General features: G+C 67.8%; 79 protein-coding genes and 1 rRNA gene. 17 read left to right on the top strand and 63 right to left on the bottom strand.

The annotated features are described in order from the left end of the window. From AC1DIP_RS20955 to AC1DIP_RS20940, 4 genes are all read right to left on the bottom strand, one after another. Positions 1–148 (bottom strand): 16S ribosomal RNA (locus tag AC1DIP_RS20955); the annotation flags it as partial. Positions 149–651: 503 nt separating this feature from the next. Beyond that, positions 652–1,965, bottom strand: a complete 1,314-nt coding sequence (tyrS, locus tag AC1DIP_RS20950) for a tyrosine--tRNA ligase (protein ID WP_477734970.1) — start codon at positions 1,963–1,965, stop codon at positions 652–654. Between the two features lie 34 nt (positions 1,966–1,999). Further along, positions 2,000–4,228: a HelD family protein gene (locus tag AC1DIP_RS20945; RefSeq protein ID WP_477734969.1), complete on the bottom strand. Its 2,229-nt coding sequence runs from the start codon at positions 4,226–4,228 to the stop codon at positions 2,000–2,002. Between the two features lie 63 nt (positions 4,229–4,291). Next, positions 4,292–4,960, bottom strand: coding sequence for a DNA-3-methyladenine glycosylase (locus tag AC1DIP_RS20940; RefSeq protein ID WP_477734968.1), 669 nt, complete (start codon positions 4,958–4,960; stop codon positions 4,292–4,294). A 128-nt stretch (positions 4,961–5,088) separates the two neighbouring features. On the opposite strand from AC1DIP_RS20940, the gene AC1DIP_RS20935 reads away from it, so the two are divergent. Then, positions 5,089–6,567: an AlkA N-terminal domain-containing protein gene (locus tag AC1DIP_RS20935; RefSeq protein ID WP_477734967.1), complete on the top strand. Its 1,479-nt coding sequence runs from the start codon at positions 5,089–5,091 to the stop codon at positions 6,565–6,567. After that, positions 6,564–7,058: a methylated-DNA--[protein]-cysteine S-methyltransferase gene (locus AC1DIP_RS20930; RefSeq protein ID WP_477734966.1), complete on the top strand. Its 495-nt coding sequence runs from the start codon at positions 6,564–6,566 to the stop codon at positions 7,056–7,058. Before AC1DIP_RS20935 ends, AC1DIP_RS20930 begins: the two co-directional genes overlap by 4 nt. Before the next feature lie 22 nt (positions 7,059–7,080). Here AC1DIP_RS20930 and AC1DIP_RS20925 read toward each other — a convergent pair whose 3' ends face one another. The 10 genes from AC1DIP_RS20925 to argC all read right to left on the bottom strand — a co-directional run bounded on the left by AC1DIP_RS20925 (position 7,081) and on the right by argC (position 17,264). After that, the gene (locus AC1DIP_RS20925; protein ID WP_477734965.1) at positions 7,081–7,818 is read right to left on the bottom strand and encodes a maleylpyruvate isomerase family mycothiol-dependent enzyme; all 738 of its coding nucleotides are present in this window, start codon (positions 7,816–7,818) and stop codon (positions 7,081–7,083) included. Between the two features lie 21 nt (positions 7,819–7,839). Continuing rightward, entirely contained in the window at positions 7,840–8,388 is a 549-nt protein-coding gene (locus tag AC1DIP_RS20920; RefSeq protein ID WP_477734964.1) for a pyridoxine/pyridoxamine 5'-phosphate oxidase, read from the bottom strand. Between the two features lie 76 nt (positions 8,389–8,464). Continuing rightward, complete coding sequence (argH, locus tag AC1DIP_RS20915; protein WP_477734963.1) at positions 8,465–9,898, bottom strand: argininosuccinate lyase; 1,434 nt, start codon at positions 9,896–9,898, stop codon at positions 8,465–8,467. Between the two features lie 86 nt (positions 9,899–9,984). Further along, positions 9,985–11,190, bottom strand: a complete 1,206-nt coding sequence (locus AC1DIP_RS20910) for an argininosuccinate synthase (RefSeq protein ID WP_175319496.1) — start codon at positions 11,188–11,190, stop codon at positions 9,985–9,987. Between the two features lie 45 nt (positions 11,191–11,235). Further along, the gene (locus AC1DIP_RS20905) at positions 11,236–11,766 is read right to left on the bottom strand and encodes an arginine repressor (RefSeq protein ID WP_476210427.1); all 531 of its coding nucleotides are present in this window, start codon (positions 11,764–11,766) and stop codon (positions 11,236–11,238) included. After that, the gene (argF, locus tag AC1DIP_RS20900) at positions 11,766–12,767 is read right to left on the bottom strand and encodes an ornithine carbamoyltransferase (protein WP_477734962.1); all 1,002 of its coding nucleotides are present in this window, start codon (positions 12,765–12,767) and stop codon (positions 11,766–11,768) included. The genes AC1DIP_RS20905 and argF overlap by 1 nt, the downstream gene beginning before the upstream one ends. Continuing rightward, on the bottom strand, positions 12,764–14,014 hold the full coding sequence (locus tag AC1DIP_RS20895; protein ID WP_477734972.1) for an acetylornithine transaminase: 1,251 nt from the start codon (positions 14,012–14,014) through the stop codon (positions 12,764–12,766). Before AC1DIP_RS20895 ends, argF begins: the two co-directional genes overlap by 4 nt. A 41-nt stretch (positions 14,015–14,055) precedes the next feature. Beyond that, positions 14,056–15,015, bottom strand: a complete 960-nt coding sequence (gene argB / locus AC1DIP_RS20890; protein ID WP_476210422.1) for an acetylglutamate kinase — start codon at positions 15,013–15,015, stop codon at positions 14,056–14,058. A 54-nt stretch (positions 15,016–15,069) separates the two neighbouring features. Further along, positions 15,070–16,236, bottom strand: coding sequence for a bifunctional glutamate N-acetyltransferase/amino-acid acetyltransferase ArgJ (gene argJ / locus AC1DIP_RS20885; protein ID WP_477734961.1), 1,167 nt, complete (start codon positions 16,234–16,236; stop codon positions 15,070–15,072). Beyond that, entirely contained in the window at positions 16,233–17,264 is a 1,032-nt protein-coding gene (gene argC / locus AC1DIP_RS20880) for an N-acetyl-gamma-glutamyl-phosphate reductase (protein WP_476210418.1), read from the bottom strand. The genes argJ and argC overlap by 4 nt, the downstream gene beginning before the upstream one ends. A gap of 160 nt (positions 17,265–17,424) precedes the next feature. Between argC and AC1DIP_RS20875 the strand changes: the two genes are divergently transcribed. The 3 genes from AC1DIP_RS20875 (at position 17,425) to AC1DIP_RS20865 (ending at position 23,901) form a co-directional block, all read left to right on the top strand. Continuing rightward, positions 17,425–18,390, top strand: coding sequence for a zinc-binding dehydrogenase (locus AC1DIP_RS20875; RefSeq protein WP_476210416.1), 966 nt, complete (start codon positions 17,425–17,427; stop codon positions 18,388–18,390). A 163-nt stretch (positions 18,391–18,553) separates the two neighbouring features. Further along, on the top strand, positions 18,554–22,528 hold the full coding sequence (locus tag AC1DIP_RS20870; protein ID WP_477734971.1) for a Pls/PosA family non-ribosomal peptide synthetase: 3,975 nt from the start codon (positions 18,554–18,556) through the stop codon (positions 22,526–22,528). A gap of 11 nt (positions 22,529–22,539) precedes the next feature. Then, a complete protein-coding gene (locus tag AC1DIP_RS20865; protein ID WP_477734960.1) occupies positions 22,540–23,901 on the top strand; it encodes a M1 family metallopeptidase in 1,362 nt (453 codons plus the stop codon). Here AC1DIP_RS20865 and AC1DIP_RS20860 read toward each other — a convergent pair. The 3 genes from AC1DIP_RS20860 to pheS are packed head-to-tail and all read right to left on the bottom strand — an operon-like array spanning position 23,865 to position 28,209. Beyond that, complete coding sequence (locus AC1DIP_RS20860; RefSeq protein ID WP_477734959.1) at positions 23,865–24,569, bottom strand: 4'-phosphopantetheinyl transferase family protein; 705 nt, start codon at positions 24,567–24,569, stop codon at positions 23,865–23,867. The two genes, AC1DIP_RS20865 and AC1DIP_RS20860, sit on opposite strands and share 37 nt — an antisense overlap. A 32-nt stretch (positions 24,570–24,601) precedes the next feature. Beyond that, positions 24,602–27,145, bottom strand: a complete 2,544-nt coding sequence (gene pheT, locus AC1DIP_RS20855) for a phenylalanine--tRNA ligase subunit beta (RefSeq protein ID WP_476210410.1) — start codon at positions 27,143–27,145, stop codon at positions 24,602–24,604. A 2-nt stretch (positions 27,146–27,147) separates the two neighbouring features. Further along, complete coding sequence (gene pheS / locus AC1DIP_RS20850; RefSeq protein ID WP_141160940.1) at positions 27,148–28,209, bottom strand: phenylalanine--tRNA ligase subunit alpha; 1,062 nt, start codon at positions 28,207–28,209, stop codon at positions 27,148–27,150. 200 nt (positions 28,210–28,409) lie between these two features. On the opposite strand from pheS, the gene AC1DIP_RS20845 reads away from it, so the two are divergent. From AC1DIP_RS20845 to AC1DIP_RS20835, 3 genes are all read left to right on the top strand, one after another. Beyond that, positions 28,410–28,862 (top strand): hypothetical protein, encoded by a 453-nt coding sequence (locus AC1DIP_RS20845; protein WP_477734958.1) that lies wholly within the window; start codon positions 28,410–28,412, stop codon positions 28,860–28,862. Then, the gene (locus AC1DIP_RS20840; RefSeq protein WP_477734957.1) at positions 28,859–29,533 is read left to right on the top strand and encodes an SIMPL domain-containing protein; all 675 of its coding nucleotides are present in this window, start codon (positions 28,859–28,861) and stop codon (positions 29,531–29,533) included. Before AC1DIP_RS20845 ends, AC1DIP_RS20840 begins: the two co-directional genes overlap by 4 nt. Before the next feature lie 83 nt (positions 29,534–29,616). Beyond that, a complete protein-coding gene (locus AC1DIP_RS20835) occupies positions 29,617–30,717 on the top strand; it encodes an Rv2578c family radical SAM protein (RefSeq protein ID WP_477734956.1) in 1,101 nt (366 codons plus the stop codon). Positions 30,718–30,730: 13 nt separating this feature from the next. On the opposite strand, the gene AC1DIP_RS20830 is transcribed toward AC1DIP_RS20835, so the two are convergent. Beyond that, a complete protein-coding gene (locus AC1DIP_RS20830; RefSeq protein ID WP_476210404.1) occupies positions 30,731–31,189 on the bottom strand; it encodes an NUDIX domain-containing protein in 459 nt (152 codons plus the stop codon). Between the two features lie 158 nt (positions 31,190–31,347). Between AC1DIP_RS20830 and AC1DIP_RS20825 the strand changes: the two genes are divergently transcribed. Both AC1DIP_RS20825 and AC1DIP_RS20820 read left to right on the top strand, forming a co-directional pair. Next, on the top strand, positions 31,348–32,556 hold the full coding sequence (locus AC1DIP_RS20825) for an MFS transporter (RefSeq protein WP_476210402.1): 1,209 nt from the start codon (positions 31,348–31,350) through the stop codon (positions 32,554–32,556). Between the two features lie 179 nt (positions 32,557–32,735). Next, positions 32,736–33,011 carry a GlsB/YeaQ/YmgE family stress response membrane protein gene (locus tag AC1DIP_RS20820; RefSeq protein WP_141160945.1) on the top strand — a complete coding sequence of 92 codons (276 nt, stop codon included), beginning with the start codon at positions 32,736–32,738 and terminating at the stop codon, positions 33,009–33,011. A 65-nt stretch (positions 33,012–33,076) separates the two neighbouring features. On the opposite strand, the gene AC1DIP_RS20815 is transcribed toward AC1DIP_RS20820, so the two are convergent. The 4 genes from AC1DIP_RS20815 to infC all read right to left on the bottom strand — a co-directional run bounded on the left by AC1DIP_RS20815 (position 33,077) and on the right by infC (position 35,860). After that, a complete protein-coding gene (locus AC1DIP_RS20815) occupies positions 33,077–34,000 on the bottom strand; it encodes a TrmH family RNA methyltransferase (RefSeq protein ID WP_476210400.1) in 924 nt (307 codons plus the stop codon). 69 nt (positions 34,001–34,069) lie between these two features. Next, the gene (gene rplT / locus AC1DIP_RS20810; protein ID WP_018763610.1) at positions 34,070–34,459 is read right to left on the bottom strand and encodes a 50S ribosomal protein L20; all 390 of its coding nucleotides are present in this window, start codon (positions 34,457–34,459) and stop codon (positions 34,070–34,072) included. A 118-nt stretch (positions 34,460–34,577) separates the two neighbouring features. Beyond that, positions 34,578–34,772: a 50S ribosomal protein L35 gene (rpmI, locus tag AC1DIP_RS20805; protein WP_009358635.1), complete on the bottom strand. Its 195-nt coding sequence runs from the start codon at positions 34,770–34,772 to the stop codon at positions 34,578–34,580. A gap of 116 nt (positions 34,773–34,888) precedes the next feature. Beyond that, the gene (infC, locus tag AC1DIP_RS20800) at positions 34,889–35,860 is read right to left on the bottom strand and encodes a translation initiation factor IF-3 (protein WP_477734955.1); all 972 of its coding nucleotides are present in this window, start codon (positions 35,858–35,860) and stop codon (positions 34,889–34,891) included. Positions 35,861–36,259: 399 nt separating this feature from the next. On the opposite strand from infC, the gene AC1DIP_RS20795 reads away from it, so the two are divergent. Continuing rightward, complete coding sequence (locus AC1DIP_RS20795) at positions 36,260–36,646, top strand: DUF1844 domain-containing protein (RefSeq protein ID WP_476210380.1); 387 nt, start codon at positions 36,260–36,262, stop codon at positions 36,644–36,646. Positions 36,647–36,739: 93 nt separating this feature from the next. Here the strand turns inward: AC1DIP_RS20795 and AC1DIP_RS20790 are convergent, their stop codons facing one another. The 8 genes from AC1DIP_RS20790 to AC1DIP_RS20755 all read right to left on the bottom strand — a co-directional run bounded on the left by AC1DIP_RS20790 (position 36,740) and on the right by AC1DIP_RS20755 (position 43,024). Next, positions 36,740–38,035 (bottom strand): MFS transporter, encoded by a 1,296-nt coding sequence (locus AC1DIP_RS20790; protein ID WP_476210379.1) that lies wholly within the window; start codon positions 38,033–38,035, stop codon positions 36,740–36,742. Between the two features lie 58 nt (positions 38,036–38,093). Next, a complete protein-coding gene (locus AC1DIP_RS20785) occupies positions 38,094–38,978 on the bottom strand; it encodes an SseB family protein (RefSeq protein WP_477734954.1) in 885 nt (294 codons plus the stop codon). A gap of 21 nt (positions 38,979–38,999) precedes the next feature. After that, positions 39,000–39,746: a bifunctional 1-(5-phosphoribosyl)-5-((5-phosphoribosylamino)methylideneamino)imidazole-4-carboxamide isomerase/phosphoribosylanthranilate isomerase PriA gene (priA, locus tag AC1DIP_RS20780; protein ID WP_159632316.1), complete on the bottom strand. Its 747-nt coding sequence runs from the start codon at positions 39,744–39,746 to the stop codon at positions 39,000–39,002. Between the two features lie 84 nt (positions 39,747–39,830). Beyond that, entirely contained in the window at positions 39,831–39,989 is a 159-nt protein-coding gene (locus AC1DIP_RS20775; RefSeq protein ID WP_224025617.1) for a hypothetical protein, read from the bottom strand. Further along, positions 39,990–40,751 (bottom strand): imidazole glycerol phosphate synthase subunit HisH, encoded by a 762-nt coding sequence (gene hisH / locus AC1DIP_RS20770; protein WP_275180306.1) that lies wholly within the window; start codon positions 40,749–40,751, stop codon positions 39,990–39,992. It abuts the gene before it with no gap. Then, positions 40,748–41,374, bottom strand: coding sequence for an imidazoleglycerol-phosphate dehydratase HisB (hisB, locus tag AC1DIP_RS20765; RefSeq protein WP_224025616.1), 627 nt, complete (start codon positions 41,372–41,374; stop codon positions 40,748–40,750). The genes hisH and hisB overlap by 4 nt, the downstream gene beginning before the upstream one ends. 61 nt (positions 41,375–41,435) lie before the next feature. Beyond that, entirely contained in the window at positions 41,436–42,554 is a 1,119-nt protein-coding gene (locus AC1DIP_RS20760) for a histidinol-phosphate transaminase (RefSeq protein WP_477734953.1), read from the bottom strand. Between the two features lie 119 nt (positions 42,555–42,673). Continuing rightward, a complete protein-coding gene (locus tag AC1DIP_RS20755) occupies positions 42,674–43,024 on the bottom strand; it encodes a LysM peptidoglycan-binding domain-containing protein (RefSeq protein WP_477734952.1) in 351 nt (116 codons plus the stop codon). 353 nt (positions 43,025–43,377) lie between these two features. Here AC1DIP_RS20755 and lexA point away from each other — a divergent pair, with 353 nt between their 5' ends. Then, positions 43,378–44,112: a transcriptional repressor LexA gene (gene lexA, locus AC1DIP_RS20750; RefSeq protein ID WP_159632321.1), complete on the top strand. Its 735-nt coding sequence runs from the start codon at positions 43,378–43,380 to the stop codon at positions 44,110–44,112. Between the two features lie 48 nt (positions 44,113–44,160). Here lexA and AC1DIP_RS20745 read toward each other — a convergent pair whose 3' ends face one another. After that, positions 44,161–46,218: an ATP-dependent DNA helicase gene (locus AC1DIP_RS20745; RefSeq protein WP_224025614.1), complete on the bottom strand. Its 2,058-nt coding sequence runs from the start codon at positions 46,216–46,218 to the stop codon at positions 44,161–44,163. Continuing rightward, positions 46,211–47,788, bottom strand: a complete 1,578-nt coding sequence (gene hflX / locus AC1DIP_RS20740; RefSeq protein ID WP_477734951.1) for a GTPase HflX — start codon at positions 47,786–47,788, stop codon at positions 46,211–46,213. Before hflX ends, AC1DIP_RS20745 begins: the two co-directional genes overlap by 8 nt. A 434-nt stretch (positions 47,789–48,222) precedes the next feature. On the opposite strand from hflX, the gene AC1DIP_RS20735 reads away from it, so the two are divergent. Next, on the top strand, positions 48,223–48,846 hold the full coding sequence (locus AC1DIP_RS20735) for a class I SAM-dependent methyltransferase (protein WP_477734950.1): 624 nt from the start codon (positions 48,223–48,225) through the stop codon (positions 48,844–48,846). Here AC1DIP_RS20735 and dapF read toward each other — a convergent pair. The 6 genes from dapF to AC1DIP_RS20705 all read right to left on the bottom strand — a co-directional run bounded on the left by dapF (position 48,818) and on the right by AC1DIP_RS20705 (position 54,393). Beyond that, on the bottom strand, positions 48,818–49,762 hold the full coding sequence (dapF, locus tag AC1DIP_RS20730; RefSeq protein WP_477734949.1) for a diaminopimelate epimerase: 945 nt from the start codon (positions 49,760–49,762) through the stop codon (positions 48,818–48,820). The two genes, AC1DIP_RS20735 and dapF, sit on opposite strands and share 29 nt — an antisense overlap. 44 nt (positions 49,763–49,806) lie before the next feature. Next, positions 49,807–50,703 (bottom strand): tRNA (adenosine(37)-N6)-dimethylallyltransferase MiaA, encoded by an 897-nt coding sequence (miaA, locus tag AC1DIP_RS20725; protein ID WP_477734948.1) that lies wholly within the window; start codon positions 50,701–50,703, stop codon positions 49,807–49,809. Positions 50,704–50,706: 3 nt separating this feature from the next. Continuing rightward, positions 50,707–52,263 carry a tRNA (N6-isopentenyl adenosine(37)-C2)-methylthiotransferase MiaB gene (miaB, locus tag AC1DIP_RS20720; protein ID WP_477734947.1) on the bottom strand — a complete coding sequence of 519 codons (1,557 nt, stop codon included), beginning with the start codon at positions 52,261–52,263 and terminating at the stop codon, positions 50,707–50,709. 3 nt (positions 52,264–52,266) lie between these two features. Next, on the bottom strand, positions 52,267–52,767 hold the full coding sequence (locus tag AC1DIP_RS20715; protein WP_476211867.1) for a RecX family transcriptional regulator: 501 nt from the start codon (positions 52,765–52,767) through the stop codon (positions 52,267–52,269). A 120-nt stretch (positions 52,768–52,887) separates the two neighbouring features. Then, complete coding sequence (gene recA / locus AC1DIP_RS20710; protein WP_026266121.1) at positions 52,888–53,943, bottom strand: recombinase RecA; 1,056 nt, start codon at positions 53,941–53,943, stop codon at positions 52,888–52,890. A gap of 225 nt (positions 53,944–54,168) precedes the next feature. Further along, the gene (locus AC1DIP_RS20705; RefSeq protein ID WP_141160961.1) at positions 54,169–54,393 is read right to left on the bottom strand and encodes a DUF3046 domain-containing protein; all 225 of its coding nucleotides are present in this window, start codon (positions 54,391–54,393) and stop codon (positions 54,169–54,171) included. A 41-nt stretch (positions 54,394–54,434) separates the two neighbouring features. Here AC1DIP_RS20705 and AC1DIP_RS20700 point away from each other — a divergent pair, with 41 nt between their 5' ends. Next, on the top strand, positions 54,435–54,977 hold the full coding sequence (locus tag AC1DIP_RS20700; protein ID WP_476210361.1) for a MarR family transcriptional regulator: 543 nt from the start codon (positions 54,435–54,437) through the stop codon (positions 54,975–54,977). Positions 54,978–55,048: 71 nt separating this feature from the next. On the opposite strand, the gene AC1DIP_RS20695 is transcribed toward AC1DIP_RS20700, so the two are convergent. From AC1DIP_RS20695 to AC1DIP_RS20665, 7 genes are all read right to left on the bottom strand, one after another. Next, positions 55,049–55,501 carry a helix-turn-helix domain-containing protein gene (locus AC1DIP_RS20695; RefSeq protein ID WP_018771597.1) on the bottom strand — a complete coding sequence of 151 codons (453 nt, stop codon included), beginning with the start codon at positions 55,499–55,501 and terminating at the stop codon, positions 55,049–55,051. A 168-nt stretch (positions 55,502–55,669) separates the two neighbouring features. Then, positions 55,670–56,149: a nicotinamide-nucleotide amidohydrolase family protein gene (locus AC1DIP_RS20690; RefSeq protein ID WP_476210359.1), complete on the bottom strand. Its 480-nt coding sequence runs from the start codon at positions 56,147–56,149 to the stop codon at positions 55,670–55,672. Then, positions 56,146–56,787 carry a CDP-diacylglycerol--glycerol-3-phosphate 3-phosphatidyltransferase gene (gene pgsA / locus AC1DIP_RS20685; RefSeq protein WP_476210357.1) on the bottom strand — a complete coding sequence of 214 codons (642 nt, stop codon included), beginning with the start codon at positions 56,785–56,787 and terminating at the stop codon, positions 56,146–56,148. The genes AC1DIP_RS20690 and pgsA overlap by 4 nt, the downstream gene beginning before the upstream one ends. Before the next feature lie 17 nt (positions 56,788–56,804). After that, the gene (locus AC1DIP_RS20680; RefSeq protein ID WP_477734946.1) at positions 56,805–59,693 is read right to left on the bottom strand and encodes an FtsK/SpoIIIE family DNA translocase; all 2,889 of its coding nucleotides are present in this window, start codon (positions 59,691–59,693) and stop codon (positions 56,805–56,807) included. Positions 59,694–59,833: 140 nt separating this feature from the next. Next, positions 59,834–61,525 carry a ribonuclease J gene (locus AC1DIP_RS20675; protein ID WP_141160966.1) on the bottom strand — a complete coding sequence of 564 codons (1,692 nt, stop codon included), beginning with the start codon at positions 61,523–61,525 and terminating at the stop codon, positions 59,834–59,836. Between the two features lie 40 nt (positions 61,526–61,565). Beyond that, positions 61,566–62,474, bottom strand: coding sequence for a 4-hydroxy-tetrahydrodipicolinate synthase (gene dapA, locus AC1DIP_RS20670; RefSeq protein ID WP_457949351.1), 909 nt, complete (start codon positions 62,472–62,474; stop codon positions 61,566–61,568). 58 nt (positions 62,475–62,532) lie between these two features. Then, on the bottom strand, positions 62,533–63,021 hold the full coding sequence (locus AC1DIP_RS20665; RefSeq protein ID WP_477734945.1) for a hypothetical protein: 489 nt from the start codon (positions 63,019–63,021) through the stop codon (positions 62,533–62,535). Between the two features lie 163 nt (positions 63,022–63,184). Here AC1DIP_RS20665 and AC1DIP_RS20660 point away from each other — a divergent pair, with 163 nt between their 5' ends. Further along, positions 63,185–64,420 (top strand): heparan-alpha-glucosaminide N-acetyltransferase domain-containing protein, encoded by a 1,236-nt coding sequence (locus AC1DIP_RS20660; RefSeq protein ID WP_477734944.1) that lies wholly within the window; start codon positions 63,185–63,187, stop codon positions 64,418–64,420. A gap of 96 nt (positions 64,421–64,516) precedes the next feature. Here the strand turns inward: AC1DIP_RS20660 and AC1DIP_RS20655 are convergent, their stop codons facing one another. The 8 genes from AC1DIP_RS20655 to AC1DIP_RS20620 form a co-directional block, all read right to left on the bottom strand. Next, a complete protein-coding gene (locus tag AC1DIP_RS20655) occupies positions 64,517–65,488 on the bottom strand; it encodes a TM2 domain-containing protein (protein WP_477734943.1) in 972 nt (323 codons plus the stop codon). Positions 65,489–65,846: 358 nt separating this feature from the next. After that, positions 65,847–66,320: a hypothetical protein gene (locus AC1DIP_RS20650; protein ID WP_141160970.1), complete on the bottom strand. Its 474-nt coding sequence runs from the start codon at positions 66,318–66,320 to the stop codon at positions 65,847–65,849. 3 nt (positions 66,321–66,323) lie between these two features. After that, entirely contained in the window at positions 66,324–67,094 is a 771-nt protein-coding gene (gene dapB, locus AC1DIP_RS20645) for a 4-hydroxy-tetrahydrodipicolinate reductase (RefSeq protein WP_476210348.1), read from the bottom strand. Positions 67,095–67,181: 87 nt separating this feature from the next. Next, entirely contained in the window at positions 67,182–67,646 is a 465-nt protein-coding gene (locus AC1DIP_RS20640; protein ID WP_477734942.1) for a molybdenum cofactor biosynthesis protein MoaE, read from the bottom strand. After that, positions 67,636–68,166 (bottom strand): MogA/MoaB family molybdenum cofactor biosynthesis protein, encoded by a 531-nt coding sequence (locus AC1DIP_RS20635; protein ID WP_477734941.1) that lies wholly within the window; start codon positions 68,164–68,166, stop codon positions 67,636–67,638. Before AC1DIP_RS20635 ends, AC1DIP_RS20640 begins: the two co-directional genes overlap by 11 nt. Further along, positions 68,163–68,654, bottom strand: coding sequence for a cyclic pyranopterin monophosphate synthase MoaC (gene moaC / locus AC1DIP_RS20630; RefSeq protein ID WP_476210342.1), 492 nt, complete (start codon positions 68,652–68,654; stop codon positions 68,163–68,165). The genes AC1DIP_RS20635 and moaC overlap by 4 nt, the downstream gene beginning before the upstream one ends. Further along, positions 68,642–69,886 (bottom strand): molybdopterin molybdotransferase MoeA, encoded by a 1,245-nt coding sequence (locus AC1DIP_RS20625; protein ID WP_477734940.1) that lies wholly within the window; start codon positions 69,884–69,886, stop codon positions 68,642–68,644. Before AC1DIP_RS20625 ends, moaC begins: the two co-directional genes overlap by 13 nt. A gap of 23 nt (positions 69,887–69,909) precedes the next feature. After that, the gene (locus AC1DIP_RS20620) at positions 69,910–71,565 is read right to left on the bottom strand and encodes a molybdopterin-dependent oxidoreductase (protein ID WP_477734939.1); all 1,656 of its coding nucleotides are present in this window, start codon (positions 71,563–71,565) and stop codon (positions 69,910–69,912) included. Positions 71,566–71,671: 106 nt separating this feature from the next. On the opposite strand from AC1DIP_RS20620, the gene moaA reads away from it, so the two are divergent. After that, positions 71,672–72,799 carry a GTP 3',8-cyclase MoaA gene (moaA, locus tag AC1DIP_RS20615; protein ID WP_476210337.1) on the top strand — a complete coding sequence of 376 codons (1,128 nt, stop codon included), beginning with the start codon at positions 71,672–71,674 and terminating at the stop codon, positions 72,797–72,799. A gap of 5 nt (positions 72,800–72,804) precedes the next feature. Beyond that, positions 72,805–73,071 carry a MoaD/ThiS family protein gene (locus AC1DIP_RS20610; RefSeq protein WP_476210335.1) on the top strand — a complete coding sequence of 89 codons (267 nt, stop codon included), beginning with the start codon at positions 72,805–72,807 and terminating at the stop codon, positions 73,069–73,071. Between the two features lie 28 nt (positions 73,072–73,099). Here the strand turns inward: AC1DIP_RS20610 and AC1DIP_RS20605 are convergent, their stop codons facing one another. The 10 genes from AC1DIP_RS20605 to AC1DIP_RS20560 all read right to left on the bottom strand — a co-directional run bounded on the left by AC1DIP_RS20605 (position 73,100) and on the right by AC1DIP_RS20560 (position 83,277). After that, the gene (locus tag AC1DIP_RS20605; protein ID WP_477734938.1) at positions 73,100–74,005 is read right to left on the bottom strand and encodes an alpha/beta hydrolase; all 906 of its coding nucleotides are present in this window, start codon (positions 74,003–74,005) and stop codon (positions 73,100–73,102) included. Further along, entirely contained in the window at positions 74,002–74,661 is a 660-nt protein-coding gene (locus AC1DIP_RS20600; RefSeq protein ID WP_476210331.1) for a TetR family transcriptional regulator, read from the bottom strand. Before AC1DIP_RS20600 ends, AC1DIP_RS20605 begins: the two co-directional genes overlap by 4 nt. Further along, a complete protein-coding gene (locus AC1DIP_RS20595) occupies positions 74,658–76,253 on the bottom strand; it encodes a class I adenylate-forming enzyme family protein (RefSeq protein ID WP_477734937.1) in 1,596 nt (531 codons plus the stop codon). The genes AC1DIP_RS20600 and AC1DIP_RS20595 overlap by 4 nt, the downstream gene beginning before the upstream one ends. After that, entirely contained in the window at positions 76,250–77,473 is a 1,224-nt protein-coding gene (locus tag AC1DIP_RS20590; RefSeq protein ID WP_476210327.1) for an ABC transporter permease subunit, read from the bottom strand. The genes AC1DIP_RS20595 and AC1DIP_RS20590 overlap by 4 nt, the downstream gene beginning before the upstream one ends. Next, positions 77,470–78,345, bottom strand: a complete 876-nt coding sequence (locus AC1DIP_RS20585) for an ABC transporter permease subunit (protein WP_476210325.1) — start codon at positions 78,343–78,345, stop codon at positions 77,470–77,472. The genes AC1DIP_RS20590 and AC1DIP_RS20585 overlap by 4 nt, the downstream gene beginning before the upstream one ends. Continuing rightward, a complete protein-coding gene (locus AC1DIP_RS20580; protein ID WP_476210323.1) occupies positions 78,342–79,115 on the bottom strand; it encodes an ATP-binding cassette domain-containing protein in 774 nt (257 codons plus the stop codon). Before AC1DIP_RS20580 ends, AC1DIP_RS20585 begins: the two co-directional genes overlap by 4 nt. Next, complete coding sequence (locus tag AC1DIP_RS20575; protein ID WP_476210321.1) at positions 79,112–79,876, bottom strand: ATP-binding cassette domain-containing protein; 765 nt, start codon at positions 79,874–79,876, stop codon at positions 79,112–79,114. Before AC1DIP_RS20575 ends, AC1DIP_RS20580 begins: the two co-directional genes overlap by 4 nt. Positions 79,877–79,883: 7 nt before the next feature. Further along, on the bottom strand, positions 79,884–81,077 hold the full coding sequence (locus AC1DIP_RS20570) for a substrate-binding domain-containing protein (RefSeq protein WP_477734936.1): 1,194 nt from the start codon (positions 81,075–81,077) through the stop codon (positions 79,884–79,886). Between the two features lie 243 nt (positions 81,078–81,320). Continuing rightward, a complete protein-coding gene (locus AC1DIP_RS20565; RefSeq protein WP_477734935.1) occupies positions 81,321–81,767 on the bottom strand; it encodes a DUF1579 domain-containing protein in 447 nt (148 codons plus the stop codon). Positions 81,768–81,933: 166 nt separating this feature from the next. Next, the gene (locus tag AC1DIP_RS20560; protein WP_476210316.1) at positions 81,934–83,277 is read right to left on the bottom strand and encodes an insulinase family protein; all 1,344 of its coding nucleotides are present in this window, start codon (positions 83,275–83,277) and stop codon (positions 81,934–81,936) included. Positions 83,278–83,331 lie beyond the last annotated feature (54 nt).

Genomic DNA, 83,331 nt, shown 5'->3' with positions numbered 1-83,331 from the left:
GGCTTATCCCAGAGTCAAGGGCAGGTTACTCACGTGTTACTCACCCGTTCGCCACTAATCCACCCACAAGTGGGCATCATCGTTCGACTTGCATGTGTTAAGCACGCCGCCAGCGTTCATCCTGAGCCAGGATCAAACTCTCCGTTGAAAACAAACAGACACAACCAAAACCACCGGAAATAACGGCGCCAAAGGCTGCACAAAATTTGAAACCAGCTAAAAACACCAAACCACACCACAGGGGCGGCACGATTCGGCACAATCAACCAATTACATACATAATCGGTATCAACAAACTTGGCACACTATTGAGTTCTCAAACAACAGACACATTCGAATATTCCCGAAAGTAATTCAAAAGAGAATTTCTTTTCCGTATTTCTTCGCTGCGATGTTTTTATCTTATTTCATTCATATTCGCTTTTGCAAATCCGGTTGTTTTCCCGGAATTCACTCTGCGGAATGAATCCGCCCAGCAGAATGGGAAGCATTCTTCGTTCCATGCACCGCATGGCCGAGAATTGCTTCTCAATATCAGTTGGGGGTTTGTCACCACTCAGCGGCGGCGACTCAGAAAACAATACACGCCCCTCCGTGGCCGCGCAAATCGGCCGCCGAGGGGCGTGCAGGTGGTAGGTTTCGCTCCCCCGGTTACGGGACCAGTACCTCGACGGTGGCAAGGTTCTTCTTGCCCCTGCGCAGGAGCAGGTACTGGCCGTGCAGGAGCTCCGATTCGGAGATCACAGCTTCAGGATCCGAGACTTTCTCGTTGTTCACGTAGGCTCCGCCTTCGCCCACTGTCCGGCGCGCGGCGGACTTGCTCTCGGAAAGGCCGGACGCCACCAGCAGGTCGACAATCCCCATCTCATCCACCTGGACTGTGGTGGAAGGAAGCTCGGATGTTGCAGCCTGCAGCGTTGCCTTGTCCAGCGCGGCCAAGTCGCCGTTGCCAAACAGTGCGGCCGACGCGGCGATGACCTTTTCGGTGGCGTCGACGCCGTGCACCAGGGAGGTCACTTCGAAGGCAAGCTTCCGCTGCCCTTCCCGGGCGAACGGACGCTCGGCCACCGACACTGCGATCTCTTCGATCTCGGCGCGCGTCAGGAACGTGAACACCTTGAGCCGGTCCACCACGTCCGCGTCCGCGGTGTTAAGCCAGAACTGGTAGAACGCATATGGGCTGCACATGCCGGCGTCGAGCCAGATGGCGTTGCCTTCGCTCTTGCCGAACTTAGTTCCGTCCGAGTTGGTGATGAGCGGGGTTCCGAGGGCATGGACGCTCTTGCCCTCCACCTTGCGGATCAGTTCGGTACCGCTGGTGAGGTTGCCCCACTGGTCCGAGCCGCCGGTCTGCAGTACGCAGCCGTAGTCGCGGTAGAGCTGCAGGTAGTCCATGCCCTGCAGGATCTGGTAGCTGAACTCGGTGTAGCTGATGCCTTCATCCGAGTTCAGCCGGGACGCGACGGCGTCCTTGCGCAGCATGGTGCCCACCCGGAAGTGCTTTCCCACCTCACGCAGGAAGTCGATGGCGCTCAGCGGCGCCGTCCAGTCCAGGTTGTTCACCATCCTGGCTGCGTTGTCCCCGTCGAAGCTGAGGAAGCGCTGGACCTGGGCCTGCAGGTAGCCAACCCATTCCGCCACGGTGTCCTTGGTGTTCAAGGTGCGTTCCGCCGTCGGACGCGGGTCCCCGATCATGCCGGTGGACCCTCCCACCAGGCCGAGGGGCTTATGCCCTGCCAGCTGAAGCCGCCGCATGACCAGGAGCTGGACCAGGTTGCCCAGGTGCAGGCTGGGCGCAGTGGGGTCGAAGCCGCAATAGTACGTGACCGGCCCGTTGGCGAGGAGCTTTTCGAGCTCCCCTTCATCGGTGGAGACATGGACCAGCCCACGCCACTTCAGTTCCTGCCAAATGTTGGCGAAAGTGGGGTCGTTGCGCTGCGGTTCGAGGTTGTTCAGTTCTGGCACGCTTCCTAAGTTAGCAGTAACGCCGATTGCCCCGTCAGCCGGCAATACCGGCGGGGACCGGTTGCGCCGCGATCAGCCGCAGCCGCTGCGTGGCGCGGGTCATGGCGACGTACAGGTCCCCCACTTTGCCGTGTTCGTGGTTCAGCATCACTGAAGGTTCCAGGACCACGACGCCGTCGAACTCCAGGCCCTTTGCCTCGCGCGGGCTGATGACCACGATGTCCTGCTCGTAGCTGCCGGCCCCGGTGCCGATCCTGCGCCCGTACACGGCGCGCAGGGCAGCCGATGCCTGGGGCAGGAGGTCACCGTCGGCAATCACGGCGAGCAGACCGCCGTCGAGCGCTGCAAGCTCCTCCGGGAGGACCTCCACCAGCCGCTCCACCACGGCGCCTGCGGACACTTCGTCGATGATGGGGTCCCAGCGGCCCTCGCGGACGGCCTTGGGCGCGGACACCACCAAGCCGGCGGCGTTGGCCATCCTGACGGCGGCCTCCGCGATCTGCGAGGGCGTGCGGTAGTTGACGGTCAGTTCCTCCAGCTGCCACCGGTCACCGAACATCGGGGCCAGCGCGCCCTGCCAGGAATTGGCGCCGGCCACGGAACTGGTCTGGGCGATGTCGCCCACGATCGTGAAGGACTTCAGCGGGCACCGGCGCACCAAAAGCCGCCACTGCATGGGGGAAAGCTCCTGCGCCTCATCCACGACGATGTGCCCGAACGCCCACGTGCGGTCGCTCGTTGCGCGTTCGGCTGCCGTCTGCCGGGCTTCCTGCTCCCGGTTCTGCTCCGCCAGCTCCTCTGCGGACATGAGCGGATCCACCCCGGCGGCTTCCATGTTGACCAGGGTCTGCTTTGCGTTGGCGAGGTCCCGGGCACGGTCGTGCTCCTGCTGCGCCAGCCCGCGGCCTGCGGCCGGATCCAGCTCCCCAAGCAGTTCGGCGGCCTCGTCCAGCAGCGGGACGTCGGACTCGGTCCACGGCGCATCGGCCGGACGCTGCAGCAGCGCCCGCTCGGCCGGGGGCAGGTGCGGGGTGCAGAACTCCAGCACCTCCGGCTTGCTGAAGAGGTCGGAGATGAGCTTCTCCGGCGTCATGGGCATCCAGCACAGGTTCAGGGCAATCCGCACGTCCCGGGCGGTCCGGACGTCCTCGGCCAGGTAGGAGCGGTCTGCGTTGTTGCCGATGTTTCCGGCCTCGACGAGCTCGGTCATCTGCTCGGTCAGTTCGCGCAGCAGGATCTTCACGAACGTCACGCGGGCCTCGTTGTACGGCTTTCCGGTGGCGCGGGCGCGCTCCCGCGCGCGGCGCACCTGCCGGGGCGTAAGGGTCAGCTTGCGGCCGTCCACCTCGAGGATCCGGTTCTGGGCGGGGACGCGCATGCGGTTGGAGACGGCGTTGGCCACGATGGCGGCCATGTCCAGCCGCCCCTTGATGGCGGCGACGTCGGCGTCTGTTTCGGGCACGGCGTGGATGCCGGGCATCAGTCGGCCGAGGCTGGCCATGACGACGCCGGTCTCACCCAGGGAGGGCAGCACCCGTTCGATGTACTTCATGAACGACGACGACGGCCCCACCAGCAGCACGCCGGCACTCTTGAGGCGGTCACGGTGGGTATAGAGCAGGTAGGCGGCGCGGTGCAGGGCCACGGCGGTCTTGCCGGTGCCGGGTCCGCCCTGGACTACGACGGCGCCGGAGATGGAGGAGCGGATAATCCGGTCCTGCTCCGACTGGATGGTGCTGACGATGTCCGACATGCGGCCGGTCCGCTTGGAGTTCAGCGCGGCCAGCAGGGCACCTTCGCCCTGGAGCGATTCGTCGTCGGTGAGCATCCCGGCGTCCAGGACATCGTCCTCGATGGCCTTGACCTCGCGTCCCTGCAGGATCAGGTGCCGGCGGCGGCGGACGCCCTGCCGGTCAAAGGCCGTGGCCTGGTAAAAGTGCCCGGCCTCAGGGGCACGCCAGTCCACCATGAGCCGCTGAAGGTCTTCGGTGGTGAGGCCGATGCGGCCGATGTACTGCGCTTCGCCGGAGTCCAGGTCCAGGCGGCCAAAGACCAGCCGGTCATCCACCGCATCCAGCTGCGCCAGGCGGTCCTCATACAGTGCGGCAAACGCGTCACGTTCCGAAACGTTCTGCATGGTGCCCACGGCTCCGGCACGGCGGACCTGCGCCAGCTGGCCGCGCTTCTCCTCCCGGAGTTCCTCCAGCCGGGCATACAGGCCGGCTACATACTCCCGTTCGTGGGCCAATTCGGCGTCGTGCATTAACGTTCCCCTATCGCGAAAGACAGACCGTCCATTCTACAACCATTTCCGTTAACGCCGGTGTTACCCGGGCGGCGCACCGGCGGCATTCCGGTTCCTCGGTTTTGCCGCCTTGTACTTCGAGACGGTGGGGTCACCGGTGAGCCAGAACCGCCAGGCGTAGTCCGCCGAGCCTCCGGCACCGGCCACCCCCACCCGGGGACCGGAACTGACCGGGCCGCCGGGGACGGACGGAAGCTCCAGCCCAAAGGGGGGAGCCAGCGCGTCCCGGCCGCTGTCCGCCGTCGTCAGTCCTAAAGCCTTGGCAAGCCGGGCCGGGCCGCTGGCCAGGTCCGCGGGACTTTTCGACGTCGGACGGCGCCGCCGGGCAAGCTCCAGCCCGTCCACGATCTCCCCCGCCCTCAGCAGCAGCGCTGATGCGACGCCAGGCGGACCGCAGACGATGTTGGTGCAGTGGTGCATCCCGTAGGTGAAGTAGACGTAGAGGTGCCCGGGCGGGCCGAACATGGGGGCGTTGCGCGGTGTCGGGCCACGGTAAGTGTGCGATCCGGGGTCCGGGTGCAAAGAGTCCTCCGGCCCCAGGTAGGCCTCCACCTCCGTGAGCCGGACGGACACGGCACCGTCGCGGGACTCGTGGGTTAGCACGGCTCCGAGCAGCTTTGGTGCGAGTTCGCGGGCGTCGGCGGACAGGAAATCCCGCAGTTGTTCCGTCGCCCCAGCGCTGTGGTTCATTGCTTGACCTTACCCGGATGCTGCGGTCTTCATCCGCCGCCGGAAAAGGGTCCGGGCTGATTTTGCCCGCCAACGGCCATGTCCGATTTCCGCTAGTAGCAGTAGCCGGCGGCTGGCAGGATGGATACATGGACTTCTGGCAGCGCTACCGGGCAATCGATGCCCGGGATACCCGCTTCGACGGTCAGTTCTTTACGGCCGTCCGCACCACGGGAATCTACTGCCGCCCCTCGTGCCCCGCCCGGACGCCCAAGGCGTCCAACGTGACGTTCTACGAGACGTCCGCCGCGGCGCACGAGGCAGGCTACCGCGCCTGCAAACGCTGCCTGCCGGAGGCGGTCCCCGGCACGCCGGCCTGGAACGTGCGGCAGGACATCGCGGGGCGCGCGATGCGCCTGATCAACGATGGCGTGGTCAACCGCGACGGCGTGGCGGGCCTGGCCGCCCGGCTGGGGTATTCGCCGCGCCAGCTGAACCGGATCCTGGGCCAGGAACTGGGTGCTGGCCCGCTGGCGTTGGCCCGCGCCGCCAGGGCCCAGACGGCCCGCACCCTGCTGGTTTCCACATCGATGAAGCTCGCCGACGTCGCCTTCGCAGCAGGCTTCAGCAGCATCAGGCAGTTCAACGAGACCGTCGCCGAGGTGTTCGATATGAATCCCACGGCGCTCAGGAGGACCGTCCGCCATCCGGTGAACGGCGGCGGCGCTGCGGCACTGACCCTGGACCTGCCCTACCGGCCGCCCTTCGACTCGGGCATCTTCTCCTTCCTGGCGGTCCGCGCCATCCCGGGGATCGAGGAGGGCACGTCAACCTCCTACGCCCGGACGCTGTGGCTCCCCCACGGCGACGCGCGGTTCCGGGTGGAGTACAACGCCGGCACCGGGGGACGGCCGTTGACCCTCACCATCGGCGCGGTGGACCTGCGCGACCTTCCAGCGCTGCTCAGCCGCGTCCGCCGGCTGTTCGACCTCGATGCGGACCCGGAAGCGATCGACGGCACCCTCGCCGCCGATCCCAGGCTTGCCGGTTCGGTTGCCGCGGCACCAGGTATGCGCCTGCCGGGCGCCGTGGATCCGCAGGAACTGCTGGTGCGGGCCATGGTGGGCCAGCAGATCACGGTGGCAGCCGCCAGGACCGCCCTGACCCAGCTGTCCGCCGCGGGCAGGCCCAGCAGTGCGCCCGGCGACGGCCTGGACCGGATGTTCCCCACGCCAGCGGAAATCGCGGCCGCCGGACACCTGCTCCGCGGCCCGCGGCGCAGGACCGAATCGCTGCTGCACGCCGCATCGGCAATCGCCGGCGGCCGCCTGGACTTCGGCTACGGCGACGACCTCCCCAGCCTCACCGCCGCACTTTTGCCGCTCCCCGGCGTCGGGCCCTGGACCGTGGGGTACACCGCCATGCGGGTCCTCGGCGCCCCGGACATCTTCCTTGCCAACGACGCCGCCGTGCGGAACGGGATCCGCGCCCTCGATAATGGGACCAGCGCCCTGAGCCCGGACTTCCGGGAGGCCAGCCCGTGGCGCTCCTACGCCACCATGCACCTCTGGCGCGCTGCCGCCCGGCCCGCCACAAGAACCACCATTCCTGCGAAAGGGACGCCATGAAAGCCCAACTGCTTCAGCTGTCGACGCCGGACGGTCCGTTTACTGTCCTCGCCCAGGACGGCGTGGTCCTTGCGTCCGGCTGGACGGCGGGGCTGGCGGAATTGACCGGCCAGGTCCATCCCGCGCTGCGGCCCGATGCTGTGGAAGAGGTAACGGACCTTGGCGGGATCTCAGCCGCCGTGGAGGCCTTCTACGCCGGTGACCCCACCCCGGCCATGGCAGTGCCGGTCCGTCAGCAGTCCGGACCATTCCGCGCCCACGCCTGGGATGTGCTGCGACAGGTCAAGCCGGGCTCACCCGTTACGTACTCGGAGTACGCCGCCCTGGCGGGGAATCCGCGGGCCGTGCGGGCCGCCGCCAGCGCCTGCGCGTTCAACGCCGCTGCCCTGTTTGTGCCATGCCACCGCGTCATACGGACCGACGGCTCATTGGGCGGCTTCCGCTGGGGCCTGCGCATCAAGGAGAGCCTGCTGGCCCGCGAGGCCGCCTGACCACTCACTCCCCTGGCGTTGGCTACTTGGGGTCCGGCATCGCCGACGGCCAGGGAAGCAGTGCGGGAAGATCGGCGCCGTCCCCGGCGGCGGTGGCCCGCAGGCTGTCCAGCGACGGCTGCCGGCCCGCAAGCCAGGCCGCGATGCCCGTCACCATTCCACTGACGACGACGGTGCTGCCGCCGGTTCCGAGAGTCAGCGGCGGGAGTGCCACGGGCTGCAGGACCAGCCGGGTTTCCGCCGGCACCCTGGCAGCGAGGAAGTCGAAGAGGTGGGAGCAGAATGCCCTGTTCCAGGTCTCGGGTCCCGCGCCGGTATCCAGGTCCGCGGTGTGGATGACCAGCTCGCGCCAGAGCGCCAAACCGGCGTCGAAGATCACGCCGTCACGGAAGGCGATGCGCGTCTGCCATTCGTCCTCCCCCAGCGCATCGAAGGCCGCCAATGCCCGCTGCAGCGCGGCCGCGACGTCCCCCCGGTGCTCCTCCAAGCTATGGCCGGCGGCAAGCTCGATGGCCCGGTTGCGGCCGTCCACACCGCTGTCGTACAGCTCTACCGTCCTGCCGGACCGCCCGTATTCCACCTGGCGGGCCAGCGCACTGCAGATTCCGGCGATGTGGGCCAGGAGGTGGCCGCGGCTCCAGCCGGGAAGGGTAGACGGGGCCCTTTCGCCGCCGGCGGGAATCCGGTCCACCGCAGCCGTCAGGGCGTCCGCGGCTTTATGCAGTTCAGCGAGGAGGTCGGCAGGAGAAGGTGAGGTCATGCGGCCAGCCTAGCCGAGCAGTCAGTCCAGGGGGCTTCCGTCCGGCCCGACACGGTGACGGACGTGTCGGCGGTCGTTGCTGGCCTGCCAGAACTCGATTTCGGCCGGCTGGAGGGCATAAAGCTGCCAGTCAGGGTTGTCGCTGCCGTCGGCCCGGGGCCGCTCGTGCCAGTCGACGGCGGAGGCCTCGGCGGACAGTTCGGTCACCGCTCCCACCACCCTGACCTGCCGGCCCAGGGCCGGCCAGTAGAAGTTCATCGCGGCGCGTGGTGACCCCGTCAGTTCGCGGCCCTTGCGGGAGGTGCGGGATGTGGCGAAGTGCCAGCCGTCGTCGTCAATGTTCTTCAGGATGAGCATCCGCGAGGACGGCTGCGCGGCGCCATCGGTGGTTTCCCCGACCGTGGCGAGGCTGAACGCGTGCGGCTGCTGCTCCCCCGCTTCCAGCGCCTCGTCCAGCCACTGCTTGAAGAGCAGAGCCGGGTCCTGCGGGGCGTTGTCCGGGTCAAAGCCGGGCAGGTCGGAGGGAAAGTCGGGCAGCGTGCGAAGGAACTTACGGAAGGTTTCGCTCATGGCCCCAGCCTAGCCACAGACAGGATTCGACAAGCTCAACCACCGGCGGTGGTTGAGCTTGTCGAATCCAAGCCAACTACCCGGCGTACTCCCGCACGCCGGCAAGCTCGCCTTCCAGCGCTGCAAGCTGGCGTTCGACGGCGGCCGGTGCCGTGCCGCCCTGGGAGTTGCGGCTGTTGAGCGAACCCTCCGTGGACAGTACGGTGCGGACCTCCGGGGTGAGGTGCTCCGAGATCGCTGCGTACTCTTCGTCCGTCAGGTCCCACAGCTCAACGCCGCGGGACTCGGCCTGTTTGACGGCGGCACCGGACAGCTCGTGGGCCTCGCGGAAGGGAACGCCCTGGCGGACCAGCCATTCGGCGATGTCCGTGGCCAGCGCGAAGCCCTGCGGGGCCAGCGATTCCATCCGCTCCGTGTTGAAGGTCAGGGTGGCGATCATGCCGGACACGGCCGGGAGCAGCAGCTCCAGCGTGTCGGCGGCGTCAAACACCGGCTCTTTGTCCTCCTGCAGGTCGCGGTTGTACGCGAGCGGCAGCCCCTTGAGCGTGGCCAGCAGCCCGGTCAGGTTGCCGATCAGGCGCCCCGCCTTGCCGCGGGCCAGCTCGGCGACGTCCGGGTTCTTCTTCTGCGGCATGATCGATGACCCCGTGGAGTACGAATCATCCAGCGTGACGAAGGAGAACTCCTTGGTGGCCCAGAAGATGACTTCCTCGGAGATCCGGGAGAGGTCCACGCCGATCATCGAGCAGACCCACGCGAACTCGGCGAAGACGTCGCGGGAAGCGGTGCCGTCGATCGAGTTATGCACGGCGGAAAAGAACCCGAGGTCCGCTGCCACCGCATCCGGGTCCAGGCCCAGCGAAGAACCGGCCAGTGCGCCGGAACCGTATGGCGAAACCCCTGCCCGCTTGTCCCAGTCCTGGAGCCGCTGCACGTCGCGCAGCAAAGCCCAGGCGTGGGCCAGGAGGTGGTGGCTGAGCAGGACGGGCTGGGCGTGCTGCAGGTGGGTGCGGCCGGGCATGGCGACACCGTGGTGCGCCTTGGCCTGCTCCACGAGCGCGTCCACCGTAGCCAGGACACCGCGGGCGATGATGCGGGCGTGGTCGCGCAGGAACATCCGGCCCAGGGTTGCCACCTGGTCGTTGCGGGACCGGCCGGCGCGGAGCTTGCCGCCCAGCTGGGCACCGGCACGCTCGATCAGGCCGCGTTCCAGCGAACCGTGCACGTCCTCATCCGACTCCGCCGGCAGGTAGGCGCCGGACGCCACGTCCTCGTCCAGCTGCGTCAACGCCGCGAGCATGCCTTCCAGCTCCGCACCGTCCAGCAGGCCGGCCTTGTGCAGCACGCGGGCGTGCGCCTTGGAGCCGGCGATGTCGTAGCGGGCCAGCCGCCAGTCGAAGTGCGTGGACTTGCTCAGCGCCGCGAGGGCGTCCGCGGGGCCGCCGGCGAACCGGCCGCCCCACAGTGCACCTGTATTTGTGGCTTCGGTTTTTTGGGTTTCGCTCCCCACCCGCTCCCCTACCTCGCTAGCTCGGCCGGGGACCCCTGCGGATGTGGCCCCATGCTCAACCGATGAATGCTCTCCGGTCACGAAACTTACTTCCCTGCGACGCGGATGTCGCGGCCGGAGGCGACCTTGGCGGACATGCCCCACAGCTCGATGAAGCCCTTGGCCTGTGACTGGTCGAAGGTGTCACCGGTGTCGTAGGTGGCCAGCGAGAAGTCGTACAGCGAGGTGTCGGAGCGGCGGCCGTTGACGATGGCCTGGCCACCGTGCAGGGTCATGCGGATGTCGCCGGAGACGTACTTCTGGGTGTCCTCGATGAAGGCGTCCAGGGAACGCTTCAGCGGGGAGAACCACTGGCCGTCGTAGACAAGCTCGGACCAGCGCTGGCCAACGGTGGCCTTGAAGCGGGCCTGCTCGCGCTCGATGGTGATGTCCTCGAGGTGCTTGTGCGCGGTGATCAGCGCCATCGCGCCCGGGGCCTCGTAGATCTCGCGGGACTTGATGCCCACCAGGCGGTCCTCGACGACGTCGATGCGGCCGACGCCCTGGGCACCGGCGCGGCGGTTCAGTTCCTTGATGGCCTGCAGCGGGGTGACCTTGACGCCGTCGATCGCGACGGGCACGCCGGCTTCGAAGGAGATGGTGACCTCATCCGGTGCCGGCGGGAACTCCGGGGTGGCGGTGTAGTCGTAGATGTCCTTGGTGGGGGCGTTCCAGATGTCCTCGAGGTAGCCGGTTTCGACGGCGCGTCCCCAGACGTTCTGGTCGATCGAGTACGGGTTCTTCTTGGTGGTCTCGATGGGCAGTCCCTTTTCCTCGGCGAAGGCGATGGCCTTGTCGCGGGTCAGGGCGAGGTCGCGGACCGGTGCGATGCACTTCAGGTCCGGGCCCAGGGTCTGGATGCCCACTTCGAAGCGGACCTGGTCGTTGCCCTTGCCGGTGCAGCCGTGCGCCACGGTGGTGGCGCCGAATTCCCGGGCTGCCTTGACCAGGTGCTTGACGATGACCGGGCGGGAGATGGCGGACACCAGCGGGTAGTGGCCCTGGTAGAGGGCGTTGGCCTTCAGCGTGGGGACGCAGTATTCGTTTGCGAACTCGTCCGAGGCGTCGGCGACGTAGGCCTCGACGGCGCCGCAGCCCAGGGCGCGCTGGCGGATGGTTTCCAGCGATTCGCCGCCCTGTCCGACGTCGACCGCCACGGCGATGACCTCGGCACCGGTGGCTTCACCGATCCAGCCGATGGCGACGGACGTGTCCAGGCCGCCGGAGTAGGCCAGCACAATGCGTTCAGTCACTTTAAATGCTCCTTGTTGGGGTTGGTTGATGATTTGTCTTCAAGCTTATTGCCCGGCGTCCTCTGCGAGCTGCAGGAAACGGGCGGCGAGGTCCGGGCCGCCCAGCGGGTCGCGGGAGACCAGCAGGACGGTATCGTCTCCGGCGATGGTGCCCAGGATGGACGGCATCACCGAGTGGTCGATGGCCAGGGCCAGGAAGTTCGCCGCGCCGGGCGGTGTCCGGAGCACGGCGATGTTGGCGGACGCTTCGGCTGTCACCAGCAGTTCGCTGCACAGCCGCGCGAGCCGGGCGTCCAGGATCTCCTGGGTGACGCCGCTCCTGGCGGCCCGTTCCCCGCCCTCGCCGGGGACGGCGTACACCAGGACACCTTCCTTGCCGCGGACACGGACGGCACCCAGTTCCACGAGGTCCCGGGACAGGGTCGCCTGGGTGACCTGGACGCCCTCGCCCGCCAGCAGTGCCGCGAGTTCCGCCTGGGAACGCACGGACTGCCCGGTCAGGATGGCGGTGATGCGCGCCTGCCGGGCGGTCTTGGTGGCCGGGCTGGTGCCCGCGGAGGACGGCTGGGCGGACACTAGAACGTGCTCTCTCCGGTGCCTTCGACCGGAGCGAGTCCGTCAACGAAAGCCAGGCCGGAGCGGTGCATCAGCCAGGCCATCAGGGCTTTCTGGGCGTGGAGGCGGTTCTCGGCTTCGTCCCAGACGATGGACTGCGGGCCGTCGATGACGTCGGCGGAGATCTCGTAGCCGCGGTAGGCGGGCAGGCAGTGGAGCACGACGGCGTCATCCGCAGCGAGTGCCATGGCTTCCGAGTCCACGGAGTAGTCCCGGAACAACTGCATCCGGGCTTCCTTTTCGGCTTCCTGGCCCATGGAGACCCAGGTATCGGTGGCCACGACGTCTGCGCCCTGCAGCGCTTCCTTGGCGTCGGTGGTGATGAGCACGGAGCCGCCGGTTTCGGCCGCACGCTCCCGGGCTGCCGCCACGATGTCCTCCGCCGGCAGGTAGCCCTCCGGCCCTGCGATGCGGACGTGCATGCCGGCGGTGACCCCGGCCAGGAGGTAGGAGTTGGCCATGTTGTTGGCGGCATCTCCGAGGTAGCTCATGGTGAGCCCCTTGAGGGAGCCCTTGTGTTCCTTGACGGCGAGGAGGTCGGCCAGGAGCTGGCATGGGTGGTAGTCGTCGCACAGGGCGTTGATGACCGGGACCTTCGAATTTTCGGCCATGGCCACCAGGCCTGCGTGGGCGCCGGTGCGCCACACGATGGTGGAGACCATGCGTTCGAGGACCTTGGCGGTGTCCTCCACGGATTCCTTGTGCCCGATCTGCGCTTCGCCGGGGTTGATGATCAGGGCGTTGCCGCCCATGTCGGCCACGCCGGTGGCGAACGAGACGCGGGTCCGGGTGGAGGTCTTGTCGAAGATCACGGCCACGGTCTTGCGGCCGCTGCCTTCCGCGGCGTAGGGCTGGACGCTGTAGGGGGCTGCCTTCATGCGGGCAGCGAGGTCCAGCACCTCTGCCTGCTCGGCGGGGCTGAGGTCGGTGTCCTTGAGGAAGTGCCGGGTTGCGGTGGTCACTGGGCGTCCTTTGCTGCTTGGAGGATTGCCGGGAAAGCGGAGAGGAAGGTATCGGCCTGCGCTGTGGTGAGGATCAGCGGGGGTGCCAGGCGGATGGTGCGCGGGCCCGGGCTGTTGACGATGAATCCGGCGTCGAGGCCGGCCTGCACCACGGCCGGGGCGACGTCGGCGTCCAGGTCGAAACCAATCAGCAACCCTTCGCCGCGGACTTCGGTGACGCCGGGGATGGCCGCCAGCGCGGAGCGCAGGTGCTCCCCCACTGCCGCGGCGTTGGCCAGCACGTTCTGGCTTTCCAAGGCATGGAGGGTGGCCAGCGCCGCCGCGGTGGCCACGGGGTTTCCACCAAAAGTGGTGCCGTGCTGGCCCGCCGACAGCAGCGACGACGCCTGCTCGCCAAAAGTGATCATGGCACCGATGGGGAAGCCTCCGCCCAGCCCCTTGGCCAGGGTGATGGCGTCGGGAACGACGCCTGCGTCCTCGCTGGCAAACCACTTGCCGGTCCGGCCGATGCCCGTCTGTACCTCGTCCAGGATGAGCAGGGCGCCTACCTTGCTGGTGGCCTCCCGCGCTGCCTTCAGGTAGCCCGGCGGCAGCGCACGGACGCCTGCCTCGCCCTGGATGGGCTCCAGGAACACGGCTGCCACGGTGTCGTCAACGGCTGCCTCCAAGGCGGCGATGTCACCGAACGGAATGTGGAGCACGCCCCCGGGCAGCGGCTCGAACGGTGCGCGGTAGGCTTCCTTGGCAGTGAGCGCCAGCGCGCCCATGGTCCGGCCGTGGAAGGCTCCTTCGAGGGCGATGATCCTGGTCCGCTTCACCGGGCCGTCGCCGGTGTTGCGGCGGGCCAGCTTGAAGGCGGCCTCGTTCGCTTCGGTGCCGGAGTTGCTGAAGAACACCTTGGAACCGGCCGGCGCGTGGGCCAGCTCCAGGAGTTTCTCGGCCAGCGCCACCTGGGTGGGGCTGGTGAAGAAGTTGGAGACGTGGCCCAGCGTGGCCAACTGGCTGGCGATGACCGAGGTCACGAACGGGTGGGCGTGGCCCAGGGCGTTGACGGCGATGCCGCCCAGGAGGTCCAGGTATTCCTTGCCGTCGGCGTCCCACACGAGGCAGCCGGCGCCGCGGACCAGGACCCGCTGGGGCGTGCCGAACACGTTCATCAGCGAACTGGAGTAGCGGGACAGCCACTCGGAGCCGGCGTGGCCCTGGGTTTCGACAAGCTCAACCACCGGACTCTTCTGCCCAACCATTGGGCTCTCCTGCTCAACCACCGGGGTGTGCTGACTCTCGTTCATCCGTTGATCTCCTCGTCCGGGACTACCTGGGTGCCGATGCCCGCCGTCGTAAATGTTTCAAGAAGCATGGAGTGGGCCAGGCGCCCGTCCACGATGTGTGCCCGCTCCACGCCTTCATCGACGGCCTTGAGGCAGGCGGCCATCTTGGGGATCATGCCCGATTCAAGCTTCGGGAGCATCTTCCGCAATTCCGACGCGGTGAGGGACGAGATCAGGGAGGATTTGTCCGGCCAGTTGGCGTAGAGGCCTTCGACGTCGGTCAGGATCACCAGCTTGGAGGCACCAAGGGCCGAGGCCACGGCGGCCGCTGCGGTGTCGGCGTTGACGTTCAGGACCTGGCCGGTGGGCTGGAACCGCGCGGCTCCCGCCACGCCTTCGCCGCCGTCGACAATTTCCGGTGCCACCGTGGAAATCACGGGGATGCGGCCCGCGGCGAGGATGTCCATGATGCCTGCGGGATCGACGCCGACCACCTCGCCCACCAGCCCCAGGTCCACTTCTTCGCCGTCCACCACGGTCCCGGTGCGGACGGCGCGGAGCAGGCCGCCGTCTTCGCCGGACATGCCGACGGCGTAGGGACCGTGGGAGTTGATCAGGCCCACCAGTTCGCGGCCCACCTGGCCGGTGAGGACCATGCGGACCACGTCCATCGCCTCAGGGGTGGTGACCCGCAGGCCGCCCTTGAATTCGGATTCGATGCCCAGCCGGCCCAGCATGGCGTTAATCTGCGGGCCGCCGCCATGGACCACCACGGGGTGGATGCCAACGTGGTGCAGGAAGACGATGTCCTCGGCGAAGGCACGCCGGAGTTCGTCGTTGACCATGGCGTTGCCGCCGTATTTGATCACCATGGTGGTGCCGGCGAACCGCTGGATCCAGGGCAGGGCCTCGATCAGGGTTTCTGCCTTGTCCTGGGCGGCGGACATGCTGGTGGTTTCACGCGTCTGGGTGTTCATGTTGTCACTTTCCACAGCGGCTTGTGCCTGGCGGTATTGCCGTGGCCGGGGCTCCTAGCTGGAGTAGGCGCTGTTTTCGTGCACGTAGTCGTGGGTGAGGTCGTTGGTCCAAATGGTGGCTTCGGCGTCGCCTGCCTGCAGGTCGATTTCCACCAGCACTTCGCGGGGTTCCAGGTCCACCAGGGAGCGGTCATCGCCGATGCTGCCGTTCCGGCAGATCTGGATGCCGTTCATGGCCACGTTGAGTTTGTCCGGCTCGAAGGCGGCGTCGGTGGTTCCCACGGCGGACAGCACACGTCCCCAGTTGGGGTCCTTGCCGAAGATGGCGGCCTTGAAGAGGTTGGAGCGGGCCACGGAGCGGCTGACCGTCTCAGCGTCGGCTTCACTGGCCGCGTTGAAGGTCCGGATGGCGATGTCGTGGCTGGCGCCCTCGGCATCGGCGATCAGCTTGCGTGCCAGCTCGGCGCAGACCTGGGTCAGCCCGGCACCGAACGCTTCGGCTGTGGGCACAGCCCCGGAAGCGCCGGAGGCCAGCAGGACCACGGTGTCGTTGGTGGACATGCAGCCGTCCGAGTCGGCGCGGTCAAAGGTGACGCGGGTGGCATCGCGGAGGACGACGTCGAGCATTTCCGGCTGCACGTCGGCGTCCGTGGTGAGCACCACCAGCATGGTGGCCAGGCCCGGGGCCAGCATGCCGGCTCCCTTGGCGATGCCGCCGATGCTGAACTCCTGGCCGTCGGCGTCGGTGCCGATGAAGAGCGCTGACTTGGGCACGCTGTCCGTAGTCATGATGGCGGTTCCGGCGGCCGGACCGCCGTCGGAGCTCAGCGCAGCGGCGGCAGCCTCCACCCCGGGCAGGATTTTGTCCATGGGAAGCTGCTCGCCAATCAGTCCCGTGGAGCAGACGAAGACGTCGGTGGCCGAAATGCCGAGGACCTTCGCAACTTCCTCTGCCGTGCTGTGGGTGTTCTGGAAACCTGTGGGGCCGGTGCAGGCGTTGGCCCCGCCGGAGTTGAGGATGACGGCGTCCACCCGGCCGTCGGAGACCACCTGGCGGGACCAGTGCACGGGGGCTGCTGCCACCCGGTTGCTGGTGAAGACGGCGGCTGCGGCCTTGGAGGGGCCGTCGTTGACGACCAGGGCGAGATCGGGGTTACCGGAGGCCTTGAGTCCGGCGGTGACGCCGGCGGCCCGGAATCCCTGGGGTGCGGTGATGGTCACGGGGCTACTCCCTGAAGGTTGAGGCCGGCGGTTTCCGGCAGGCCGAGTGCGATGTTCATGGACTGTACGGCGCCCCCGGCAGTGCCCTTGGTGAGGTTGTCGATGACGCAGGTGACGACGACCCGGCCCGTATGGGCGTCGAAGGCCAGCTGCATGGCGGCATGGTTAGAGCCCTGGACCGATTTGGTCGCCGGCCACTGGCCTTCCGGCAGCAGGTGGACGAACGGCTCGTCGTCGTACGCCTCGGCCCAGGCGAGGCGCAGCTGCGCGGCCGTGGTGCCGGCCTTGACCTTGGCGGTGGCGGTGGTCAGGATGCCGCGGCTCATCGGGGCCAGGGTGGGCGTGAAGGAAACGGAGACCTGCTCCCCCGCAGCATTGGACAGGCCCTGCTCGATTTCCGGAGTGTGCCGGTGGCCTCCGCCCACGCCGTACGGGCTCATGGAGCCCATGACCTCGGAGCCGATCAGGTTGACCTTGGCGGCCTTGCCGGCGCCTGAGGTCCCGGAAGCGGAAACGATCACGACGTCGTCGGGCTCCAGCAGGTGCCCCGCGAAGCCGGGAGCCAGGGCCAGGAGGGCGGACGTGGGGTAGCACCCGGGAACGGCGATGCGTTTGGCGCCCTTGAGGGCTTCACGCTGGCCGGGCAGCTCGGGAAGGCCGTAGGGCCAGGTGCCGGCGTGGGCGGAGCCGTAGAACTTTTCCCAGGCGGCGGGGTCCTCAAGCCGGTGGTCTGCGCCGGCGTCGATGACCACCGTGCCCTCCGGCAGCTGGGCGGCGATCTCCGCGGAGGCGCCGTGCGGCAGGGCAAGGAATACGACGTCGTGGCCGGAGAGGTTCTCCACGGTGGTGTCCTCGAGGATGCGGCTGGCCAGTCCGTGCAGGTGGGGCTGAAGTTCACCGAGGCGGGAACCTGCGTTGCTGTGGGCTGTGATGGCTCCAATGGTCACACCGGGGTGCCCGGCAAGCAGGCGGAGGACCTCTCCCCCGGCGTAGCCGCTGGCTCCCGAAACCGCAACAGAAATAGTCATGCTTCGACTATACAACAATATTTATGCATTGCTACCGATATTTATGCATAGGAGATGATTGCCCAGGAAGGGCCCGGTACTTGTCCTGCCATCCCCCCGTGTCCCTAGGATGGTTCTGGCAGCCGGGGCCGGAGACACCGGGCCCCGCGAAAGGAGCGCCATGACGCACGCAATCGTCGCACGGCAGGCAGGCGGACCGGAAGTCCTTGACTACACGGACGTGGAAATCCCCACTCCCGGTCCCGGGCAGCTGCTGTTCAAGGTCGGGGCGGCCGGCGTCAACTTCATTGACACCTATAAGCGCAGCGGGATCTACAAGGTCCCTTACCCGTTCACGCCCGGATCGGAGGCCGCCGGTACCGTGGAGGCCGTGGGCGAAGGGGTAACCGGCTTCACCGTGGGCAGCCGGGTAGCTACTGCGGAAGGCATCAACTGCTACGCGGACTACGCGCTGGTGGATGAGGACGCCGCGCTCCCGGTTCCGAAGGGGCTGGACATCTTCACCGCCGCCGCCCTCCCGCTGCAGGGCGTCACCGCCCACTACCTGATGAACTCGACCTTCAGGGTGGAGTCCGGCCACAAGGTCCTGCTGCACGCCGGCGCCGGAGGCGTAGGGCTGTTGCTGATCCAGCTGCTCAAAGCACGCGGGGCGGAAGTCATCACCACGGTCTCCACCGACGAAAAGGAACAGCTGGCACTCGACGCCGGCGCGGACCACGTCCTGCGCTACGACGGCTTCGCGGAGCGGGTCAGGGACATCACCAGCGGAACGGGCGTAGACGTCGCCTACGACGGCGTGGGCAAGGACACCTTCGACGGCTCGCTGTCCGCTTTGCGTGTCAGGGGGATGCTGGTCCTGTTTGGAGCGGCTTCCGGTCCGGTTCCGCCATTTGATCCGCAGCGCCTCAATGCCGCGGGTTCGGTGTTCCTCACACGCCCCACCATGGGCCACTACCTGCGGGACGCGGCCGAGCGGCGCTGGCGTTCGGATGAAGTGTTCGCCGCCGCTGCAGACGGCAGCCTCAAGGTCCGCATCGGAGCGCGCTACCCCCTCAACCAGGCCGCGCAGGCGCACCGCGACCTCGAGGGCCGCAAGACCACCGGGAAAGTCCTGCTGGTTCCCTAGGCGCCGGCCACATTAACAGCCCGCAAACGCCTGGACCGCCGGAAACGGCGCGTCCGGGCGCGCCGGACACCTGTTGTTCATCTTCTCCCCGGAAAATACGGAGGTGACCCAGCAGCAGGTCCCCTCCGGGGATGCACGTTCCGGCGAGGAGCCAGCCAGCACCATGACAGACGGAGCAGCAGCCCCGGGCAGGTCCCGGACGTCCGACGACGCAGGCCGGCACCCGGCGGTCCACCAGCCCCAGCTGCCCGGCGCCCTCGCGGCACCGCCGGCCAGGACCCTGATCGACATCCTGCAGGAGACGGCCGCCCGTTTCCCCGAGGCGTCCGCACTGGATGACGGCCGCACGTCGCTCAGCTACGCCCAATTGCTGCAGGCCGTCCGGGCCACCGGCCGGCGGCTGCACCTCGCCGGACTGGGCGCCGGCGACAGGATCGGCGTACGGATCCCTTCCGGCACCAGCGAACTGTATGTCTCCATCCTGGCCATCCTCCTGGTGGGCGCGGCCTACGTTCCCGTGGATGCGGACGACCCCGAGGAGCGGGCCCGGCTGGTTTTTGGCGAAGCCCGGGTGGCAGCCGTTCTCAGGGCAGGCGGCGTTATCGAAGCGGGGCCGGCCGGAACCCGGCCAAGCGGTCCCTTCAAAGGGGCCCGGCCACCCGGACCTGGCGACGACGCCTGGGTCATCTTTACCTCAGGATCCACCGGAACGCCCAAGGGGGTGGCCGTCCAGCACCGGTCGGCGGCGGCATTCGTTGACGCGGAAGCGCGGATCTTCCTGCTCGGGGAGCCGCTCGGCCCCCAGGACCGGGTTTTGGCCGGCCTGTCCGTCGCGTTCGACGCATCCTGCGAGGAGATGTGGCTCGCGTGGCGCCACGGCGCCTGCCTGGTGCCGGCGCCCCGGGCGCTGGTCCGCACCGGCATGGACCTTGGGCCCTGGCTGATCAACCACGGCATCACGGCCGTCTCCACCGTGCCAACCCTCGCGGCACTGTGGCCCGCCGAATCACTCGAGAATGTACGCCTCCTGATCTTCGGCGGCGAGGCCTGCCCGCCGGAACTGGCCGAACGCCTTGCCGTCGAGGGCCGGGAGGTCTGGAATACCTACGGACCCACGGAAGCGACGGTGGTGGCCTGCGCGGCACCCCTGGGCGGGCCTGGCCCGGTACGGATCGGCTTGCCCCTGGACGGCTGGGACCTGGCCATCGTTGACGCGAACGCGGAACCGGTGGCCGAGGGCGCGGTAGGCGAACTCATCATCGGCGGTGTGGGCCTGGCCCGCTACCTTGATCCGGCGAAGGATGCCGAAAAGTACGCGCCGATGCCCACCCTGGGGTGGGACCGCGCCTACAGGTCAGGCGACCTCGTACGGTACGAACGGGCGGGCCTGGTCTTCCAGGGGCGCGCCGACGACCAGGTCAAGCTGGGCGGCCGCCGGATCGAACTCGGCGAGATCGATGCGGCCATGCAGGCACTCCCCGGAGTCGCCGGCGCGGCCGCGGCTGTGCAGACCACTGCCGCGGGCAACCAGATCCTGGTGGGCTACCTCGCGGCGGTGTCCGGCCAGGACCTCAACCTGGCGGCCGCCCGGGAACAACTTTCTGCCAGCCTCCCGGCGGCCCTGGTGCCGTTGCTGGCTGCCGTGGAGTCGCTCCCCACCAAGACCAGCGGAAAAGTGGACCGGCACGCCCTGCCGTGGCCGCTGGCCGGTGCGGGCGCCGCAGAGGCGGATGCCGCTCCGTTGAACCTCCCGGACGATGCCGCATGGATCGTGGAACAGTGGAGCAGCGTGCTGGGCAGCCCCGTCACCTCGCTGGACGCCGACTTCTTTGCCTACGGCGGCGGATCCTTGTCCGCCGCCCAGCTGGTCTCCGCGCTGAGGGGGCGCTACCCGACCATCACGGTGGCCGATGTCTATGCCACGCCCAGGGTGGGCGCGCTGGTGGAGCTGGCGCGGCAGGTCCACCCGGCCGGGGACTCCGGTCCTGCGCGGGAGCGCACCGTGCGGCCCACCGCCAGGAAGTCGCAGGTCTTCCAGACACTCATGGGGGTGCCCCTGCACATCCTGGTGGGCATGCGCTGGCTGACCTACCTCATGGCCATCAACAACCTGTTGGCCGGACTCGCGGGCTTCACCGCGGCGCCCACCGTGTCGTGGTGGTCGGTGGCCGCTTCCTGGCTGGTCTTCGTCAGCCCTGCCGGGCGGATGCTCCTGTCCGTCGCCGCCGCCAGGCTCCTCCTCCGCGGCGTCATGCCGGGGATCTACCCCCGGTCAGGCCGGGTCCACCTCCGGTTGTGGCTCGCGGAACAAATCCAGGACCTCGCCGGTGCGATCAGCCTTGCCAGTGCGCCCTGGGTGCCCTATTACGCCAGGGCGCTGGGCGCGAAAATTGGCCGGGACGTCCAGCTTCACTCATTGCCGCCTGTCACAGGAATGCTGACGCTGGGCAGTGGGGCGAACGTGGAACCGGAGGTGGACCTGTCAGGGTGGTGGATCGACGGTGACAACGTCCATATCGGCGCCATCCGGATTGGCCGGGGCGCCAGCATTGGGGCCCGGAGCACACTGATGCCGGGGGCTTCGATCGGGGCAGGCGCACAAGTGGAAGCCGGCTCTGCAGTGTTGGGGAAGGTGAAGGCAGGCCAACTGGCGGCGGGTTCACCGGCCCGGCGGCAAGGCAAGGCGAAGCACAGCGTGCCGGACACCCCGGTCCAGGGAAGACTGGCCGCACGGGCATGGTTCGTCGGCTTTGCCCTGGCGTCGGCAGTGCTCTCCACCATCCCCTACCTCTCCGCTGCCGCAGGGCTATGGACCGCGTTCGCCTTTATCCAGGGCAGCCCCTCGCTGACAGGGGCCCTGCCCCGGCTCGTGGCAGCCCTGGCTCCGGCGTCGCTGGTGTGGTTCACGGCGACGGCACTCCTGGTCCTGGCCGCCACGCGGCTCCTGTCCATCGGCATCACGGAGGGCTACCACCGGGTCCGCAGCCGCGTCGGCTGGCAGATCTGGGCTACTGAGCGGGTGCTGGACCTGGCCCGGGACCTGCTCTTCCCGATCTACGCCAGCCTCTTTACGCCGGTTTGGCTGCGCCTGCTGGGCGCAAAGGTGGGCAGGAACGTGGAGGCATCCACGGTGCTGCTGATCCCGAAGATGACCACCGTGGGTGAAGGGGCGTTCCTTGCCGATGACACCATGGTGGCTTCCTACGAGCTCGACGGCGGTTGGCTGCGCGTGGCTCCCGCAAAAATCGGCAAGCGGTCCTTCCTGGGCAACTCCGGCATGACCGCCGCCGGCCGCAACGTCCCGAAGAATTCGCTGGTGGCCGTCCTGTCGGCCACCCCGGCAAAAGCGAAGTCCGGGACCTCCTGGCTGGGAAGTCCGCCCGTCCGGTTGCGGCGGACGGCCATCGCCTCCGACGACACCCGCACCTTCCAGCCCCCGCCCAGGCTGAAGCTGGCGCGCACCCTGTGGGAGCTCGGCCGGTTCCTGCCGGTCATGCTCACGGTCGCCATCGCGGCCGGCACCATGCTGGCCTTCGACTGGATCGCAGCGACCTGGGGCTACGCCGCCGCCGCCCTGCTCACCGGCGTCGTGATGCTGCTGGCGGGCCTCGTGGCAGCAGGGGCGTCCGTCGCCGCGAAGTGGGTCCTGGTGGGGCGGATCCGGCCCGGCGAACATCCGCTGTGGAGCTCCTTCATCTGGCGGAACGAAGTGGTGGACAGCTTCATCGAACTGGTCACGGCGCCGTGGTTCGCCCGGGCAGCATCGGGCACCCCGGCGCTGGTCTGGTGGCTGCGTGCGCTCGGGGCGAAAATTGGCAGCGGCACGTGGTGCGAGAGCTATTGGCTCCCTGAAGCCGACCTGGTGGCCCTTGGCAGGAATTCCACGGTCAACCGGGGCTGCGTGGTGCAGACGCACCTGTTCCACGACCGTGTGATGAGCATTGACGCTGTTACGCTCGAGGACGGGGCCACCATGGGCCCGCACGGGGTCATCCTTCCCCAGGCCAGCATCGGCGCCGGCGGAACGGTGGGGCCGGCATCCTTGGTGATGCGCGGCGAAGCAGTGCCCGCCGCAACGTACTGGATGGGTAACCCGGTCAGCCCGTGGAGCGGACCCGGATCGCCGTCTGCCACCTAACCGAAGGTCCCATGAGTTCTTCAGCATCAGCCGCCCGGGGCAGCATTTCCGCAGCCACCGGAACCTCTCCCGACCCGTACCTGCCCGGTACCGGGACAAACGCCTTCCGCGTCGAGCGGTACGAACTGGACCTGGACTACCGGGTGGCCAGCAACCGGCTCAGCGGCAAAGCGGTGCTGCACGGCGTGACCTGCGCTCCGACGTCGGCCATTGTCCTGGACCTCGTTGGCCTGCGCACCACCAAGGTCCTGCTGGACGGCCGCAAGCCGCTCCGCTTCGCCCAGCGGGCCGGGCAACTGGTGGTCACCGCGCCCCGCCCCTTCGAAGCGGACCAGCCCTTCACCCTGGAGGTGCGCTATGAGGGCAACCCGCGCCCGCGGCGCGGCCCGTGGGGCGAGGTGGGCTGGGAGGAATTGACCGACGGAGTCCTGGTGGCCGGGCAACCCAACGGCGCACCCTCCTGGTTCCCCTGCAACGACCACTCCGGGGACAAGGCGAGCTACCGGTTCACCGTCACCACGGAGGCGAATTACCGCGTGGTATGCAACGGCGTACTACAGTCGCATACTGCCCGCGCCAGCCGGGAAACCTGGGTCTACGAACAATCGGAGCCGATGGCCACCTACCTGGCCACGGTGCAGATTGGCCGGTACGTGCCGTTGGAGCTGGACGCCGGACGGCACGGGATGCCGGTTCCGCAGTCCGTGGCTGTCTCCCCCGCCCTGGCGGAGCGTGCCAGGACAGGACTGGCCCGGCAGCCTGCCATGATGCGCACGTTCAGCAATTGCTTTGGCCCTTATCCGTTTCCCGCGTACACGGTTGTGGTGACCGAGGACGAACTGGAAATCCCGCTCGAGGCGCAGTCGATGGCAATCCTGGGTCCCAACCACCTGGGCCTGGACTGGGAGTCCCAGCGCCTGATCGCCCATGAGCTGTCGCATCAGTGGTTCGGCAATTCCCTGACGGCGGCGGGCTGGCAGGACATCTGGCTGCATGAAGGTTTCGCCTGCTATGCCGAATGGATCTGGTCGGAGGAAGCAGGGGTCATGAGCGTGGCGGAGCGGGCCGCCGCGGCATGGCACCGGCTGGCGGAGGAAGACCAGGACATCCTGGTGGGCGATCCCGGTCCCGAGCGGATGTTCGACGACCGCGTCTACAAGCGCGGCGCGCTGGCCGTCCATGCGGTCCGGATGGCCGTGGGCGACCTCGCCTTCTTCGCGGTGCTGCAGGACTGGACCGCCGGCCACCGGCACGGCTCCGTCACGACGCAGGACTTCATCGTTGCGGTCAGCAGCGCCACAGCCGTCGACGCGGAGTCGCTGCTGCATCCCTGGCTTTACGAGGAGCCGCTGCCGCCACTGCCGCGGGCCTGAGCGGGCAGGGAAAGTGCGACGGCGGCCGCAAGGTGTGCGGGCAGCCCGGTTTCAGCAGGGTCCAGGTCCCGCAGGCCGGGACGCCCACTGACGTCCACGGTGGACGGCGCAGTCCGGAGTCCGTCACCGGTCATTTTCAGCCAGGCTTCCTTGCGTGCCCAGAGCCTTGCCCTCGCCGCCGGCAGCAGTTGGGCCGTGACGTCCCGGAGGGTCTGGCGCTCTGCCGGCGTCAGGGCGACCCCGTCAAACCCATCAAAGCCAGTACGGCCCGGATCCTCCATGTCCGCGCCCAGCCGCGTTCCCGGGGCGGCGTCCACCACAGCCGCCAATAACGTCCAGCCCGCCGCCCGGGACAGGCTCAGGGCCAGCGGCAACGGCGCGCGACGGTAGCTGTAGCCCGGCCGGCCGTGGCCCAGCTCCGGACCGGTGCCGCAGCGCGGGCAGCTGTAGGCCACAGTGAGCTCTTCGGCGGGAACGGAGAGCAGCTCGGCGGCGAACCTCCGCTGCGCCAGCCGGCCGGCCAGGAAAGCAGTGCCGGCAGCCGGCGACATGGCCCGGGCCCGCGTCAGCTCGACGCCGTCGAGGAGGCGTTCGGCGTCCCGCTGCACCCCACTGTCTTTCCCGGACAGCAGGAAGGGCGGGATGGCGTGCACTTCGCATTGCGCCATGACCCGCCCTTCCCGAAAAGCCTGCAGGAGACCTACCGCTGGACAGCTCCGAAACGTTCGGCAGCCAGTGCAACTGCGCCTTCACGCGCCGTTGACGCCTCGTCAGCGGTCAGGGTGCGGTCTGCGGCCCGGAACCGGAGCCCGAAGGCCAGCGACTTCTTGCCGTCCTCGATGCCCTTGCCTGCGTAAACGTCGAACAGCGCCACGTCTTCCAGCAGCTCTCCGGCGCCTTCGCGCAGGGCGGCAAGGACGTCGTCTGCGGGCACGTCGGCCGGGACCACGAGCGCCACGTCCTGCGTGGCCACCGGGAACGTGGAAATGTGGCGGGCCACAATCACGTCAGGGGCGGCCTCGAACAGGGCATCGGCATCGAGTTCCAGTGCCACCGAACGGGCGGGCATGTCCGAGGCAGCCAGCAGCTTGGGGTGCAGTTCACCGGCGTAGCCGACGGTCTCCCCCGTGCGCAGCGCCAGCCGGGCGGTGCGGCCGGGGTGGAACGCCTGGTGGCTGCCCTGGCTGACCACCAGGTCAACGCCCAGCACGTCGCCGGCAAGCCGGGCCACGTCCAGTGCGTCGGCCCAGTCCCATGCGCGGGGCGTGTGGGCCGCAGCGGCCGGGGAGTCGTGGCCGGTGAAGACTGCCGCGATGTGGAACGGCTGGTTCGGGACGCCGTCGTACAGTGCGTCAAGAACCTCATCGGCAGGCTTGGCACCCAGCGGCGGGATGGAGGCCGTGCCCACCGTCCCCTCGGGCAGGAACACCAGGCCGGATTCGAACAGGGCCAGGTCCCGGAAGCCACGGGAGTGGTTGCGCTTGGCCACCTCGATCAGTCCGGGCAGGATGGACGTGCGCAGGTAGCCGTGCTCCTCGCTGATCGGGTTGGCCAGCTTGAGGGCGGTTCGCGCCCCTCCTTCTTCTGCCACGCCGAAGGTGTCGTTGGCCGCCTTGGAGACGAACGGGTAGGACAGGACCTCGGTGAGTCCGGCGTCGGCCAGTGCCTGGATGAGGCGGCGGCGCTGCTGCTGGACGCGGGTCAGGCCGCGGCCCGGAGGGGCGACCGGCAGCGTGGCGGGGATCTTGTCGTAGCCCACCAGCCGGGCGATCTCCTCGGTGAGGTCTTCTTTGGTCTCCAGGTCGCTGCGCCAGCTCGGCGGCGTCACGGTCCAGCCGCCGTCGTTCTTCACGACTGCGGCGCCCAGGTCCTCCAGCGAGGTGACGATCTGGTCCTCGGTGAAGTCGATGCCGATGCGCTCGGCAGCGAAGCCTGCGGGCAGCTCGATGGTGACGGTGTCCGGGGCGGTCCCGACGTCGGTGCCGGCTTCGTCGGCAGTGCCGCCGGCCAGTTCCACCAGGAGGTCCACCACGCGCTGGGCGGCGACGCCCGCCACCTGCCAGTCCACGCCGCGTTCGAAGCGCTTCGACGCCTCGGACGGCAGTTTGTGCCGGCGCCGGGAGCGGCCGATGGAAACGTCGTCAAAGTGCGCCGCCTCAACCAGGATGTTCGACGTCGAGTCGCTCACCTCGGTGGCCGCCCCGCCCATGACGCCTGCGATGCCGATGGCGCCGGAGTCGTCCGTGATGAGCAGGTCCTCGGCGTCGAGCTTGCGTTCCTTGCCGTCCAGGGTGGTGATCATCTCCCCCGCGGCTGCGCGGCGCACCACGATGTCGCCGGAGAGCGTGTCCAGGTCGTAGCAGTGCGTGGGCTGGCCCAGTTCGAGCATGACGTAGTTGGAGATGTCCACCGGCAGGGAGATGGAGCGGATGCCGGCGAGCCGGAGCCGGGAGACCATCCATGGCGGGGTGGGACGGGTGGCGTCCACGCCCCGGACGGTGCGGGCCACGAACCGGTCGCAGCCGGCTTTGCCGTAGATGGGGGCGTCGTCGTTGAGCTTGACGCCATAGCCGCCGGAAAGTTCGGCCGGTGCCTGGACCCTGGATGCGGGGTCCGTGAAGGCGGTGCCGGTGGCGTGCGCGTATTCGCGGGCCACGCCGCGGATGGAGAAGGCGTAGCCGCGGTCCGGGGTGACGTTGATTTCGGCTGCCTGGTCGTACAGGCCCAGGAGCTCCATGGCGTCGGTGCCCACCTCGGGGTCCAGCCCGATGCGGGACAGCACCAGGATGCCGTCGTGGTCCTCGCCGATACCCAGTTCGCGGACCGAGGCAATCATGCCGGCGGACAGGTGTCCGTACGTCTTGCGGGCTGAGATGCGGAAGTCGCCGGGCAGCACGGCGCCGGGCAGCGTGACCACCACTTTGTCGCCCTCGACGAAGTTGTGCGCGCCGCAGATGATGCCCTGGACGCCGGAGGGGTCGATGCCGTCCCCGGTGAGGGTCTGTTCCTTGCCTTCGGGGACTACGCGGACCTGGCACCAGTTGATGGTCTTGCCGTTGGTCTGCGGTTCCTTGACCAGGCTCAGGACCTGGCCCACCACCACGGGGCCCTGGAGGGTGTCCGTGGGACGGTGGACGGCTTCTTCTTCAAAGCCGACCTTGACCAGGTCTTCCATGACGTCTTCGGCCGTTGCTCCGGCCGGTACTGCTGCGAATTCCCGCAGCCAGGAAAGTGGGATACGCACTGTTAGATCTCCATCCCGAAGTGCTCGCTGAACCGTACATCGCCTTCGATCATGTCGTGCATGTCGGCAACCTCGTTGCGGAACATGAGGGCACGCTCGATGCCCATGCCGAAGGCAAAACCTGAATAGACGTCCGGGTCGATGCCGGCGGCGCGCAGGACGTTGGGGTTGACCATGCCGCAGCCGCCCCACTCGATCCAGCGCGGACCGCCCTTGGCGCCGGGGTGGAAGATGTCCAGTTCGGCAGACGGCTCGGTGAACGGGAAGTAGTTGGGGCGCAGGCGGACCTTCGCCTCCTCGCCGAACATCTGGCGGGTGAAGTGCTCCAGGGTGCCCAGCAGGTCCGCCATGGACAGGCCCTTGTCGATGGCCAGGCCCTCAAACTGGTGGAACACCGGGGTGTGGGTGGCGTCCAGCTCATCGGTGCGGAACACCTTGCCCGGGCACAGCACGTAGATGGGCACCTCGCGCTCGAGCATGGAGCGGACCTGCACCGGGGAGGTGTGGGTGCGCATCAACAGGTGCGCTTCGGGCGGTTCCACGAAGAAGGTGTCCTGCATTTCGCGGGCGGGGTGGTCCGGCTTGAAGTTCAGGGCATCGAAGTTGAACCACTCGGATTCCACCTCGGGGCCTTCGGCGATCTCCCAGCCCATGCCTACGAAGATGTCCGCGACGCGGTCCTGCAGGGTGGACAGCGGGTGGCGCGCACCGGCACGGCGGCGGCGGGGGGCGGCGGTGACGTCCACGGTTTCCTCGACCAGGATCCGGGCATCGTTCTCGGCTTCGAGCACCTCGGCGCGCTCGGCGAGCGCCTTGTTGACCCGGCCGCGGGAGGCGCCCATCAGCTTTCCGGCGAGCGCCTTCTGGTCCTTGGGCAACCTGCCGATTTCGCGGTTGGCAAGGCTGAGCGGAGATTTCTCGCCGCTGTGGGCAAGGCGTACCGCCTTCAGCTCGTCAAGGGTGGCCGCACCGGCGATGGCGGTGATGGCCTGGTCTACAGCGGCGTTGATGGCGGCCTCATCCGTGGGGTTCGGGATGGCGGCGCCCGGCAAAGTTTCAGTCATCTACTGTTCTTAGCTACGAGTCGTGGCTGCCGGCGGCCGGTCAGCCTTGCACGGTTTCCCGCGCGGCCCGTCCGTCGCCGGCAGGTCATGGATGAATGCGCTGAACGTCAGTGTCATTCAATGACCAGGTCAGGGCTCGCCGGCAGGACCGGCGGCCACTGCCCTCCAGTCTAGTAGAACCCTCCGGTTACCATGGCCTCATGACTTTGCGGCAGCGCGCGGGTTCCCTTGATGGCACGACGACGGCCCAGCGGCTCAGGCGGGCAGCCAACCTCCTCAACGGGAGCACCCTGGCCGGGCTCGCCGTCGCCCTTGCCGCCCGGACACAGGTCAGCCGCGGCCCGCGCGGACTGCTCATTGCTGCCGGTTACCGCTGGCGGTTGCCGCTTGCGCAGGCCTACACCCTGGGCAACGTGGTGCTGTGCCGCAGCACAGCGGCGGACCTGCTGTCGCGGCCCGCACTCCTGGGACACGAGGAGCGGCACTGCAGCCAGTACGCATGGTGCCTGGGGCTGCCGTTCCTCCCGTTGTACCTCGCGGCCGCCGCCTGGTCGTTGCTGCGCACCGGCAATCCGGGGACCGCGAACATCTTTGAACGGCGGGCCGGGCTGGCAGCCGGCGGCTACCCCATCGAGGCAGGGAGGCAGGCGTGACTGCCCAGGATATCCATTCCCGTTTGGATCCCGGGACCATCACCGTCACGGGGACGGGGTGGGCGGAAGCCGCCCCGGACCTGATGCTGGTCTCCGTAGGCGTGGAGTGCCGCGCCGCCTCGGTGGCTGAAGCGTATGCGGCCGCCGGCACACGCCTAGCGGCAGCCACCTCAGTGCTGCGGGGCTGCGGTGTTGCCCCGGACGATATCCGCTCGGCCGGCCTGGCCGTCCGAGCGGACCTCGCCTGGCGGGACGGTGAAGGCCAACGGCTCGTAGGCTACGTGGCATCGAGCAGCGTGACCGTCCGGCTGCGGGATCTCGGTACGGCCTCGGCCACAGTCTCCGAGGCTGTCCTCGCCGCCGGGGACGATGTCCGCTTGAACAGCCTCCAGCTGGTCCTCTCTGACGATTCCCCGGTCCGGGCACGGGCCCGTGACGCCGCCTGGCAGGACGCACTCAGCTCAGCCGGGCAGTATGCCGCGCTGGCCTCGGCCGCGCTGGGGAGGGTCTTGGCTGTCACCGAACCGCGTCCGGCGGCGGGACCGGTGCCGCTGGCCGGCATCCAGCGGGCATCCGCAACGGAGGGACCGTCGGTGGAACCGGGCGTAAGCCGGGTGGAGGCAAGGGTGGACGTGACATGGGAGCTGCTGCCCGGCAGCGAGGGCAGGTAAAGCAGCTGCGGCGTCGCCAGGAGGCGGTTCCGGACGGCGCGGCACCCTTGACTTAAATTCGAACATGTTTTCGAATTGGTGTCATGAGATGGGAAGCGCAAGCACTGGTGCAAACGCCGGACACCCCTGGTGGACCAGTTCCGGCGCTGCTGCCGCTGGCAGGCCTGGTCCGCTCCGTCACCACCCCGGAGTTCGCCGGGATCACCTTCCACGAGGTCACCGCCAAATCGGTGCTCAACAAGGTCCCGGCCGGATCGAAGATGCCGTTCGAATGGACGGTCAATCCCTACCGCGGCTGCAGCCACGCCTGCGTGTACTGCTTTGCGCGCAAAAGCCATACGTACCTGGACTTCGACGCCGGCATGGACTTCGACAGCCAGGTGGTGGTGAAGGTCAACGCCGCGGAGATTCTCCGGAAGGAACTGAACAAGGCCTCCTGGACCCGGCAGCAGGTGGCGCTGGGCACCAACACCGATCCCTACCAGCGGGCCGAGGGCCGGTACAAACTGATGCCGGGGATCATCAATGCCTTGGCGGAGTCGGGAACGCCCTTGTCCATCCTCACCAAGGGGACCCTGCTGGCACGGGACATTCCCCTGCTCAAGAGCGCCGCAGCCCAGGTACCCGTGGGGCTTGGCGTCTCCTTGGCCATGACCGACGAAGCCCTCTCCGAGGCAATCGAACCCGGCACTCCGGGGCCCAGGGCGCGCCTCAAACTGGTGTCACGGCTGCGCGAGGCCGGCCTGCCCTGCGGGGTCATGGCGATGCCCATCCTGCCGTGGCTCTCGGACAGCGACGAAGCCCTGGATGCCCTGTTCGCTTCGCTGGCCGCCGCGGGAGCCACCGGCGTCACCGCCGGCGCTCTCTACCTGAAGCCGGGTACCAGGGAATGGTTCATGAAGTGGGTTGCTGCCCACCACCCCGCACTGGCCGGGCGCTACCGGCGGCTCTACGGAACCGGTTCCTATGCGTCCAAGGAGTACCGGGTGTGGCTTGCGGGCAGGGTCCGGTACTTCAAAGCCCGTTACGGCTTTACGCAGGCCTCCGGCTTCAGCCACCGGGATCTTGACGATCCGCGGGCCGAGGAAGCTGCGTACCCTGCGGGGACCATCCCCACCGCGGCTCCCGACGGTCCCGCGGCTGCTTCAGCGTCGCCGTCCGCGGTGCAGGATTCCCTGTTCTAGGCAGCTTGGCGTATCAGGCGTGGGCCTGGCCCTTCCCCGGCACCATCGCAGCCACAGAGTCCAGGAGTGCGTGCACAATCGGATAGTCGGCCGGTATCCAGGGCAGGCCAAGGACAGCTGCCCTGTCCTCCAGCCGGATCCAGCGCAGTTCGTCGTGGTCTTCGAGCGGCGCTGGCTCGCCACTGGCCACCTCGGCGAACCAGACCCTCATGCTGGCCCGGTCGTTGAGCGGCCAGCCGGCCGGCGCCTCCGCCGGCAGTTCTGCACCCAGCGTTGCGCCGATTCCCAGCTCTTCGGCCAGCTCCCGGACCAGGGCGGCTTCGGGCGCCTCACCCGGTTCCACCTTTCCCCCCGGGAATTCCCACAGACCGGCCAGGTGCTCGGGAGCGCTGCGCCGCGCCACCAGAAGGGCGGTTGGATTAGCCAACCTGTCCACCACGGCTCCGCCTACTACCTGTATCAGTCCAGTCACCGGCCCATTCTATGGGCCACAATGGAAGGGGCCCGGAACAGCATTCCTTCTTCAGGGAACAGATCCTTCCCGCCAAGGGTTGGCTCCACTGTCGGGACCTTCCTGCCCCATAGCCGTGGCGTCCCCCTTTCCAGTTCCACCTTGTGAGAAGCAGGCATATGAGCAGCGTCCTTTCCCAGTCCACGGCAGCCCGTACCAAGACCCCCAACGTCGGCCTGGCCATCTTTGCCCTGGCCATGGGCGGCGTGGGCATCGGCGTCACCGAGTTCACCATGATGGGCCTGCTCAAGGAAGTGGAGCAGGGCCTGGGGATCAGCACCCCGGAAGCCGGGCACCTGATCTCCGCCTATGCGCTGGGAGTGGTGGTAGGGGCTCCCCTGCTGGCCGCCGTCGGCGCTAAGCTGCCCCGCAAGAGGCTGGCCCTGGGCCTGCTGCTGTTCTTCACGGTGGCCAACCTGACCTCATTCATGGCCCCCGACTACGGGTCGATGCTCGTGTCCCGCTTTGCGGCCGGGCTGCCCCACGGGGCGTTCTTCGGAGTCGCGGCCGTCATTGCAGCGTCCCTGGTTCCGCCCACCCGCCGGGGCTGGGCCATCTCCATGGTCATGGCGGGCCTGAGCGTCTCCAACGTGGTGGGCGTTCCGTTCGCCACCTGGCTGGGCCAAACCTTCGGCTGGCGCCTGCTGTTTGTCCTGGTGGGTGCCATCGGCCTGCTGGCACTGCTCATGGTGTGGAAGTTCGTACCGTTCCAGGCCGCCCACCCCGACGCGAGCATCCGCCGTGAACTCGGCGCCCTCAAGCGGCTCCAGGTCTGGCTGGCACTCCTGGTGGGCATTGTTGGCTTCGGCGGCTTCTTCGCCACCTACACGTACATCGCGCACACCATGACCGCAGTGGCAGGTATCCCGTCAGCATGGATTCCCTTGGTGGTTGCCCTGTACGGGCTGGGGATGGTGGCCGGCAACATCGTGGGTGGCAGGTTGGCCGACAAATCGGTCATGGGCACGCTCTACCGGGTCCTCCCCGCCATTGCCGTGGCCCTGGTCGTCTATGCCCTGGCCGCGCACTGGCCGTGGAGTGCCATGGTGATGGTGTTCGTGGTGGGCGCATCCGGATCCATGCTGATCCCGGCCCTCCAGACCCGCCTCCTCGATGCCTCGCCCGATGCCCCGTCGCTGGCATCGTCCCTCAACCATGCCGCGCTGAATGTCGCCAACGCACTCGGCGCATTCCTCGGGGGGCTGGTCATCGCGCTGGGGTGGGGCTTTGTCGCCCCCGCCCTGGTGGGCGCTGTCCTTGCGGTCCTCGGCTTCAGCGTCGCCCTGCTCAGCGGACTGCTGGAGCGCAAAAGGCCGCTTGCTGCCTGAGCCGGCCGGCCACCCGTCCCGGGCGGCCCCATCGCCGGTCCGGCAGCAGTAAACAGGCCACCCGTGACGGGTCTTAACGATGCGGCAACGCCCGCTTTGGAGCTACTGACTTTGCCGGGTGCGTATGTTAGCTTGAGGCTCATCGGGACTATTAATCCCGGTCACAATAAGGAGGAGACATGGGTTTTCTTGCTTGGATTATTTTGGGCCTGATTGTCGGGGCCATCGTTAAGGCCGTTATGCCCGGACGGGTCGGCGGCGGCTGGGTCACCAGCCTCATCCTGGGTGTCGTTGGAGCCATCGTTGGCGGCTGGATTGGCAGCCTCCTGTTCAACAAGGGCGATCTTGCCTTCTTCGACCTCGGCACCTGGATTCTCGCTATCGTTGGCGGCCTGGTTGTCGCCGGCATCTACGGAGCCGTCACCGGACGCGGAAAAGCCACTCGCGCACCCTGATTAATCTGTCCAGCAACACTCAACGGGCCCCGGATTTCCGGGGCCTTTCTTTGTACCCGAGTGCACTATCCGTTGAGGTCCTGGGACGGTGATGCAGGGCGGCGCTGGGAACGGGCACTGGCGTAGAGGCACACGGTGGCCGCCGTTCCAAGGTTGAGGCTTTCGGCCGCGCCGTATACCGGGACCGCAACCCGGTGGTCTGCCAGTGCAAGCTCCTCTTCGGAGAGGCCCTGGGCCTCATTCCCAAAGAACCAGGCGGTCGGCGCAGCAAGGTCGTATTCGGATGCAGGGCCGGCTCCGGTGAGCCGGCGGCGGGCGTTCTCGTCCTGCAGGACATCGAGGTCCAGCTGCCCGTATCCGTCGGCCGCAAGGATCCCGATGCCGCGGGCCTTGCATGCCGCAGCCAGTTCTGCGGGGTCCGCGGCAAGGACCACTGGAAGGTGGAACAGCGAGCCCGCGGTGGAGCGGACGGCCTTGGGGTTGTAGATATCGACGCTGGAGGTGGTGAAGACCACTGCGTCCGCGCCTGCCGAATCGGCTGCGCGCAGGACCGTGCCGGCGTTCCCGGGATCCCTGACCTGGCACAGCACGGCAATCAGGAGGGGTGCGGCGTCGAGCACGTCCGCCAGCTCAACGTCCACGAAACGGCAGACGGCGACGATGCCCTGCGGATTGACGGTGTCCGCCATGGCCGCCAGGACCTCGTCGGTGGCCAGCCGGGCGTCGGTGCCTTCGGCAAGTTCTTCGAATTCGGGGAAACGGTCAAGGCAGCTTTCGCTGGCGAAGACCTCAGTGACGATCCCCTCGGCGCCGGACGCAAGGCGTTGCTGGTGGAGCTTGAGGGCTTCCCGGACCGCCTGCGGCCCCTCGGCAAGGAACTGGCCGCGCTTTAAACGGGCCGGGCGCCCTGCAAGTTTTGCCACGTCCCTGACCCGATCGGCTCGGGGGTTGGACAGTGGAAGATCTTGCGGGCGCCCGGATTCGTTCATACAAGAACTGTAGTAGCTGACGCTTCGAGTTCCTGAACTGGCCCCTCAGGCGAGGGGTGGCAGCGGCTGCTAAGCTGCGGCAACCTTCTTGGCGGAGGTGTCTGCCGGCAGGGAGTCCTTGGCCACCTGGACCAGTGCGGCGAAGGCGTTGGCGTCAGAGACGGCAAGCTCGGCCAGCATGCGGCGGTCAACCTCGACCTCGGCGGCCTTCAGGCCCTGGATGAGGCGGTTGTAGGTCAGGCCGTTGGCGCGGGACGCAGCGTTGATGCGCTGGATCCACAGGCGGCGGAAGTCGCCCTTCTTCTTCTTGCGGTCACCGTAGCTGTACACAAACGAGTGCAGCAGCTGCTCTTTGGCCTTGCGGTACAGGCGCGACCGCTGTCCGCGGTAGCCCTTCGCCCGTTCAAGAACAACCCGGCGCTTCTTGTGGGCGTTGACCGCCCTCTTCACACGTGCCACGTGCGTACTCCTTCGAAAATCTGATCCCAAGCATCTGTTGCCGGTGTTCCGGCGGCCTGAGAAGGCTGTTTGGCAGGTGACGGACCACCGGCGGGCGGTCCATCAATAAACTTGGAAACTAGATGCCGAGCATCTTCCGGATGACCTTGGCGTCGCCCTTGAAGACGATCTTGTCGCCGGCAAGGCGGCGGGTCAGGCGGCTGGACTTGTGCTCCAGGTAGTGGCGGCGGTTGGCCTGCTGGCGGCGCAGCTTGCCGCTGCCGGTCAGCTTGAAGCGCTTCTTAGCACCACTGTGGGTCTTCATCTTCGGCATGGGAACCGATCTCCTTACGTTTCTGCGGGCCCGGGGGCCGGCAGTTCTATCGCGCAGCCACCCCCGCGGGCAGCATGCTGGTTGCTGACTGCCGGAGCATGCCCGGCAGCTGTGAACTAGTTGGTCTTCTTACCGGCCGGCTTCGGCACTGCCTTGGGGGCAGGGCGTGCAGCAGGCTTAGGTGCAGCAGGCCTGGCCACCGGCTTGGGCGGCGCAGGCACGCCGGCCGGCTTCGGCGCAGCCGCTTCCGGCTTGGCGGCAACTGCAGGCTTGGGCGCCGGCGCGGCGGCCTTCGGTGCAGCAGCCTTGGGTGCAGCAGCAGCCTTCGGCGCTTCCTGCTTCGGAGCCGGAGCCTTGGGGGCTTCCTGCTTCGGAGCCTCCTGCTTCGGTGCTTCCTGCTCAGGAGCGGCAGCAGGCGCTTCGGCCGGAGCGTTGTCGGCGGCAGGTGCCTCCGGCTCGGTGGAGACGGTGAAGCCTTCCGGCAGGAGGTCCGCCAGCGACTGGGTCATGGGAGCCTGGTCCTTGCCGGAGGTGTCTACCCGGCCCGCAGCCTTGGCTTCATTCTCGGCCTTGGCTTCGGCGCGCTGGGTGGCACGGCGTGCCTCCGCCTTCGCTTCTGCCTTGTTCTTCAGCGGGCCAACCACCATGACCATGTTGCGGCCGTCGATGCGGGGGCTGGACTCCACCACGCCGACTTCGGCGACGTCGTCCGCGAAGCGCTGGAGCAGGCGGATGCCCATCTCCGGACGCTGCTGCTCGCGGCCACGGAACTGGATCATGGCCTTGACCTTGTCCCCGGCGCCGAGGAAGCGCAGGGCGTGGCCGCGCTTGGTCTCGTAGTCGTGGGTGTCGATCTTCAAGCGGAAGCGGATTTCCTTCAGAACAGTGTTCGTCTGGTTCTTCCGGGCCTCACGTGCCTTGACCGCGGCCTCGTACTTGTACTTGCCGAAGTCCATCAGCTTGCACACCGGAGGCTTCGCCTGAGGTGCAACTTCAACGAGATCAAGGTCGGACTCGGCAGCCAGGCGCAGGGCATCCTCAATACGGACGATTCCTACCTGTTCACCTGCAGGGCCGACCAGCCGCACCTCGGGGACGCGGATACGCTCATTGATTCTTGGCTCGCTAATGTTAAAGCTCCTGTGTTTGTTGTTGAGTCCGGCAAATGAAGAAGGCCCCCAATTGCCGGAGCAATCGAAGGCCTCAAAGAGGTTGGACCGGCAACCCGAAAAGGGCTGCACGTGCACAGTCCCGGCAAATGCCGGCTCATGCCCAACCAGGTACCCGGCAACCTTGCGTCCCTGCGGGTTCCAGAGGAACGGGCGGGACAACGGCTGACGCGGGTGGGAGAGAACTCCGCTTGCAAACTGGATGCCATTCTACAGAAAAAATTCCCGTCAACGCCGCGAAGCGCTGCTGGGAACCTGATCGCTTAGGACAATCCCTGAAATAACTACATCCAGTCGGTCTGTGTCAAGCTTACCAGTATGAGCACCCCAGACAGTAATTCATACGTCTTCGAGCCCGGCAACGCAGGCGCAGACGTTTCACAACAGATCCGCGACATCTCCGAAGTTCCCGCCATCGAGGTCATCACCACGGCGGCCGTACACCTGATGAGCGCCGCCGCGGTAAAGCTTGGCCTGGCCGCGGAGGACAACGCAGCCGAACTCAAGGACCTCGACGAGGCCCGGAAGCTGATCACCGCACTGGCCGGACTCGTGACCGCAGCTGCCCCGGAGATCGGATCCCAGCACGCCGGACCCTTGCGCGACGGCCTGCGGTCCCTGCAGCTGGCCTTCCGCGAAGAGTCACTGATTCCGGATGCACCGGGCAAGGGCCCGGGCGAAAAGTACACCGGGGCAGTCAACTAAAGCCCAACTCCCCCAGGCACCGTCCGACGGCGGGACACCCCCTTTGCGGGTGTCCCGCCGTCGCGCTTTAACTCCACGGCTGGGCGGGACCGCTCAGGCGGCCGGCCGGCGGCGCCGCTGTTGGAGCGCAAGCCCTACGACGCAGAGCACCACGCCGGCGGCTCCGACGGAAACGAAACCGCCGGAGGGGCCCATGACGTCGATGAAGACCCCGGCCAGCGGCGAACCGAACGCAACTCCGGCGGTCAACGCGGAGCCGTACCAGCCCATCGCCTCCCCGCGCCGCTCCTCGGACACCAGGTCCGCCACTTTCTCTGAGGCCGCGGACAGCACGGGGGCGCACAGCAGCCCGGGCAGGACGGAGACGAGGGCCAGCGTCCAGGTGTCGTGGGCGAAAGCCATGGGCAGGGTCAGGGCGGCCATGCCGAGCAGCAGGAAGATGGGCGGGACGGGCCGGTGCATGGCCCCGTAGATCAAACCGCCCACCACGGAAGCCGCACACCAGAAGACGAAGACGATCCCGATCTCGCTCTGGTGGCCGCCGATTTCCAGTGCAGCGACGATGCCGACGTCGGTGCCGCTGAGGACCATTCCGGCGCCGGCCGCTACGGCGAAGAGGGCTGCGACTGTTGCGGTGAACCAGGAAAAGCCGCCCGCCAGCTTTCCCCGAAGGCCCTGCGCGGCGCTGGTGGCCGCCCCGGCGGGCGCCAGTTCGGCAGCGGCTTCCTGCACATGCGCCGGGGCCGTGGACACCACCGCGGCCTCGGCAGCATGCTGCTCATCCTCTGCGCATTCCAGGCTCAGGCCCTCGCTGCGGGTGGGCGGGTTGAACCACATGAGGAACAGGCCGGCGAGCGACGTCGAAACGCCCACCACCGTGAGTCCTGCGGTGGTGTAGCCGCTGGTGGCCACCACGGCGCCGGCGGCCGGGCCGATCATGAAGACCACTTCGGTGGTGATGGCGTCGAGGGCAAACGCGGTGCGGCGCTGCTCGCCCTCCGCCAGGACGCCCAGGGATTGACGGACCACGCTGAAGATGGGGAGCGTGAGCAGGCCGCCCACAAAGACCAGCGGAAGGAGCCACTGGTAGGACACGTGGGGCACCACCGACCAGATCACCGTCTCCGAGATCACCGATGGAATGAGCGCGGTCCGAAGACCCACGGTGTCCACGCGCCTGCCACGCCACGGCGCACCCAGCGCAATGCCGATGGTCATGACGGCCGCGGCGGCACCGGCGGCGGCATAGCCCTGGCCCAGGGTGAGGACGATGTGCAGGGTGAGCAGAACGCCGGCGGCCGAGTGCGGGATCCGGGCAACCATGCCCACCAGCAGCAGCCGGCGGATGGGCCGAACGGCAAGCAACTCCCGGTAGAGAGCGAAATTCACGAAAGCGGTCCTTCGGATGCGCCGCAGCCCCGGCGGGGATCACCCATCCGGCTGGCGGCTAGTCGGGCGCGCGCCTCAGTTTGATTTCAAGGGAATCGACGCGCTCCCCAAACAATACATTCCGGGACCACTCCGCCTGCAGGCCGGCCACCAGCTCCTGCACACCGGCAGCGTCGAGGCCGTCTTCAAGGTACAGCACCACTTGCAGCTCCGGCCCGGCACCACCGCCTGGAACAACAGAGCCGTCGGCGGCCATGGCGGCCACTCCCCTGCCGGGCAGCAGCTCGATGCCGCGGACAGCCGCGAAGCCGGCGGCAGCGGTGCCCATTTCGGCGGCCAGCTCCTGGTCACCGTAGGAAGGGGTCCAGCCATGCTGCTGGGCGAGGGCCCAGACACCGGGCCTGCGCACCACGAACGTCACGTCGGCGCCCGGATCCAGGACCAGGAGTTCTGCCCCTTCGGCGACGGCCGAGAGCGCCGCGCGGGCGGCATAGACGGCCACCGGACGGGCTTCGGGATGCCAGGCGGACAATGCGTCCGCCGACGTGAAGGCCGGCAGCGCAGTCCGTCCGTCCGCAGCCTTCAGCGTCACCAGCGCCATATCCGCCTGTTTGTCAGCGTGCAGCCCGTGCTCTGTTTCTGCCTCTTCAGCCAGCTGCGCCACGATGGGAATGAAAACCCGGGCCGTGGCCAGCGACGCAACGACGTCAGCCTCGTCGCCCCGCCCCTGGCGGAGCGCGGCAATTGCGGCGAGGTAGCCGACGTCGGCCGTTCCGTCGTCGTCCTCGAAGTTGTGGATCTTTGCGTCCTCACCGGCGAGGCTGCGGCCGGCCCATGGCTGGCCCGCGGAGTCCGTGGCACCACCGGCGCCTGCCAGCGCCGCCGCGATGTGTCCGGGCAGGTGGCGGGCGGGAGGGTTTACCGGTTCTTCGGAGCTGGGCATGGCCGGGCTGCTTCCCCGCGCCTAGCGGCGGCCGGCGACGTCGAGGGCTTCGGGCAGCGTGAAGGCTCCGGCGTAGAGGGCCTTGCCCACAATGGCGCCTTCGACGCCCAGGGGAACCAGCGAGCGGAGGACCTTGAGGTCGTCCAGGCTGGAGATGCCGCCGGAGGCCACCACGGGCTTGCCGGTCTTCTCCACCATCTGGCGCAGGAGTTCAACGTTCGGGCCCTGCAGGGTGCCGTCCTTGGTCACATCGGTCACCACATAGCGGGCGCAGCCGGCCTCTTCGAGGCGGCCCAGCACGTCCCACAGGTCCCCGCCTTCCTTCGTCCAGCCACGGCCGGCCAGGGTGGTCCCCCGGACGTCAAGGCCGACGGCGATCTTGTCGCCGAAGCGCTCGATGGCCCGGGCAGTCCACTCCGGGTTTTCCAGTGCCGCGGTCCCGAGGTTGACGCGTGCCACACCCAAATCGAGGGCTGCTTCCAGGGTCTCGTCATCGCGGAGGCCGCCCGAGAGCTCCACCTTGATGTCCAGCCTGCCCACCACCTCGCGGAGCAGGTCGGCGTTGGAGCCACGCCCAAACGCTGCGTCAAGGTCCACCAGGTGAACCCATTCGGCGCCCTGCTGCTGCCAGTTCAGCGCCGCTTCGAGGGGCGTTCCGTAGCTGGTTTCGCTTCCTGCCTCGCCCTGGACCAGCCGGACGGCCTGGCCGTTGACGACGTCGACGGCAGGCAGCAGTTCAAGTACCGGCAGGTCATGTGCGGTGGTCATACTCATCCTCGGTGTTGGTTCTTCGGTTTCGGGCAAAGGCGGGTGGAAGTCGGCGCGCTCAGGCAGCGCCGCGGAGCCCCTGGATCAGCCGGCCGGCAGCGTGAGCAGGTAGGCGGCGACCAGCGACATGGCGGCCAGGACATAAAAGGCCACCTGGGTCCAGAGGGGCTTGCGCTGCTGCCGGAACGAGATGCCGCCGCCAATCAGCAGGCCGGCGAGGCCCGTCAGGAGTACGGGCCACATCTAGGCGTCACTGCCGGCGTCGGCGGCCGGGGCGCCGGAGTCAGCGGCGGCCGGCTTGCGCAGGCCTTCCACCCAGTTGCGCAGGAGCCGCGCACCGGCATCGCCGGACTTTTCGGGGTGGAACTGGGTGGCGCAGAGCGGGCCGTTTTCTACGGCGGCGATGAACGGTCCGCCGTGCTCGGACCAGGTAACCAGGGGCGGCGCCATCCGGGGCTGGATGACGTCGAAGTTCCATTCCTGCACGCCGTAGGAGTGCACGAAGTAGAACCGTTCGTTTTCGACGCCGGCAAAGAGTTTCGAGCCTTCGGGGACCTTGACGGTGTTCCAGCCCATGTGCGGAACAACTTCGGCGGGGAGTGCCTCCACCTTGCCCGGCCATTCGCCGATGCCCTGCGCTTCGGTGCCGTGTTCGACGCCGGCTTCAAACAGGACCTGCAGGCCCACGCAGATCCCAAGGACCGGGCGGCCGCCTGCCACGCGCCGGCCGATGAGCCGGATGCCGTCCACGGCCTTGAGCTCGCGCATCACGGTCTCGAACGCGCCGACGCCCGGCACCACCAGGCCGTCCGCGTTCAGCACGTCTTCCGGCTTGGCGCTCAGGACCACTTCCGCGCCGGCACGTTCCAGCGCGCGCACGGCCGAGCGGACGTTCCCGGACCCGTAGTCCAGCACCGTGACCGTGGGCTTGCCCTCCGGCGACGGCAGCCTGCGCGACGCCGACGGGTCGATGATTGCCCCGTCCTTCAGGACCTGCCCGCTCACAGCGCACCCTTGGTGGACGGGATGCCCTCAACCCGGGGATCCGGTTCGACGGCGGCGCGGAGGGCGCGGGCAAAGGCCTTGAACTGTGCCTCGACGATGTGGTGCGGGTCCCGGCCGGCAATCACGTTCATGTGCAGGCAGATGCCGGCGTGCAGGGTGATGGCCTCGAACACGTGGCGGGTCAGGGACCCTGTGAAGTGGCCGCCGATCAGGTGGTATTCCTGGCCCGCCGGCTCACCCCCGTGCACCAGATACGGGCGGCCGGACACGTCCACCACCGCATTGGCAAGGGCCTCATCCAGCGGCACGGTGGCTTCGCCGAACCGGCGGATGCCTGCCTTGTTGCCCAGGGCAGTCCGGAGGACCTCGCCGAAAGTGATGGCGACGTCCTCCACGGTGTGGTGGACGTCGATGTGGGTGTCGCCGGTGGCCTTGACCGTCATGTCGATCAGCGAGTGCTTGCACAGGGCGGTCAGCATGTGGTCGTAGAACGGCACCGAGGTATCGATGTCCGATACGCCGGTTCCGTCGAGGTTGATCTCCACGAGTACGGAGGACTCGCTGGTGGCACGCTCCATGCGGGCGGTCCGGGCAGCAGCCGTATTCGATCCGGTTGGACTCATGGTGAAGGATCCTTAGTGGGAGAAGGAGTGGTTCAAGGCGACCAGCGCCGCAGTATCAAGTCTAGGCGTGAAGCGCGGCGTGGCCGGCAAGGATGCGTTCCAGGGACGTGAGGAAGGCTGTGGTTTCCGCCTCAGTGCCTGCGGTGACCCGGAGGTGGCCCGGGATGCCCACGTCCCGGATGAGCACGCCCGCGTCCAGCAGTTCCTGCCAGACCTGGTGCGGATTTTCCAGGCCGCCAAAGAACACGTAGTTGGAGTCCGACGCGGCGGGCTTGAGGCCCATCCTGGTCAGTTCGGCCACGATGCGGTCCCGCTGCTTCTTGATGTCCTCGACGTCGGCCATGAGCGCTTCGCGGTGTTCGAGTGCGGCCAGGGCGGTGGCCTGGGTGATGGCGGACAGGTGGTACGGCAGGCGGACCAGGCGCAGGGCGTCGGTGACCTCGGGTGCAGCAGCCATGTAGCCGAGCCGGGCCCCCGCCAGGGCGAACGCCTTGCTCATGGTGCGGGACACGATCAGCCGCTCACGGCCGGGCAGGAGCGTCAGCGCGCTGGGCGTTCCGTCGTGCGCGAACTCGTGGTACGCCTCATCGACTATGACGATGGCCTGGCTGTCCGCACCGGCCTCGTAGACGGCCTCCACGACGTCCAGCCCAAGCCCGGTCCCGGTGGGGTTGTTGGGCGAGCAGAGGAACACGATGTTCGGCTGCAGTTCCTTGACCTGGCGGGCTGCGGACTCAGCGCTGAGATCGTAGCCTTCCGAGCGTTCCCCGGTGATGTACTGCGTGTCCGTTCCACTGGCCAGCAGTGGGTACATGGAGTACGTGGGCGGGAAGCCAAGGGCCGTGCGCCCTGGACCGCCGAAGGCCTGGAGGATCTGTTGCAGGACCTCGTTGGAACCGTTGGCTGCCCAAAGGTTGGTTTCGTCGAGCCCATGCCCGAGGTATTCCGCCAGGGCCTTCCGGAGCGCTGTGAACTCGCGGTCCGGGTAGCGGTTGAGGCCCGCGGCGGCTTCGGTAACGGCGGCGCTGATGGCGGCCCGCACATCGGCAGGAACACCATGGGTGTTTTCGTTGACGTTCAGCAGGATGGGGACGTCCAACTGGGGAGCCCCATAGGGAGTCAGTCCGCGAAGGTTGCTGCGGAGGGGAAGCCGGTTCAGACGTTCTAGCTGCTGGTTCACCTGAACAGTTTAGTTGCCGCGGCAACCGCCGGAAAATGTGACGGTTCCTGTTCGCTCCGGGCACGGCCAGGAGCGAGGCGGTGCCTGCAGCGCACCACACGGATCGCCGTGGCAGCTACTCAGTGCGTGGGAACGAACAGCTGCTGGCCTGGAAGGACGGTGCCGGCGTCAAGGTTGTTGAGCTGGACGATGTCCGCCACGACGTCGCGGGCGTCCCGGTCCGGAGCGACGGCGCCCGCAATGGCCCACAGCGACTGGCCGGACTGCACGGTCACCGTGACGGTGGGCGTCACGGCAAGGTCGGCGGCCGAGTCCGAGGCCTTGGCCGGGGAGTGGAAGAGGCCTGAAAGCGACAGCAGGAGTACAGCCAGGAGCACGAGCGGAACTCCGATCAGGACGATCCTCCCCCGGCGGGTCAGCCGCAGGGGTGCGGACGAAGGTGAAACCTGGTGAAGAGATAAAGCTGACATGAACTAAGCCCTCCTGGACTTGCCGTGCTGCCCGGGTGTCCGCCCGCTGCTGCCTTGCCGTTCATATCGCGCCGGACTTCTCCCGGCCGCGTATTCGAATGGGGCACCTGCTGGTTAGAACACATGTTCGAACTTTGCTTGTTAAGTTTTAGCACCTATCAACGAACATTGTCGAGACTCGCTAGAACAAATGTTTGAAAAAGCAATGTGGCTGGCCTAGTTTTGAAACCACAGAACATCCACCACTGAAGTTGAACAGCAGGGTCTGACAATGACAGTGGGAGTCCTTCCGGCGGCACTGTGGAACAGCGGCACACGGAAGATCCGGCGGCAAGCGAAAGGCATTGGCGAATATGGCAGCAGCAGCCGCCGGGGGCAGGACCGCCCCGCAATCCAAGAGGACAGCCAAGGGCCTGACCCCACGGCAGAAAAAGATCCTCGAAACCATCCAGCGCTCGGTCAACGAGAACGGTTATCCGCCCTCCATGCGCGAGATCGGCGATACCGTCGGCCTTGCGAGCCTGTCCAGCGTGACCCACCAGCTCTCACAGTTGGAGAAGCTGGGTTACCTGCGCCGCGACCCCAAGCGGCCGCGCGCCATGGAAGTGCTGATGCCGCTCACGCTCGACGGCGGGGGCAAAGGCGCCGGCGCGTCTCCTGCGCCGCAGGCTGCGGGCGGCGGCGCCACGGTCACCGAACTGCCCACCGCGCTGGATACGGCCATGGTTCCGCTGGTGGGCCGGATTGCCGCCGGCGGCCCCATCCTCGCCGAACAGCTCGTGGAAGACGTCATGCCGCTGCCCCGCCAGCTGGTGGGCCAGGGCGAACTTTTCATGCTGAGGGTGGCCGGTGACTCCATGGTGGACGCCGCCATTTGCGACGGCGACTGGGTGGTGGTGCGGCGGCAGGCTGACGCTGCCAACGGGGACATTGTTGCTGCCCTGCTGGACGACGAGGCGACCGTGAAGACGTTCCGCCAGCGCGACGGACACACCTGGCTGCTCCCCCAGAACACGCAGTACGAACCAATCCTGGGCGACCACGCCACCATCATGGGCAAGGTCGTCTCAGTCCTGCGTTCGCTCTAGCCTGCGCACGCCTGCGCGGCATCCGCGCAGGCGTTGTCCGGCGGTTTCTCAGGAAGCGTCTGCACCAAGCCGGGTGAGCGCAGCCAGCGCCTTGGCGCGATCGGTGGTGGCCCAGAACGGGGGCAGCGCCCCGCGCAGGAATCCCGCATAGCGTTCGGTGGCCAGCCGTGAGTCCAGGACAGCCACCACCCCTTTGTCCCCGGTAGACCTGATCAGGCGGCCGGCGCCCTGCGCAAGCCGGATGGCCGCGTGGGTGGCGGAAACGGACATGAAGCCGTTTCCCCCTGCCTGCGCCACGGCACGCGAACGCGCCGTCATGAGGGGATCGTCCGGCCGCGGGAAGGGGATGCGGTCTATCACCACCAGCCGGCAGGATCCTCCGGGAACGTCGACGCCCTGCCACAGGGACATGGTTCCGAAGAGGCAGGTGTCCGGTTCGTCGGCGAATTGCTTCACCAGGGCGGTCATGGTCGACTCGCCCTGGCAGAGAACAGTCATATTGAGCTTGGGCCGGAGGGCATCGGCGGCCTCTTCGGCGGCCCGACGCGAGGAGAACAGGCACAGGGCGCCCCCACCGGATGCCTTGATGAGTGCTTCGAGTTCTGACAGCGCTTCCGGTGACACGCCGCGGCCGGGCTTGGGCAGGTGGCCGGCGACGTAGAGGATGCCCTGTTTGGGATAGTCGAAGGGCGAGCCAACATCCACGCCCGTCCAGCTGGGGGCTCCGTCGCCTACCAGGCCCAGTCCCCCGGCCGCCGGTTCAAAGGCGGAGCCAATGGCCAGGGTGGCAGAGGTCAGCACGACGGTATGGTCCGCAAAAAGCCCCTCCCGCAGCCTCCCGGCGACGGATAGTGGGGCTATGTTGATCAGCACCGGTGCACTGTCATCGGGCGGTGAGTATCCCTGGCCGGGGTCGAAGGTGCTGGCGCGGGAAAACCACACCACTTCGCGGTTCTCGCGTGCAGCAATGAGCCTTTCGCAGAGTTCCAGGATGAGCATCAGCCGGGAACGCGCCAGCTGCCGCCCGCCGTCGGCTGTGGTGTTGCTGTCTCCTTTGGAATCGGACAACGCGGCCCGGCACGCTTCACGCAATTGGTCCACGCAGTCGAGCTGTTCATCGTTCAGCCCGTTGGGAAGCAGACCGTTCGGCGCGCCGGCAAGAGCCAGCTCCAGGTTTGCAGCTGCGGCGTTCAGGGCATCAACGGTGATGGCGGTATGTTTCCGGGCACCCGAAGCGGCAGCGTGGACCATAGCCACGGACAACTGTCCGGACACGGCGCCAGTGACCCGGTCCTGCAGTTCGTGCGCTTCGTCCACCACCACGACGTCGTATTCGGGCAGGACCGCGAGTCCCTCGAACGCGCTGACGGCCAGCATGGCGTGGTTGGTCACCACCACATCGGCGTCGGCTGCGTCCTGGCGGGCGAGTTCGCTGAAGCATTCGGCGGCCATTGGGCATTTCTGTGCCCCCAGGCATTCCATCGACGTCACGGAAACCTGGCGCCAGGCACGGTCGGTCACACCCGGCAGGAGCTCGTCCCTGTCGCCGGTGGCTGTCTTTTCAGCCCATTCGCGGAGCCGCACCACTTCCTTGCCAAGCTGCGACGATGGTCCGCCCACGGAAGCAGCGAAATGTGGAACGCTGGTGTCCTCTCCCAGGGAGAAGAGCTGACCTTCCGAGGGCTCCTCTGACGGGAACCCGCCTTCAAGCTTGTGGCGGCAAACGTAGTTGGACCGCCCCTTGACCAGGGCAACCTTGACCGGCCGGTCCAGTGCCGGCGTGATGTTCTTCAGGAGCCGGGGCAGGTCCCTGCCCACAATCTGGGTCTGCAATGCCAGCGTGGCCGTGGACACCAGGGCCGGCTTGTTGCTTTCCAGGGCATGGGCGATAAGCGGCACCAGGTAGGCGAGCGATTTGCCGGTGCCGGTGCCTGCCTGGACCAACAAGTGGTTGCCCGTTTCGATGGCCCGGGCCACCTGGCGGGCCATTTCGTGTTGTCCGGTGCGGCTTTGTCCGCCCATGCCGGCGACGGCGCGGTCGAGCAGTTCAATAACGAACTGCTCGCCCGCCGTCTGCGCAGCTTCGCCGGCCGCGGGGTCAGTCATTGACGACGAATGGTTCCAGTTCAGACGCGAGGCCCTCCCGGACCATCACGGCAGCCCTGGTGCCTGCCTCAACGTGGTCCAGGCTGAGGATTTCGGCGTCGGACTCGTGGAGCTTGCTGAGCAGGTCCCCGCGGTCGTACGGAATGAGCAGCTCCATCTTGACCGATGGCCGCGGAATGGACTCACTGATGGCCTTCAGGAGTTCCGGAATGCCCTCCCCCGTGCGGGCCGAAACCACGACGTGCCGAGGCTCGCGCTGCTTGAGCCGCTCCACCACAAAGGGGTCCGCCGCATCGGCCTTGTTCAGGACGATGATCTCCGGCACCTTGCGCGCGTCGACTTCGCTGAAGACCTTCCGGACCGCGGCGATCTGCCCTTCCGGATCGGGATGCGACACGTCCACCACATGCAGGATCAGGTCCGAGTCTGCCACCTCCTCGAGGGTGGAGCGGAAGGCTTCCACCAGCTGGGTGGGCAGCGAACGGACGAACCCGACGGTGTCCGCCAGCGTGTACCCCAGGCCGTCAGCGGTCTCAGCCTTGCGGACCGTGGGATCAAGGGTGGCGAACAGCGCATTCTCCACGAGGACCCCAGCGTCGGTGAGCCGGTTGAGCAGCGAGGACTTGCCGGCGTTGGTGTAGCCGGCAATCGCCACGGAGGGTACTTCATTGCGCCGTCGGTTGGCCCGCTTGGTCTCGCGTGCCGGCTTCATGGCGGCGATTTCGCGCCGCAGCTTGGCCATGCGCGTCCGGATCCGGCGCCGGTCGAGTTCGATCTTGGTCTCACCGGGGCCACGGGAGCCCATGCCCGCGGCGGCGCCGCCCACCTGGCCACCAGCCTGGCGGGACATCGACTCACCCCAGCCGCGCAGGCGGGGAAGCAGGTATTCCAGCTGCGCCAGTTCCACCTGCGCCTTGCCTTCGCGGCTCTTGGCGTGCTGGGCGAAGATGTCCAGGATCAGCGCTGTTCGATCGATGACCTTGACCTTGACGATGTCTTCCAGGCCACGGCGCTGGGAGGGTGCCAGTTCGGCATCCACCACCACGGTGTCCGCGCCGGTGGCCGTGACGATGTCCTTGAGTTCCTGCGCCTTGCCGGAACCCAGGAACGTCCCGGGGTCCGGCTTGTCGCGGCGCTGCACCAGTCCGTCGAGGACTTCCGAGCCCGCCGTCTCGGCCAGGGCCGCCAGCTCCCGCAGTGAGTTTTCGGCGTCGGCCAGCGTCCCCTCGGACCAAAGCCCGGCCAGGACCACGCGTTCGAGGCGCAGCTGCCGGTATTCAACCTCTGTGACGTCCTCAAGCTCGGTGGACAGACCTGCCCTGCGGCGCAGGGCGCGCCGTTCCTCGAGGTCCTGCTGGTCGCCGTCGTACGTTGAATGTTCTTCGTCGAGCCGGGAAATGGCTTGCGCCTTGCCAAGCACGGCTTTTCCGCTGCCGCCTTCACCGCCGGACGTGCCGGCATTTTTGGCGGGAACGTCCTTGGCGAGGATCCGGTCGATGACAGCCTGGATCTCCTGCGGACTCATGTCCTGGGCGGCTGGATCGGAACCGGTATTGGGCTGGCTGGTCATGGTCTCCTTTGAAGATTCGGCAGTTCCAGAATAGTGCTGATTGGCTCGAAGTTGATAAGTATTCGCGCTGGGCTGACGGCCTGCGGTCATTCAGTTCTCCTGGTTGTTTCGCCGCCGGCTGCGATGCCGGGGCTCGAAGGCCGCATCAGGACGGCGGCACGGCTGGAAGACCGGACGAAGGCAGGAAGTGCAGCAACGGGCTGACTTTCGAGTTTTGTCCGGCGGCCGGCTCAGACGGAACGGTCTGGCCGGTGCGCAAAGCGGAAGGCATGGGAACCTGCATCGCTGCGGGACGCACTGTCGCTGGAGGACAGGCTGCGGACGGGCATGGCCCGTGCCGGCTACTCGAAGATCAGGAACATGCCATCCAGCCTAGCAGAGGGCCTTCAGGCCGGTTTCCCATTACGCTGCAGGGGGAACTACTCTGGCCAGTTATGGAGTCCGCACACTATTTCAGCACGTCCCCTGCCGGCCCCTTTACCCGGAAGCCTTTGACGGTGGAATTGGCCGGGGAGACGCGACGGCTCCAGACCTCCACGGGCATCTTCAGCCCGGACGGAATCGACAAGGGCACCGCGGTGCTCCTCGCCGAAGTTCCGGCCCCGAATCCCAAGGGCAACCTCCTGGATATCGGGTGCGGCTGGGGTCCGGTGGCGCTCACTATGGCGCTGCTGGCCCCCGAATCAAGGGTCTACGCGGTGGACGTCAACGAACGCTGCATCACCCTGACCAACGAGAACGCCGCCGCACTGGGACTGGCCAACGTGGTCGCCAGCACTCCCGGCGCCGTGGATCCGGAGATCCGCTTCGACACCATCTGGTCCAACCCGCCCATCAGGATTGGCAAGGACGAACTGCACGCCCTGCTCAAACTCTGGCTGCCGCGCCTCGCAAAGGGCGGGACGGCGTGGCTGGTGGTGCAGAAGAACCTTGGCTCTGACTCGCTTCAGCGCTGGCTGGCCGCCGAACTGGACAGCTCCTTCAGCGTGACCCGCGAGTCGACGTCGAAGTCCTTCCGCATCCTGAAGGTCAGGAAAGCGTCCCACTCGCCACAATGACGGCGGGGCCGCTGAGCTCCACATGCTCGTGGCCGCCGGGGCCGGCGAAGAACTTTACGCCCACCACTCCGCCCGGAACGTGGACCTGCCAGGCGTCCGGGGCTTCCGCCCCGGCCCAGTGCCTGATGGCGACGGCGGCAGCACAGGCTCCCGTCCCGCAGGACTGGGTCTCCCCCACGCCACGCTCGTGCACCCGCATCGTTACGGACCCGACGCCGTCATGGACCAGCGGTTCTGCCGGCACCACGAATTCCACGTTGGTCCCGTTCGCGGGTACCGGGTCGACCTTCGGGGCGGTGAAGAGCCGGGTGCCGGTGAGCTCCGAGAGTTCGGCGAGGGCCACCACCGTGTGCGGGTTGCCCATGCTCACGGACAGGGCCGGCCGGGCAACCTCCAGCCCGTCGGCGGTGACCAGGGAATCCATGGCCTTGGCGCTGGCTTCACCGGGGAAGATGAACTCCCAGGGTCCCATGTCCACCGCATAGCCGTCTCCGGTGCGGACCACCGTCTTGACGCCGCCCCGGGTGCCGATGGTGAGCGATCCGCCGTCGGACAGGTCGATCAGGCCCTCGGTCCGCAGGAAGTGGACGAAGACCCTGACGCCGTTGCCGCACATCTCGGACAGGGAGCCGTCCGCGTTGCGGTAGTCCATGAACCATTCCGCGTCCGGGGCGCCGGCCAGCAATTCCCGGCCCTCGGGCAGGAAGCGCGACGGGACCGCCCGGATCAGGCCGTCGGCGCCGATCCCGCGGTGCCGGTCGCACAGCGCCGCGGCCTGGTCCGCGCCGATCACGTGTGTCCCCTCGGGGTCGGCCACCAGGACGAAATCGTTGCCGGTGCCGTGCCCCTTGGAAAAGGGGAGCCCGCTCAGTGTGCGCAGGGCAGGTCCGGTGGTTTCTGCGGGGGTAGCATTCATGATTCCAAGCGTAGCGGCGGAGGCTGCCCCGCCTGAAACCGCTGCTACCGGGCCAGCTCCACGGCCTTGCCCAGGAGCTCCGGATCCTGCCAGTCGAGCCAGGCGATGCGCGGATCGGCACGGAACCAGGTCAGCTGGCGCCGGGCGAACTGCCGGGTGGCCACGATGGTTTCCTCCGCGGCGGCCTCGACGGTGGACCCGCCATCGAGGACGCGCAGGAACTGGGAATAGCCCAGGGCACGGGAAGCGGTTTTACCGCGGCGCAGGCCGCTGGCGTCGAGCATCCGGACTTCGTCCAGCAGGCCATCCTCCACCATCCGGTGCACACGTGCGGCCAACCTGTCCCGCAGGACCTCGCGGTCCACGCTGAGGCCCAGCTGAATGGCGTACTGGTGGTACTCCCGCCGGGGCATGAAGGAGCTGAAGGGCCGCCCGGTAAGTTCGTGCACCTCGAGGGCACGGATGATGCGCCGGGCATCGGAGACGCGGGCGGCGGAGGCGGGATCCACAGTCCGAAGCCTGGCCAGGAGTGCTTCGGTACCGAGCTCGGCATGCTCCGCCTCGAGGCGCGCACGCAGCGCTGGGTCGGTCCCCGGGAACTCCAGGACGTCCAGCGCTGCCCGGACGTACAGACCGGAGCCGCCGGCCAGGATGGCGCGCTTGCCCCGCTGATGGATGTCGTCGATGGTTTCGCGTGCCTGGGCCTGGAAGTCGGAAACGCTGGCTTCCTGGGTGACGTCCAGGGTGTCCAGGAGGTGGTGCGGCACTCCCCTGCGCTCGGCCATGGTGATTTTGGCCGTGCCGATGTCCATGCCGCGGTAGAACTGCATGGCGTCGGCGTTGATGACCTCGCCGTCCAGGGCGAGGGCAAGGTTGACGGCGAGGTCGGACTTGCCTGAGCCGGTGGGACCGACGACGGCGACAACGGGCGGGGCAGCCACCTGTCAGCGGGTGCGCAGCGGGAGGGCGGGCATGCCGAGCGAGACGCCCTTGCGTTCCCCTGGTGAGGCCGGAGATGGCGCCCCGCAGGAGTCGGCCTGGGACCTGTCCCATGCGTCCCCTGCCCGTGACCGGCGCAGGCTGTAGTCCTCAAGCGTGGGGTCGGACACCAGGTGGAAGGCGGCGGCTTCGGTAATGGTGACGGTGACGAGGTCCCCGGGCCTGGGGGCGGGCGCACCCTCCGGCACCGAGAAGTGGACCAGCCGCTGGTCTCGCGCCCGGCCGGAGAGCCGGTGGGTTTCCTCCGATTTCCGCCCCGACTGGGCCGTGACCATGACTTCGAGTCGTCGGCCAAGCTGCTTCCGGTTTTCTTCCGCGGCGATGCGGTCCTGGAGGGCGGTGAGCCGTTCGAAGCGTTCCTGGACCACGGCCTTGGGGAGCTGGTCTGGCAGGTCAGCCGCCGGCGTGCCGGGACGCTTTGAATACTGGAAGGTGAAGGCGGTGGCGAAGCGGGACTTTTCCACCACGTCCAGGGTTGCCTGGAAGTCCTCTTCGGTTTCACCGGGGAAGCCGACGATGATGTCGGTGGAGATGGCGGCGTGCGGGATCCGTTCGCGGACCTTGTCCAGGATTCCCAGGAACTTGGTTGACCGGTAGGAACGCTTCATGGCCCGGAGGATGCTGTCCGACCCGGACTGCAGCGGCATGTGCAGCTGCGGCATCACGTTGGGAGTTTCTGCCATGGCGTCAATGACGTCGTCGGTGAAGGCGGCCGGGTGCGGGCTGGTGAAGCGGACGCGTTCCAGTCCCTCGATCTCGCCGCAGGCACGCAGGAGTTTGGAGAATGCCTGCCGGTCCCCGAACTCGACGCCGTAGGAGTTGACGTTCTGGCCGAGCAGGGTGACTTCGATGGCGCCGTCGTCCACGAGTGCCTGGATCTCCGCGAGGATCTCTCCGGGCCGGCGGTCCTTTTCCTTGCCGCGCAGTGCCGGGACGATGCAGAACGTGCAGGTGTTGTTGCAGCCTACGGAGATGGACACCCAGCCCGAGTAGACGGAGTCACGTTTGGTGGGCAGCGTGGAGGGGAAGACGTCCAGGGACTCCAGGATTTCCAGCTGCGCTTCGTTGTTGTGCCGTGCCCGGTCCAGGAGGGCCGGCAGGGCACCGACGTTGTGGGTGCCGAAGACGGCATCCACCCATGGCGCCTTCTTCAGGATGGTTTCGCGGTCCTTTTGTGCCAGGCAACCGCCCACGGCGATCTGCATGCCGGGGTTGGCCGCCTTGACCGGGGCCAGGATGCCCAGGTTGCCGTAGAGCTTGTTGTCCGCGTTTTCGCGGACTGCGCAGGTGTTGAACACCACGACGTCGGCATGCTCGCCCTCCGCGGGCACGTAACCAGCGGCCTCCAGCAGGCCGGACATCCGTTCGGAGTCGTGAACGTTCATCTGGCAGCCGAAGGTGCGCACCTGGTAGGTGCGGGGCATCGCTCCGGAGTGCGGCACGGCCCCTGCTTCGACGGAAGGGGTGGCGCCGGATTGGGGGGAAGGAATGGTCAAACTCACCCGTTAAGGGTACCGGCTCTGGAAAGGATCGCTGTCGGGGTCCTGCCGGGAATCGAGGACCTCGTTGACGATCCGGAACGCCTGGGAGGGTTGGTAGCCCTTGCGTGCCAGCATGGACGCCAACCGCCGTACGGCTTTGTCCCGCTCGCCGGGGCCGGCCAAGTCCGTCCCGGGGCGGAGCTTGCGTTCCACCAGGGCACGGGCGGCGGCTTCCTCATCGGCGTCGGTCAGCTGCTCCAAAGCCGAGGCAGCCGTTTCCGGCTCGATGCCCTTCTCAGCGAGTTCCCGCCGGAGCGCGCCCTTGGCCAGCTTCCTGGACTGGGCCCGGCTCCTGACCCACATGTCGGCAAACTCGGCATCGTTGATCAGCCGGACTTCCTGGAACTTGTCCAGCACGGCCTCCGCGACGTGTTCCGGGATGTTCCGCTCGGCCAGTTTCCGGGCAAGCTGCAGCCGGCTCTTCGGCGCCGCTGTCAGCTGCCGGTACACGATGGCCTGCGCCACGGAGAACGGATCCGGTTCGGCGTCCGCGGCCTGCGGGTCCTCGGGTACGGCGAACCCGTCCGACACCCCAGTTGAGGGGTTGCCGGAACGGGTCCGCCGTGTTCGTGGGCCGGTCAAGGGCTAGAACCCGTCGACGGCTTTCAGCTTTGGCGCGTCCTTGGACTCATCCTCGGCAGGCTTGACGCCGACACCCAGCTTCTCCTTGATGAGGCGCTCCAGCTCGGCGGCCAGCTCCGGGTTGTCACGGAGGAAACGGCGCGAGTTTTCCATGCCCTGGCCCAGCTGGTCGCCGTCGTAGGTGAACCAGGAACCCGACTTCTTGATGATGCCGTGTTCCACGCCCATGTCGATGATGCCGCCTTCGCGGGAGATGCCCTGGCCGTAGATGATGTCGAACTCGGCAACCTTGAAGGGCGGAGCCATCTTGTTCTTGACGATCTTGGCCTTGGTCCGGTTGCCGACGGAGTCGGCGCCCTCCTTGAGGGTCTGGATCCGGCGGACGTCGATGCGGACCGACGCGTAGAACTTCAGGGCCTTACCGCCGGTGGTGGTTTCGGGGGATCCGAAGAAGACGCCGATCTTTTCACGGAGCTGGTTGATGAAGATGGCCGTGGTCTTGGTCTGGCTCAGGCGGCCGGTGATCTTACGCAGGGCCTGGCTCATGAGGCGGGCCTGGAGGCCGACGTGGCTGTCGCCCATGTCGCCTTCGATTTCTGCGCGCGGCACCAGGGCGGCAACGGAGTCGATGACAACGACATCCAGGGAACCGGAGCCGACCAGCATGTCCATGATTTCCAGGGCCTGCTCGCCGGTGTCCGGCTGCGAGACCAGGAGGGCATCGGTGTCCACGCCCAGCTTGGCGGCGTAGTCAGGGTCCAGTGCGTGCTCGGCGTCGATGAAGGCTGCGATCCCGCCCGCGCGCTGGGCATTCGCCACGGCGTGCAGGGCAACGGTGGTCTTACCTGAGGACTCAGGACCGTAGATTTCGATGACGCGGCCGCGCGGGAGCCCGCCAATGCCAAGGGCGACATCCAGGGCTATGGAGCCGGTGGGGATGACTTCGATCGGAGCGCGGACTTCGTCGCCCAGGCGCATGACCGAGCCCTTGCCGAACTGCTTGTCAATCTGGGCAAGCGCTGCTTCCAGCGCTTTTGCACGATCCGGGGCTGCCGCCATGGTTGACACCTCTAATGCTTTCTCGATGGTGGCCTTCGCGGCCGTTGTGTTGGTCATCTCTGACGCTAAGGGGACCCACTGACATTCCGGCCGGAGGACAACGGCTATGTGGATAAACCCGATGAAAAAATCATAGCCTTATCCGAACAGGTATTCGAAGAGTGGAGCCCCCTGCGGCGTGTCCGGCGGCAGGATCCTGGCCCCGGTCAGCGCCCAGGCCCTGCGCTAGTCGCGGCGCGGGGCGATGTCGCGGCCCAGCCGCCGTTCCGACGGGACATCCTGGACGTCGCAGACTGCAAGCCAGACCCGGCGCGGCTCAACCCCGGCCGCCAGGGCCTGGTCAGCGGTGCGCCCACCGACGCCGGCAAGGACCAGGGTGCTGCTCAGCACGCGTGAGTATCCCGCGCCGAACTCGTCATCCATCAGACGCCAGTACTCGCTGATTCGCATCGGTAAATCCTCTCATGATTGTGGACCCTAGAATTGTTGCCATGAGCAACTCCCCTGACCTCCCGCAGCGGCAGGACGCAGGCGACGACGCCGCCGATACCGCGCTGCAGAATGTTGAACACCAGATCAGCCTTTTTTGGCGGCGGGCGCGGGCCATCTCCAACCAGCTTTCGCGCGAGGTACACCCGGACATGGAGCCAGCGGCGTACGGGCTGTTGACGATCATCCGCCGTGAAGGACCCATCCGGCTCACCGAGCTGGCCATGAACATCGGGGTGGGCAAACCGTCGGTCAGCCGGCAGATCGCGTTCCTGGAAGGCCTTGGCCTGGTGTCCAAGGAGGCGGACCCGCTGGACCGCCGTGCTCAGTCGATCCGGTTGACGCCCAAGGGCGAAGAGAAGATGCACCAGGTCCAGGACGCCAGGCGCCAGGTCTTCCAGGAGCGGCTGCGCGAATGGCCGGTGGAGGACCTGGAGGAATTGGCCCGTTGCATGGCCAGGTTGAACTCCACCTATGAGCGTGACGGGTTCCCCAAAGAAGCCGCCGACGGGCCCGCCTCACCGGAGCGGGTGCAGGAGGACTGACCACAGCAGGAAGCCCCCGGCCATGGCCGGGGGCTTCCTGCTGTCCGGCGCCCACCCTGGGGTGGGGCGCCTTACCGGGCTCCGGAGAGGAGGCCCGTGGAGAGTTCGTCGTTCAGTTCAGTGTTGAGGTCGCGTTCCAGGTCACGGCCGTAACGCTGGGAGAATTCCTGCGGAACGGTGTCCGGAACTGCGACGCCTTCGGCTACGGCCACGCGGTCGCTGACCTCGCGGAGCATGCTTGACAGCGGAACATCCAGTGCCGAGCAGATCGAGGACAGAAGCTCTGACGATGCTTCCTTCTGGCCGCGCTCCACTTCGCTGAGGTATCCCAGGGAGACACGGGCACTGTGCGAAACTTCACGGAGCGTGCGCCCCTGACGCTGGCGGACATCGCGCAGGACATCACCGATTTCGTGACGAAGTACAACCATCTTGCGCTCCTTCTGTTCGCTCTTAGCCTGTTCGGCGAGGCCCACATCCTTCCAGCGGACAACGCCGTTTACGGATACGGGCTGCTTTACCATCTGTATCGCCTTGCTCCCTCATTGGTCAGGTCCGCCGCCGGCGAACCTGTCTTGGTCATTTCATCCTAGGCGCCTCCGCTCTCCGGAAGCGACACAATGTAATAACTAATCGGTAGTGGCTTTTGTTCCCGGCAACTTTACGCGCGGTAGCTTGGCGGCCTGCAGGGCTCAGCCGGCGAGGGCCTCGAGGAGTCTTTCCAGCGCGGCGGCGCAGGCGGCGGCCCGGATGTCCGGCCGGCTTCCCGTGAAGGTGTACTCGAAACCGGCGGTGCCTGCGGCTGTGGCGATGCCGATGTAGACCCGGCCTACGGGCTTGCCGTCGTGCGCCTCGGGACCGGCGACGCCGGTGGTGGAAAGCCCGACGTCGGCCCCCAGGACAGTGCGCGCCCCGGCCGCCATGGCGCGGGCGACGTCGGGATCGACGGAGCCGGCACGGGCCAGCAGGTCGGTGGGCACCTGCAGCACCGCCTCCTTCACGGAGTTTTGGTAAGCCACCACACCGCCCTGCAGCATGCCGGAAGCGCCCGGGGTGTCAGCCAGGACAGCGGACACCATGCCGGCCGTCAATGACTCCGCGGTGGCAACGGTCCGTCCGGACTCAAGTGCCTGCCGGACGGCCTGTGCCGCCAGCTGGTGAAGGTTGCTCATGCCTGTTCCCGCCCCTCGGTTCCTGCCTCGCGTTTACCCCTCGCGCGCAGGCGCAGGGCCTCCACCACGTACTCGACGCCGGTCCACAGCGTGATCGCCACGGCTGCCATCATGACCGCGAACGCCACCCAGGACATCCAGGGCGCGAATGCCCCGAACGGCAGCAGGTACAGGAAGATCGCCGCGGTCTGTACCACCGTTTTGAGCTTCCCGCCGCGGGAGGCGGGGATGACCCCGTAGCGGATCACGAAGAAGCGCAGGGCCGTGATGCCCCATTCCCGGACCAGGATCACCACGGTGGCCCACCAGGGGAGCTCTCCCAGCAAGGACAGCATCACCAGCGCGGAGCCGATGAGCAGCTTGTCGGCAATGGGGTCGGCGATCTTGCCAAAGTCCGTGACCAGGTTCCGGCTCCTGGCAATGTCGCCGTCGAGCTTGTCGGTGTAGATGGCGACGGCGAACGCCGCCACAGCTGCCCAGCGCCACGGTCCGGAGGTGCTGTGCAGCCCGGGGGCGTCCGCCACGAGGAACCACACGAAGAACGGGACCAGCGCGATGCGGATCATGGTCAGGACATTGGGAAGGTTCCAGACCCCGGCACGGCCCTGGCCGGCGGCGGTTGCATCGGTGCTAGTCACGTTCCTAGGCTACCGGGCTAGCGTCCGGTGAGGGACCAGGCGTCCTCGGAGCCCTCGTCGTCGTCGCCGTAACCGCCCGGGGCGGAATCCGAGCCGTCGTAATATTCGACGTTCTGCTTCCGCTGGTCCAGGTCCGCGGCCACCAGGTCTTCGGCGTAGCCGCCCTGGGCGATGTTGGCGTTGGCGTTGTCGCTGAGGGCCGCGGTCTGCGAGTCCGGCGCGGCCGGGGCTTCCTGGCCCTTCATGGCGGCGAGGACTGCAGCGAGGTCGTCCGGCTTCACCAGCACGTCGCGGGCCTTGGAGCCTTCGGAGGGTCCCACCACTCCCCTGGACTCAAGGAGGTCCATGAGCCGGCCGGCCTTGGCGAAGCCGACCCGGAGCTTGCGCTGCAGCATGGAGGTGGAGCCGAACTGCGTGGTCACCACCAGCTCGGTGGCCTGCAGCAGCACCTCGAGGTCGTCCCCGATGTCGTCGTCGATCTGCTTCTTTTCCGCTTCGGGGGCGACGTCGTCCCGGTAGACAGCCTGCAGCTGTCCCTTGACGTGCTCCACCACTTTATGGATCTCCGATTCGGTGACCCAGGCACCCTGGACACGCATCGCCTTGGAGGCGCCCATGGGGAGGAAGAGGGCGTCACCCTGGCCGATGAGCTTCTCGGCGCCGGGCTGGTCGAGGACCACGCGGGAGTCCGTCACGGAGGACGTGGCGAAGGCCATGCGCGAAGGCACGTTGGCCTTGATGAGGCCGGTGACCACGTCCACGGACGGGCGCTGGGTGGCCAGGACCAGGTGGATGCCTGCGGCACGGGCCAGCTGGGTGATGCGGACGATCGAGTCTTCGACGTCGCGCGGCGCCACCATCATGAGGTCGGCGAGTTCGTCCACGATCACCAGCAGGTACGGGTAGGGGCGGATGACGCGCTTGGAGTCCACCGGCGGCTGGACCTTGCCGGCGCGCACGGCCTTGTTGAAGTCGTCGATGTGCTTGAAGCCGTAGTTGGCGAGGTCGTCGTACCGGGCGTCCATTTCCCGCACCACCCACTGCAGCGCTTCGGCGGCCTTCTTGGGGTTGGTGATGATGGGAGTGATGAGGTGTGGCACGCCCTCGTAGGCGGTCAGTTCCACGCGCTTGGGGTCCACCATGACCATGCGGACCTCATCCGGGGTGGCCCGCATCAGGATCGAGGTGATCATCGAGTTCACGAAGGACGACTTACCGGCACCGGTGGCACCGGCCACCAGGAGGTGGGGCATCTTGGCCAGGTTGGCCACCACGTAGCCGCCCTCCACGTCCTTGCCCACGCCCATCACCATGGGGTGGTCCGTGCGGCGGGCGTTTTGGCTGCGGAGGACATCGCCCAGGGAGACGGTTTCGCGGTCCGTGTTGGGGATCTCGATGCCGATGGCGGACTTGCCCGGGATGGGGCTGAGGATGCGCACGTCGCTGGAGGCAACGGCGTAGGAGATGTTCTTGGACAGGGCGGTGACGCGTTCCACCTTGGTACCGGGCGAGAGTTCGATTTCGTACCGGGTGACGGTGGGGCCGCGGCTGAACCCCGTGACCGTGGCATCGACGTTGAACTGGGTCAGGGTGTCCGTAAGGGCGGCGACGACGGCGTCGTTGGCTTCGGTGCGCTCCTTGGGGATGGATCCGGGGGTCAGGAAGTCCGAGGCCGGGAGGGTGTAGGTCACGTCGCCGGCGAGTGAGAGCTGCTCGGTCCGCTGCGGGATGGGAACGGGCGGCGGCGCGGGCGCCACCGGGTTCGAGGGCACCGTGGGCGCGGCGGCAGGCTTGCCGGGCGCCGCAGCACCCGGGATGACCAGGGGGATCGCTTCGGTGGCGTTTTCCGGCGGGGCCGCTGCCGAACCGGCGCCCAGGCCCTGGGCGGCCTTGATCTTCTCGACGGCGATCTCCGCCTGGGTGGGCCGCCGCACTCCCGGGGCGGGCCGCGCCGGTTCGCCCTCGTCGTCGTCAATGACGGCGTGCTCGAAGGCTTCGTCGCCCACATAACCCTCAAGGCCTGCCTCGGCCTCCTGGTCCTTCCCGAAGAGCTTCCGCTTCTTCTTTCTGGGGGCGGCCGGCGCTGGCCGCTCGAGGTAGCTGCGGTCGTGCACGTCGGCGCCGTCCTGGTCCATCAGGTCGACGCCCATGAGGTGCTCGTACGCTCCCCGGATGCGGCGCGGAATGGCGGTGAACGGGGTGGCCGTGATGATCAGCAGGGACACGAAGGCGAGCAGGCCGTAGAGGGCCACAGGCACGGCGGGATGGATGGCGGCCAGCGGTGCGGCAGCCAGGAAGCCGAGCATGCCGCCCGCTGCGCGGAGCCCGTCGAAGCCGTCGGCCACCGTGGGCTGGCCGCCCAAAATGTGTGCCAGGCCGCAGCCGGCGAACGTCATGATCAGGAAGCCGATGCCCACCCTGTTGTTGCCCCGTCCGTCGGAGGGCTGCCGGAACAGCCGGAAGGCGCAGACGAAGAGCATGAGCGGAAGCAGCAGGGATATCCAGCCGAACGTGCCGTTCACCACGGCGTAGACGGCATCGGGGAACCAGCCTGTCAGGCCCCACCAGGCGAACGTGGCGATGAAGACACCGAGCGCCAGGTTGAACAGGGCGGCGCCGTCGCGGCGGTCCTCGGCGGGAAGGTCGCTGACGTCGTAGCCGATGCGGCGCACTCCCCCGCCCACCAGGTGGCCGACGCCAAGCCATGCGCCGCCCACCACGCGCAGCAGCCACGGCTGGTGGTGTTCGACGGCGGGAAGCTGGCGGGTGCGTGCGGTGCTGGATGAGCCGCCACGCCCCGTCTTCCCGGCAGTGGAGCCGGTTCCGCGGCCTGTGGAGCTCCCGGATTTGCTGCCGGAGCTGCCCCTGCCGGTACCTTTGGGCGCGGAAGTAGTACGTGTGGCCATAGTAGTTACGCTACCGGAAGCATGCTGTGATTCCGGGGATATCGGGGCCGGGAGCATCCCCGCCGCCCGCAGTTAAAGGCCACCGGCCCGCCCTCCTGCCTGCGGCGGGGAGGACGGGCCGGAGCCGGCGACATGGACCATCAGGCCTCGAGGACAACCGGGATGATCATGGGCTTGCGGCGCAGCTTGCGGTTGACCCAGGTGCCCACGACGCGGCGCACCACCTGCTGGAGCTGGTGGCTGGTGTGGTCGGCATTGTTCTGGACTGCTTCTTCCAGGGCCGCGTTGATCTTGGGGATGATGTCGTCGAAGACAGAGTCGTCCTCGGCAACGCCGCGGGCATGGATCTCGGGGCCGGACACCACCTTGCCGGTGGCGCGGTGGATCACCGTGATGATCGAGATGAACCCTTCGTCGCCCAGGATCCGGCGGTCCTTGAGGTCGGCGTCCGTGATCTCGCCAACGCTGGAGCCGTCCACGTAGACGAAGCCCACCTCCACCTGGCCCACGATGTCTGCCTGGTGGTCGCGGAGGTCGATCACCGTGCCGTTGTCCGCGAGGATGACGCTGGCTTCCGGGACGCCGGACTCGATGGCGATCTTGCCGTTGGCGATCAGGTGGCGGGTTTCGCCGTGCACCGGCATCGCGTTGAGCGGCTCAAGGATGTTGTAGCAGTAGAGCAGTTCGCCGGCCGCGGCGTGGCCGGAGACGTGCACCTTGGCGTTGCCCTTGTGGATGACGTCGGCGCCGAGCTTGAGGAGGCCGTTGATGATCCGGAACACGGCGTTCTCATTGCCCGGGATGAGGCTGGAGGCCAGGATGACGGTATCGCCGTCCCCCACCACCACCCGGTGGTCGCCGTTTGCCATCCGGGACAGGGCCGCCATGGGCTCGCCCTGCGAACCGGTGGACATAAGGACCACCCGGTTGTCCGGCAGGTTGTCGATGTTCTTGATGTCGACGATCAGCCCGGCGGGGACGTCCAGGTAGCCCAGCTTTTCGGCAATGGCCATGTTGCGGACCATGGAGCGGCCTACGAAGGCCACCTTGCGGTTGTGCTTGGCGGCGGCGTCGAGGACCTGCTGCACGCGGTGCACGTGGGAGGAGAAGGACGCCACGATGATGCGCTTGGTGGCCTGGCCGAAGAGCCGCTCCAGGGTCGGCCCGATTTCCTTCTCGGCCGTGGTGAATCCGGGGACGTCGGCGTTCGTGGAGTCGGACATGAAGAGGTCCACGCCCTCTTCGCCCAGCTTGGCGAAGTGGCGCAGGTCGGTGATGCGTCCGTCCAGCGGCAGCTGGTCCATCTTGAAGTCACCGGTGTGCAGGACAGTGCCGCCGGCGGTGCGGATAAACACGGCGAGGGCATCCGGGATGGAGTGGTTGACGGCGACGAATTCGCATTCGAACGGCCCGAACTTCTCCACCTGGCCTTCTTCGACGGTCAGCGTGTAGGGCCGGATGCGGTGCTCCTGCAGCTTTGCCTCAATCAGGGCAAGCGTCAGCTGCGAACCGACCAGCGGGATGTCGTTCCGCAGGCGCAGCAGGTACGGCACGGCGCCGATGTGGTCCTCGTGGCCATGGGTGAGGATGACGGCCACGACGTCGTCCAGCCGGTCCTCGATGTAGGAGAAGTCCGGCAGGATCAGGTCAACGCCGGGCTGGGTTTCCTCGGGAAAGAGGACGCCGCAGTCCACGATCAGCAGTTTGCCGTCGATTTCGAACACGGCCATGTTCCGGCCGATCTCCCCCAGGCCGCCGAGCGGAACGATCCGCAGGGTGCCCTGGGGCAGGCGCGGAGGGGTGACGAGGCCGGTAAGGGCAGTTTGGGTCATAGTGCACTTCTTTCCAGGCGGAAGGGTGCCGGTCTTAGCCTCAGGAGAAGACCAGCCCCGCTTCCGCCAAATCCCCGCGGATGGTTTCGATCTCGGTTTCGTCCGGCTCCACGAGGGGCAAACGGACAATCGAGTTGGGCAGGACTCCCTGCCATTTAAGAATCTGTTTGGCCGCCACGGCCCCCTGGACGCGGGTCATGGTGGCGCGGACTACGGGCTGCAGTTCGAAGTTGATCTTGCGGGCAGTCCCAAGGTCATTGGCGTTGACGGCGTCGATGAGCTCGCGGAAGCGGCGGGTGGCGACGTGGGTGGTGACCCCCACCAGTCCGACGGCGCCCAGCGCCATCCAGGGAAGGGTCAGCCCGTCGTCGCCCGAGTAGAACAGGAGGTCGGTTTCGGCCATGACGCGGGTAGCTGCGGCGAGGTCCGCCTTGGCGTCCTTGACGGCGACGATGTTGGGGTGCTGGGCCAGCCGGATCATGGTGTCGGGCTCAATCGGAATGGAGGACCGGCCAGGGATGTCGTAGAGCATGACGGGGACGTCCACGGCGGAGGCGATGGTCTCGAAGTGCGCGCGGACGCCGGCCTGGCTGGGCTTGTTGTAGTAAGGGGTCACCAGGAGGAGGCCGTCGACGCCGAGGGCGGCTGCCTGCTGGGAAAGGTGCACCGAGTGCGCGGTGTCGTTCGTGCCGGTACCGGCAATGATGGCCGCACGGCCGCCCACGGCATCCTTGACGGCGCGGAACATGCCAAGGTTCTCTTCGTCTGTCAGCGTGGAGGTTTCGCCGGTGGTACCGGTGACCACCAGGCCGTCGCAACCGTCGTCGACCAGTTTGCTGGCCAGCGCTGCCGCCTGGTCGTAGTCCACTGCGCCGTCCTTGGTGAACGGCGTGACCATGGCGGTCAGGAGGGTACCGAGGGCAGGGATGTGCGCGGAAGAGTCAGCCATGGAAAAAACGTTACCCTGTCCCCGGCTGGTTAGGACAATGCCACGGGCGTGACGAGCGTCAAATACCCGGCCGCCCCGGCCGCGGCGCGTCCGCACCGGCATGGCAGTAGCGGCCGACGGCGGACTGGCGCAGGCCCTCTGCCCATGATGCGAGCCGCTGCGCCGCCCGCACATAGTGGAACAACTCCGTGGGCGTCAGCGCATCAAGGTCCGTTTCAGCAAGCCGGCGGGCCAGTTCCGCCCCTTCGGGCTGGGCGGCCAGGCTGATGCCCTCCCGTTCCCAAGCCACGTCCTCGGCCGGCCGGCCGGAAACAAGCTGGCGGAACAGGTAATCCACCACTCCCGGACTCATCGCCCTCAGGGGACCGCCGCCGGAGCCGCTATCCACCGCCGGCTGGGTGGCGGGGCCAATACTGCGCGGCTGGCCGGCGGACTGCTGCCTGTCCGCCGGCAGGCTGCCAGGACGCGCGGCCCCGGCCCGCCCGGGTCCATGCTGCTGGAGCCCCTGCTCCCGGGGTACGGGGATTCCTGCTGGTCTGATCTCCATGACCACCATGATATTCGAACATATATTCGAAAACAAGAACGTCCGGGCACCCCCTGGATGGCGCGTTGTTGCCCGGACGTGCCGGCCTTCCCGGCTCTCCGGGCCGGGTCCTGCCCGTTGCTGTGACAAGCTGCGCCGGCGGCGCATGTGAGACGATCTGGTCATGACGTCCCGATCCCCGGCCACCCGGTCCCGCAAGGCCCCTGGAAGCCGGCAACCGGGGCGTCTTCGGGGCATCGACGCCGCCCGGGGCGTGGCCCTGCTGGGCATGATGGCCACCCACCTCCTGCCCACCTTCGAATCGGATGCAAACCTGACGCCGACCTGGATCGGCCTCACCTTCTCCGGCCGGGCCGCTGCCCTCTTCGCCGTGCTGGCCGGCGTGGGGCTCGCCCTCTCCACCGGGAAAAACACTCCGCTCGAGGGTGCCCAACTCTCCGCCGCCCGGCGCGGCGTGGCACTGCGCGCCCTGGTGGTTGCCGCCGTCGGACTTACCCTGGGCGGCCTGGAAGTGAATGTGGCCATCATCCTGGTCCACTACGCCATGCTGTTCCTGTGCATCCTGCCTTTCCTGGGGCTCGGGGTGAAGCCGCTGTGCGCGTGGGCCGCGGGTTGGATCCTTGCGTCGCCGGTGCTGGCGTATCTCCTGCGGCCCTGGCTCCTTGCCCCCGAGCCGCCGCTGAAACTGGGCCACAACCCCGCATGGGAGGACCTGGGTACGCCTTCACGGCTGCTCGCGGATGTCTTCTTCACCGGCTACTACCCCGTGTTCCAGTGGCTGTCCTACCTGCTGGTGGGACTGGTGATCGGCCGCCTGGTCCTCACCAAAGCCGTCATCCCGGTGCTGCTGCTGGCAGGGGGAACCGGGGTGGCAGCGGCGGCCAAGGCCCTGGGTACGGCGGCCATGGAGGACTGGGGCGGCCGTGCAGCGCTGGAGCAGGTCCTCAACGCTCCGGGGTACCCGCTGGGCAGCGTCCTGCAGGTCAACCTGACCGGCATCCAGCAGGAGGGCTCCTGGTGGTGGCTGGCGTCAGCGGCACCGCATTCGGGAACCCCGCTTGACCTGCTCCATACCTCGGCGGTGGCCGCTGCCGTCATCGGCGCCTGCCTGCTCCTGGAGCGGCTGGCCGAGTGGGTCGACCTGGACCTGCTGCTGCCGTTGCGCGGGGCCGGCGCCATGACGCTGACCCTGTACACCGTGCACGTCTGGGTTGTCTCCGGCTTCTACCTCAAGCCCCTCCCCGCCGGCTGGACCGAGGACGGGATGTTCTTTGCCCAGGCGGCCACCGCCGTCACGATCGGCATCGTTTTCGCCCGGCTGCGGTGGCGCGGCCCACTGGAGTGGGTGGGCCATACGGCGTCCCTGGTGGGCCGGGGAGGCCTGAAGGCCCTTTCCTGACCTCCGCTGCCCAAAGAGCGGGCGGGCATGAAAAGGACCCGCGCCCCACCGGGTGGGGCACGGGTCCAGTTCCGGCCCGGCCGCAGGCACCGCCTGCTATTGCGGGGTCAGCGTGAAGGTTGCCGTCTTGTCGCCGTAGTCATCATTGAGGACAACCTGGACCGGGCCCTTCTTTACATCGAATGCGATAACCCCCTGGCGGAGATCGCCGGCACCAACCTCATCGGTGGCCAGGGCGCCCATTCCGTCATCAAGGTAGACCAGTTCGCCCTCTTTGCCGTCAGCGTCGAAGACCGTGAAGTTCGAGGGGCTGGAGAAGCTGCTCCCGGTCAAGGTCTCCCAGGACACCTTGACCGCCAGGAATCCGCCATTCTTGGGCTGGAGGTACGTCATGCCCGGAATTTCGGTGGTGTAGATGGAATCGAGGACGCTGACCTTGACGGTGTTGCCTTCGGACACGGTGGCCACGAAGGAGTTCGCGCCGGCGGCGGATCCACTTGGCGGGGCTGAACCGTTGGACGGCGCCGGGGCGGCCTGTGACGCTGACGGGAGGCCGGGAGAAATGGGAACCTTCCGTGCATCGACAGCCGCGCCAATCATGGCCATGGAAGCGATGATCAGCAGGATGGCGGTGATGATGCTCACCAGCCAGAGGATGCCGGTGATGATCCAGGCCTTCTTCTTGTTCTCCGGGTAGCCCTCCAGCGGGCGGCCTTCCTTGTCCCTGGTGTTCCCCGTCAGGGTCATGATCAGGTCAACGAGGGCCCAGACGCCAAGGCCGCCGGCGGTCAAGAGCTTGGCGACACCCGAGCCGGTCTTGCCCAGGTAGAAGCGGTCCGCACCGAACGTTCCCAGCAGGAGGGACAGGATCCAGGTGGTGATGAAGGACTTTCCGGGGCCGCCGGGGTAGAAAGCTGTGCCGTGGGGTCCGGGCTGGTATTCCCCCTGCGGATCTGCAGGGTACTGCCCCTGGAAATTGGGCTGTCCGCCGTAGGGGGATGGTGCCGGTGGAATGGGTGGCGCGGCCGGTCCGTTGTGGGGCGGCTGGGGCAAATTTGGGTGGCTCATTGATGGTCCTTCTGGTCAGAAGTGGGGTGCGGTGCGGGTGCGGGACGCAGGGCGCGGCTGGGCCCAGGGGCAACTGTGGGCGCGCCGGGAAGCCCCCCGGCGGCCCGGTGGGGAGGAGCGAAGAGGGTGGGGCTGAAGTGCCGGCCGGCCGATGGGCGGGGTCCGTGATCCTAGGCCTGAAGAGTCCGGACCGTGGCGCAGACATGGCCAGCCTCATGCTTTCCCCCAAAGCTAAAGAGTGTTTACTAAATCAACGTACCGTGGGCGGCGCCGGACCGCGATGGGCAGAAATGCCCATGGCACTTAGGCCCGGGCCACGGCGAGGCCGGGCCCGGGCCCGGGCCGGCACCGGGCAGTATCAGGAGGCGGCGGTGAAGAGCTTCACGGCGTCACGCATGGACGCCCGCGCACGTTTGCGGTCGCCGGCCGCGTCGTAGGCACAGCTGAGGCGGAACCAGGAACGCCAGTCGTTGGGGGCGGCTTCGGCTTCGGCCCGGTACTTTTCAAACTCCGCATCTGCCGCGGCCCGGACGATCCGGCCGCCAGGCGTGCGTGGGAGCTCATCGACGGGCAGCCCGCCTTCGGCTTCCAGGACTTTGGCCATCTGCTCGGTGCGGGCGCCGAACATGAGCTCGCGGATCAGGGCCCAGGCACCCACCACCGGCAGCACCAGGTAGGCGGCGCCGATGGCCTTGGCCGTGAGGTTGCTATCGGTCAGGAGCAGGAGGGAACGCTGGAAGGAGACCACCAGGTAGAAGACCAGCAGAAGCGTCACCGCGCCCACCCAGATCTTGGTGCGGTTTTTCCGGAAACCGGCAAGCAGACCGTTCATGGCCTAGAGTCCCAGGTCCAGGTACCCGTCCAGGCCCACTGTCAGGCCCGGGTGTGCCGCAACGTTGCGCACCCCTAGGAGCACGCCGGGCATGAAGGAGGCGCGGTCGAAGGAATCGTGGCGGAGGGTCAGCTGCTCCCCCGGACCGCCCAGGAGCACTTCCTGGTGTGCCACCAGGCCGCGCAGCCGGACGCTGTGGACCCGGACGCCGTCTACCTCGCAGCCGCGGGCCCCGGCACGCTCGCTGGTGGTGGCATCCGGGCTGGGCGGCACCTGCGCCGCCGTGCGCTCGGCGGCGATCAGCTGGGCCGTGCGGACAGCGGTGCCGGACGGGGCGTCAACCTTGTCCGGGTGGTGCAATTCGATGATCTCCACCGATTCGAAGTACTTCGATGCCTTTGCCGCGAAGGCCGAGGCCAGGACCGAGCCCAGGGCGAAGTTGGGGGCAATGAGGACGCCGGTTTCCGGGTGTCCTGCCAGCAAAGACTCCAGGGCAGACAGGCGTCCCGCGTCCCAGCCGGTGGTGCCCACCACGGCGTGGATGCCGTGCTCGACGGCGAAGCGGACGTTGGCTTCGGTGCTTTCGGGAACCGTCAGGTCCACCACATACTGGGCGCCCGAGGCGGCCAGCTGCTCCAGCGAGTCACCCCGTCCCAGGGCTGCGACGAGCTTCATGTCGGGTGCGGCGTCGACGGCTTTGACGGCTTCGGCGCCCATGCGTCCGTTGGCGCCAAGGACGGCCACCAGCTTGGGAACGGAGTGTTGTTCGGTCATGCCGTTAACCCTACCGGCGGGACCGGCGCGCGCAGGAACCGGGCGGCGTGCGTTACCTCGCACCCGGGGGCCGTCCGGGCAGCAGCGTCAGCTGCCTGCGCCGACCCATTCGACGGTGCCGTCCGAGAAGAACTGTTCCTTCCAAATGGGTACCTGTTCCTTGATGCGGTCCACCAGCTCGGAGCAGACGGCGAAGGCCTGGCCGCGGTGCGCGGCGGACACCGCGCACACTAGGGCCGGATCCCCGATCTCCAGCATCCCGATCCGGTGCGCGGCCCAGATCCGGACGGGCTGTCCGGGCCCGGCACCGGCTTCGGCGTTCTGTTCGGCAACCAGGCGCGCGACGACGTCGGCCATCACCTGGTGCGCCGTGGGGTGCGCACTGTAGCTGAGGCGCCAAACAGCCTTGCCGCCGTCGTGGTTGCGCACCACGCCGCTGAAGCTGACCACGGCGCCGGCCGTCTCGCTTTCCACGGCTGCAATCGCCTGGTCAACGGAGATGGGCTCGGCGCTCAGGACCGCGCTGACTACTTCGAATGCTTCAGTGCCCATGTCCGCCCTCCAGTTGGTCGCAAAGATGCCCGATCAGCGGGTCAAGGACGCCCAGGCCGTCCATGACGCCCTTCGGCGAGCCGGGCAGGTTCACGATGAACGTGCGTCCCGCGGCGCCGGCGTACCCCCGGCTCAGGGCGGCGAACGGCGTTTTGGCGGCGCCGGCCCGCCGGATGGCCTCCATGATTCCGGGGATTTCCCGGTCCAGCAGGGGCAGGGTGACCTCGGGTGTCCGGTCGTCCGGGCTGAGGCCGGTGCCGCCGCTGGTGATGACGACGGCGGGGTGCTGGGTAAGGAGCGCCCGGATGGCTGCGCCCGCGGGGTCGCCGTCGGGGACCACCATGGCGGGGAACACGTCAAAACCGTGTTCGGTGAGCCAGTCGGTGATCACGGGCCCGGTTTCGTCGTCGTAGATGCCGGCGGCGGCGCGGGTGGACGCGATGACGACGCCGGCTTTGCGTCCCTGCACATCGCCGTGCCGGTGCGGTTCGGGAACCCGAAGGGTGTTGGGGGTGGTCACAGGGCCCAGTCTCCGCTCTTGCCGCCGCTCTTGGCCAGCACCTTGATGTCCGTGAGGACGGCGTGTTTGTCCACGGCCTTGATCATGTCGTAGACGCTCAGCGCAGCTACGGACGCCGCTGTCAGGGCTTCCATCTCCACCCCGGTAACGCCCCGTGTCTTGACGGTGGAGCTGATGGCGACGGCATCCTCGCCAAGGTCAAAATCGACCGTCACCTTGGACAACGGCAGCGGATGGCACAGAGGAATCAGGTCCGGGGTCTTCTTGGCGGCCATGATGCCTGCCACGCGCGCAACGGCCAGGGCATCCCCCTTGGGGAGCCCGCCGGTGCCCAGGAGCCGCATCACCTCCGGTGTGGTCCGGACCGTGGCGGTGGCCGTCGCCTCGCGGGTTGTTTCTGCCTTGGCGGAAACATCCACCATCTGGGCGCTGCCGTCCTGGCGCAGGTGCGTCAGTGCGGGGGTCTGTTCTGCGTTCACAGCATCCATACTTCCACCTCGTCGCCGGCGGCGAGCTCCGTTACGCCAACGGGGACGTGGACCAGCGCGTTCGACCCCGCGAGCGCGTGCATCAGGTGCGAGCCGTCGCCGCCCTCCAGTTGCACGGTCCCGCCGGGCTGCAGGCTTCCACGCCGGACCTGGTGTTTCTGCCCGGGGGAGTTCAGGGGCTGGGCCAGACGGGCGCGCAGGGGCAGCCGGGGCGCCGGCGCCCCGAGCAAAGCCGACAGGGCCGGGCGAAGGAACATCTCGAAGGACACCAGGCAGCTGACCGGGTTGCCGGGAAACCCCAGGAAGGGAACGCCGTCGAACAGTCCTATCCCCTGGGGGCCGCCCGGCTGCATGGCGACGTGGAGGAACTCGACCGGTTGCTCCGCCATGGCCTGGCGCACCACCTCATACGCGCCCTTGCTGACCCCGCCCGTGGTCACGATCAGGTCCACGTCACGGCCCCGGGTCCGCAGCAGCGCCTGGAGTTCTGCGGGGTTGTCAGTGGAGATGCCTGCGCGCCGGACGTTGAATCCCGCCTGCTGCATGGCGGCTTCCAGGAGGGTTCCGTTGGAGTCGTAGATCTTGCCCTGCGGCAGTGGTTGTCCCGGTTCAACTACCTCGTCCCCCGTGGTGACAAGCAGGACGGACACTGCCCGGTACACCTCCACTTCAGCCACGCCAAGGGCTGCGAGGAGTCCCAGCTGCGCCGGTCCCAGGCACGTTCCGGCGGCCAGGGCCCGCTCCCCCGCCGCGATGTCGCTGCCGGCGGCACGCACGTAGCTCCCCGGAACGGTTGCGGGCAGCGTCACCAGACCGCCGCTGCCCTCCGCGCGGAAGTGGTCCGGCACCGCTTTTTCGATAGGTACGACGGCGTCGGCCCCCTCCGGGATCATGGCACCGGTCATGATGGGCGCCGCGGTCCCTGGCTGGAGCGGCTGCGGGCTTGACCCGGCGGGCACGGGCTGCGCGATGCGCACGTCGGTTCCGCCGTCGGGAATGTCCGTGGAACGGACGGCGTACCCGTCCATTTGGGAGTTCGCGAAAGGAGGAAGGCTGATGGGCGCCAGTAAGCCGTGCACCAGCGCCCGGCCGTGCGCATCGAAGAGGGGAAGGACTTCAGCGCGGGACTCTGCCGCCAGCCCGGCCAGGAGGTGCGTAACCGCCGCCAGATGCTCAGCAACGGAGCGGGCGTGGTGGGCCGGGCCTGCTTTGCCGTGGGGGTGGCTGGTCATGGGTACGCCTTTGGTCGCGGCCGTCAGGATTTCACGTCCACTCTAACGGTGTGGAATCCCGTGGCTCCGTCCGGTGCCGGAGGCCGCGCGGTTTCGTCCTGGGGCACACCGTTGAGATCGATGGCGCGGACCTGCACCTCATACTGCCCCGGAGTGAGGTCCACGGCCAGCTTCCACTGGTACCAAGTATCAACGGAGATGCCCGGGGCCAGTTCGGCTTCCCGCCACGGCCCCCGGTTGAGCCGCAGTTCCACCTTTTGGATTCCGGTGTGCTGGGCCCAGGCAACCCCGGCCAGGAGGACGGTTCCTGCACTGACTGGACGCCCGCTGCGGGGCACGTCGATGCGTGACGACGTCTTGATGGGACCGCGCGCGGACCAGCCCCGCGGCGTCCAGTACCCGGAGTCCTGCGCAAACGTGGTGATTTTCAGTTCGGTGACCCATTTGGTGGCGGACACGTAACCGTAGAGGCCGGGGACCACCAGGCGGACCGGGAATCCGTGCTCCAGCGGCAAGGGTTCACCGTTCATGCCCACGGCAAGGAGCGCGTCCCTGCCGTCGTCGGTGAGGACCTCCAGTGGCGTTCCGGCCGTCCAGCCGTCGGCGCTCCGGGAGAGGACCATGTCTGCCCCCGGCTGGGGAACCGCAAGGGCCAGCAGTTCGCGGACCGGCCAGCCGAGCCACCGGGCGTTGCCGATCAGGTCCCCGCCCACGTCATTGGACACACAGGCAATGGTGATGTGGCGTTCCACAAGGGGCTTCCCCAGGAGGTCGGCGAAGGAGAGCTGGACTTCCCGGGCCACCATTCCGGAGACTTTCAGGACCCAGGCCTCCGGGTTGACCGTGGGAACAGCCAGGGCTGTGTCGATCCGGTAGAAACCAGGGTTGGGGGTGACCAGCGGCGGCAGGCCGGGAACGCCCGGCTCTGCGGCGGCGGGAATAGGCGGTGCCGCCGACGCAGGAGCCGGCAGGGTGATCCGTGCCCTGGCTTCGGTGGCGGCGATGGCAGCTCCGCGCCAGAATGCCGCCAGCACTCCTCCCAGGGCGGAGGCGGCGGAGGTGGCGGCGAGAGCCTGGAGGAAACTGCGGCGGGAACCGGCGGCGCTTCCTCCGGGCCCTGCTTCCCCCGGGGCGGAGCCTTCCCAGGACTGCAGCCGCCGGACCAGGAGACGCAACAGCACGACGGCGCCCGCCGCGGCCAGGACCGGAAGTACGGGGGCCAAGGGGGTCACCTGGGACCGGGTGAGGACCGCAGCCAGTCCTGCCACCCCAAAAATCCCCATCACCGCGGCCCCGGCAAACCGGCGGCGGAGCTCAAGGACCCCTGCCAAGGCCGCCAGCGCGGCAATGGCCAGCCCCATGCCCGCCAGGAGGGCGGCCTTGTCAGAGGTGCCAAAAAGGGAAATGGCCCAGTCCTTGACTCCGGGCGGGACAGCATCGATGACAGCGCCGCCCACTGCGGTCAGCGGTGAAAGCGATGGGCTGGCAAATCCCGCCAGCAGTTCCCCCGCCGCGACGCCGCCGGCGGCCGCGGCGATCCCGGCGGCCGCAGCCCACCGTGCCCCGGCGCGCGGGACTGGCCGGTGCGGGACTGCCTGGTGTTGGACGGAACTTTCCGCATGCTCCCCGGGGCCGGCGCCGTCGTCGTCCGCCCCGTGCTTTTGCGGGGAACTCTTCACAACATCCAGCATAGGTTCGCCGGCGGTCACCGGCGCAGGTTCCGTCCGGGGGTTCTGCGCTGGTCACAGGTGTGATGCACGGCGCAACGTGGCGTAGCCTGAAATCATGAGTGTCCAGCTAGGAATGCCGCAGCCGCGGGAGGAAGCAGCCCCTGCGCTGCCAGGCGTTCCGGCGCGCCGCCCCGCTGACGCGCCGGCCGGGCTGGCGGACCGGTATGGCCGCCGCGCCACGGACATGAGGCTGTCCCTGACGGACAAGTGCAATCTCCGCTGCACCTACTGCATGCCCGCGGAAGGCCTGGAATGGCTCGCCAAGCAGGCTGTGATGTCAGCGGGGGAAATCGTGCGGATCGTGAAGGTCGGCGTGGAGCAGCTGGGGGTCCGGGAGCTGCGGCTGACCGGTGGTGAACCGCTGGTCAGGCATGACCTGCTGGACATTATCGCTGCCCTCCGGGCCAACCACCCGGACCTGCCGATCTCCATGACCACCAACGGGGTGGGCCTGGCCAAAAAGGCTGCCGCGCTGAAGGATGCCGGGCTTACCCGCATCAATGTGTCGCTGGACTCACTCCATGAGGAGACGTTCACCAAACTGACCCGGCGCCCGTTCCTTGACCAGGTCCTCGCCGGCGTGGACGCCGCCTGGGCCGCCGGCCTGGGACCGGTCAAACTGAATGCGGTCCTGATGCGGGGCATCAACGACGCCGAGTCGCCGCAGCTGCTGGCCTGGGCGCTGGAGCGCGGGTACGAACTGCGGTTCATTGAGCAGATGCCGCTCGACGCCGATCACGGCTGGACCCGCCGGAACATGATCACCGCCGCCGAAATCCGCGCCCTGCTGTCCCGGGACTACGTCCTCACCCCCGATCCCAGGGCGCGTGACGGCGCCCCCGCGGAGCGGTTTGAGGTGCGACGGCGGCAGGAAGGTTCCTCCCATTCGGACAGTCCGGTGCTGGGAACCGTGGGGATTATCGCCTCGGTCACCGAACCCTTCTGTTCCGACTGCCGGCGCACCAGGATCACTGCCGAGGGCAAGATCATGAGCTGCCTGTTTTCCCGCGAGGAGTTCGACCTGCTGGGCCTGCTGCGCGCGGGAGCCGGCGACGACGAGCTGGCGCAGCGGTGGCAGGACGCCATGTGGATCAAACCAAAGGCCCACGGCATGGACCACGTGGGACTTGACGCCCCGGACTTCGTCCAGCCGGACCGCAGCATGAGCGCCATCGGGGGCTGACACGGATGCTTGTACGTTACTTTGCTGCCGCGCGCGCTGCCGCCGGCTCCGACGAAGAAACATTCCAGCTGCCGGAGGGCGCCACCGTGGCGGACCTGCTGGCAGCCGTGACCGCCGTCGAGCGTTCCGCGCCTCCGGCGGGTACGCCGCCGCTTCCCCGCCTCCTTGCCCGGAGCAGCTTCCTGCTCAATGAGGTGGCCGTGCGGGACCACGCAACCGTCCTTGGCCCCGATGACGTCGTGGACGTGCTGCCGCCCTTCGCGGGGGGCTGAAGCGGCCGGCCGGTGACCCGGCCGGCGCTCACTGTCCGGCCAGGGCCGCTCGGACGCTCTCCGCAACCGCTGCCGCTCCCGCCTCGCCCATGACGATGGTGTAGTGGTTCACGTCCGGCACCTGCCTGACCCGAAGGTTGGGGAGCTTTGCGGCCCATGACTCCAGGTAGCCGGGGGCGTAGAGGGCCGCCGGCTCATTCAGCAGCCCCCGCGGCGCCCGGAGGACTTCGGTGTCCACGGCAAGGTCCGCCAGCGCCTTCAGCAGTGACGCGCCGCGGTGGAGGTCCGCCGTGTCCTCCGCCATCGCCTCGTAGCGGGTGGCGGGCCGGAGTTCGGGTTCTTCACCAGTGAGGTCGTAGTCCACATAAGCGTCCACCAAGGGGCTCCAGTCGGAACTGAAGGCGGGGTGCTGCCGCCAGAAGGACCGGTAGACCTCGCGGTTCGGGAAGGTGGCATTCAGGCGTTCGGCCGCCGGGCCCAGGACCGAGGAGATGATCTCCTCGTCGCTCAATCCCGCCGGGACCTGAAGCGGCAGGCCCCCGTCCACCAGGACCAGCGAACGGACGAGCTCCGGGAAGAGATCCGCGAGGACCAGCGACGCGAAGCCTCCCATGGAGTGTCCCACCACGACGACGGGCCCCTCCGCCAGTTCCCCAAGGACCGCTGCCAGGTCCTGCGCATGGGAGGTCATCCCGTAGGGTCCGGGCAGCTGGTTGCTTTGGCCGCGTCCGCGCAGGTCCGGCGCGATGATCCGGACGTCGGGCAGGGCGGCGGCGAGGTACGCCCACGACTTGTGCGAGGCGGTGACGCCGTGCACGGCAAGGATGGCCGGAGCGCCAGGATCATCCGGCCCCCAGATGGCCGTATGCAGTGTTCCGCCGCGCACCGCAACGTCCGCCGTGCGGTAAGTTTCCTGGCTGGTTGTCCGGGTCATGGCAACGTCCCTTCCTGGGGCGGGGTGGAGGTGGGGCGGGTATCAGGGGCGAGGCCCCGTTCGATGAACTGCATCATTTCTTCAAACACTTCTTCGGGCACCTCGGGCCTGGCTCCCTCGACCGGCGGTGCGCCTTCCTCATCCCACAGGACCCAGCGCATGCCGATCAGTTCGCCGATTCCCATGAGGGCCCAGGCCGCGACGGTGGGGTCCATGTCCCTGACTTCGCCGCCTGCCTGCGCCGATTTCAAACCCTCGATGTACCCGTTGACGATCCGGGTGTAGTGCAGCCGCAAAGCGCCCGGGGAGACAAACTCGGCCTGCCGGATGATCCGGTACAGTGCAGGGTGCTGGGCGGTAAACCGGAAGAACGCGCGGAACCCGGCCCGTTCCGCCTCCATCCGGCTGGGGGCGTTCCGTGCCGCGTCGGTCATTGCGTGCCTGACCCTGCGGTTGAGGTCCTCCACCACTTCATCGAAGATGGCCTGCTTGCCGTCGAAATACAGGTAGAACGTGCCCAGTCCCACGCCGGCCGCCTCCGTGATTTTCACGATGGAGGCCTCATGGTAGCCCACCGAGGCGAAGACTGCCTCAGCCGCCTCCAGCAGCTTGGCCCGGGTCCGGTTCCCCCTGGCGGTGCGCGGCGCCGTGCTCATGGCCGGCTTCCCGCCGCGGGTTCAAGTCCCGGCGCGGGACGCCCGGCCAGCTCCTGGCGCAGCTTGGCGCGCAGCACCTTGTTCAGGGCTGTCCGTGGCAGGGCGGCGACCATCTCGATCCGGGCAGGGACCTTGAAGCGGGCCAGCAGCGAGCTGCAGTGCTCCAGCAGTTCCTGTTCGTCCGTGACCATGCCCGGACGGACCACCACGAAGGCAAGGCCGGTTTCACCCCAGCGGGCATCCTCCACCCCGACCACGGCGGCCTGTTCCACGGCAGGATGGCCCAGGAGGACAGCCTCGACTTCGGATGGTGCCACGTTCTCCCCACCCGAAATGTAGATGTCCTTGAGCCGGTCCACCACCCTGATGTAGCCCTCGGCGTCCCGTTCCACGAGGTCGCCGGTGTGCAGCCAGCCGCCGGCCAGGACGGCCGCCGTGGCCGCAGGATCGCGGAAGTAGCCGGCAAACACGCCCGGACCACCGACCAGCAGCTCGCCGGCAGCCGCGCCCGCCAGGATCTCCCCGGTGGCCGGGTCCGCCACGGCCACTGAGACATGGGGGTAGGGCTTGCCCGAATAGCCCACCATCCGTTCGGCATCCTCATTCGCCAGGCACAGCACGTTCGGGGACGCCTCCGTGAGGCCGTAGCCCTGGCTCAGCGCCACTCCCCTGCGGTGCCAGATCCGCAGGAGCGGCGCCGGCATGGGCGCGCCACCCACCACGGCGTGCCGGAGGCTGCCCAGTTCGGCGGAGGAAAAGTCAGGATGTTCGGCGAGCATCAGGTACTGCGTGGGCACCCCCATTAGCATGGTGACGCGGCGTTCGGGGATCAGCTGCAGGACCCGGCCGGGATCGAAACCGCGTTCCAGCACCACGGTGGCGCCAACCCACCAGGCCAGCAGCGGCTGGATGTTCCAGCCCCCCACGTGGAATTGCGGCAGTACGGCCAGCACCACATCGCTGCTGCCCATGTCCAGGGTGCGTGAGAGGGACAGGTTGTTCCAGAAACAGTTGGCATGCGTCAGGACTGCTGCTTTGCTGGCCCCCTCCGTGCCGGAGGTGAACACCATCAGCAGGGCGTCGTCGTCGTGCACGTCCTGCCGCACGGTGGTTTCCGGTGCCGGCGCCACCCGCGTGGGCGGCGGCACGGATTTTTCCACCCCGCCCGGTCCCAGCGACGCGGTACGGGGGCGGTGCGGGAGCAGGGCGCATGCCGCCGCGCCCAGCGCCGCAAGGTCATCCTCCACGAGCAGCAGTTGGGGCTCGGCCACCTCGAGTTGCAGGGCCAGTTCCCTGGGCGCGAGCCGCCAGGACAGCGGGACCAGGACCAGTCCTGCCTTGGCGCACGCGAAGAAAGCCACCACGTGGTCCGAGCTGTTGCCGGTCAGGGTCGCTATGCGGTCACCGATCCGGTAACCGGCCGAGCGCAGGCCGGCAGCGAGGTTGGCCGCGCGGCGCTCCAGCTCGCTGTACGCCAGTGTGCAGCCGCGGTCGTCGATGGCGATCCGGTTGGGGGTGGCGGCGCTGCGGTCCGTGGTCCAGCGGCCCAAGGTGTGGAGCCCGTCGGAGGTGGGCAAGGTTGGGTTGGTCATGCAGCGTCCTCCAGGATGTCTCGCGGGGTTTCGGTGCCGGCGCCTGCCTGCGGGCCGCGGCGCCGCCGTGCCAGCCGTTCGGCGGTTCCCGCCAGGCCTCCGGGCAGGAAGAGCACCACGAGGATGAAGAGCGTGCCGAGGATGAACAACGGTTCTGACAACGGTACCCGCAGGATGTCCGGCAGGGATTTGATGCCTTCCGAGTTGGCCAGCGCGGTGAGGCGCTGGTCGAGGATCGTGTAGAACACCCCGCCCACCACCGCGCCCCAGCGGGAGCCCACCCCGCCAAGGACCACCATGACCAGCAGCGTGATGGTCAGGTCGGACGAGACTGCGCGGGGAATGGCACCGCTTTGGAGGAGCAGGAAGACCATCCCGATCACGCACACCAGGACCGCGGAGACGACAAAGACCAGCAGCTTGACCAGATACGGCTGGAGGCCAAGGACGCGGACGCGCAGCTCGTTCTCCCGGACGGCGGCGGCCGCGTGGCCGGCCCGGGACGACTGCACCCAGGTAACCACCACGAATACGGCCACCAGCACGGCCAGCGCCAGCCAATACAGGTTGCGGGTGTTGACCACGCCCACCAGGAAGTCCGGCAGGTTGTCGGTGCGCAGCGTCAGTCCCTCGTCACCCCCGGTGCGGCCGTCGGGATTGCGCCCCACAATGACCGAGCCGGCCTGGGCGAAGGCGAGGGTGACCATGGCGAAGGGGATGCCGCTGACGCGCAGGCTGATGCTCCCCACGACGTGGGCCAGCACGATGACCACCAGCAGGGTGAGCCCCATGGCGGGCAGGAGCGGGATGTCGAGGTTCTGCAGGATGATGGCCAGCCCGTACACCCCGGCGCCGAAGTAGAGTGCGTGCCCGAAGGAGAGCAGGCCGGCAACGCCGAGGAGCAGGTGGTAGGTCAGCGCGGCCGCGGCCATCAGCATGCACATGGCCAGCAGCTGCAGGGACCCGGGCGTATAGGTGGGACCCGGCAGCACGCCCGGCAGCGAAATGTTCAGCAGCGGCAGCAGGACCAGGAGCAGCACTCCCGCCACGCTCCCGGCCCATGCTGCGACGCCGCGGCCGGTGAGGCCGGGCCGCCCGGAATCCGGTGTCCCACCGGGCGAACCCGCGGCACGTCCGCGCCGGCGTTTGGCCGGCTGGAGCGCGGTGCTGCCTCCCGTCGCCGGGCCGCCGGTGCTGTTGGTGTCGGTATCGGTGCTCATGCGGTTCTCCCAAGCAGGCCGGTGGGACGGAAGAGCAGCACCAGCGCCAGCGCCAGCACGACGACGAAGTCACCGGTGCCGCCCAGGTAGAAGTTGGCGAACTGCTGCAGGACGGCGACGACGACGGCGGCGATCGCCGCGCCGGTCAGCGAGCCCAGGCCACCGATCACCGTGACGATAAAGGCGAAGATCAGCAGCGAACCGCCGAGCATCGGTGAGACGTAGCCGAAATAGTGCGAGGCGAGGACCCCGCCCAGCCCCGCGGCCGCCCCGCCGATGGTGAAGACCAGGGTGAAGGCCTTGCGGACATCGATGCCAAGGGCGGTGACCATGGACCGATTTTCGACGCCGGCGCGGATGATCATGCCGTACCTGGTCTTCTTCAGGAAGAACACCAGGGCCAGCAGCACCAGGGCGGCCGCAACGATACAGACGAACCGGTCGTTGGGAATGCGGGCACCAAGGATGTCCGTAGTGTCCTTGAACCAGGCCGGCCCCTGGATGTAGACGGGGTCCGTTCCCCAGATGCCGTCGAAGAGGGCTACTGCGGCAAGCGACAGGCCCACGGTGACCAGGACCTGCTCGATGTGCCGCTGGTACAGCCGGCGGATCAGGACGAACTCGGTGAAGGCGGCAAAGACCGCCCCTGCGGCGGCTCCGATTGCCAGGGACAGCAGGAACGTTCCCCAGTTGTCGGCGCCGGCCCGGCGGGCAATTTCCCAGCCGGTGAACGCACCAAGGGTCAGGAAGGCACCGTGCGCGAAGTTGAGCACGCCCATCAGCCCGTATATCAGGGAGAGACCGGCGGCGACGAGGAAATACAGTGCCCCAAGGCCCAGGCCGGTGAACGTCAGCAGGATGACGGTGCTCATTGCGCAGCCCCTCTCCGGACCGGGTCCCCCTGGGCCGCCGCGTCGGCGGAGACACCAAGATGCCTGTGGATCAGGCCGGCGTCGTCGAGGAAGTCACGGGCCGGGCCGGTGTGGACCACCCGTCCGCCGGAGAGCACGACGGCGCCGCCGGCGAGCTGGCGGACGACGTGCAGGTTCTGCTCGACGAGCAGGATGGGGACGGTCCTGGCGGCTTCGGCGAGGGTCTCCGCCACTTCGCCCACGATCTTTGGGGCGAGGCCCTTGGTCGGTTCATCAACCAGCAGGACCTTGTTGGTGTTCAGGAGGGCGCGGGCCAGGGAGACCATCTGCTGCTGGCCGCCGGACAGTGTTCCGGCCATTTGGCCGGAGCGGGCCAGCAGATCCGGGAAGAGTTCCTCCACCAGTTGCCTGCGCGGGGCGGCATCGCGTTCGGCGAGCCGAAGGTTCTCCGCAACCGTCAGTTTGGAGAAGACTTCACGGTCCTCCGGAACATAGCCCACGCCGCGCTTGATGATTTTGAAGGTGGCGTCCTTGTCTATCCGCTCACCACCCAGTTCCACCACGCCGCTGCGGTCAATCAGGCCGATGATGGCCTTGATGGTGCTGGTCTTGCCCACGCCATTGCGGCCCAGCAGGGCGGTGATGCCTGTGGCCGGCACGGAGAAGGACACATCTTCGACCACCTGCTGCCCGGCGATCCTGGCACTGAGGCCCGCAACCCTGAGGATGGGTGTCGCTTCTCCGGCGGCAGGGCCCGTGGCGGTGTTCATACGGTTTCTCCGAGGTAGGCGCTTTGGACTGTGGGGTTGGCCATGACGGCGTCCGGGGTGTCCAGGGCCAACAGGCTGCCGTGGTGCATCACGGCAACCCGGTCCACCAGGCCCAGCACCACGTCCATGTGGTGCTCCACCATTAGGACCGTGCAGCCGCGGTCCCGGTGCATTCCCCTGATGATTGCCGCCAGGGACGGAACATCCCCCGATGCCACTCCGGCCATCGGTTCATCCAGCAGCACCACGGTGGGATCGGTGGCCAGGAGCACGGCAATCTCCACCTTTCGCTTGTCGCCGTGCGACAAGTCTCCCGCCGCCGTCGCCAATTTCCCGGTGAGCCCCACCTCGGCGATGGTGCCGCGGGCAATCCGGGTTGCCTGGTCCGTGGCCGAGGGAAACCGCAGGATGCTGAAACTGCCCCCGAGTTTTGCCTGGGCCGCCAGCCGGACGTTCTCCAGCACGCTGAGCCTCGGGAAGAGATTGGAAGTCTGGAAAGTCCGTCCCAGCCCTGCCGAGGCCCGGCGGTGGATTGGCGCGGCCGTGATCTCCCTGCCGTTCAGCGTGATGCTGCCTGCCGTGGGCCGCAGGACGCCGGAAATCAGGTTGAACAAGGTGGTCTTGCCGGCCCCGTTGGGGCCGATCACGCCGATCATTTCACCGGCGTCGACGGTGAAGTCCACATCCTGCAGGATGCGTGCACCACCGATCTGGAGACCGAGGCCGTCCACCGCCAGGGCGGGCAGGGCTGGGGTTGCCATCCGGTTCCTACTTCTTTTCCGGCGGGGCGACGGTGTCGCCCGGAACGGCCTTGATGAGCTCGGGCGCCCAGCTGTCACCTTTTTGGACGAGCTTTGCCTGGTACATGTCCTGGATCAGGGCGTGGTCCGAGGCCCGCACGGTTTCCTTGCCCTTGGGGCCGTCGAAGCTGTAGCCCTCGAGCGCCTTGACCATCGCGTCAGGATCGGTCCCCCCGCCCTGCTTGACGGCCTGGGCAATCAGCTGGCCGGCGACGAAGCCGTCGGGAGTGAAGAGGTCCGGCTTGCCGCCGGCCTTCTCGACGGCGGCAATCATCTTCTTCTCCACGTCGTTTCCTGCCGCGCCCGGGAAGTAGTGGTTGAGGAAGCTGATCTTGGAGCTCGCGGGGCCGTAGGCGGCGAACGTGGCGGCATCGCCCAGGCCGGTCACCACCGGCGCGGCGTCGAAGACACCCTGCTGGTTCAGCGCCTGCCACATAGTGCCGGAGGTCGCACCGGCCCAGGCGACGAAGACCATATCCGGCTTCGCATCAAGCAGCTGGCGCGCGAAGGGGGTCAGTTCCTGGTTTTCGGGAACCAGGACAGCTTCCACCGTGGCACCCTTGGCGCCGAGGACGGCCTTGACGGCGGCGACGTTGCCCTGCCCGAAGGCGTTGTCCTGGGCGAACACCACGACTTTCTTGCCCTTGGTGTCGATGAAGGTTCCGGCCGTGGCCACGTCCTGCAGGCTTTGCCGGCCGGAGCGGAAGGTGTACTTGTTGACCCCCTGGATGGCGTCGGTGGCTGCTGGGCCGGAGATGTACAGCACTTTGTTCTGCTGGGCTTGTTCGGCAAGCTTCAGCGCGATGCCGGAGGAGGCGGTGCCGCCGATGATCTTGTAGCCCTTGCCGATCATGTCCTTGGCTGCCGTGACGGCCTTGTCCGGGTCGCCGGCGTCGTCAGCGTACGTCAGGTTGATCTTGGCGCCGTTGACCTCGCCGGTGCCGTTGGTGGCGTAGTCGATCCCTGCCTGCAGCCCCTGGTAGTAGGTTTCTCCGTACGCGGCCAGCGCGCCGGTCTTGGAGTAGATAATGCCCACGTTGACGGGCTCGGCGGCGTTGCCGGTGCCCGCGGGAGCGCCGGCGCCGGCTGTGGGCGCGCATGCGCTGAGGGCCAGCCCGGATGCCACAACGGCGGCCATCAAAAACTTCTTTGTTTCCTTCACGGGATGCCTTTCGGTGAAGATCCGCAGGATGTGCGTTCGTGAGGGGAAATCCCCAAACCTGAAAGGTGATTCAGATTACAGCCAATGTAGAGCGGACCCTCGGTTCTGTCAACGAAATTGGCTGCCAGCGACGTGATGTCGCCGCATTTCCGGGGGCCGGGGCGGGGCCGGGGCCACAGACGGGGCGCCGCGAGGGTGGCGGCACAGACCCGAACTGCGCGCAGCCGGGCGGGCGGACGCAGTTCAGGCCCGGTGGAAGACCGAACGCATGAACGGCCGGAATCCGGGGCTTCGCCCGTCCGCAGCGGCGTCTGCACTGGCCGGACCCCCGCCGTCGTCCTTTGCGGGTGGCCGCAGCTCGGTGACGTGGGTGAGCACCCCGTCCTCAAGCAGGAGGGAGTGGCGTGTCCAGCCTGCGTCGCTGCGGCGTTCGACGCGGAGGACACCGTTGCGCCAGGTGCAGCGCTCGGCGGTTCCGGGCGGCACGCCGGTACTGTCCACGTAGTACCAGAGCACATCATGGCGCACAGGGTCCACGGTGAAGATGCCGTGGCCTTCGAAATGGCTGCCGTCAGGCTCGGTGTGGCGGTAGCTCTGCACGACGCCCAGACCCCCGGCCACCTGGCTGTAGGTCACTTCTGCGTCAACGCTGCGTTCGGGCCCCCACGGGCCGGCAGCGACGTGGGTCATCCCCCGCCAGTGACCCAGCATGCCGGACAAAGCCGGATGCCCGTGCTCCATTGCTGAACCGCCCATCGCCGCCCCGGTTGAATCAATCCCCTGCTACTCAGGATGGACTCTTACCGGTGGCGCCGCCAGCTTCCCTGTCCCGCGGGCGCCGGGGAATGCCGGCTCGCTATAGTCCGAACGTCTCGGTTTCCTCGAACGGGCCCACCACCGTGACGGTCCGCGGGGCTGCGGCGAGTTCGGCGGCCAGTTCCTGGACTTGTTCTGCGGTGACGGCCTTGATGAGGCGCAGGGTTTCGTCGATGTCCTGGTATTCGCCCGACACCAGTTCGGCGCGGCCCAGCCGTGACATCCGCGACCCGGTATCTTCAAGGGCCAGGACGATCCCGCCGCCGAGCTGTCCCACGGCCTTGCGCAGCTCGTCGTCGGAGATGCCGTGCTCGGCGAGCTTGTCCAGCTCCACCGCCAGGAGGTCCAGCACCTGCCGTACCTTGGACGGCGTGCAGCCCGCGTACATGCCGAAGTAGCCGGCGTCGGCGTAGGACGAGGCAAAGGAGTAGGTGGAGTACACCAGGCCGCGCTTTTCACGGACTTCCTGAAACAGCCTGGAGGACATGCCGCCGCCCAGGACCGCATTCAGGACACTCATGACGTATCGGCGCTCGTCGGTGGCAACGATCGTGGGGCATCCCATGATGATGTTAGCCTGCTCCACCGCGCGCTTGACCACGTGCAGGCCTGCGGTTCCGGCGATCAGGGCGCGTTCGGTGGAGCGCCGCTGCACCGGTGCCGCGTCGGGCTTCAGCGACCACCCTGCGGTCTGGAGGGCATCCACCACGAGTCCGCAGACGACGTCGTGGTCCAGCCCGCCTGCGGCGGTGATGACCAGTTCTTCGGGCTTGTAGAACCTGCGGTAGTGCTCCCACACGGAGTCTCTGGCCACGGCCTTGATGGCTGCGGGCGTGCCGCCGATGGGGCGGCCCAGCGGGTGGCTGCCCAGGACCGCGGCGACGAAGTGCTCGTGGGCGACGTCGGTGGGGTCATCGCTGTCCATGGCGATTTCCTCGAGGATGACGTCCCGTTCCTGCTCCATCTCGTCAGGGTCCAGCACCGCGCCGGTGATCATGTCCGCTATGACGTCGATGGCCATGGGCAGGTCCGTGTCCAGGACCCTGGCGAAGTAGCAGGTGCTTTCCTTGGCCGTGGCCGCGTTGGATTCGCCGCCGACCTCGTCGAAGGCTGAGGCGATCTCCAGGGCCGTGCGGCGCCTGGTTCCCTTGAACAGCAGGTGCTCGAGGAAGTGGGTGGAGCCGTGCTGGCCGGGAGCCTCGTCACGGGAGCCCACACCCACCCAGAACCCGATGGTGGCTGACCGCTGGCCCGGCATCGCTTCGGTCAGAACCCGCACTCCCCCGGGCAGCACGGAACGCCGGACCTCGGACCCGCCGTCGGAGCCGTGGACCAGGGTGTCGCCGGCGTGGTTCTGCTCAAGCGGCAGGGGTACAACAGTCATTGATGCCTTTCGGGACGGGCAGCCGGATCTGGCTGCCATCGTAACAGCGGCGGG

This window comes from Pseudarthrobacter sp. 05T312, from assembly GCF_056396685.1.
Note: the sequence above shows the minus strand (reverse complement) of the source record. Positions and strands in the feature narration are given on the sequence as shown.

Coding starts and splice junctions, on each gene's coding strand:
- AC1DIP_RS20945 (WP_477734969.1), bottom strand. CDS start 4,228: ATGCACGACGCCGAATTGGCCCACGAACGGGAGTATGTAGCCGGCCTG.
- AC1DIP_RS20940 (WP_477734968.1), bottom strand. CDS start 4,960: ATGAACCACAGCGCTGGGGCGACGGAACAACTGCGGGATTTCCTGTCC.
- AC1DIP_RS20935 (WP_477734967.1), top strand. CDS start 5,089: ATGGACTTCTGGCAGCGCTACCGGGCAATCGATGCCCGGGATACCCGC.
- AC1DIP_RS20930 (WP_477734966.1), top strand. CDS start 6,564: ATGAAAGCCCAACTGCTTCAGCTGTCGACGCCGGACGGTCCGTTTACT.
- AC1DIP_RS20925 (WP_477734965.1), bottom strand. CDS start 7,818: ATGACCTCACCTTCTCCTGCCGACCTCCTCGCTGAACTGCATAAAGCC.
- AC1DIP_RS20920 (WP_477734964.1), bottom strand. CDS start 8,388: ATGAGCGAAACCTTCCGTAAGTTCCTTCGCACGCTGCCCGACTTTCCC.
- AC1DIP_RS20895 (WP_477734972.1), bottom strand. CDS start 14,014: ATGGTTGGGCAGAAGAGTCCGGTGGTTGAGCTTGTCGAAACCCAGGGC.
- argB (WP_476210422.1), bottom strand. CDS start 15,015: ATGAACACCCAGACGCGTGAAACCACCAGCATGTCCGCCGCCCAGGAC.
- argC (WP_476210418.1), bottom strand. CDS start 17,264: ATGACTATTTCTGTTGCGGTTTCGGGAGCCAGCGGCTACGCCGGGGGA.
- AC1DIP_RS20875 (WP_476210416.1), top strand. CDS start 17,425: ATGACGCACGCAATCGTCGCACGGCAGGCAGGCGGACCGGAAGTCCTT.
- AC1DIP_RS20870 (WP_477734971.1), top strand. CDS start 18,554: ATGACAGACGGAGCAGCAGCCCCGGGCAGGTCCCGGACGTCCGACGAC.
- AC1DIP_RS20865 (WP_477734960.1), top strand. CDS start 22,540: ATGAGTTCTTCAGCATCAGCCGCCCGGGGCAGCATTTCCGCAGCCACC.
- AC1DIP_RS20860 (WP_477734959.1), bottom strand. CDS start 24,569: ATGGCGCAATGCGAAGTGCACGCCATCCCGCCCTTCCTGCTGTCCGGG.
- pheS (WP_141160940.1), bottom strand. CDS start 28,209: ATGACTGAAACTTTGCCGGGCGCCGCCATCCCGAACCCCACGGATGAG.
- AC1DIP_RS20845 (WP_477734958.1), top strand. CDS start 28,410: ATGACTTTGCGGCAGCGCGCGGGTTCCCTTGATGGCACGACGACGGCC.
- AC1DIP_RS20835 (WP_477734956.1), top strand. CDS start 29,617: ATGAGATGGGAAGCGCAAGCACTGGTGCAAACGCCGGACACCCCTGGT.
- AC1DIP_RS20825 (WP_476210402.1), top strand. CDS start 31,348: ATGAGCAGCGTCCTTTCCCAGTCCACGGCAGCCCGTACCAAGACCCCC.
- AC1DIP_RS20820 (WP_141160945.1), top strand. CDS start 32,736: ATGGGTTTTCTTGCTTGGATTATTTTGGGCCTGATTGTCGGGGCCATC.
- AC1DIP_RS20815 (WP_476210400.1), bottom strand. CDS start 34,000: ATGAACGAATCCGGGCGCCCGCAAGATCTTCCACTGTCCAACCCCCGA.
- rpmI (WP_009358635.1), bottom strand. CDS start 34,772: ATGCCGAAGATGAAGACCCACAGTGGTGCTAAGAAGCGCTTCAAGCTG.
- AC1DIP_RS20795 (WP_476210380.1), top strand. CDS start 36,260: ATGAGCACCCCAGACAGTAATTCATACGTCTTCGAGCCCGGCAACGCA.
- AC1DIP_RS20785 (WP_477734954.1), bottom strand. CDS start 38,978: ATGCCCAGCTCCGAAGAACCGGTAAACCCTCCCGCCCGCCACCTGCCC.
- priA (WP_159632316.1), bottom strand. CDS start 39,746: ATGACCACCGCACATGACCTGCCGGTACTTGAACTGCTGCCTGCCGTC.
- AC1DIP_RS20775 (WP_224025617.1), bottom strand. CDS start 39,989: ATGTGGCCCGTACTCCTGACGGGCCTCGCCGGCCTGCTGATTGGCGGC.
- hisB (WP_224025616.1), bottom strand. CDS start 41,374: ATGAGTCCAACCGGATCGAATACGGCTGCTGCCCGGACCGCCCGCATG.
- AC1DIP_RS20755 (WP_477734952.1), bottom strand. CDS start 43,024: ATGTCAGCTTTATCTCTTCACCAGGTTTCACCTTCGTCCGCACCCCTG.
- lexA (WP_159632321.1), top strand. CDS start 43,378: ATGGCAGCAGCAGCCGCCGGGGGCAGGACCGCCCCGCAATCCAAGAGG.
- AC1DIP_RS20745 (WP_224025614.1), bottom strand. CDS start 46,218: ATGACTGACCCCGCGGCCGGCGAAGCTGCGCAGACGGCGGGCGAGCAG.
- hflX (WP_477734951.1), bottom strand. CDS start 47,788: ATGACCAGCCAGCCCAATACCGGTTCCGATCCAGCCGCCCAGGACATG.
- AC1DIP_RS20735 (WP_477734950.1), top strand. CDS start 48,223: ATGGAGTCCGCACACTATTTCAGCACGTCCCCTGCCGGCCCCTTTACC.
- dapF (WP_477734949.1), bottom strand. CDS start 49,762: ATGAATGCTACCCCCGCAGAAACCACCGGACCTGCCCTGCGCACACTG.
- recA (WP_026266121.1), bottom strand. CDS start 53,943: ATGGCGGCAGCCCCGGATCGTGCAAAAGCGCTGGAAGCAGCGCTTGCC.
- AC1DIP_RS20705 (WP_141160961.1), bottom strand. CDS start 54,393: ATGCGAATCAGCGAGTACTGGCGTCTGATGGATGACGAGTTCGGCGCG.
- AC1DIP_RS20700 (WP_476210361.1), top strand. CDS start 54,435: ATGAGCAACTCCCCTGACCTCCCGCAGCGGCAGGACGCAGGCGACGAC.
- AC1DIP_RS20695 (WP_018771597.1), bottom strand. CDS start 55,501: ATGGTAAAGCAGCCCGTATCCGTAAACGGCGTTGTCCGCTGGAAGGAT.
- AC1DIP_RS20690 (WP_476210359.1), bottom strand. CDS start 56,149: ATGAGCAACCTTCACCAGCTGGCGGCACAGGCCGTCCGGCAGGCACTT.
- AC1DIP_RS20680 (WP_477734946.1), bottom strand. CDS start 59,693: ATGGCCACACGTACTACTTCCGCGCCCAAAGGTACCGGCAGGGGCAGC.
- AC1DIP_RS20675 (WP_141160966.1), bottom strand. CDS start 61,525: ATGACCCAAACTGCCCTTACCGGCCTCGTCACCCCTCCGCGCCTGCCC.
- dapA (WP_457949351.1), bottom strand. CDS start 62,474: ATGGCTGACTCTTCCGCGCACATCCCTGCCCTCGGTACCCTCCTGACC.
- AC1DIP_RS20665 (WP_477734945.1), bottom strand. CDS start 63,021: ATGGAGATCAGACCAGCAGGAATCCCCGTACCCCGGGAGCAGGGGCTC.
- AC1DIP_RS20660 (WP_477734944.1), top strand. CDS start 63,185: ATGACGTCCCGATCCCCGGCCACCCGGTCCCGCAAGGCCCCTGGAAGC.
- AC1DIP_RS20655 (WP_477734943.1), bottom strand. CDS start 65,488: ATGAGCCACCCAAATTTGCCCCAGCCGCCCCACAACGGACCGGCCGCG.
- AC1DIP_RS20650 (WP_141160970.1), bottom strand. CDS start 66,320: ATGAACGGTCTGCTTGCCGGTTTCCGGAAAAACCGCACCAAGATCTGG.
- dapB (WP_476210348.1), bottom strand. CDS start 67,094: ATGACCGAACAACACTCCGTTCCCAAGCTGGTGGCCGTCCTTGGCGCC.
- AC1DIP_RS20640 (WP_477734942.1), bottom strand. CDS start 67,646: ATGGGCACTGAAGCATTCGAAGTAGTCAGCGCGGTCCTGAGCGCCGAG.
- moaC (WP_476210342.1), bottom strand. CDS start 68,654: ATGGATGCTGTGAACGCAGAACAGACCCCCGCACTGACGCACCTGCGC.
- AC1DIP_RS20625 (WP_477734940.1), bottom strand. CDS start 69,886: ATGACCAGCCACCCCCACGGCAAAGCAGGCCCGGCCCACCACGCCCGC.
- moaA (WP_476210337.1), top strand. CDS start 71,672: ATGAGTGTCCAGCTAGGAATGCCGCAGCCGCGGGAGGAAGCAGCCCCT.
- AC1DIP_RS20610 (WP_476210335.1), top strand. CDS start 72,805: ATGCTTGTACGTTACTTTGCTGCCGCGCGCGCTGCCGCCGGCTCCGAC.
- AC1DIP_RS20605 (WP_477734938.1), bottom strand. CDS start 74,005: ATGACCCGGACAACCAGCCAGGAAACTTACCGCACGGCGGACGTTGCG.
- AC1DIP_RS20600 (WP_476210331.1), bottom strand. CDS start 74,661: ATGAGCACGGCGCCGCGCACCGCCAGGGGGAACCGGACCCGGGCCAAG.
- AC1DIP_RS20595 (WP_477734937.1), bottom strand. CDS start 76,253: ATGACCAACCCAACCTTGCCCACCTCCGACGGGCTCCACACCTTGGGC.
- AC1DIP_RS20590 (WP_476210327.1), bottom strand. CDS start 77,473: ATGAGCACCGATACCGACACCAACAGCACCGGCGGCCCGGCGACGGGA.
- AC1DIP_RS20585 (WP_476210325.1), bottom strand. CDS start 78,345: ATGAGCACCGTCATCCTGCTGACGTTCACCGGCCTGGGCCTTGGGGCA.
- AC1DIP_RS20580 (WP_476210323.1), bottom strand. CDS start 79,115: ATGAACACCGCCACGGGCCCTGCCGCCGGAGAAGCGACACCCATCCTC.
- AC1DIP_RS20575 (WP_476210321.1), bottom strand. CDS start 79,876: ATGGCAACCCCAGCCCTGCCCGCCCTGGCGGTGGACGGCCTCGGTCTC.
- AC1DIP_RS20565 (WP_477734935.1), bottom strand. CDS start 81,767: ATGACCCACGTCGCTGCCGGCCCGTGGGGGCCCGAACGCAGCGTTGAC.
- AC1DIP_RS20560 (WP_476210316.1), bottom strand. CDS start 83,277: ATGACTGTTGTACCCCTGCCGCTTGAGCAGAACCACGCCGGCGACACC.